This window comes from Geobacter sp., from assembly GCF_027327745.1.
Lineage (GTDB): Bacteria > Desulfobacterota > Desulfuromonadia > Geobacterales > Geobacteraceae > Geobacter.
Window position 1 is genome coordinate 1 of sequence record NZ_DAHVYG010000085.1, and the last position, 102,503, is coordinate 102,503.

The window sequence follows — 102,503 nt, forward strand, 5'->3', positions numbered from 1 at the left end:
TGCTCGATGTAACGGTCGGGGATGCCGAGCCGTTTCACCCGCATCTCCGTCATCCCCTCGTCGGCCAGAAGCTCCAGCACGGCGCTCCCGAACCCTCCCTGGAGGGCGTTCTCCTCCACGGTGACGACGCAGCCGGTCTGCCGCGCCGCGCCGAGGATGAGCTCCCGGTCCAGGGGCTTCACGAAGCGGGCGTTGACGACGGCGGCCCGGATCCCTTTCGCCTCCAGCATCCTGGCCGCCTCCAGGGCCGGGTAGACGGTGGAGCCGATGGCGACGAGGGCCAGGTCGTCCCCCGTGGCGAGGAGCTCCCCCCGACCGATTTCGATCTCCCGGAGCTCCCGGTCGAGGTCGACCCCCCAGCCGGCGCCGCGCGGATAACGGAGCGCCATGGGGCGGCCGGCATAGATGGCGGTCTTCAGCATGTGCCGCAGTTCGTTCTCGTCCTTCGGCGCCATGAGGGTCATCTCCGGCAGGTGCCGCAGATAGGAGAGGTCGAAGACCCCGTGGTGGGTGGGCCCGTCGTCCCCCACGAGCCCCGCCCGGTCCAGCGCCATGGTGACCGGCAGCTTCTGGAGGCAGACGTCGTGGAAGACCTGGTCGAAGGCCCGCTGGAGAAAGGAGGAGTAGATGGCCGCCACCGGCCGGAACCCGTCGGCCGCAAGCCCCGCGGCGAAGGTGAGGGCATGCTGCTCGGCGATGCCGACGTCGAAGAAACGCTCCGGGAAGCGCCGGGCGAAGGGGGAGAGGCCGGTGCCGTCGGGCATGGCGGCGGTGATGGCAACGATCTTCTCATCCTCTTCCGCCAGCTTCACGAGGGCCTCACCGAAGACGGCGGTGTAGCTGGCGGCCCCAGGTTTTCCCCCGGAGGTCTTGCCGGTGGCCACGTCGAAGGGGCCGACCCCGTGGAAGACGTCCGGGTTCTCCTCGGCGGGGGGGTACCCCTTTCCCTTGGTGGTCATTACGTGGAGGAGGACCGGCCCTTCGACTCCCTTCAGGTTCTCCATCACCTCGATGAGTTGGGGAAGGTCGTGCCCCGGGATCGGGCCGATGTAGTCGAAGCCCAGGGCCTCGAAGAGCATGCCGGGGGTGAGGAACCCCTTCAGCGAGTTCTCGGCGCGGCGGGCGAAATGGAGGATGTCCTTGCCGATGGCGGGGATGTTCGCCAGCAGCCCCTGCATCTCCTTCTTCAGCTTGCGGAAGTCGCTCCCGGTCATCTTGCGGGAGACGAAGGAGGAAAAGGCGCCGACGTTCTTCGAGATCGACATCTCGTTGTCATTCAGGACCACGATCAGGTTCTTCTTCAGGTGCCCCGCCTGGTTTAGCGCCTCGAAGGCGATGCCACCGGTCAGCGACCCGTCGCCGATGACGGCGATCACCTTGTTGGTTCCTCCCTTCAGCTCCCGGGCCACCGCCATGCCGAGCCCCGCCGAGATGGAGGTGGAGGAGTGACCGGTGTCGAAGGCGTCGTGGGGGGATTCGCTTCGCTTCGGGAAACCGCTGATGCCGCCGTACTGGCGCTGGGTGTGGAAGCGGTCGCGCCGGCCGGTGAGGATCTTGTGGGTGTAGGCTTGGTGCCCCACGTCCCAGACGATCCGGTCGGCCGGGGAGTCGAAGCAGTAGTGGAGGGCGATGGAGAGCTCCACGGCCCCCAGGTTCGAGGCAAGGTGCCCGCCGGTCTTCGATACCGTGTCGAGGAGGAACCGGCGGACCTCGGCGGCCAGCGCCGGGAGCTCCTCCCTGGGGAGGTTCTTCAGATCAGTCGGATTGTTGATGGTTTCCAGCAGTCGGGACATGGCCAACTCCTTTCGGCAACCGCAGGGTAGGGGGCAGTGGGCCCCTACCTCGCATATCCATGGGCGCGGAACCACTCCACCGCGCGCCGCAGGGCGTCGGCGGCCGGACGCCGGGAGAGCCCCAGTTCATTCACCGCCTTGGACGAGTCGAAATACATGAATTTCTTCGCCATCTGGACCCCCGCCAGGGGGATGAGGGGCTCCCGGCCGGTGACCCGCGCCAGCGCCTCGTTCACGTAGGCGGCCATCAGGATCGGTGTGTAGGGGAGCCGGACCTTCGGCGCCGGGAGCCCGGTGATCTTGCCGAGCATGGCGAAGATCTGCCGCAGGGTCAGGTTCTCGTGGCCGAGGATGTACTTCTCGCCGACCCTCCCGTGCCGCGCCGCCAGGATGTGTCCCCTGGCGCAGTCTTCCACGTCGATGATGTTGAGGCCGGTGTCGAGGTAGGCGGGCATCTTCCGGTTCAGGAAATCGACGATGATCTTCCCCGTGGGGGTCGGCTTCACGTCGAGGGGACCCACCGGTGTCGACGGGTTGACGATGACCAGCGGAAGCCCCCGGGCGAGGAACTTCTCAGCCTCCCGCTCGGCCAGGAACTTGCTCTTCTTGTAGTGGCCCACCATGTCGTTGAAGGAGACGGGGGTCGTCTCGGTGCCGGGGGTGCCGTCGCCGGGGTTGCCGAGGGTGCCGACGCTGCTCGTGTAGACCACCCGGGAGACCCCGTGGCGCAGCGCCGTCTCCAGGATGGCGTGGGTCCCCCCGACGTTGGCGGCGTACATCGCCGCCGGCGTGCGGGTCCAGAGCCGGTAGTCGGCGGCGGCATGGTAGAGCGTCTCGCACCCCTTCAACCCCTTCTCCAGGGTTTCCGGGCGGCAGAGGTCCCCTTCGCACAGTTCCACGTCGAGGCCGTGGAGGTTGCGCCGGTCGGAGCCTGGGCGGGCGAGGACCCGCACGTGGCACCCTTCCTTCAGGAGCTCTCTCACGATGCTTGCGCCTATGAAACCGGTCGCGCCGGTGACGAAAACTTTCATGTTTCCTTCATATAAAAACTGATGTAGGGGCGGCCATGAACCGTCCCTACGCGGGTACCTGTTTCAGCGACTGACCTGTTATCCCTTCAGTCTCCTCTGTGCCCGGTAGCGCCCCAGTGCCATGAGGGGGAAGCAGTTCCGGTAGATATGATACTTGATCATGAAGTATTTTGGGAAGCCCGTTCCGGTGAACTGCTGCTCGTCCCAGGTGCCGTCGGCCTTCTGGGTGTCGATCAGGTACTGGACCCCCCGGGCCACGGCGGGGGAGTCGACCTCGCCGGCCGCCTGCAGCGCCAGGAGCGCCCACCCGGTCTGGGACGCCGTACTCTCCCCGATGCCGGCCAATGCCGGGTCGTCGTAAGAGGCGCAGGTCTCGCCCCACCCTCCGTCCATGTTCTGGCGGGATTTGAGCCAGTTCACCGCCCGGCGAATATAGGGCTGGTTCAGGTCCTCGCCGAAGGCCGCGAGGCCGCAGAGCACCGACCAGGTGCCGTAGATGTAGTTCACCCCCCAGCGTCCCCACCACGGCCCTTCCGGTTCCTGGGTATCCTTGATGAACTGGAGCGCCCTGACCGCCACCGGGTCGTCCTTGGGGTAGCCGAAGGTTCCCATCACCTCCAGCATCCGGCCGGTGAGGTCCGCCGTCGGCGGGTCGATGAGGGCTTCGAGGTCGGCGAAGGGGATCTTGTTGAGGATATGCTTGGTGTTGTCCTTGTCGAAGGCGCCCCAGCCGCCGTTCTTGCTCTGCATCCCGAAGCACCAGTTCATCCCCCGCCTGATGGCGGCGTCCCGGGCCTTCTGGTCCTTCACCTGCACATCCTTGAGCGCCATCATGACGATCCCCGAATCGTCCACATCGGGATACCAGTCGTTGAGGAACTCGAACGCCCATCCCCCCGGCTCCAGACTGGGGGCCTTGATCTTCCAGTCACCGGGCTTGCGCACCTCCCGGTCCAGGAGCCACTGGGCCGCCTTGACCAGTGCCGGGTGGTCGGTCGGTATCCCGGCGTCGACCATCGCCATGAGGGCCAACGCCGTGTCCCAGACGGGCGAGATGCACGACTGCAGGACGAGCTCGTCCTCCCCCTCGATGCAGAAGTTCGCCAGAGCCTGGAGCCCCCGGGCCACGGCGGGGTGATCGTTGGCGTAGCCGAGGCAGTGGAGGGCGAGGACCGCATTCAGCATGGCTGGCTGGATGCCGCCCCAGTCGCCGGTCGGCTCCTGGTGGTCCAGCACCCACTTTTCCGCCTTGGCCAGGGCCCGCTTCATGCCGGGACGGATCGGGCTCGCCTCGTAGACCTTCAGAACGTGGTCGATCCCGATGAAGATGTTCTTCCAGGTGAGGATCCCGTCTTCCTTGGTGAAGGTGTAATCGGTGGGGCGGGGTGGGCGGACGTAGAGCTCCTGGACCCGCGCCCAGGGGGGGAGCTTGCGGACCGGTCGCTCGGCCATGACGATGGAAAGGGGGATGATGGTGGCCCGGGACCAGCTCGAAAACTCGTACATGTTGAAGGTGAAGCCGGTGGGGAGCAACATCATCTCGATCGGCATCGAGGGGACGCCGAGCCAGGAGAACTCGCCGAAGAGGGCGAGGAATATTTTCGTGAAGACCCGCGCCTTGAGGATCCCCCCCCGCTCCAGGATGAAGGTCCGGGCCTTCTTCATGGCGGGGTGGTCGGCCGGATATCCGGCGAGCTTCAGGGCGAAGTACGCCTCGATGGTGGTGGAGAGGTCCCCGGGGCCGCCGAAGTAGATGCACCAGCACCCCTCCTCGGTCTGCTGGCGGAGGAGGTAGTTGGCCATCTTCCGCTCTTTTTCCTTGTCCACCAGCCCCATGAAGTGGAAGAGCATGATGTACTCGGCGGTGATGGTGACGTTGGACTCCAACTCGGCCCACCAGTACCCCTCCGGCAGCTGCTCGCGGAAGAAGAAGTCGCGGCTCCGCTCGATGGCGAGGTCGAGGGGGCTCGTGACCTCGCTCTCTTTCTTTTTCCAGATGGAGGCCGGCAGGTGGTGGACCTTGGCGCCCGGTTTGTTCTGCGTCTCCTCCCGGCTCTCCCGCGCGGCATCGTTGAATGAGGTGAGTGCGTGCGAAATGGGATGCTTGGAGATCTTCATCTGTGTCCAACTCCTTTGTTGCATTGCACCGAAATCGTGTCGTTTCGCGGCCCAGCCGACAATACGGCCACAATAACCTGACTCTTCTATCACAAACTTTTTAAAAAATACACCCTTATTCCCTGGAAAATAAGGGTTGCTTTAATGAATACGCCATCTTGCGGGAGCGGGAAGGCCGGTGCCGGCGGGCGAAACAATTGCCTTTCGGGGGTGGGGTATGGTAGGTTGCGGACCATGAAACCCGTCCACGACCCAACCCGTTTTTCGATGCTCTTTCGCCTCGTTTCCCGTCACCCCCGGCTCGTTCTCGCGGTGTCGCTCCTGCTGGCGGCGCTCTCGGTGTTCTACACGAAAGAGGAGATGCGGTTCCTGACCGGCCGGGATGACCTGATGCCGCGAAACGCGCCGTTTCAGCGGGACTATCGGGCCACCCGGGCCGAGTTCGGCGACCGGGAGGAGATCGTCATCGTCATCGAGAGCGACGACACCGCCCGGGCCTCGGCCTTCGCCGAGCGGCTCTCTGCGGACCTCGCGGCTGACACGGGGCGCTTTCGCGAAGTCTTCTACCCCAACGGCCTTCCCTTTTTCCGCCGGCACGGGCTGTTGCTCCTCCCCCTCGACGACATCCGGATGCTCCGGAAAAACCTCACCCTGGCAAAGCCGGTCCTGAAGGAGCTGGCGGTGGCGCCGTCGGTGCAGACTCTCTTCACGCACCTCACCGGCCGGATGGATGCCTATGTCGCCGGCGGCGGCAGGAACCCCGGCAGCGAGACGGAGCTTGAGGGACTGGTCTTCATGCTCGACAAGCTCGGCGCCGGCATCGGCTCCTTCGGTGCCGGCAAGGGCTCCTTCTCCCTGGAGGAGGTCTTCCTCGGCGGCGACTCGGCCCTGGCCCGGGCGCAGCGGATGCAGATCGTGACGGTCCTGCCGGTGCGGGACGCGAAGAGCTTCGTCCCGGCCGAGGAGGCGATCCGGGTGGTGCGCGCCGCGGTGGCGAAGCTCAAGGCGCGTCCCGAGTTCAGGGGGGTGACGGCGGGGCTCACCGGGACGCCGGTCCTGGAGCATGAGGAGATGGCCACCAGCGAGCGGGACATCGCCCGCGCCACGATCCTTTCTCTGGCGCTCACGGTGGTGGTGCTGCTGGTCGCCTTCCGGGGGGTCCTGAACGTCGGCGCCGCCATGGTGTCGCTGGTGGTCGCCATCTGCACCTCCTTCGGTCTGGCGACCCTCGCGGTGGGACACCTGAACATCCTCTCCATGGTCTTTGCGGTGATGCTGATCGGGATCGGGATCGAGTACGGGATCCAGGTGGTGCTCCGGTACCAGGAAGAGCTCGGGCTCGGCGCCGGGGAACTCGTCGCCATCGGGACGGGGCTCGACCGCAACATCTGGGCCATCGTCATGGCCGCCGCCACCACCGCCGCCGCCTTCTTCACCTTCGTCTTCACAGACTTCCGGGGGATCGCCGAACTGGGGATCATCGCCGCCATCGGGATCGCGGTCTGCGTCCTCGTCACCTTCACGACCCTGCCGGCGGCGCTCGTGCTGCTGGTTCCGCTGCGGAAGAAGAAGGAGGAGGAGCGGGAGGCCCGGGCGGCGACCGTGCTCCGCCGCTCCCGCCGGGCCGGAAGGTTCGAGGCGTTTCTCTTCGGCAATCCGCGGATCGTGATCGGGGCCACCGTCATCCTCTGCGCCGCCTCGGTCTATCCCCTGGTCCAGACCCGCTTCGACTACAATCTCATGAACCTCCAGGCCAAGGGGCTGGAGCCGGTGGAGTACGCCTACAAGCTGATGCGGAGCAAGGAGAACTCCGGCTACTTCGCCGAGGTGACCGCCGCCACCCCCGCCGAGGTGAAGGCGCTGACGGCGCGGCTCGAAAAGCTCCCGGCGGTGGACCACGTGGTGAGTCTCTTCACCTTCGTCCCCGACGACCAGGAGGCGAAGCTGAAGGAACTGGCGGCCCTGCGGGCCGAGCTCTCCGACGTGAAGCCGGCCCCCTACGAGGAGGACCTGCGGGTGATGGAGCTCCCGACGGTCTTCGAGAACTTCCGTGCCTCCGTTGAGCGGCTCAAAGGGTTCCTGGAGAAGGAGAAAAAGCCCGAGGTGAAGCCGGTGGGGGCCTTTCTCGCCACTCTCGACCGCTTCTTCGCCACCCTCGAAAAGGAGAAGGACAGGAACGCCCTCGGGATGCTGCGCGACTTCCAGGGGGGGATGCTCGCCTCGTTCCCCGAGAAGATCGGCGAGCTGCGGGAGAGCCTCGCCGCCGCGCCGGTGACCGGGGCCGACATCCCCCCGCAGCTTCGGGAGCGCTTCGTCGGCAAGAGCGGGAAGTACCTCCTCCAGGTGGCGCCCAAGGAGGAGATCTTCGAGCGGGACCCCCTCAAGCGCTTCCTCGACCAGGTGCGGAGCGTCGCCCCACGGGCCAACGGCGAGCCGGTCATGGTCTACGAGTCCATGACCATCATGCGGGACGCCTACCTGCGGGCCTTCATCTACGCCTTCGCCGCCATCGTGGCGATCCTCTTCATCACCTTCCGCAGCGTCGTCTACACCCTGGTGGGCCTCGTGCCCCTGGTGGTCGGGCTCCTCCTCATGGTGGGGGGGATGTGGCTCTGCGGCATCAGCTTCAACTCGGCCAACATCATCGTTATGCCGCTCATCCTCGGGATTGCGGTCGATTCGGGGATCTACATCATCAACCGCTTCCGGCGGGAGGACGGCGACGCCGCGGCGGTGATCATGAGCAGCACCGGCCTCGGGGTGATCTACAACACCCTCACTATCATGGCGAGCTTCGGCGCCCTCATGGTGGCCCACCACCAAGGGGTCTTCTCCATCGGCGCGGTCATGAGCCTCGGGATGGTGGCCTGCCAGGCGGCCTTCGTGCTGGTGCTGCCGGCGGTGCTGTCGCTGGTGGGGAAGAAGTGAGGTCCCGCAGTTTATCCGGTGCGGTGCCGCTGGCGCATTACTTCCTGCGGGAGCGGGTGCGGCCGGGGGACCGGGTGGTGGATGCCACCTGCGGCAACGGCCACGACACGGCGTTTCTGGCGGAGCTCGTGGGTGCCGCCGGGACGATCTGGGCGTTCGACATCCAGGAAAGCGCCCTGGCCGCCACCAGGGCGCGCCTTGAAGCCTTCGGATACCCGGGGCGGACGGAACTCGTCCTCGCCGGCCACGAGCGGCTGGCGGAGATAGTCACGGAGCCGGTCAGGGGGGTGGTCTTCAACCTCGGCTTTCTCCCCGGCGCCGGGAGGGAGACCGTCACCTCCTCCGCAACGACCAGCGCCGCCCTGGAGCAGGCGGCGGGCCTCCTTCTCCCCGGCGGGGTCGTCACCGTGGCGGTCTACACCGGCCATGCGGGTGGGGCGGAGGAGGGAAGGGGGGTGGAGGAGTGGGCGGCGGCGCTCTCCCCCCGCACCTTCAACGTCTGGCGCTGCCGGCAGATGAACCGCTCGGACACGGCCCCCTACCTCGTCGTCGTGGAGCGGATTCCCGCCTGACCGCAGTTGAACCCGCCCGCCGCCGTTGTACAATTGGGAATATAGAATGCCGCGCCGACCGTCAGCCGGCGCCGGGGATTGTTATGGGAATTGCGCTGCGTGTGCTGATCATCGAAGACTCGGAGGACGACGCGTTCCTGCTTTTGCGGGAGCTCCGCAAGGGGGGATACGACCCGCTCCACCTGCGGGTCGAGACCCCCGATGAGATGCGCGAGGCCCTTGCCACCCGCCAGTGGGACCTGGCCATCTCCGACTACGTCCTTCCCCGCTTCAGCGGCCTCGACGCCCTCAAGATCTGGCGCGACGGCCGGTTCGACCTGCCGTTTGTCGTTATTTCGGGAAACATCGGCGAGGAGACCGCCGTCGAGGCGATGAAGGCGGGGGCCGACGACTACTTCGTCAAGGGGAACATCTCACGGCTCGTCCCCGCCATCCGGCGCGAACTGAAGGAGGCGGAAACCCGGCGGCAGAAGCGGGAGGCGGAGGAGGCGCTCCTGCGGAGCGAGCTTCGCTACCGCCGGCTCCTGGAGGCGGTCACCGACTATCTCTACACGGTGGAGGTCCGCGACGGGAGCGTGGCCGGCACCTACCACGGCCCCGGCTGCACCGTGGTCACCGGCTTTACCCCCGAGGAGTACGAGGCCGACCCGTTTCTCTGGTACCGGATGATCTACGGGGAGGACCGGGGGAAGGTCGTCGACCAGGCCCGCCGGCTTGAGGCGGGGGAGGCCATCCCGTCGCTGGAGCACCGGATCGTCCACAAGGACGGGACGCTCCGCTGGGTCCGCAACACCATCGTTCCCCGGCACGACGGGGAGGGGAGGCTCATCGCCTACGACGGGCTCATCTCCGATATCACCGGCCGCAAGGTGGCCGAGGAGGAGATGCGCCTGCGGGGGGCGGCCCTTGCCGCCGCGGCCAACGCCATCGTCATCAGCGACCGGGAGGGGAAGGTGATCTGGGCGAATCCCGCCTTCACCACCCTCACCGGCTACACCCTCGACGAGGCACGGGGAAGGAGCCTGAACATCCTCAACTCGGGGATGCACGACAACGGCTTCTACCGGGAGCTCTGGGAGACCATCGCGGGGGGGCGGGTCTGGCGGGGGGAGATGATCAACCGCCGCAAGGACGGCACCCTCTATACCGAAGAGCAGACCATCACCCCCGTCTCGAACGGTGACGGGGTGATCCGCCGGTACATTGCCATCAAGGAGGACGTGACCGGGCGCAAGCGGGCCCAGGAGGCGCTCCTGGAGAACGCCCGGATCAGCGGCGACATGGACGTCGCCTGCCAGATCCAGCGGGCGCTCCTGCCGGCGGCGCCGCCCCATGTGACCGGGGTCCGCTGTGCCGGGAAATGGGTGCCGGCGGCCCACGTGGGGGGGGACTACTACGACTTCTTCCCCCGGGAGGACGGCTCCCTCGACGTGGTCATAGCCGATGTCTCCGGCCACAGCGTCGGCGCCGCCCTCATCATGACCGAGGCCCGCAGCGTCATCCGCGCCCAGGCCCGTTGCGGCGGCTCACCCGCCGCCATCGTCGCCTCCCTCAACGATCTTCTCTACGACGACCTGACCCGGGCCGAACTCTTCATCACCATGTTCTACGCCACCTACGCCCCAGCCACCCGAACCCTCACCTACGCCAGCGCCGGCCACAACCCGCCGCTCCTCTACCAGCGTGCCGACGGGGCGTGCGGGGAGCTGGACGCCGATGGGCTGATCCTCGGGGTCCGCCAGGGGGTCGTCTTCGAGGAGCGCCAGGTGCCGCTGGCGCCGGGGGACGTGGTGTTCCTCTACACCGACGGGATCCCCGAGGCCCAGGACGATACGGGGGAATTCTTCGGCGTCTCCCGGCTCGTCCGCGCCCTCCACGAACACCGGGACGACGACCTGGAGGGGCTCATGGGGGCGGTGCTCGCCCGGCTCGCCGGCTTCACCCGCCTGAGCTCCCCCGGGGACGACGTCTGCATGGTGCTCCTCAAGCCGGTTTAACCCACTTCCCCAAGGTATCCCGACCCATGCTCCACACGCTCCTGCCGTTTCTCATAGTCGCACCCCCCCTTGCCTACGGGCTCATCTCCCTTGCCTGCGCCCGCTCCTGGTTCGGGCGCCGGCGCCCGGCGCCGGGGCACGTCCCCCCCATCACCATCCTCAAGCCGGTGAAGGGGATGGACGCCGGGAGCTTCGACAACTTCGCCTCCTTCTGCCGCCAGGAGTACCCCGCCGCCGTACAGATCGTCTTCGCCTGCGCCGCGGCCGACGATCCGGTGATCCCGGTGATCCGCCGCCTCATGGCCGCCTTTCCCGCCGCCGACATCGACCTGGTGGTGGACGGCGTCATCCACGGCCCCAACTACAAGGTCTCCAACCTGATCAACGCCTTCCCGCGGGCGAAGCACGACCTGATCATCGTCTGCGACAGCGACATCCGGGTCTCCCCCGATTTCCTGCGGGAGGTGGCCGCCCCCTTCGCCGACCCGCAGGTGGGACTCGTCACCTCCCTCTACCGGAGCCCCGGCGTGCGGGGCGCGGCCACGGCGGTGGAGGCGATGGGGTTCACGGCGGAGATGGTCCCCAACGTCATGGTGGCGCTGAAGCTCGAAGGGCTCTCCTTCGCCCTGGGGGCCGCCATGACCGTGCGGCGGGAGGCCCTGGCGGCCATCGGCGGCTTCCCGGCCCTGGCCGACTACCTGGCCGACGACTACCAGCTCGGAAACAAGATCCACCGGGCCGGGTGGCGGCTGGAGCTCTCCGACTGCTTCGTGGAGAGCGTCATGCACCGGGAGGATCTCGCCACCGTCCTCTCCCGCCAGCTCCGCTGGTGCCGCACCATGCGGGTCTCGCGCCCCGGCGGCTACCTCGGCTCCGGCATCACCCAGCCCTTTCCGATGGCATGTCTCGCCCTCCTCGCCGCCGGCTTCTCCGCCGCCGGGTGGGGGGCGGTGCTCCTCCTCTACGGCGTCCGCTTCCTCGCGGCGCTTGTCTTCAGCCGCCGCTACGTCAGGGACGGCATCTTCCCCCGCTGGCTCTGGCTCCTCCCCATCCGCGACGCCTTCGCCTTCGCCACCTGGGCCCTCTCCTTCGCCGGCAACCGCGTCCGGTGGCGGGGGCATCTCTTCCGGCTCCTCCCCGGCGGGAAGATCGTGGAGACGGGGTAACCGTGCCGAGCCGTCCCAGCTCGGCCGTCGTCTCTTCTGTACCCTGTTTTTCGTCTTCTGTTTTTCCCTGTCTCTCTGCTACGATGGATATCACGCCGGTCCCCCGGCGGCAAGGGGAGGGGAGATGGAAGAGGTTGCGGTTGCACAGATTCTCGGCCGGGAGTACTGGGTGTTCGACCTGGACGGGACCCTGACGGTGCCGGTGCACGATTTCGCCGCCATCAGGGCCGAGCTCGGGATCCCCGCCGGCGCGGACATCCTTGGCCATATCGACGCCCAGCCGCCGGAAGCTGCGCTGCGGCTCCACCGGCAGCTCGACGCCATCGAGGAGGAACTGGCCGGGCGCGCCGAGGCCGCGGCCGGGGCCGTGCGGCTCGTGGAGGCGCTTCGGGGGCGTGGCTGCCGCCTCGGGATCGTCACCCGCAACACGAAACGGATCGCCCTTCGGGTGCTGGAGACCCTCGGGGTCGGGGGACATTTCGCGCCGGAGCACGTGCTCGGCCGCCACGACGTCCTTCCCAAGCCTGATCCGGCGGGGCTTGCACGGCTCGGCGCCGCGTGGGGGATCCCCGGCCGGGCGATGGTGATGGTGGGGGACTACCTCTTCGATCTCCAGTGCGGCCGCGCCGCCGGCACCGCCACCGTCCACGTCGACCGGACGGGGAGCTTCCGCTGGCCTGATCTGGCCGATATCGCCGTCGCCAGCCTGGACGAACTGGCGGATCTGCTCCGGAGCGCGGGATGAAACAGCTCAGTCTCAAAACACGCATGGCGCTTGGGGTGACCCTCTTTTTCTTCTGTTTCACGGCCGTGGCGGGGGCCTTTGCCCTTGCCTACTTCGAGCGGAAATTCAAGGAGAGCATCTTCACCCAGCAGGGGTCCCTGGTCTCCTCCTTCGCCGGCGATCTGGACAAGAAACTCCTCTTCGCCCAGAAGTCCCTCGCCGCCTTCGCCCCGCATCTGACGCCGGCGCTGCTCCGTGAGCCGGACGCCGCCCAGCGGCTTCTGGACGACAAGACTACCCTGCTCTTGATTTTCGACAATCTCGCCCTCTTTTCCCCCCGGGGGAGGCTCATCGCCGGAAGCCCTTTCCTCCCCGGCATGCGGGGGCTCGATTATTCCTACCGGGAGTACTTCAAAAAGACCGTTGCCACCGGCAAACCGCAGATCAGCGCCCCCTACCGCTCCTCCTTCAGGCCGGGGCGGCCGACGGTTATGGTGACCCACCCCCTCTTCGACGCTCACGGGAAGCTGACGGCAATCCTTGCCGGAAACATCGATCTGCTGGGGGATAACTTCCTGACGGACGTCGGGCGCCTGCGCATCGGCAAGAGCGGGTATGCGTTCCTCTGCGCCAAGAACCGGACGGTGATCCTCTATCCGGACAAGTCCCTCATCCTGACCTCAGTCCCCGTGGGCCAGAACCGGCTCCTGGACAAGGCGTTCGCCGGCTTCGAGGGGAGCGGCGAAACGGTGACCACCAGGGGGGTGCCGGTCCTCTCCTCTTTCAAACACCTGAGCGCCGTCAACTGGATCATGGCGACCAGCTACCCCCTCCGGGAGGCCTACGCCCCCCTCTCCAGGGCCCGGACCTATTTCGTCAGCGCCCTGGCGCTGGGGCTCTGCCTGATGATGATCCTGAGCTGGCGGACCATGCAGCGGCTGATGTCTCCCCTGACCCGCCTTACCCGGCACATCGAGGCCCTTACCCCCGACGGCGGGGGCCGGGAGCCGCTGCCGGTGTATGGGAGCGATGAGATCGGCACCCTCGCCGCCGCCTTCAACGCCATGATGGCCACCATTCACGAGAAACGGGAGTCGCTGCAGGATGCCCTGCGGCAGGCGGAGGAGGAGCGGGCCAAGACCGATGCCATCATCGCCGCCCTGGGGGACGGCCTCAGCATCCAGGACCGCAACTTCCGGATCCTCTACCAGAACCGGGAGCACCGGCGGCTGATGGGGGGAGACTACGTGGGAAGCTTCTGTTACGACGTCTACCGGCAGTTCGACCACGTCTGCGAAGAATGTCCCGTGGCCCGCTGTTTCGTCGACGGCGAGGTCCACCGGATGGAGTTCAGGAACCCGCCGGGGCGCGCGGTGGAGTACCTGGAGGTGGCCGCCTCGCCGCTGCGGGATGCCGACGGCGAGATCTTCGCCGTCATCGAGCTGGTGCGCGACATCACCGGGCGGAAGCGGGCGGAAGAGCAGGTGCAGCGGCTCAACGCCGAGCTGGAGCAGCGGGTCAGGGAAAGGACCGAAGAGCTGCAGCAGGCGGTCCGGGAGATGGAGACCTTCTGCTATACGGTCTCCCACGATCTGCGCACCCCCCTCCGGGGGATCCACGGCTTCAGCTCCCTCCTGCAGCAGGAGTACGGCTACTGTCTCGACGAGGGGGGAAGGGAGTACCTCCGGCGGATCGCCGGTGCCGCGGGACGGATGGGGGAGCTGATCGACGACCTGCTGGAGCTCTCCCGCGTCACCCGGGACGAGCTCCGCCGGCGGCCGGTGGATCTGGCGGCCATCGCCGGGGAGATTGCCGGCGAGCTCCGGTTGAGCCAGCCGGAGCGCCCGGTGGAGTTCGTGATCGGGGCGGAGCTCGCGGCGACCGGCGACCCGTCCCTGCTGCGGGCGGCGATGGCAAACCTGCTCTACAACGCGTGGAAGTTCAGCGCCCGCAACCCTGCCCCCCGGATCGAGGTCGGCTCCCGCACCGACGGGGACGAGCGGGTCTTCTTCGTGCGCGACAACGGCATCGGCTTCGACATGCGGTACGCGGACAAGCTCTTCCTCCCGTTCCACCGCCTGCATGCCGCCGAAGGGTTCGAGGGGACCAGCATCGGCCTCGCCGCGGTCCAGCGAATTGTCGAGCGCCACGGCGGAAGGGTCTGGGCCGAGGGGAGGCCGGGAGAGGGGGCGACCTTCTTCTTCACCCTCGGTGGCCCGACCGCTCCTCCGTCGACGAAGTCGTAACCGGGAACCGGCCAAAAACGCACGGTTCAGTCGAAGTCGATCTTGTAGTAGAGGTCCGCCCCGCTCTCGGTGCCGGCCTGGGTCTCGATCTCCCAGTGCTTCGAGAAGCTGTAGCGGAGCCGGAAGAGGTTGCTGTTGGTGAAGAGCGACCGGCCGTAGCTCAGGTAGAGTTCCGGAGTCAGGTACTTCCCCACCGTCACCATCGACTGGGAGACGGCGCTCGGCGCCGCCTGGGCCGGAGTGCCGGGGGGAGCCACCGTGACCGGCCTGTAGCCGGCGGTCCCGCTCTCCGGGGTGGTGATGGCCAGGACGTCGATCCCGAGCCGCTGCCTGATCTGGTCCTGGAGGACCACCGACTGGCTCGCCGAGAGGAGGAAGCCGGCGGCCTGCATGACGAGGCTTGCGTCCTGGCTGCTTCCGCCGAGGGGGTGCCCCAGCACGATGTAGGCGAGGATGTCGGTGTCGGCCATGGCGGGGTCGGAGTAGAGCTTGATCACCGGCGTCTGCGGCGTCCCGCCGACGGTCACCCCCGCCCTGACCTCCCCCACCTTCCGGAGCGCCAGAAAATCGAGCGTCGGCCGGCCGATGGGGCCGCCGGCGTAGAAGACCCTCCCCCGCACGATCTCCAGATCCACCCCGTAGGTCTTGTAGTACCCCTTCACCACCCGGATCTCCCCCGTGCTCCTCACCTCGTCGGGGCGAAGGATCGTCAGGTCGAGGGCGCCGCCCAGCCGGGCGTCGATCCCCTGCGCCTTCACCAGGACCCGGTCGCCGAGGGCGACGCGGACCCGGATGTCGAGCGCCACCGGCCATTGCTTCCCGGCCGGCGGCTTTTCTCCCTCGATGACGACGTCCGGGCTCGGCCGGACCGGCGCCTCGCTCTTCGCCTCCCGCACGAGGAGCACCGGCACGGCGATCTCGCCGCGGACCGCGACCTTCTCCGGTGTCCCCTCGAAGGTGAGCTTCGGGCTCGCCTCCATCTGCAGCTCGGGGAGATGGACCGCCCGGAACCGGTCGCCGGTGACGCTCCCCCGGTACTCCGCCGGCCGCCACCCCTGGAGGCGGAGGGAGGCGGTGCCGCTCAGGGTGCCGGGGCCCGACCTGACCGAGAAGGAGTCGACCCGAAGCCGGTCGCCCTCCAGGCGGGCGGTCGCCTGCAGATCCTCCAGGCGGATCCCCGCCGCGGGGAGGTAGGCCCCCGCCCCGACCAGCTTCAGGCTTCCGCCGAGCTTCGGGTCGCGCCAGGTCCCGGCCACGGCCAGGTCGACGCCGAGGGTGCCGTGGCTCTCCTGGACGAGGCCGGGGAAGAGGGAGGTGACGAGCCCCTTCTCCCGCACCTCGCCGGCGAGGGTGACCCGGAGCACCCCGTCGGGCCTGGCGGCGACGGGGATGCTGGCGGCAAGCGGGAGCCGGAAACTCCCCCGGGCCTCGCCCCGCTCGGCAAGGGCCAGGGAAAAGGCGCCGTCCAGCGTTTCGCCGCGCCACTCCCAGGAGACCTCCGCCGTCCGGAGCGTGGCGCTGAACCGCCGCTTCTCCCGGCGCCACTGCACCGCTCCACCGACGATCCCGCCCTTTCCCCGGGCCTCGAAGCGGCTCCCGGGGAGGAGCCTCCCCGAGACCTCGCCCGAGAGGCGCCCCTTCAGGTCGAGCTCCGGCGGAAGCCAGGGAGAGGCGAGGGCGAGGTCAACCCCCCGCCAGGAGCCGGAAAAGCTCCCTTCGTCGGGAATTGCCATGGCCAGGGGAGTGGTGGAGGAGAAGCGGGCCTCCATCCCCCCGCCGCCGGCAAGGCGCAGCCCGAGCCGGGCGAGGCTTCCCCGCTCGTTTCCCTCCACCTGCAGCGCCAGCTCCGTGAACGCTATCCGCTCTCCCTCCACTGTCACCGTCCCGGCGGCGCCGAGGACCCCCTTGAGGGTGAGGCGCCCTCCCTCCGGCGCGCCGCGGGCCACGCTCCCCTCCCAGTGCCCTGAAAGCTCCGCCGTATTGATGGCGGCATCCGCCTCCCGGCCGTCGGCGTGCCACCGGACTTTCCCTCCCGAGAGCGATGCGTTTCCCGCGAGGTCGAGGCGTTCCCCTCCCGGCAGCTCCCCCCGGAGGGTGCCGGAGCTTGTGCCGGTGAGGCGCACATCCTTCAGCCACCGCTTGGCGCGAGCGAGCTCCAGATGCCGCCAGGAGAGCCGGACGGAGCCGCGAAGCGGTTTCCAGGCGAGTTCCGCGGCGGCTTCGAGGCGCTCGGCGCCGATCCCGGTGATGACCAGGGGGGCGAGGGAGAGGGTGCCGGCGGAGATGGCGAGGGGGGCGGGGGAGGCGAGGCGCCACGGCCCGACCCCGTCCCGTCCCGAAAGGCGGGTGATCTCCCCCTCCCAGCGGCCGGCGCGGTACCCCCCCGAGAGGGTCGTCGCCAGCTCGACACCGCTCCCCCGGAGCGTCGCGGCAACTGTGTGCCGTCCGCGGGTGCCGGCCGCCTCCAGGGTCGCCGCGTCGAGCCGCACCCCGTCGTACGAAACCGTGCGGAGGGAGGCCCGGAGGTCGAGGGGCGCGTTTTCCGCCTCGCCGAGGGAAGCGGAGAGCTTTGCCCCGGCAGCCGCGACACCGTAGCCGGCGAGGTCGCGGCCGCGCCCCTCCAGGAAACCGCTCAGGCGATGGTCCCGGTAGCGGACCCACCCCCGGGCGCTGAGCGCTCCCCGTGTGTCGGGCACGAGGCCGGAGAGGTCGGTTACTTCCGCCGCCACGGCAAGCCGCTGGCGCAGCTCGCCGGAGGCGCGCAGATCGAAGCCGTTGCCCCGGAGAAGGAGCTGGTCGATCAGCAGGTTTTCCCCGGAAAGCCGCGCCTTTGCCTCGCCGGTCAGGGTCTGCCCCCGCAGGCGGCTCTCCTGCAGTCGCAGGGCGAGCTCTCCCTCCGGCGGGGCGGTCCCCCCCCAGCGGGCGGTTCCCCGGAGATCGAGGTTCACCACCCCGTTCCAGTCGGGGGTGATCCGGGCCGGGTCGAGGCGTTCGCCCCGGAGGGTGCCGGCGAGGGAGAACCCGCCGCGCCAGCCGAGCCGAAGCTCCCCCCCCACCCTCCCGCCGAGGAGCGTCCCGGCGAGGGGCGCGAGGGTCAGCCGCGCCCCGTCCCCCCGGAAGGAGCCGGAGAGGCTCCCCTGGCGCCACTCCGCCCCGCGGTTTGCGAGGGAGAACGTTCCCCGGTAGTCCGCCGTGGTTCCTGCCGCCGTGAGGCTTCCGGAGAGATCGGTCGCCCGGCCGAGCTCCCGGGCGAGGTCGACCCCGGCAAGCCGCACCGTCGCCGTTATTAGCGGTTTTCCGGCGGTGAGGGTCACGGTGGCGCCCCCGGTCACCGTCCCCCGGCGCCCCCGCTCCGAAAGCCGCACGTTGCGGAGGTTTAAGGAGGTGCGGGTCACGCCGGCCTCCCCGGTCAGGTCGATGCGCCGTTCCTTTCCCGCCGCGGCGGTGAGCGCCACCTTCCCCGCCGCCTGCTCGGGGGAACGGCCGGGGAGGAGGCGCGCCCGCAGGGTGAAGCGGTCGAAGCCCGACACGGCCTGCGCCGGGACCGCGGTGAGGTCTGTGCGGAAGAGGGGACGGTCGAAGCCGGCGACGACGCTCCCCGCCGCGCTCCCTCCGGGGGTGTCGACGGCGGCCCGGGCCACGGTGAGGAAACGGTCGTGCCAGGCGAGGGAGGCGGTGAGCCGCGTCACCGTCACCGGCGGCTCCGTGCGCCGGCGGTAGCTGAGCCGCTCGATCCGGAGCCGGTCGACCCACCCGTCGAGCCGCGCCGCAAGCCCCCCCGCCCGCGGCCACCCCAGGTCGGGGGGACGTCCCGTGGGAGGGGTGTTGTCCTGCACCCGGACCCCCTCCAGCGCCAGCTCCTTCACCGCCACCTCCCCCGAGAGGAGGAGAAGCCACTGCCAGCGTAGCCGAAGCGTCTCGGCCTCCAGGCTCCCATCCTTCCAGGCGATCCGCATCCCCGCCAGGCGAAGGTCGCTTCCCGCCTGCCCCTCCACCTCCCGGGCGGTGATCGTGAGGGGGGTGAGGCGGGAAACCGTCGCCAGGAGCCACCTGGCCCCCTGCGGCGTCCCCGTGACCCAACGAAGACCCCATCCCCCCGCGACCAGAAGCGCAAGGAGGGCGGCTGTCAGCCCGTATGCGACGATCCGTTTCACAGCTCGAACCCTATGGTGAGATGGACGTGGAAGGCGGGGTTGTCGACCCCGATCTGCCGGGCGAGATAGAGGTTGATCCCCCCCACCACGGTGTAGTAGTGGAGGCCGACCCCGGCCCCCTGGTAGAGGCGGATGGAGGTGAGGGAGTTGAAGGCGTTCCCCGCGTCGTAGAAGAGGGAGACCCCCCACTTGCTGAAGAGGGCCCGTTCGAGCTCAACGCTCCCCACCAAGAGGTGCCGCCCCCCCACCACCTGTCCCGAGGCGTCGCGGGGGCCCAGCGACTGGTAGGAATAGCCGCGCACGCTCCGGTCGCCGCCGGCGAAGAAGCGGAGTGACGCGGGGAGCTCCGTCAGGGGATCATTCAGGAAGCTGAGCGCCCCGTTGACCCGGGTGAGGAGCGACAGGCGCCACGGCAGCGGCACGATGGCGCCGGCGTCGGCCAGGATCTGGATCAGCCCCACCTCCGACCCGAGCACCTGGTGGGTCCCCCGCACCTCCACGCCATAGCGGTGCCCGCGGGTGGGCCTCACCAGGTCGTCGTAGCGGCGCTCGGAAAAGCGGAGACCGGGGAGGATGAGGCGCGAGCTGGAATCCTGGGTGCCGACGGTGAAGCTCTCCTGGAGAAACTTCACGTAGGCGGTCCCGAGGCGGTCCGGCCCGAAGCTCCGGTTGCGGCTCAGCTCCAGGGAGACGAGGCGGCTGGTGTAGGTGGTGACGTCCTGACGCTGGAGGGTGAGCAGCAGGCCGGTGGAGCTCCTGATGTCCCGGTAGCTCGGGATGACGTAGCCCGCCGCCACCCCCTGGAGGCGCTGGGCCAGGTAGAGCTCGGCGTGGAACTCGTGGCCCAGGTGGAAGAGGTTCAGGTCGCGGTAGCTGAGGGTCCCCCGCGCCCCCGTGTCGGTGCCGTAGCCGAACCCCGGCCGCAGGCGCCGGCGTGGCGAGGGGGTGAGATGCGCCGTCACCGGCACCCGGTTCTCCCGGGCCCCCTCCTTCTCCGGGGTGAGAAGGACCCGGGAGAAGCGGTCGGAGTTCATGAGGTTGAGCTGGCTCTCGCCGAGCCTGGCGTAGGAGAACGGTTCGCCGGGGCGGTAGGCGAGGTAGCGGCGCAGGAACCGGTCGGGGTACTGGGACGCCCCCTCCAGCGTCGTCTCGCCGAAGAGGTAGCGGGGCCCCGTCTCCAAAACCAGCCCGATGCGGGCGGCGGTCCGGTCGGCCGAGATCCGGATCTCGTGCACCGGGAAATCGGCATCCAGATACCCCAGGGCCAGGGCCTTCGCCTTGAGGGCACCCTTGGCCTCCTCGTACGCTTTCTGGAGGAGCACGTCCCCCCGGTGGAGCGGAAACCGCGCCACCAGCTCCTTCAGGGCCTCTTCCCCCGCCCCGGGACCGCGAACGGAGACCTCCGCCTCCGTGACCCGCACCGGCTCCCCCGGCTCCACCGTGACGACGAGGCGGTACTCTCCCTCGGCGGGCTGCTCCAGCCCCGTGCGGACCCGGGCGTTGTAGTAGCCGAACGGCTCCAGCGCGCCGCGCACCTTTCCCTCCGCCTGGCCGGCGAAGCGCTCCAGCCAGTCCCGGTCCACCTTCCCCTCCCGCACCAGGCCGTAGGGTAGGGCGAGGACCGCCTCCACGTTGGCCAGCGCCTCCTCCTCCACCCCCTCTACGACCACCTCCACCGGCCCGGCGGCGTGGAGCGGAGCCCGCCACCCGAGCAGCATCAGGGCGAGGAGGAGTATGGCCCTTCCGATCATCGCCACGCAGACCCTTTCCCGGCGCCCACCCCAATCTTTGATTTCGCCTTGCGGCGCTCGTCTGTTACAATGAACGCCGTTTCCCCCTCACCTGGCGCCGCATCCCGGGGAAAAGAGCTGCCGCGGCGGCATTAAAAAAGTCTACCCCATGATCCCGGTGCCGCAATGTCTAACACCCAGGAGCCCGAAACCATCCAGCGGAAAGGAGAACCGATGCTTCGCCTGCTCATGGATTACCGTCTGCTCGTCCCCCTTGCCCTCGTTCTCGGCCTCGCGCCGTACCCCTTCGCCCCCGAGCCGCACCTCGTGGAGAAGTCGCGGATGCTCGCGAACGGCACCCTCGCCCGTCCCGTAGACATCTTCGACCTCGTCTGGCACGTCTGGCCCCTGGCGCTCCTCGGCTTCCAGGCGGGGCGCGACGTCGGGCGTCTCCTTTCGGGGGGGAGGACGCGGCGATGAAACGGGGAGGTCCGTCCTTCCGGATCGGCATCGACCTCGGCGGGACCAAGATCGAATCGCTCCTCCTCGCCCCCGATGGCGCCGAGCTCTCCCGCCGGCGGATCCCGTCGGCGGCGGGGGAGGGGTACGGGGCGGTCCTCGCGTCCCTGCACGCCCTGGTCGCCGCGGCGGCTGCGGAGCTTCCGGCCGGGGCGCCCTACACCGTCGGCGTCGGCATCCCGGGCTCCGTCGACGCCGCCACCGGCCTCGTGCGCAACGCCAACTCCACCTGCCTCATCGGCAACCCCCTCCAGCGCGACCTGGAACGGCTCCTCGGCCGTCCAGTCGGGGTGCGAAACGACGCCGACTGCTTCACCATGGCCGAGTGCCGCCTCGGGGCAGGGCGGGGGTACGGCCTCGTCTTCGGGGTCATCATGGGGACCGGCTGCGGCGGCGGGATCGCCATCGACGGGACGGTGCGCGAGGGACCCCACCGGATCGCCGGGGAGTGGGGGCACCTCTCCGTCGACCCGACCGGCGCCCCCTGCTACTGCGGCAACCGCGGCTGCGTCGAGACGAAGATCAGCGGCTCCGGCGTGGAGCGGGCCTTCCGCGAGGCATACGGCGAGCCGCTCCCCATGGCGGAGATCGTCGCCGGCGCCCGCGCCGGCGAGCCCCGCTGCGCGGCAGCCTTCGAGCGCTTTCTCGACGACTTCGGCCGCGCCCTCGGCGGGCTCATCTCCATCCTCGACCCCGACGCCGTGGTCCTGGGGGGCGGTCTCTCCAACATCGACGAGCTCTACACCCGGGGAGTGGAGCGGGTGCGGCACCACGCCTTCCACGACGACCTGCGGACCCCGATCCTGCGGAACCTCCTCGGCGACTCCGCCGGAGTCCTCGGCGCGGCGTGGATCGGGCGGTAGGCTCGCATCCCGTCTTCATGCCATCTTTGACCTGCCCTCAATCGCAAAATCCTCGACGTAGCCCTGCTACGCCTGCGGTTTTGCTCAATCGGCCCGGCCAAATCTGCCACAAATCCGGGCGCGATCTTCCGGAACGTGATTTACGGACAAGCATTAAATGGGAGGAATATCGATGAAACGTCTCTGTGTCTTCTGCGGATCGAGCCCCGGGGCCAACGGCGCCTACCGGGAGGCGGCGGAGGGGCTCGGCCGGCTCCTGGCCCGGGAGGGGATCGGCCTCGTCTACGGCGGGGCGAGCGTCGGGCTCATGGGTGCCGTGGCCGACGCGGCCCTGGCGGCCGGCGGCGAGGTGACCGGCATCATCCCCCGGGCTCTGGAAGAGAAGGAGATCGCCCACCCGGGGCTCACGGCGCTCCACGTGGTCGACTCCATGCACGAGCGCAAGGCCCTCATGGTCGAGCTCGCCGACGGCTTCATCGCCCTCCCCGGCGGCATGGGGACCTTCGACGAATTCTTCGAGGTGGTCACCTGGGCCCAGCTCGGGATGCACCACAAGCCGTGCGGCCTCCTCAACGCCGCCGGTTACTACGACCGGCTGGCCGCCTTCCTCGACCATACCGTGGCCGAGCGGTTCGTGAAACGGGAGCACCGGGAGATGATCATCATCGAAACGGACCCGGCGCGGCTCCTGGAGCGGTTCCGCACCTACCGGTCGCCCGCGGCGAAGAAGTGGCTCGACCGGGAGAGCGTTTGAGGGGAGAAGTGGAGAAATTGAGCGCCGCCCTGCCGTTTGTTGAGAAAATTATAATTTACAGTCTCTTTCGTCCAAACGATTTGACAGGATAATCGGGGAGTTGGTCGATTTACTAACAAGGCATTAGATCACGCCGGCTCTTCCGTTCAAGCCGACCAACGGAAGCAGTGCTCTTCACCGCAATCCCATAGCAGACCAAAAACACAAGAATCCATCAGGAGTGCCTATGTCGAAGAGAATGAAGATCTGCATCAACACCGGCGGCGGCGATGCGCCGGGCCTGAACGCGGTTATCGAGGCGGTCACCATGGCGGCCCACAACCGGCAATGGGAGGTGTACGGCATCAAGTGCGGCTATGCCGGCCTCCTGAACACCGACGAGATCATCCCCCTGACCCCGGAGAAGGTTGACGGCATCGCCAGCCTGGGGGGAACCATCCTGGGGACCACCAACAAGGGGAACCCCTTCATGATGCCGGTTGCTAACGCTGCCGGCGAAACTGAACCGCGCGATCTGTCGGACCGGGTCATGGAAAACTTCCGCCGCCTCCGCTTTGATGCCCTTGTTGCCGTGGGGGGTGACGGAAGCCTCGAGATTGCCCACCGTTTCGCCGAAAAGGGGATGCCGGTGGTCGGCGTTCCCAAGACCATCGACAACGACATGGGGGGGACGGTCATTACCTTCGGTTTCGATACGGCGGTCAGCGTCGCCACCGAGGCCATCGACCGCCTCCACTCGACGGCCAAGTCTCACGACCGGGTCATGGTGGTTGAGGTCATGGGGCGCAATGCCGGCTTCATCGCCCTGAACAGCGGCATCTCCGGCAACGCGGACGTGATCCTGATTCCGGAGATACCGTTCGACATCGACAAGGTCTGCGACAAGCTGATGGAGAACGAGCTCCACGGCCACCGGTATGCCATCGTGGTCGTGGCCGAAGGTGCGCTTCCCAAGGGGGGTGACGTGATCGCCAAGGGCTCCGGCGAGGCCGGCCGCCAGCACGTGGTCCTGGGGGGGATCGCCGAGTACGTGGCCAGGGAGATCACCCAGCGCACCGGCAAGGATTCCCGCTCCATGGTCCTGGGCCATCTCCAGCGGGGGGGATCCCCTTCCACCTTCGACCGCCTCCTATCCCTGCGGTTCGGCGCGGCCGCGGTGCGGGCCATCGAGAATGGGCAATTCAACCACATGGTGGCGCTCCGGTCGCCGGACATCGTCATGGTCCCCCTCGGAGAGGCCCTGGGGATGCAGAAGCGTGTTCTCATCGACGGCGATACGGTGCTGACGGCCCGTGATCTCGGGATCTGCTTCGGGGACTGAAAGTGCGGCGGGCATGCTGAGCATGTTCATGCTGATTGTTATCAGGATAGATGGAATGGCACAGTATACCGTGCCATAGTGCACCAAATGGAACAGTATAGTTGTCGTGCATTGCGGGGAACCGACCGAATCCATTACAGAGAACCGGAGGGGAAAGACCATGGCGGATAAGAAAACGGGGGCACGGAAGATTTCCACAACCAGCACCAAGCAGGAGATGCTGGACGCGACATCCAGAACAAGCGGGAACAGACCGAGAAGGAGTTCGCCGAGCGGGAGCAGGCCATCGCCAGGAGCGAAGCCGAGCTGAACGACCTCCGCCAGCGGGCCGCCTCATTCCCGCAGGAACTGGAGGCCACGGTTACCCGCGAGGTTACGGCTGCTGTGGAGAAGGTCCGCCTTGAGTCCGACACCCGCCTGGAACTCCTCAAGAAGGAGTACGAAGGGGAGAGGAACGTCTTCCTCGCCCGGATCGCCGCCCTGGAGGGGAAGGTCAAGGAGCAGGCCGAGCAGGTGACGAAGATGAACGCCCAGTTGGAAAAGGCCTACGGCCAGGTCCAGCAGATCGCGGTGAAGGCGGTGGAGGGATCCTCGGCCGTGAAGTCCCTCGGCGGGGGGCAGCAGTTCGGCGGCGATGCCGGGCGGGGACAGGGGTAGGATCGAGGGACATGACATGAAGAGGCGGAGGAGGAAAACGTGGGACGAGGAGCTCCTTTGCCTCCCCGACAGTGACGAACAGTTCGCGTACATCGCGGGATATACCGAGGGCGGTTTCCCCTACGGGATTACCTGGGAGGAGCACTGGGCCTCCCAGGTGAGGCACGATGATGAACCTGACGATCTGGGAAATATCTTTTCTGACAACTTGATGGAATAAGGGGGCTGTTCCGCAGAGCCGGCACTCTGTTCAATCTGGCCTTAGTGAATGATCCCTCTTGGGTCATCCTGGTTAAGGTTGGCAGTTGGAAGGATAAATGTTTCAGGCGAAGCACGCCCCCTGTGCCTATTACATCCGCCGCTTTGCCAGCACGGTCAAAGCACGCCCCGATGACGAGCGGGAGCTGATGGAGCTGGCGGCGAACGTTCCCTTTGACGACCGGATCAATCACCGGGCCGAGCTGAACGATCTGAATCTCGGCCTTATCCGTTCGTTTCTTCAGGAGATCGGCAGCGACCTGTTCGAACAATCCACGCAACTCCCCTTCGAGCAGTTGTGCGAACAGATGAAGATTGTCGACGGGCCGCCGGAGTACCTGAAGCCGCGCAATGCGGGGCTTCTCTTCTTTAACGACAGGCCGGACCAGTTCTTCCCCTATGCCCGGATCGAGCTCGTGCATTTCAGGACCTCGCCCGCCGACGACATTCTGACGGAAAAATACTTCGAGGGGCCGCTCCATCAGCAACTCCGCAATGCCCTGAGCTTCATCAAGAACACTTTCATTGTCGAGCGGGTCCGCAAGGTGCCGGGGCAGGCCGAGGCACAGCGGTTTTTCAATTATCCCTACGAAGCGCTCGAAGAGGTCCTGGTGAATGCCGTTTACCACCGTAGTTACGAGCTGCGGGAACCGGTGGAGGTGCGGATTCATCCGGAGCGGATCGAAATCCTCAGCTTTCCGGGGCCGGACCGGTCGGTGCGCAAAGAGGATATCGAGAAGGGGAACATCGTATCCCGGCGCTACCGTAATCGGCGAATCGGTGAGTTTCTCAAGGAGCTGGACCTGACGGAGGGGAAAGCAACCGGTATTCCGAAGATCAAGAAGGTGATGCAGATGAATGGTTCTCCCGAGCCGATCTTTGAGACGGATGACGACCGGACGTTTTTCCTGGCCATTCTGCCGGTACATCGAGAGTTTCACGGAGTGGGAATTGAAGAGTCACGAGATGTCCCTGTAAATGTCCCTGTAAATGTCCCTGTAAATGAAAGGCAGCAGTGGTTCCTTGACGAGCTCGCCGCCGGCAGGCATGTCAAGGCCGTTGATTTGTGCGAACACTGGAAGGTAGTGGAAAAAACCGCCAAGCGCGACATCAGCGAACTCAAGAAGCAAGGCATGATCGAATTCGTCGGGGCACCGAAAAAAGGGTTTTATCGGCTCGTGTGATGCCTACCAACTACCCGAGCAGAAAAAAGTGCAGCCTATAAATGAAAACGATAGATGAGGAGTTTCAATGAAACCATCCCCAAAACGAAAGCCGGAAACACGGAAAATGACCGCCAAGGTTGTCAAACCCGCTTCGGAGCAACCGGCCGCGGCTAAGGTTTCCCGCCTCCACAAACCCGATGACATGCCCCTTGAGGAGTGGCAGCTGCTGCTGCGCAGGCAGTTCGGGGAGAAGCAGGATTTCCGCCTGGAGAACGTGGGGGACGATCCGCTCTTTTCCGATTACCAACTCACCAATCCCGCCTCCGGCAGGACTTACCGGCTGGTTGTCCGGGGAGCGGGGCCGGGGGATAAGCCACGACGATTTTCTCAAGCTGCACCAAAGCAACGTCGGCACCCTTCCGGCATCAGATGTTAGTCGGCTTTATTACGCCATCAGGGAAGGATACAACAGGTCAGAGTCATATGCGCTATGCTCGGCCATTGTGGAGCAAAGTTTCCGCCAGAAAATGACAGCCTTAACGGTATAAACACGGAGAGAACATGGAAGAAGAACTGGATCAAGAAATCTGTAAGAGCTGCGGGACCAGGCTTGAATTCGATCCGAACTATGACGCACTTTTCTGCCCGATGTGTAACGAGTGGCGCGACGAACTATGTGGCAAGAAAAGCTGTGAGTTCTGCGGCAAGCGTCCAGAAAAACCGGTCTCTGAGTAAATCTTATATTGCTATCGCATGGAGGTGTTAAGTGGTACCTGAAACTGCAGAAGGGTTCAATCTCGATGCATGGGCGCAAAGGTGGGACAAAGAGATTGAACAGTGGTTCAAAGATCCCAACGCGTTCTGGAAGGATCACCCATTGTTCTCCTGTTATAACGGCAGTGGCAAGTGCGAGATCAAAGCTGATTATCTGCCGGAACCTTATTTGGGAGATCCCTGCCCGTCCAAAGGACGACACAGCGCAGTCTTTCTGAATCTGAATCCTGGCCCGCCTGACGATTTATTTCAGGCTTATCCTTGCGGGAAGTACACGGCCAGGGTGGGAAAAGTTGGATACAGGAAGTGGGCAAAAAACAACCCTTACAATCCGCTTACCAACAAAGACGAAATAGAGACTATTTATGAGCAAGTCCACGTAGGCGGAGAAAATTTCTGGGGAAACCGTAACCGCTGGCTAAGCGATGTAACTGGGGAAAATCAGCCTCAGCCGCCGTTTTGCCTGGAGATATTTCCGTTTCATTCAGATCGATGGGGATACTACAACGAAGAGAAGGCGAGGGAGTGGATTACGGAGTGGGTACTCAATAGGGGAGCTTTTCGGGATAAGTGACGCGGCGGTGTCCCAGGCAAGCCGGAGGTTAGTGTTAAAAGCCGAGAAAGATCAGCGGCTAAAGAAAATATTGGGAAGAGCAGAGACACACTTTGGTTGTGTCAGAAGTTGAGACCTGACCCCTTAGAGCGGAGCGTTTGACCCCTTAGAGCGAAATGTAACGGATAAACCACTCCTTCGCCAGGGTCGCCGCCTGTTCCAGGGTGCCGGGTTCCTCGAAGAGGTGCGTGGCACCGGGGACCACGGCCAATTCCTTCTCTCCGGCAAGATGGGCGAACGCCTGCCGGTTCAGTTGCAGAACCTGCGTGTCGAGCTCCCCGACAATGAGCAGGGTCGGCGCGAGCACCTTCTCCAGGTACGGCATCGCCAGGTCGGGCCGCCCCCCGCGGGAGACTACCGCCCTGATGGCCGTTCCCGTCAGAGCAGCTCCCTGGAGGGCTGCCGCCGCCCCGGTGCTGGCGCCGAAATAACAAATCGCCATTCCCTTCATTTCCGGCCTTGCCGCAAGCCAGCGCGTGGCCCCCACCAGCCGCCGGGCCAGCAGGTCGATGTCGAAGCGCTGCTCGTAGATGCGGTCCTCTTCGCTGGTGAGAAGGTCGAAGAGGAGGGTGCCGATCCCCGCCTGCTGCAGGACCCCGGCAACGCGGGTGTTTCTGGGGCTGAAGCGGCTTGAGCCGCTCCCGTGGGCAAAGATGACAACCCCCTTTGCCTGCTCCGGCAAACCCAGGGTCCCTTCAAGGGCAACCTTGTCGATCTCTATCCTAACCTGTTGTTCCATGACGCCACCTTCCCCTCCCGGCAGGAGTCAGGCAGACCCTGCCGGCCCCCGTCTGCCGTTCACCCCAGCATTGCCACCACGTCGTCGTCCTCCACCTGGGTAAAGTCGTAGTAATAGTTGCCGACCGCCATGAAACCGGCCGGGGTCTGGAGACAGACCCACTCATCCACCATTGCCGATATTTCCCGTTCCGCCTCCCTGGAGGCGACGGGAAGCGCAAGCACGAGCCTCGCGATTTCCTCCCGGTTCAAGGTTGTGACGGCTGCCTTGGCGGTGGCGCCGGTGGCTACCCCGTCGTCCACCAGGATAACGGTCTTTCCGGCCAGGGGAGGGATGCCCTTCCCCTTCCGGTACAGGTCGATCCGCCGGGCAATCTCCTCCTTCTGCCTGGCGGTTTCCTGCTGTAGATAGGTCTTGCTCACGCCGCAGGCGGAGACGACGTCCTCGTTGAGCACCACGGTGCCGGTCTCGGAAACCGCGCCGGCAGCCAGCTCCGGATTGCCGGGAACGCCGATTTTCCTCACGATGAGGATGTCGAGGGGGCAATGGAGCGCCCGGGCAATTTCCCAGGCGACCGTCACCCCGCCCCGCGGCAACCCGAGCACGATCACGTCCTTTTTGTCGCGGTAGTGCGTCAGCCTCTCTGCCAGGCGCTTCCCGGCGTCCTTTCTGTCCTTGTAGACCATGAGCCTTTCCTCCCACCAATCCCTTGAAACGACATCAGGTCCCGAAAAATCAGAAACCGACTTTCCAGGACCTGACCCGCATGACTTCATTACTTCCCATCTCATGTTGTTTGCCAGTCTTCTCCTTCGTCACCGGCCATTTCGTCTACGTGGGTACGGGTCATATGTTCAACGCCATGTGACCGGAACCAGGTGTAGGCGAACAGGATGATCGAAACCGTTGTGACGAGAAGCAGGCTGACGGCGGTACCGAACATTTGCCAGCCGATCCCTGTCATGGTAACAACCTCCTTTCTTTCCGACTCCGCTCGCGCCGCTTCAGCGTCGGAGCATTTTGCCTGATTCAATTATAGCGCATTTGGGGAGATGAGCGACCTCGGAATTCATCTCCCGGGAGCGAGCCGGAAAGGCGGGGGCAGCCGTGGAGATGCGAAAAATCTTTGGAATCTGCCGGGGGTGTGGTACACGGGGACGTGAAGGGAGTCCCGGAATGGGAGATACGCGTCAGATGGAACCGATCTACGAAAAGAGCTTTCAGATCCGCTCGTACGAAGTGGACATGGCGGGGCGGGTGCGACCGACGGCACTCCTCAACTACCTCCAGGAGGCTGCTGGAGACCACGCCCGGCTCCTCGGGGTGGCGGTGCGGGACCTGATCCCCCGGGGGTTCACCTGGGTCCTCTCCCGGATGCACCTGAGGCTCCTCGGCACCGCTTCCTCCCGCGAGGAGCTGCGGGTGCGGACCTGGCCATCGAGCCGCGAGGGGCGCTTCTCGTGCCGGGAGTTCGAGGTGACGGCCGCGGACGGCCGCCCCATGGCATTGGCCAGCGCCTCGTTCGCGGTGCTCGACCTCGCCACCCGCCGGCCGGTGGTGATCGGCGAGCGCCTCCCCTCCTATCCGCTCCTGCCGCGCCGGGCGGTGGAGGACGATTTCGCCACGCTGCCGCGCCTGGCCGAGGCGGAGACGGAGCTCTCCTTCCGGGTGGGGTGGGGGGAGCTGGACATCAACCGCCACGTGAACAACGTGGTCTACGCCGCCTGGGCGCTGGAGACGGTTCCGGCCGCCGTGGCGCAGAAGTGCCTCCTGGCCGACCTGGAGATCGGCTACCGGGCCGAGGCGCTCTATGGCGAGACGGTGGTTGCCCGCTGCCGGCAGGAGAGCGGCGGGGAAAGCCCGGTGTTCATCCACCAGATCGTGCGGGCCGGCGACGGGGTCGAGCTCACCCGGCTGGTGAGCCGCTGGAGGCGTGCCGGGTAGGAGTCCGGTGTCCGGGGTGTCTGGAGGAGTGGGGAAGGGGAGAGCTGGTGACGGCTTTCCCCTTTTCGTTTGCGGGAGGTTGTAAACCGATGGCTTGGTGACGCGTTAGAAGGTGAGGCGCGGCCGGCCGGGTTTTCTTGACCGCAATCTGGGGTACACTGTAACTGTCAGGCAAGAAGCCGCGTCCATTCATTCAAGGAGGATGACCATGAAAAAGATCACCATCACCATTGCAGCCATCGCCCTCTGCGCCATTCCCGCCGTCTCCGGGGCGACCCCTCCCCATCCCGGGGCCTACGTCTCCGGCTTCCTCGGGGTCAGTGCCCCCCTGGACACCGACGTGACGGGTTTTGCCGGGGGGCCGATCAACGACCGGGTGGAGTTCGACCCGAGCATCAACGTGGGGGGGACCGGGGGGTACGACTTCGGCCTCATCCGTCTGGAGGGGGAGATCTCCTACAAGCACGGGGAGATCAAGTCGGTGACCGACGACACCGGCTTTCGCTTCGGGGGGGTGGACGGCAACATCGGGGCGCTGGCGGTGATGGCCAACGCCTTCTTCGATCTCCACAACGCCACCCCGATCACCCCGTACTGGGGAGGGGGGATAGGGTTTGCCGTGCTGAAGATAAGCGATACCTTCGGCAACGATGCGACGGGCCGGCTCCTCCTTTACCCCGAGGATGACGACACGGTCTTCGCCTACCAGGCGGGCGGAGGGGTGGAGATCGCCATCAACCGGCAGTTTTCGCTGGATCTCGGGTATCGCTACTTCGGGACGAGCAAGGCGACCTTCGACTCCAACTGGCCGACGACGACCAGTCTGAAGTATGAGAGCCACAACGGGATGGTGGGGTTCCGGGTGAAGTTCTAACAGTTACCGCTTCCCAGGCAGATGGAGAGCCCCGCTGTCGGATTCCGGCAACGGGGTTTTTTGACGGTGCAAAGTCGTTACCCTTGCCGCGACGGGGGGAAGAGGAGCTTTGCCGCGTCGATGGTGTAGAGGACGAGGCCGGCCCAGATGCAGGCGAAGCTCATCAGGTGGGCACGGGTGAACGGCTCGCCGTAGGCGAAGACCGCCAGCAGGAAGTGGAGCGTCGGCACGATGTACTGCATCAGCCCCACGGTGGCGAGGCGCAGGCGCTTGGTGGCCGCGGCGAACCAAATGAGGGGGGTGGAGGTGAGGACCCCGGCGCAGGCGAGAAGCAGCGTGAGGTGCGGCGGGCCGGCGACGAAGGCGCTCCTGCCGCCGGCGGCAAGCCACCCCAGGTAGCCGAGGGCCGGGAGGAAGAGGAGGATGGTCTCCACCGTGAGGCCGGAGAGGGAGTCCACCGGGGCCTGCTTGCGCAGCAGGCCGTAGAGGCCGAAGGAGAAGGCGAGGACGAGGGAGATCCAGGGGAGCTCCCCGTGGTGGATGGTGAGGAAGAGAACGCCGGTGGCGGCGAGGAGAAAGCTCGCCTTCTGCTTCGCCCCGAGCCGCTCCCGCAGGAAGAGCACCCCGAGAAGCGCCGAAACGAGCGGGTTGATGAAGTAGCCGAGGCTCGACTGCAGGACCTTGCCGGCCCCGACGGCGTAGATGAAGACAAGCCAGTTGACGGCGATGAGGAGCGAGGTGGCGCAGAGGGTGAGCAGGGTCCGGGGCCGGGCGAAGACCGCCCGCACCCCTTCCCAGCGGCGGGCGACGGTCAGCATCAGGGCGAGGGTCACCACCGACCAGACGATCCGGTGGGAGAGCACCTCCAAAGGCGCCACCCCCGCCAGTGCCTTGAAGTAGATCGGGAAGAATCCCCACACCAGGTAGGCGGCAAGGGCGTAGGTTACCCCGAGGCGGGCCTCGCGATGGGCAGCGTCTGCGGTATGGGGCATGGTTTCCTCCTTTCTCTCTCTCCCTCGCCGGCCCGCTCCATGATACACGAGCCGCATGGCGGCTTCAATTATCCCTTGACTTTCTAGACGACCGGTCTAATAATTCCTTCCATGGACAGGAACGAAACACGCGCCACCATCATCCGCATCGGCACCGATCTCATCTCCCGCCAGGGGTTCAACGCCACCGGCATCGACGCGGTGCTGAAGGAGGCGGGGGTCCCGAAGGGCTCCTTCTACTACTACTTCCGGAGCAAGGAGGAGTTCGGCCTGGCGGTGATCGACCACTTCGCCGAGCGCTACGACCAGCGGCTCGACACCTTCCTGAACGACGAGGAGGTGACGCCGCTGAACCGCATCCGCAACTACCTGGAGAGCGGCCTGGCCCGGCTGGAGCAGAACCAGTGCAGCAAGGGGTGCCTCATCGGCAACCTGGGACAGGAGCTGGCAGACCAGAACGAACGCTTCCGCGTCCGGCTGGACGAGATCTTCCGCTCGTGGAAGGAGCGCTTCGCCGCCTGTCTGGGGGAGGCCCAGCGGGGAGGGGGGCTGGCGCCGGAACTCGATTCCAATGTGGTAGCCGGTTTCATCCTCTCGGGGCTGGAGGGGGCGATCCTGCGGGCCAAGGTGATGAAGTCGCCCCAGCCGCTGCGGGATTTCATTGAAACGCTTTTTGCGACGGTGCTCCGGAGACGGTAAAAAATTTTGACCGGCAACTAGACGACCGGTCTAATTCTAGTGCAAGGAGGGGAGTATGGCAACGACGTCGACATTCAAGGCGCTGGTGGTGGAGAAGACCCCTGAAAAGCAGTTCGTGCGGGAGATTCGGGAGCGGAGCAGCGACGACCTTCCCGCCGGCGATCTGGTGGTGCGGGTCCACTATTCTTCCCTCAACTACAAGGACGCCCTTTCCGCCACGGGGCACCCCGGGGTGACCCGGCAGTTCCCCCACACCCCGGGCATCGACGCGGCGGGGGAGGTGGTGTCGTGCGAGGGGGGCGCCTTCGCCCCCGGCGACAGGGTCATTGTCACCGGCTACGACCTGGGGATGGAGACCGACGGCGGCTGGGGGCAGTACATCCGCATCCCGTCGGAGTGGGCGGTGCGACTCCCGGAGGGGCTCTCCCTACGGGAGGCGATGGCGCTGGGCACCGCCGGCTTCACGGCCGCCCTGTCGGTGCTGAAGCTGGAGCGGGCGGGGGTGAAGCCCGATGCCGGCGAGATCCTCGTTACCGGCGCCACCGGTGGGGTGGGGAGCATTGCCGTCGCCATTCTCGCCGTCGCGGGCTACCGGGTGGTGGCCTCCACCGGCAAGGAGGCCGACGAGGAGTACCTCCGGGACCTCGGCGCCTCCAAGGTCGTCAGCCGCGACGAGGTGACTGCCGGGGCGGAGAAGGCGCTCCTCGCCGAACGGTGGGCCGGCGCGGTGGATGTGGTCGGCGGCCAGACCCTGGCGGCGGTCCTGAAAAGCACGAAGTACGGCGGCACGGTCACCTGCTGCGGACTGGTGGGCTCGCCGGAGCTGCCGGTGAACGTCTACCCGTTCATCCTGCGGGGGGTGAGCCTGCTGGGGATCGACTCGGTCCAGTGCCCCCGTCATACCCGCGAAGAGGTCTGGCAGCGGCTGGCAGCGGCCTGGAAGCCGGCCCGCCTCGATGAGATGGTGACCGAGTGTACCCTGCCGGGGCTCGAAGTCATGATCCAGACCATCCTCCACGGGGGGATCACGGGACGGGTCGTGGTCAACATGCGCGAGAGCTGATGCCTGTACTACCAAGATACCGAAGGAGGAAAATGATGAAGATTGTCACCTTGCTGGGAAGTCCGCGCCTGAAGAAGAACAGCGCCACTATAGCGAACCGTTTCACCGAGACCGCCGCAGCGCTCGGCGCCGAAACCCGTACCTTCGAGCTGAACCGGCTCGTCTACCGCGGCTGCCAGGGGTGCTATGCCTGCAAGAAAGGGGACGAGCACTGTGTGCTGACGGACGATCTGACCGAGGTGCTGGCGGCGGTGCGGGAGGCGGACGTGGTGGTGCTTGCCTCGCCGGTCTACTACGGCGACGTCACCGCCCAGCTCAAGGGATTTATCGACCGCTGCTACTCGTACCTCACCCCCGATTACCTCACCAACCCGCTGCCGAGCCGGCTCGGCCCCAAGAAGCTCGTCATGGTCCTTGTCCAGGGGCATCCGGACGAGTCGCTCTTTGCCGACATCTTCCCCCGCTACGACGGCTTCCTGAAATGGATGGGATTCACCGAAACCCGCCTGATCCGCGCCTGCGGCATCGGACCGGCAAGCGTCGACGCGGTCCCCGATGCGCTCTTGCAACAGGCCGAGGAAGCGGCCCGGGCGCTTACGGCATAATCATGAAGACCGATAGCCTCGTTACCATCGATCGCGCCGCCTGCCGCCGCGATGGCGTCTGCAGCGCGGTCTGTCCCGTCGATCTGTTCGTGGCGGACCCTGACGGAATCCCCGCCTTCCGCGCGGCGGGGAACAAGCGCTGCATGGAGTGCGGACACTGCGTCGCCGCCTGCCCCCATGACGCCATCGATCATCTCGCCATCCCCCGGGCCGATTCGCCCGTGGTCGACGCCGCACTGGCGCTCCCCGCCGCCGCAGCCGTCCAGCTTCTCAAGAGCCGCCGCTCCGTCCGGCAGTTCCGGAGTGAGCCGGTTCCCCACGAGCTGATGGCGAAGTTCGTCGACACCGCCCGCTGGGCGCCGACGGCCCGCAACCGGCAGGAGGTCCACTGGCTGGTGCTCCGGGATCCGGCCGCGGTGCGGCAGTTGGCCGGCCTCACCGTGGAGTGGCTTCGGCAGGACACGGGACTAGGCAGCCAGTATGCCGGTTTCGTCACCGCCTGGGAGGATGGGGAAGATCGGGTGCTGCGCGGTGCCCCGCATCTGGTGGTGGCCCATGGGCCCGCCGACTGGCAGGGGAGCGCCGTTGACTGCACCATCGCCCTGAACTACTTCGAGCTGGCGGCGGTGGCCCACGGGGTCGGCACCTGCTGGGCGGGGTTCCTGACGCGGGCCGCGGCCGACTACGCCCCGCTCCAGGAGGCGCTGGCACTTCCCGGGGGGCACCGTGCCTTCGGCGCCCTCATGTTCGGCTATCCGAAGTACTGCTATCGTCGCATCCCGCAGCGCCGGGAGGCCCGGGTGGAGTGGCGCTGACCATGACCGATTCCCCCGGAGCCGGCAGACGGGATGCCGGCAAGCTCCTGCTGCTCGCCATGGGGTGTTACAATACCTGCGTCTATGCCGGGATGATGCTCTGCGCCGCCGGCATGGGGCCGGTCATTCGGGGAGAAGGGTTTCGGGTCGGTTTTTTCCTCAACGGTGCGGTGGGGGTGGCGGTCCTTCTCCTCTTCATGACCCTGTACCGGCGTCCGGCGCCGGAAGCGGGGTAAGGAGGTCGAAATGGTCGGGATGATTTCCACAGAGATCAGGCGTTTCGTGGGGGAGTCCCCCGAAAACCGCTTTTCCGGCGGCGGACCGTACTTCGATGACCCCCTGGTGGGGTTCGCGGCGGCGGGAGATCCGCTCTTCCGGGAGTACAAAGGGATCATCGGCGATTTCCATCGGACGCCCGAAGAGATCCTTGCCGGCGCGGCTTCGGTTGTCTGCTGGGTCCTCCCCGTCACCCGCGCCACCCGCGAGAGCAACCGCCGGGAAAACCGGTGGCCCTCCCGGGAGTGGGCCCTCACCCGCCACCACGGGGAGACCTTCAACAACACGCTGCGGCGACACCTGGTCGCCTGGCTCGAAGAGCGAGGCCACCGGGCCGTAGCGCCGCAGCTGGCCGAAGGGTGGCGGCAGTTGGAAGACCCGGCAGTCGGCATTGCCTCCACCTGGTCCGAGCGTCACGCCGCCTATGCCGCGGGTCTTGGCACCTTCAGCCTGAACGATGCCCTCATCACCGGCCGGGGAATCGCCCACCGCCTCGGAAGCGTCGTCACCGACCTCGTTCTGGCGCCGACGCCGCGCACCGCCCCCGATTACCGGCACAACTGCCTCTGGCACCGTGAGGGGAGCTGCGGGGCCTGCATCGGCCGCTGCCCCGCCGGCGCCCTCTCCCGGCAGGGGCACGATAAAAGGAAATGCCGCGACTATGTTTACGACGCGGTCCCCGGCACGGTGGGGGAGCGTTACGGCGTCGCCCAGACCGGCTGCGGCCTCTGCCAGACCCGGGTCCCGTGCGAGGGGGAGGTGCCGCGCGCAACGGGACGGACCGACTCCTGAGTGAAAATTAACTGGACGGCGGGCACGTAAATCGTTAAATATGGAGTGAACATTCATTCCGTTTTGCAGAAAAAAGGAGAACCATGGCGAAGTCTGACAAGCGTGACGAGATCGTCCGTGCCGCCCTCGAACTCATCGCCGAGCACGGCTTCCACGGCGCCCCCATGGCGATGATCGCCGACCGGGCCGGCGTGGGTGCCGGAACGATCTACCGCTATTTCGAGAACAAGGATGTCCTCATCAACGAGCTCTACCGGGAGATCGAAGAGCGGATTTACCCGGTGATCCTCGATGGATACGCGCCGGAGAAACCGATCCGGGAGCGGTTTCTCCACCTCGGCACGGCGCTGCTGCGCTACTTTATCGAAAATCCCCTCGAATTCAGGTATGTGGAGCAGTTCCACAACTCCCCCTACGGTGTGGTCTTCCGCCGGGACAAGCTTCTGGGGAAGAGGGAAGGGTGCGACGTCTACCGCGAGCTCTTCGAGGAGGGGGTCTCCCGGCAGGTGATGAAGGACCTCCCCCTCGTCGTCCTCTTTGCCCTTTCCTTCGGGCCGCTCCTGACGGTGGCGCGGGACCATATCCTCGGTTTCGTCGCACTGGATCCCCCCCTGATCGCCCGGACCATCGAGGCTTGCTGGGACGGCATCAGAAGATAGGGAAAGGGGAGTGACCGGTTCGGGACTTTTTAAGCGGAGCAATCAGAATGAATGTTCATTCTGATTTCGGGGGGCGACTGGTGAACCCCTCTGCAAAGGACGCGCGGATGACCTTTTTTATCGTTCTTACGATGGCGGTCTGGGCGCTGACGGCGATCATCGCCTTCGTGAAAAAAGACAAGTGACTGGCCGATTGGACGGCAATTTCTTCACATGACAGAGGTGCCTATGCAAGTGACGTACAGAACTCGACTGATTACCGTGGCGGGTCTCCTGGCTGCCGGACTGCTGGTAGCCGGCTGTGGCGGGAAAACCACCGCCGCTCCGCCCCCCAGCGGCCCCCCCGAAGTGGGGGTGATCGCGGTCAAGCCGGAACGGGTGGCGCTGACCACGGAACTTCCCGGCCGCACCTCCCCCCACCTGATTGCCGAGGTGCGACCCCAGGTGAGCGGCATCATCCAGAAGCGCCTCTTCACCGAGGGGGCCGACGTGAAGGCGGGACAGGTCCTGTACCAGATCAATCCTTCGACCTACCAGGCGGCCTTTGCCAGCGCCAGGGCAACCCTGGCCCGGGCCGAGGCCAACCTGATCCCGGCCCGGCTCAAGGAGGAGCGGTTCCGGGACCTGGTGAAGATCAAGGCGGTGAGCCAGCAGGACTATGATGACGCCAGCGCCGCCCTCAAGCAGGCCGAGGCCGACGTAGCGGCCGCCAAGGCGGCGGTGGAGACGGCCCGCATCAACCTCGCCTACACCAAGGTGACCGCCCCCATTTCAGGGCGGATCGGCCGTTCCACCGTGACCGACGGGGCGCTCGTCACCGCCAATCAACCCACGGCGCTTGCCACCATCCAGCAACTCAGCTCCATGTACGTGGATGTCACCCAGTCCAGCGCCGAGCTGCTGAAGCTGAAGCAGAGCCTCGCCACGGGGCTTCTGAAACACGACGGGGCCGCCCAGGCGCGGGTGAAGCTTCTGCTGGAGGACGGCACTCCCTATCCGCTGACGGGGACCCTGAAGTTCTCGGAGGTGACCGTGGACCAGGGGACCGGCTCCATCACCCTGCGGGCGGTCTTCCCGAACCCGAAGCAGACCCTCCTCCCCGGCATGTTCGTGCGCGCCATCGTGGAGGATGGGGTAAGCCCGCAGGCGATCCTGGTGCCCCAGCGGGGGGTCAGCCGGAACCCGAAGGGTGAGGCGATGGTCATGGTGGTGGGGGCCGAAAACAAGGTGGAGCCCCGGACCATCACGGTCGCCCGGACCGTCGGCGACAGCTGGCTGGTGAGCGACGGGCTCAAGGCGGGGGACCAGGTGATTCTCGAAGGGCTCCAGAGGGCAAAGCCGGGGACGCCGGTGAAGGTCGTACCGTTCGGCGCCAAGCCGGAGGCGGCTCCCGCCATCGCAGGAAAGAAGTAACCTCTCCCCCCTTTGAAAAAGGGGGGAGGGGGGGATTTGCTCTTGACTCCAAAGCGAAATCCCCCTAAATCCCCCTTTTTCAAAGGGGGACTTTCGAACACATAAAGGAGCCCCTCCATGTCCCGCTTTTTCATAAACAGACCGATCTTCGCCTGGGTGATCGCCATCATGGTCATGCTGGCGGGCCTGCTGGCGATCAAGACCCTGCCGGTCTCCCAGTACCCCCCCATCGCACCGCCGCAGATCGCCATCAACGCCGTCTATCCGGGGGCCTCCGCCCAGACCGTGCAGGACACGGTCACCCAGGTCATCGAACAGAAGCTGAACGGGATCGACAACCTGATCTACATGTCCTCCACGAGCGACTCGGCCGGGGCGGTTTCCATCACTCTGACCTTCAAGGCGGGGACCGACCCGAATATCGCCCAGGTGCAGGTGCAGAACAAACTGCAGCTGGCCGTGCCGCTCCTGCCGCAGATCGTGCAGCGCCAGGGGATACAGGTGGTCAAGTCCACCCGCAACTTCCTGATGATCGTCGGCCTCGTGTCGGAAGACGGCTCCATGGATCGCAATGCCCTGACCGACTACATGGTCTCCAACCTCCAGGACATCGTCAGCCGCCTGGACGGGGTGGGTGAACTCATGCTGTTCGGCACCCAGAACGCCATGCGGATCTGGCTGAACCCGACCAGGCTCAACAACTACCACCTGACTACCAACGACGTGATCGCCGCGTTGCAGGCCCAGAACGCCCAGGTATCCGCCGGCCAGTTCGGCGGTACTCCCGCCGTCCAGGGGCAGCAACTGAACGCCACCATCACAGCGCGCACTCTCCTGCAGACGCCGGACCAGTTCGACAATGTCGTGCTCCGGACCAACAGCGACGGCTCCACCGTTCGGCTGAAGGACGTGGCGGTGAGCAAGATCGGTACCGAGAACTACGATATCCAGTCGTTCTACAACGGCAAACCGGTGGGGGGGATGGCAATCCGTCTGGCGGCCGGGGCCAACGCCCTGGAGACGGGAAACCGGGTCAAGGCCAAGATGGCCGAACTCTCCAAGTACTTCCCTCCCGGCGTCAAGGTAGTCTACCCCTACGACTCCACCCCCTTCGTCAAGATCTCCATCGAAGAGGTGGTGCGGACCCTGGTGGAGGCGGTCTGCCTGGTCTTTATCATCATGTTCCTCTTCCTGCAGAACATCCGGGCCACCCTGATCCCGACCATCGCCGTGCCGGTGGTGCTCCTCGGGACCATGGGGGTGCTGGCGGCCAGCGGCTTCTCCATCAACACCCTGACCATGTTCGCTCTGGTCATCGTCATCGGCCTCCTGGTGGACGACGCCATCGTGGTCGTCGAGAACGTGGAGCGGATCATGACCGAGGAGGGGCTCTCCCCCCATGACGCCACCGTCAAGTCCATGGGGCAGATCACCGGGGCGCTCTGGGGGATCGCCACCGTCCTCTCGGCGGTCTTCCTCCCGATGGCCTTTTTCGGCGGCTCCACCGGGGTCATCTACCGCCAGTTCTCCATCACCATCATCTCCGCCATGATCCTGTCGGTCTTCGTGGCCCAGATCCTGACGCCGGCCCTCTGCGCCACCATCCTCAAGCCGATGACCAAGGGGCACGAGGCGTGCGAGAGCGGCTGGTTCTGCCCGTTCTTCCGCAGGTTCAACCGGGCATTCGACTTCTGTCGGAGAAAGTACGAGGGGATCGTCGGCCGCTCTTTCGGCAAGCCGGTGCGCTACCTGGTGGTGTACGGCGGCATCGTTTCCGCCATGGCGTTCTTTTTCCTCCATCTCCCCACGGCGTTCCTCCCCGATGAGGATCAGGGATTCCTCATTTGCCAGGTGCAGCTTCCCGCCGGCGCTACCCAGGAACGGACCATGCAAGTCCTGGGGCAGATGGAGCAGCATTTCCTGCAGAAGGAGTCCAAAACGGTGGAAGGGATCATCACTGTGGCCGGGTTCAGCTTTGCCGGCCGGGGCCAGAACATGGGGCTCGCCTGGGTGAAGCTCAAGGACTGGAAACTGCGCAATTCCCCGGAACTGAAGGCGAAGGCCATTGCCGGCCGGGCCATGCAGGCCTTCTCCCGCATCCGGGACGGTCTCGCCTTTGCCTTTTCCCCGCCGGCGGTGCTGGAACTGGGGGTCGCCAACGGTTTCGACCTGCAGCTTCAGGACCGCGGCGGGCTCGGTCATGAAAAGCTGATGGAGGCGCGCAACCAGCTCCTCGGCATGGCCATGAAAAACCCCAAGCTGGTGGCGGTGCGCCCCAACGGCCAGGACGATTCGCCCCAGTTCAAGCTCGACATCGACGACGTGCGCGCCGGTGCCCTGGGGGTCTCCCTGGCCGACGTCAACAGCGTCCTCTCCACCGCTTGGGGGAGTTCCTATGTGAACGACTTCATCCAGAACGGCCGGGTCAAGAAGGTCTACCTCCAGTCGGAGCCCCGGGCGCGGATGCTGCCGGAAGATATCAATAGCTGGTATGTGCGCAACAACAACGGGGAAATGGTTCCGTTCTCGGCCTTTGCCACCGCCCGCTGGCAGTACGGTTCGCCGCGCCTTGAGCGCTACAACAGCATCCCCTCCGTGGAGGTCCTGGGACAGGCGGCGCCGGGGGTGAGTACCGGCGAGGCGATGGCTGAGATGGAGCGGATGGCGGCCCAGCTCCCCCCCGGCATCGGGTACGAGTGGACCGGCCTCTCCTACGAGGAGAAGCATGCCGGCGCCCAGGCCCCGGCCCTCTACGCCATCTCGCTCCTGGTGGTGTTCCTTGCCGTGGCCGCCCTGTATGAAAGCTGGACCATCCCCTTCGTCAACCTCCTGATGCTCCCCCTGGGACTGGTGGGGGCGGTGGCGGCGGTGAAGCTGCGGATGTTCCCCAACGACATCTATCTCCAGATCGGGCTTCTCACCACCGTGGGGCTTTCGACCAAGAACGCGATCCTGATCATCCAGTTCATCAAGGAGCAGCTCCGCCAGGGGCACGAGCTGGTGGAGGCGACCCTGGCGGCGGTGAAGATCCGGCTGCGGCCGGTCGTCATGACCTCGCTGGCATTCTTCTTCGGTACCCTGCCGCTGGCCCTCACCAAGGGGGCCGGGGCCGCGGCCCAGAACGCCATCGGCACCGCCGTCACCGGCGGGCTTCTCTCGGCCACCTTCATCGACCTGATCTTTATCCCGTTCTTCTTCGTCCTGGTTTCCCGCATCTTTGCGAGGAAGCCGGCTCCCGTTCCGGTTGCCGCGACAGCCGACCCCCAGGAGGTGAACTGATGAATCTGACAAGCGCTGCAGAGAGAGGAGATGTTTCGGTAGGGGCGATCCTCGTGAGCGCCCGTATTCTCGCGCATGCCGAAAAGGGCAAACACAAGGTTTGCCCCTACTCTGATATTCGGAGATAACGCAATGATCCGTAGAGGCATTTCAATTATCGCCGTTGCAGTCGGCCTGACCGGCTGCGCAACCATGGCGCCGGAGTATGAACAGCCGCCCGCCCCCGTCCCGGCCGCCTGGCCGAGCGGCCCGGCCTACAAGGAAGGTGCGGCGAAAGCCGAAAAACCGGTGGCCGACATCCCGTGGCAGGAGTTCTTCGTCGACGAAAAGCTCCGCAAGCTGATCGCCCTGGCCCTGGAGAACAACCGCGACCTGCGGGTGGCGGTCCTCAACATCGGGCGCGCCCGGGCCCAGTACCAGATCCGGCGCTCCGATCTCTTCCCGAAGGTGGACGCCACCGCCGCCGGCAATATACAGCGTCTGTCGTCGGGCTCCTTTGGCTCCAATCCCGCAGTGACCGTTGAGCAGTACAACGTCAGTCTCGGCGCCAGCTCCTACGAGCTCGACCTCTTCGGCCGGGTGCGCAGTCTGAAAGATCAGGCCCTGGAGCAATTTCTTGCCACCGGGCAGGCCCGCCGCAGCGTCCAGATCAGCCTCGTTTCGGAGGTCGCGGTCGGCTACCTGACCCTGGCCGCCGACCGGGAGCGGCTGCAGCTGGCCCGGGAGACCCTGGCGAACCAGCAGGAATCCTACAAGCTCACCAAGAGCCGCTTCGAGGCCGGCGTCTCCTCCGCCCTCGACCTCCACCAGGCCCAGACCAGCGTTGACGCGGCCCGGGTCGACATCGCCCGCTACACGACCCTCGTGGCCCAGGACGAGAATGCCCTGAGCCTCGTGGTCGGCTCCCCCGTGCCGGCGGAGCTCCTTCCGGCGGCCCTCTCCGAGGCCCTCACCGCCCTGAAGGATGTGGCGCCGGGGCTCCCGTCCGACGTGCTGCTCCGCCGTCCCGACATCCTCCAGGCCGAGAACCTCCTGAAGGGGGCCAACGCCAACATCGGCGCGGCCCGGGCGGCGTTTTTCCCGCGGATCACCTTGACCGGCTCAATCGGCACGGGCAGTGGCGAACTGTCCGGCCTCTTCAAGCCCGGCTCCTTCATCTGGAGCTTCGCGCCGCGGATAACGCTGCCGATCTTCACCGCCGGCGCCAACCAGGCCAACCTGAAGGTGGCGGAGGTGGACCGGGACATCGCCGTGGCCCAGTACGAGAAGGCGATCCAGACCGCCTTCCGCGAGGTGGCCGATGCCCTCGCCCAGCGGGGGACCATCGACGAGCAGGTGGCGGCCCAGCAGTCCCTCACCGACGCCACCGCCGAAAGCCACAAGCTCTCCCAGGCCCGCTACGAAAAGGGGGTCGACAGCTACCTGCAGGTCCTTGACTCCCAGCGCTCCCTCTACGGCGCCCAGCAGAACCTGATCACCGCAAGGCTCTCCCGGCTGGCCAACCTGGTGACCCTCTACCGGGTGCTCGGGGGCGGGGGAGGGTAAGGCCCCGTCAGGTGAAAAGCACAAAAGCCCGTCAGTGCATGCTGACGGGCTTTTGTTGTGTGTGTGGGAAAGGTCGGATCACTCCGCTTCCCGCAGCCGGGCCGTCTCCCAGGCGAGGATCGCCCGCTTGCGCGCCGTCCCCCAGCGGTAGCCGCCGATGGCTCCCGACTCCCGGAGCACCCGGTGGCAGGGGATCAGGAAGGCGACGGGGTTGGCGCCGATGGCGCTTCCCACGGCCCGCGATGCGCGGGGGGCGCCTGCCAGCCGCGCGATCTCGCCATAGCTTGCCGCCACCCCCGCGGGAATGCGCAGAAGCGCCTCCCAGACCTTGATCTGGAAGTTGGTTCCCTTCACCAGGACGGCGAGGGGGAGATCCCGCAGTGGCGGTTCGGCGCCGAAGAGCCGGCGGACGATTTCCCCCGTTTCCCGGCGATCCTCCCTGAACTCCGACCGGGGCCATTCCCGTTGCAGTTCGGCCAGAGCCGCCTTGCGGCCGTCGTCGGAAACGAAGCGCAGTGCGCAGATCCCGCGGTCAGTCACCGCCACGAGGCAGATGCCGAAGGGGGTGGGGTGGAAGCCGCAGCGGATGGCGAGCCCCGCCCCCAGCGCCTTGTACTCGCCGGGAGTGAGGGCTTCGAGGGTGACGAAGAGGTCGTGGAGCCGGCCGGGTCCCGAGAGACCGCAGTCGAGGGAGGTGTCGAGGACGCTGTGCGACTGCCGCAGCAGCTCCTTGGCATAGCCGGCGGTGAGGTACTGGAGGAACTGCTTGGGGGTGACCCCCGCCCAGCGGCGGAAGCAGCGCTGGAAGTGGAACGGACTCAGGCCGACGTGGGCGGCGACCTCCTCCAGGGAAGGCTGACGCCGGAAATTCGCCTCAAGAAAGCGGATCGCTTCCTCGATGCGGGCGTAATCGCGGGCAAGTCGGTCGAGTCCTCTGCTCATCGCCATCTCCTTTCACCTGTAAAAAGCACCTGATAACACGGAGAAACGATAGCCGAACCGGCCGCGATTATCCACCCGGATCTTGCGGAGGTGGTGAAGAGCCCGGGCGCCGCGCCGCGATCCGGGCATGGACGAGCACCGCCACCACCGTGAGGTTTACGAGGAAGATGCCGATCTTGACCGGCGTGACGGAGAGGAAGAGCTCGTAGATCTCGACGGGGAGGTAGATGCCGCCGGAGACGATGCCGAGCCACTCGGCCCACGCCCGGCCGCGCCAGAGCCCCCACGCCTCGACGAAGCGAAGGGTGGCGTAGCCGAAGGCGCCGAGAGCCAGCAGCCGGAGCCGCCCACCCTCGGCCTCCCCGGCCGCTTCGAGAAAGATGCGGGGAACGCGGCTCGCCGGGTTCAGGTGGAGGTGCCGGACGATCTCCTCGGCGATGGCCTGGACGTTGCGATGGATGAGGGAGAGAAGCCCGAGCCCCGCCAGGATGACGAGGAGACCCTTGGTCGCCTCGAAGAAGGCGATGGTGCGCAGATCGGCAGTAACGCGGGGGATTTCGTGGTTCGGGGTGCCCATTGATTTGCGGTTGGCGGTCAGCGCCGGTAGATCAGCGCTGCCCCTGCCATGAGGATGATGGCCCCGGCGATCCGCCTGGCGTCCAGGGGAGCGCCCCGGAAACCGAAGAGGCCGAGCTGGTCCATCACGAGCCCCGTGGTGAGCTGGGCGGCGATGATGGCGGCCATGGTGGCGGCGGTGCCGAGCCGCGGCACGACCACGATGGTGAGGGTGACAAAGACCGCGCCGAGGAGCCCGCCGGTCAGCTCCCACCATGACGCGCCCGGGAGGGAGCGGAGGCTTCCGCGGCCGAACAGGGAGACCGCCGCGGCCAGGGCGATGGTCCCCACGGCGAAGGAGACGAAGGAACTCTCGATGACCCCTATCTTCTGGGCGAGCCGGGCGTTGATGGATGGCTGGAGCGCGAGGATGGCGCCGCCGCACATCATGAGGAGAAAGAGGGCGAGGTTCGACATGGGAACTCCTTGACGCGGGGAGTGATATGGGGCGATGGCGGTGATTGTACGTCTGCGTGGCGCAAGGCGCAATCCTTTCGACGCAAAAAAAGAGGGGAAGCTTTCCGCTTCCCCCGGGCGTTCTGCCCTTTGTCACCGCTCATTACTCCACGGTGATCTGCCGGACCGTGCTGGTCTCGGTTCTCGGGATCCGCACTTCGAGCACCCCGTCTTTGAAGCTCGCCTTGATGTGCTCCGTATCGAGCCCCTCGGGGAGGCCGAGGGTCCGGCTGAAGGAGCCGTGGGAGCGTTCGAGCCGCAGGAAGTTGCTCCGTTCGATCTTCTCTTCGGTGCTCTTTTCACCGGAGATGATAAGGTTGTTGTCGACGATCCGGAGATTGATGTCATTTTTCAACATACCGGGGAGCTCGGCCTTCACGACCAGGTTCCCGCCTTCCTCGAACATGTCGACCGCCGGCATCATCTCCATGCCGCCCCCCAGATCGTGGAGCATATGCCGCAGAGGCAACCAGCTCATCCCGACGAACGGCCGGTTGAACGACTCTTCAAACCACCGCTCCATCTCCCTCAGCGGCGAGAGGATGCTTACTTCGCCCTTTGTTCTTTCGCTTCTTCCCGTGGTCATCGCCTTAGCTTCAGACCCGGTTTGACGTTTCACGCTCACCGATTCCCCGGTACTTCTCGGGGTTTCTGTTCTGAGTTCCGTGTGCCGTCTCATGATTCAACACCCCTTTCCGTGAGATAGGTTTTCCTGCTTTCAGTATAATCAATTGAAAATGAATGTCAAGAGCGCTTGACTTGCCCTGTCAGCAAAGTATGGCATCCTCTTCTTAATGTATTTCCATTCCCGTGGATTGGTGGAAAGGAGGCTGCCATGCCGACGAAAGAGATCCGGGGACGGACATTCGACGCCCGTCCCGACCGCATCGACTACCGCGACCGCATCTACAATCCCCCCCTCGTCTCACTCCCCGAGCAGTATCCCGACCCGGAGTTCATCGGCACCTACCTTGCCGACTACACGAAGGTCCACGGCCTCGTCCTCGACCAGGGGCGGGAGGGGGCCTGCACCGGCTTCGGGCTGGCGGCGGTGATCAACTACCTCCAGTGGCGAAAGCACCTGGAGACGGTCCTCAAGAACGACAGGAAGGGGGGAAAGGTCCTCCGGGTGAGCCCGCGGATGCTCTACCACATGGCGCGGATCTACGACGAATGGCCCGGCGAGGATTACGAAGGGTCGAGCTGCCGCGGCGCCATGAAGGGGTGGCACCGCCACGGCGTCTGCGCCGAAAAGTTCTGGCCCTACAAGGCGAAGTTCGTGAAGCCGAAGGAGGGATGGCAGCAGGACGCGGCGCGGCGTCCCCTCGGGGCCTACTACCGGATCGACAAGGACTCGGTGGCCGACATGCAGGCGGCGATCCGCGAGGTGGGGGCGATCTACGTCTCCTCCTCCGTCCACGCCGGGTGGTTCCTCGACAGCTCGGCGACCATCCCGGAAATTCCCATGGTGGACGGGGAGACCGGCGGGCACGCCTACGCCATGATCGGCTACACCCCCCGGGGGTTCATCGTCCAGAACTCGTGGGGGGCGGTCTGGGGATACCACGGCTTCGCCATCCTCACCTACGAGGACTGGATCCAGCACGGCACCGACGCCTGGGTGTCGGTGCTCGGCGCGCCGATGGAGGTGGCGGCGCAGATCCGGACCCGCAGCAGCATGACCCTCCAGGAGGTGGCCAACGGCAAGGCCTCCTGGTCGTGGCGCCCCGACAGCGTGCGGGCCCCCTTCACCTATGCCCGGAGTGCCGCCGAGCCCCTGGACGAGAACGCCGCCTACGAGCGGACGGTGGTCCTCGGCAACGACGGCCGCCCCATCAACCGCTTCCTCGACGTGGCCGACGCCGCCGGCGCCGTCCGGGAGGCAGCCTTCACCCTTCCCCTCGACTGGCTCAGGAACCAGACGACGCCGAAGCTCGCCATCTACGCCCACGGCGGGCTCAACAACGAGGAGACCTCCCTCAAGCGGATCCGGGTCATGGCCCCTTACTTCAGCGCCAACGGCATCTATCCCCTCTTCGTCACCTGGCGGACCGGCTTCGGCGAGAGCATCTCCGGGATGCTGGAAGACGCGGTCGCGAAGTTCGCCGGCCCGGCCGAGCCCTCCCGGGGGCTCTGGTCCGACATCAGCAGCGCCCTCCAGGAGGCGAAGGACCGGACCGTGGAGGCGGCGTGCGAGCACCTCCTCGTCAAGCCGGTCTGGATGCAGATGAAGCAGAATGCCGCGGCGGCCGCCGAACGCGACGCCGGCCTCTTCCTCCTGGCGGGGTGCCTGGCCGACCTGAAGAAGGAGCTCCCGAACCTGGAGATCCACCTGGTGGGGCACTCGGCCGGCTCCATCCTCCACGGCCACCTCCTCGACCGGTTCGCCCCGAAGAAGCTCGCCGTGGAGACGGTGAGCCTCTTCGCCCCGGCCTGCACCGTCGGCTTCGCCCTCGACCACTACGTGCCGGCGGCGCAGCGGGGGATCATCGGGAAGGAACGGCTCTTCTTCGACATCCTGAGCGACGAGCGGGAGCAGGCCGACACGGTCGGCCCCTACGGCAAGTCGCTCCTCTACCTGGTGAGCCGCGCCCTGGAGGAGGTGCACAAGATGCCGATCCTCGGCATGGAGGGGGCGTGGGACCCGGCCGTGACGGCCCAGGACATCTGGATCGGATCGAAGCGGCGGGACGTGGAGCAGTGGCAGGCGTTCATGGGGGGAATGGGGACGGTGCGGATCCACACCAAAGAGCGGGCCAAGGTCTTCGACGGCCACGAGTACATCCCCCTGGCTCACGGCTCCTTCGACAACGACACCGACGTGGTGGCGAAGACCATCGAGCGGATCAGGGGGGCGAAGCTCGCCGTGCCGGTGGAGAACCTCCATGGGTTCTGAGGGGGGCACACTTCGCCCCCTCGATCATGTTGGGCTCCTGTCCCGGAGAAGCGTCTACATTGTTATAGACGCGTAGTGACCCCAGATTTTCCCACGACCCCAGATTTTCCCACAACACCACTAAGGAGGATCGCCATGACAAGACCGATTCCGGAAGGTTTTCACACTGTTACACCGATGTTCATGTTCAAGGATGCCCGTAAGGCCTTGGAATTCTACAAACGGGCATTTGGCGCGGAGGAGCTCTTCGCCATGCCGGGGCCCGACGGCAAGGGGGTGATGCACGCCGAGCTCCGGATCGGCAGCTCGATCCTCATGATGGGCGAAGAGCATCCGCAGGAGCCCTGCAAAAGCGCGGAAACCATTGGTGGCTCTCCCGTCAGCTTCTACATCTATCTGGAGAACGTCGACGAGGCTTTCAGGAGGGCCGTTGAAGCAGGCGCCGAGGCCCGGATGCCCGTCCAAGACATGTTCTGGGGGGACCGCGCCGGTGCCGTGCAGGACCCCTTCGGCTACAGCTGGACCCTTGCCACCCATATCAAGGATCTGACGCCGCAGGAAATCCAACAGGGCGCCCAGGCCTTCTTCGCCCAAATGGTCGGGGGCTAATCAGGTCGAGAATTGAATACACTACCGCGATGCGCGGCGAGATGGAGGAAGTGTCATGCTCAAAACACGGTCTTTTCTAAGAACAGTCATACTCGCGGGCATTTTGGCTGTACTACTTGCGGCAGGTGCCGTCCAAGCCGCTGAGGCGCAGCCGGCAAAATCCCTCTACGACAGGCTCGGAGGAGTCTACCCGATCTCCGTCGTGGTGGACACATTCATCGATCTATTGCTTGTGAACGATGTGCTCAACGCCAACCCGGCAATCAAGGCAGCCAGGGAGCGTGTGCCAGCGGCTGGCCTGAAGTATCACGTCACGGCTTTAGTCTGCCAGCAGACCGGCGGTCCGTGCAAATACACAGGCCGCGGGATGAAGGAGTCCCACGCACATCTCAATATCAGCGAGAAGGAGTGGCAGGCCATGCTTGCGGATTTCCGCCGAGTGATGAACAACTATGGGGTGCCCGCGAAGGAGCAGGAGGAGTTGGTGGCTATCGTCGAAAGCACGAAGAAAGACATCGTAGTCAGGAAGTAAAAACTGCTGCCTAACACCTGATTAGAACCAATCTTCCGCTTGATCAGAATCCTCCCTCCCCCTTGATGGGGGAGGGAGGGGGTGGGGGTGCAACTCACTGATTAATACGTATCATTTTTCACCCTCCCCCTAGTGCATTGTAACATTTAAGTTTTCGTATCTAACTCCTCCAAACCTCCCCTTGACAGGGGAGGCTTAAAGGCTTCCCCCCTGTTAAGGGGGGATCGAGGGGGGGGTAGATGTTTCAAAGTACTAGCCCCCTCCCATTGAAGGGAGGGGGAATGCTTTAGCGGAAGATCAGTGTTAATCAGCTTCCAGCATGAGACCCTTGCGGAACCGCGCCGGCGCTGTCTCCTTTCTCACAGCGTGACGAGACTTCCCGCCTGGCCGGCGATGTCGGCGAGGATCTTGATCGCCTTGGCCGCCTTGTCGACCACCTCGGCCACCTTCTCCAGCTTCTGCATCTCCTTCGTGATCTGCTGCGCCACCGCCTCCAGCCGGCTACCTGCCGCCCGCAGGGCGTCGATCCGCTCGTCGAGGGCCTGGGTGATGATGACATCTTCCTGGTTGTCCAGGTCGACGTAGAGGTTCTCGAAGAGCGCCCGCTGGTCGGCGGTGAGGCCGGGGGCGGTGCGGGCGTCGCCCGCAGCCTTCTTGGCCTCGCGCACTTTCTGCAGGACGATGAGGCGTTCGGTGTTTGCCATGATTTATCTCCCTGATGATCAGTTAGTTACTTTTCAGCTTCTTCCTGAGCCTGTTCGCCTCGTTCACCTCGTCCACGAGGGCCTTCACCTGCTCGATGGAGCCCTTGAGCCAGCGTCGCTCGGTTACGTTCTGCGCCAGAGCCCGGTGGGCGGCGCGGAACGTTTCTGCCGCCCGGAGCGCCTTCATCGCCAGCTGGACGGTGTCGTCGGCATCGCCGAGGCCGTCGACGACGAGCGCCACCGCTTCGATCTGCTGCTTTCCGCCGGCGGTGTCGGCGATCCTTTTGTAGCTCTCCCGGAGGTCCGCCGCCACGTTCCGGATCAGGTCGAGCTGCTCCGGCGGCGTTGCGGCGGCGGTGATGGTGAGCTTCATGTCCTTGAGGTCCGCCGGCGAGAGGTAGAGGGCGAGGAGCTTCTCGACCTCGGAAATCATCGCCTCCACCACCGGATCGGCGCTGGTGACCGCCCGTTTCAGCGCCCGGGCCTGTTTGTGGCGAATGTAGACGCCGCCGGCCTCCCGCACGCCGGCGGCGGCCAGGGCGCCGAAGCTTTCCAGGTTCGTCCCCCGCAGCTTGTTGTAGCTCGCGATCCCCTTGTCAACGGACCGTCCGAGGCTCTCGGCGCTTCCCTGGAGGTCGTTGGTGTAGGTGCCGGCGGTGAGCTTCACGAGGAGTCCGGCGTAATCGTTCAGGACGCCGAGGGCGTTGTCCGCCGCCGTGGCGCGCTGCTCCAGCTCGCGGCGGATGTCGACGGCCGCCTCCACCTGGCGCAGCGCCGCGTCACCGCTGGCGAAGGTGGTCGCTTCGAGGATCTTCTGCTCCGCCCGCAGATCGGCGTGAGCCTGGATCACGGCGCCGGGGAAGGTGCCGTAATCTTTGGCCGCCTTGGCGAAGGTGGCCACCTCCTTCACCTGCGACGAGGTGAGAACGGCGCCGCACCCCTGGAGCGCGACGGCTGCCACGAGGATGACGATGAGGATGAGCGTCTGCCGGATTACCGTGGGAAAGGTTGGTTTCATCGGGTCTCCTTTTGTGGATGACGTGCATTCATTTCCGGGGCAGACTACCCCGGTCTGTTCACCGGCGTGTTCCCGGGGTTGTCGTACCAGGCGAAGTAGTGCTCCGCGCCGGTGCGTCCCGAGGCGACCAGCTCGTTCTTCCTGTCGTCGGTGATATCGAAGTCGGTGGCCCCCACGTCGAGGGTGTCGATGTAGATGGTCCGCTGCCAGTCGTCGCTGTGGAGGTGCTGTCCCTCCTGGACGTTGAGGACGGTGGCGACGAGCGCCTTCACGTAGTCGAAGAAGTCGCCGATCGGCCGGTGGGGAGGTTCGGCCTGGTCGCGAAAGACGGCGATCTCCGAGGCGGAATCGAGGCGGAAGCCGAGGGTCTCCTCGTTGTAGATGTAAGGGCTCACCGTCTTCCCCGACTGGCTCAGGAGCTCGTTGCGCTCGGCGTAGTAGTCGGTGGGGTGGGCGTGGGCCTCCGCGTACTTCTGGCGGTCGAAGAGCTTCACCGGGTAGTTGTCGAGAACGCCGCCGTCCACGTAGACGTCCCCCCGGATCCCCCGCTTCGCCGCGAAGAAGAGGGGGATCGACATGGAGATCCGGACGGCATCGGCTACGCACATCCTCGGGGTGTGCTCGGCGGAGAAGACCTCGGCGAAGCCGGTGGAGAGGTTCGTTCCGATGAAGTATAGATCGCGGAACCCCTTCGCCTCCTTCATCCCCGCCACGTCGCCGAAGGTCGACTCGCTGTTGCCGGTCTTTTGGCCGATTATCCGTCCGGTCCACTCCCGGAAGGCATCCCCCTTGTACCAGCCGAAGTCATTCAGGAGGCGGTCGGTGTCGCGGACGATCCCGAAGGAGTCGTCGAGGAATTTCTTGAAGTCGAGAGAACGGACCTCCGCCTCGATCTGGTCCGGCCCGTAGCCGAGGCCGACCAGCAGTGCGGTGATGGCGCCGGCCGAGGTCCCCCCCACCCGGGTTATGCCGTCGAGGATCCCCTTCTCCCGGAGCACCGCCAGGGCCCCCAAGTAGGCGACCCCCTTGACCCCTCCTCCCTCGAAGACGAGATTTCTGAAGTGATAGCCCATGGTTCCCCTCCCTGATGACAGTGACGATGATTCACGAATCCTGAATTCGGCAGTTGGACGGGGTCTGCTCCGCTCAGAACGCCCTCTTTCTGCTGCGGCTAACTCACGCCGGCGCCAGGTTCAGCGCGGCCACGGCGGCGCGGACATCCTCGGGCCAGATGAAGAGCCGGTGCTGGGGCTTCACCCTGATGTACTCCTCGGGGCCGTGGAGGAGGCCGGTCATCATGTCGGCGCAGTAACGGGTGACCCAGCAGGTGCGTTCCTTACCGGTGAGCTTTGTTCCGCGCACGAGCTTCCCCGTCACCTCCCAGAGCCGGTAGGCCATGCGGAATTCGTAGCCGGCCAGCATCAGCGGATCGGCCCACGCCCCTTTCCCCTGGGTCACCGCCTCCTCGCCCGCCTGGTGGAAGATATCGAGGTCGGCCTGGCCGGGAAGGCTCGGGTAGATGAGAAACGGCGCCGCCCATCCGGACTCGACCATCAGGAGGTTGAAGGTGGCCCGCTCGTGCCGGGTCATGTTCGCCCGCTCGGCCGCCGTATACTCGGGGGCGATGTAGGCGAGGAGCCGGCCGTACTGGTCGAAGGGACGGTCCGCGGTCCGGACGAAGAGGGGGCGAAACGTCCCCGTGGGGCGGCGGAGCAGGTCGTCGATGAGGGCCTGGAACGCCTCGCTGGCCTGCTCCCCCTGGCGCTGGTGGCGGCTTCCGGCGTCGCCGGTGGCAAGGCGCGGCGCCAGGTAGGCGGCCATCTCCGGCGAGACCGGCGCCTTCCCGGCCGCGATCCAGTCGGCGAGTTCCGCGAGCCGCGCGTCGTGCTTCGAGGGGGCGGTGGTTCCGGGGTAGTGGACCTCGGGGGTGTCGATGCTGAGCATCCGGATGGAGACGGAGATGACCGGCGTATCGCCGTCGGAGTGGCGCAGGTAGCGCTGCGTGCCGATGCTGTCGAGGGTGAAGCCGTTCGGTTGCCAGAAGATCTTGAGCGCGGCCATGCTGGTATCCTCCTGATATGCCCCATGCTGACGGTTTTGCTGATTTGTCGCGCGCCTTCCGCGGTCCGGTCTCAGCGCACCCGGATCGGGGGGATGTCGTTGTACGGGCGGTTGAGGACACTGACCGGCCTGGTGACTGGCAGTTGCCCCACCCATACCTCCAGGACGTAGTTTCCCGGCGGGATGTTCTGGAGGTAGTAGAACCCCTGGTTGTCGGTGTACGCGGGGTAGGACCGCCCCCTGTCCCTGGAGAAGAGCGTCACGGCCATGGCGGTTGCCGGGTAGATGCCGTACGGGGTCCAGCGCTCGATCCTTCCGCGGACCGTCTGCGCCTCCGCCCACTGGGCACTTCCGAAAACGACGGAAAGCACCACTCCCCATGCTGCCAGTGTGGTTCTGACTCTCATTGTGCCGGTCTCCCCGTGTTTCTTCCCATGTACGGAACGCTGGAGCGCTGCAGCCTTATCTGCTCGGCAATCAGCTTGGTCTTGCCCCCCTTGTCCGTTTCCACCGTGAGTCCCGGGCCGCCGAACGCGTACCGCTTGTCCCCGAGCGGAACGTATACCGATTCGTAACCGTCGTGGTGCAGAACGAGGGTCGGAAAATCGAGTTTGCCCGCCTGGTTACGCCTCACCGGGACGTCTAGGACGAAGCTCCCGTCGCCGAAAAACGTCACGGCATTCGGCCGCACCGATATGTCGGATTCGACCAGCGTATCCCCGGGGTTCGCCATCACCGCCTTCCCCTTGATCGTCCATACCTCGTAGGTCTTGGGGCGGGTTGTAATGAAGCCCGTCATGACCAGCACGAGCAGGAAATAGCCGGCGAACGCCCCCGAGAGCTGGACGTTCAACCCCTTGAACGGCCCCCTGACGAACGTTCGGGAGGGGAGAAACCGGTAGATGATGACGGCGGGGACCAGGGGGAGGAGGATGGTCATCACCACCAGGGTCAGGTAGATGGCGTTGTCGCTCACAGTTTCTTAACCTCTGGCGTCTAGGGGTCTGTCGGACTTAGGGAATCGTAGAGAGATCGAATTGCATGGTAGGTCTCCTTGGATTATTGGACCCGGAAAGCCGGAAAACGCTCCCTGTCCCCTTACCGGTACGCCGGCAGCCGGACCACCTGGCGCGGCCCCTGGATCTGCTCTTTCTCCGTGCGGCGCGGGTCACGGAACTCCACCTCCACGTGGTACTCGGGGGCCAGGAGATCGGGGCCACCCCGGTATTCGTCGGCAAAGTAGACGAGCCTCACGTCGCGGATGTCGTAAGGCCTCTTTCCGCACTCGTCCCGCCGGGCAAGCCCCTCGCGCACCGCGCGCAACACGTCGTGCTCGCGCACCAGCTCCCGCTCCTCGAACACGTCCAACCCTTCCCAGAGCCCCACATGCATCATGACGGGACGCTCGGTTTCCTTGAAGATCATCCGGACCTTCCCCCGGGGCCCCACCACCGGCACCCCGTTGAGGGCGATCTTCGACATGACGTCGGTCTTGGCTTTCACCAGCCGGCGCTCCTTGCCGTTGAAGACCACCGCCTCGGTCTGGAACGCCTCCAGGTCGAAATCGAGCCGGATCCGCTCGTCGCCCCCCTTCGGAGCCAGATCGAACTTCTTCAGCAGTTCGCCGGCCCAGCTCCGGGCCCGCGTCTCGCTCACCGGCTTCTCGGCGCACTCCCCCCAGGATACCGACTGATCGGCGAAGAAGAGGAGACCGGCAAAGGTGGCGCAGGGGCGGGCGAAGGCCAGGGAGCGGGTGCCATCGCCGATGAAGAGGGCTTCGTCGGTCTCAGCCGCCTTCCCCTTGAGGTTCAGGGAGGCGGCCAGTTTCGTGAAGATGTCGGGGGTCAGTCTTTTCGTCGTCCGCTTGTATAGAAAGATAGAATCGGCCATGTCTGCTTCCTCCTCTCAGCAGGCGTGGGGGACCCACGTCCAACTGAACCAGTTGGCGGCTCCCCGGCGCGGGTCGGGGCTCACGTGTCCCCGGTCCCAGATGTAGTCGTTCTGGGTGTCGGTCCCCTGGGTGTTGGCGTAAAGGACCGCCGCCTCGTAGGGGGCCGGCTGGACCAGCGACGTCATGGCGAACCAGGCGTCGATCACCTTGAGGGGGATCCGGCCTATCATCCACTCGGGGATGCCGAAGATGACCGAGGGCCAGCGTCCGTCCAGGTATGCGGCGAAGTAGCGCCCGGGGGTCGCCAGATCGAGGCTCACGGTGGTGAAGGAGCAGATGGTGTGCATCCCCTGGAAAGCCTCGGCCCAGCGGTCGAAGACGTCGAGGTTGGTCCCCCCCAGGTTTGCGTCGAGCTGCAGGGTGTTGCAGACCTCCAGGGCGAGCCATTCGAGGTCGTCATAGCCGAGCCGCAAATCGCCGTTGGTGGGGCCGGAGTAGTGGTCGCACTCCACCAGGTTGTCGTCGGGGACATCGCAGCGGAAGTAGAATCCCCAGGGGCTGCCGTGCCCGGTGAAGTAGACGAAGTCCGCGGTGTCGACCCACTGGTCCGCGGTCCCCCCCTTGTCGGGGCGCTTGAAGTCCTGTTCCCAGGCGGCGCCGTTCCCCCAGTTGAAGGAACCGACCCAGCCATCGTGATTAACGAGTTCGTCGTAGAACCCCCCTGCATCCTCGTGCTCGTGGGTGAGCTGATTGAGGCAATCGTAGGTATTGACCCATTCGACGCCGACTTCCTTTGCCATGGTGCACCTCCGTGTGGTTGGCGGTTCGTTGTTACCCTTCCTCGCTCCTCAGGTCGTTGCAGATGCAGACCGCCCACGGCGACGACCAGGCGTGGTGGTAGCCGCCGTTCCAGCCGTCGCTCCAGGTCTTGTCCCGGGCGTAGAGCTGGAAGGTGTAGCCGCAGCATTCGCCCCGCTTGAGGGAGAAGCCGGCCGGGACCGTGTAATGCTCGGCCGCCGGGATCGACGGTGCGCAGACGGCGTCGAAGATCCGCAGGTCGAGGAGGGTGAGGAGCCCCGCCTGCCGTGCCGGGACGAGGGGAGGGGCCGGACAGCCGCCGACGGCCGGCAGCGGCTCGCACCTGACCCCCGGCTGGCCGACCCGCTGGGTCCCCCGCAAAGGGTCGGTGCCGTAGGCGATGAAGTCGGGGGTGATCGGCACTACCAGCGTCGGCCCCCCCTGGCGGGTGATGGAGAGGGTGTAGTAGTCGAAGTTGTCGCTCGGGTAGGCCATGTCGGTCTCGTCGATGTACTCGTCATAGGCGATGCCGAAGAGCCCCCGGGGCCACGGCGCGCCGCACGGCGCCCCCCCCGGCACGAACTGGGAGAGCTTCAGGTCGGAGCAGCCGGGAAGCCCCTCGATGCCGGTGAAGGCGACGTGGACGTCGTTCTGCATCGGCTTGTTGTCGAACCAGACCTGCTGGGTGTCGTAAAAGAGGTTGCCGAGGGTGTCCTCCACCTGGAGCAGCAGGGTGTACTTGCCGCTGCGGCAGCGGTGGTGCGGATCGGGGCAGCCGCTCCCGTCGTTCACCCCCACCGGCAGGAGGCCGGCGCTGTTGAAGCAGAAATCCTGGAGCTTCCAGACCTTGAACTTCGAGCCGAGGAATTCCACCTCGGTCTCCACGAAATGGGTCGTGAGCGCCCGCTCGATGACCTGGTTCCACTGGGCCCGTTTCCAGAGCTCCACCGTGGGGTTCGGGTCGGGGTAGCAGACCGGGCCGTAGGGGAAGAGGAGCGATCCGGTGTAGTCGGCCGGATTGAAGCCGAGCTCTCCCGGGCCGGGGAGCCAGCCGAGGCCGAAGCGGAGATCGAAGCACTTGATCTTGCGGTTGTTGCACTCGCCCACGAAGGCACTCCCCTTGACGGTTACGCAGCCACCGACCGGCACGACCACCCCGCCGGGATTGCCGCTGACGATGGGGGCGGTGGAGACGAAGGGTCCGGGCGGGGTCTGCACCGGGGCGTTGGCCAGCCGGTCGATCCAGACCAGGCGCTTGAAGAGGCTGAACTGGATGCAGGTGCAGCAGCGCGGGACCCCCGGGAGGGCGGAGTAGACGCAGAGCCGGATTTCGTAGGAGCCGGCCGGCAGCGCCGTGGTGTCGAGCCAGCCGAGGGTGCCGGCCACCACCGGCGCGGTGCCGGTGGCGCCACTGCCGGGATAGCTGATGCCGGTTGCCTGCCAGCCGGTGTCATCGGCGCAGGGTGCCCCCTCAACCTTGCGCCATTCCAGGGTGTAGTGGTCGAATCCGCCGCCGGTGGCGGTGCCGTCGATCTCTACCACGAGCCCGCCGCCGTTCGGGTTGGGGAACTCCTCGGTGCACCCGGTCGGCTTCGTGAGGAGGCAGGTGAGCGGCTGGAGGCAGCGGCGCAGGCAGCGGAAGTAGTCGATCAGGCAGCGGACCAGGTCGAAGAACGTGCGGGAGCGAGCGAGGCACCAGCCGAAGCGGAAGGCGCAGAGGCACCAGCAGCGGCAGAACCAGAAGGCGCGCTCCTGGCGGAGCTTCTCGAAGAGCTCGGCGCCGAGGAGGAACCGGGCGTTCTCGACGGTCATGAACCGCTCGAAGAGGGACTCGGCCTCGCCGGCTCCGGCGTGGCAGTCGATTTTTCCCGCCACCGCCTCGTCAGCCAGCTCGCCGGCCCGCTCGGCGGCCCGGGCCTCCCGTTCCAGGGAGGGCTTGAAGACGGCGGCGAAGGCGCCGACCAGGCTGCGGAAGTCGGCGCGCTCCGCGGCGGTGAGGGGGCGGCTCCCGATGGAGTCGTCGAACAGCCGGCGGATGCAGAGCCAGTAGCGGTAGAGGTAATAGACGGCGGCGGGGAAGGTGCGGGCGCGGGAGAGGAGCCAGCCGAAGCGGAGGCAGCAGAGGATTTTCCGCAGGCACCAGCGCCACTGGTCGATGGGGCCGAGGAGCTCCAGCGCCTTCGGGTCCAGGAGCCGCAGGGCCACCTTCTCGTCCCCCAAGGGGGCGAAGATTCGGTCGGCCATGAGCTGCTCGTCCTCGCAGGTGTGGGGGTGCTTTTCCGTCTCCTCCAGGAGCCGCTCCGCCGACCTGATCAGGGCGAGGTCTTCTTCGAGGATCGGGCGATAGGCGTTCAGGAGTTCCTGCAGGACGAAGAGGAAATCCTCCCGTTTCACATCCTCGGGAAGCTGGCTTGCAATGAGCTTTTCAACGGTTTCCTTGGGTGCTTTTGCCATCCGTGGCGTCTCCTTTCATTTCCGCGTCCGTGCGGAGTTCTTCGATGCTGTCGGGCGGTCCGTCTTACGCGAACCGCAGGTACCGCGTCGCTACCCACTGCTGCTCCGACGGATGGATGCGGCACCACCCGTCGGCCGTCTCGAAGACGTTCACCCTCACCCCCCGCGCCAGGCTCTTCACGATGGGGAACGACGCCCCTCGGCCGCTCCGCACGTTGAGCGTCGTGGCGATGACATCCGCCGCCCCGTTGGCCTGCGGCGGAGTGGGGGCAACCCCTCCCGTCAGGGTGGCAAGGGTCCGGGCGACGAGCGGGACGAAGTTGGCCGCCGCCGAGTCGACCGAGTTTCCGCCGAAGAACGCGCTCCCCGGGCACGATTTCGTCGTCCCGCTCCCGCCGGTCCGCTGGCCGGAGTTCAGGTCGTACCAGTGGTGGAAGACGATGGTGTCGGTGGAGGGGGTGAGGTGGAACTCGCGGCAGAGGAGGGCGTTGATCTTGACGATGGCGTCGCGGTGGGCGGGGGTCATGCTGTTCCCCCCGCCATCGAAGTTGCCGAGGTTCTCCAGGCAGATCCCCTCCTGGTTGGCCCCCTTGATCCCCGCCGGCACCTTGTCGATGGAGCGGCAGAGCGCCACCGTGCCGTCGGGGAAGGAGGTGAGGTTCTGGGCGATCTCCGCGAACCCCCGTTCGGCCATGTGGAAATGCTCCATCCCGTTGAGGAGCGCGAAGTGGTTGCCGCCGTCGAACTGGGCGTAAGAGGGCTGGAAGGTGTGGTGGTTCTGGACGAGTTTCACCGAGCGGCTGAAGCGGGTCTGCTGCAGCCACTGGTCGAACTCGTCGATGGTGAAGAGGACGAACTTCCCCTTTTTCTGCATGATTCCCTCCCGGAACGTCATTGCAAAAGGGCGCGCCCTGACCGGAGCGCGCCCCTTTCATCTCAGATGGTGAACGGCTTCTGCTTCAGGAACGCCGGATCGGGAGCCCCGACCATGAAGAGGTTCGGGGTCTGGTCGGGGGGCATCCGGCGGACGATGTTGCGGTGGAAGGTCCGGTAGTTCCCCCGGAAGAGGCTGTCCTTCCAGACCTGCAGGAGCTGGCTCGTGAAGAGGCCGTTGAAGGCGCCGTCCTGGGAGAGTTGGTTGTCCTGGCAGCCGGAGATGAGAAGCACCGATGCCTTCGGGTCGGGCTGGGAATCTTTGGGGGTTTTCCCCTGCTGGAGACCGTCGTAGAACGCCTTGTTGGCGCGGTAGGTGCGCAACGCCGCGTCGACGGGCATGGCCCGGTAGCGGACCTGCCCCCCTTCGTCGGCGGTGGCCCGGGCGGCGGTGGTGCCGGTGAAGTAGGCCATCTTGGTGACGGTGCCGCTGTGGCAGCTGTCGGAGAAGACCAGGATCCGCACGCCGGCGGCGAACTGGCCGAAGAGGGCGTAGAGTTCGTCGTCGATCAGCTGGCCGTCGTAGAGGCACCAGGTCTCGTCCTGGCCGTCCGGTTCGTCGCTGCTTCGGTCGGGAACCTGTCCCCCGTGCCCCGAGTAGCTCAGCATGAAGATATCGCCCGCCTTGAGGTCGTGGGCCGCCTTTTTGATTCCGTCGACCACATGGGCGCGGGTCGCCGCCTTGGTCAGGAGCGGCGAGCAGATGAACTCCCGCGACCTGGCGATGGCGGTCATGTCCTCGGCGTCCGCCTCGCAGGCGTTGAGCTTGCCCGACCACCCTCCGTAGTGGTTCGGGTCGACGGCGTTGAGTCCGATGGTGAGTGCGAGTCCTTTTGCCATGGGTGTGTCCTCCTTTAATTGGCTCTACCCTTTCAGGATTTCCGCCAGTTCCGCGATGAGCTTCGCGAAATCCTCCCGCTCCAGGAGCCTGCGGAAGTGGGCCGGTTCGCGGATTCCGGGGGAGAGCCGGGCGCCCCTGCCGGTGCGGAGATCTACGATCTCCTCGATGATCTCACGGAAGTGGGCCGGTTCGCGGACGCCGGGGACGAACCCGAGGCTCTCGCGCCGGGACACCGCCACCCGTTCCGCCAGCTTGAGGTCGGTGTAGACCTCGTCGATGGCGGCGATGAGGATCTCCTCTTCCTTGGCCAGGGCGATGCCGGCGTCGAACCAGTGGGCCGGCTCGCGGATGCCGGGATTAAGCTGGGCGAGCTCTTCGGCGACCGCCGGTTGGACCGTCACGGTCTGGAAGTTCCTGAAGTGGGCCGGCTCGATCCAGTCGGCCTTGAGCTTGAGCTTCAGGGCCTCGTGCCAGAGGAGGAAGAGGGAGTAACTGCCGGCAGCGACCTTCCCCGCGCTCTTGCCGGTGATCTCCTTCAGCACCGGGGCGAACTCCTTCTCGAAGAGGGTCCCCTGGAGGTTCTTCCCCCCCAGTTCGGCCCGGGCGATCTTGCCTCCCTCGGCGATGTCGAGGTTCAGCGGGAGGGTAGTGGTGACCACAAAGCCGATCTGCCGGGAGACCCGGTCGAAGACCGTGTCGGCCTTTTCCTGGATCGAATTCTTGAGGAAGCGGTAGATTTCGACGAGGTCGTCGAAGCGCTGCACGAGCACCGGGTGGGCCGGTTCGACCCAGTCACGAATCTTGGTTTTTGCCATTGCCCTGTTCCTCCCTGAACATGCGATGTGATTAAACGATTAATTCCGATGGTGTCGTCGGCTGGTTATCCCTTCACGGCGTCACCCCCTCCCGGTGGCAATCCACGCAGATCCATATCTCTCATGGCGCCGTGGCGTCCTTTCCCTCACCGAGCCGCTTCCTGAATTCGGCGTAGGGGATCGGCGTCCGGAGTGCGCCGAAGAATCCGAGCCCCACCGGGTCGGCGTCGCCTCGGGCAAGGCTCTCGATGCCGGCGTAGGGGACCGCTTCTCCCCTGAACAGTGAGATCCCGGGCTGATCCAGGTCGGGGTCCGTCCGGGGATGACCCGCGTCCCGCTCGGCCCATGCCCGCCGCAACCGCTCCAGGATCCGCTCGCCCCGGCCCCGCAGCTCGACACCGCCGTCGTCCACCCGCTGGCGCATGACCCGCATGGCGGCGCGGACCGCCTCCCCCTCCTCCGGGTCGATCGACTGGACGATGTCCCAGATCCGGGAGAGGCAGCGGTAGGTGTCGATGTTGGTCTCCTTGATGAACGAGCGGACCTCGCTCCTGATCTCCTGGGAGAGAAGCTCGGGGTGGAAGCGGCGCAGGAGCTGGAAGGAGAAGTCGACCTCCATGTTGAAGTAGTGGAGGCCGTAGTCGTTGAAGTTGCGATCGAAGAAGGCGTAGTTGGCGATCTTGTGGAACGCCTCCACCTGCGGCTCCTTGATCCGGTAGTCGAAGCCGAAGTAGTCGCCGCTGATGATCCCGTCGTTCCGGAGCTTCTTCTCCAGCCCCGTGGCGGCGTAGGCCTCGGCCCGGCAGAAGTTGAACGGGTTGTCGATGTGCCGCTCCATGAACCGGAGGTTGATCAGCAGATCGTCCATGGTGGCGTCGGGCTCGAACATGAGGAGGTTGTACGCCACGTGGACGTCGAAGTCGTTCAAGATCCGGAGGGCGTTTTCGATCGCTTCCCGGGTGCACTTGCGGTTGAGGTTCCTCAGCCCCCGCTCCGACGCGTTTTCCACCCCGAGGAAGACCCGGAAGACACCGAGGTCGTCCAGGACCCCCATCGCCTCCCGGTTGATGGAGTCGGGGCGGGCCTTGACCGCGATGGCGATCTCCTTCACCCCCTCCTTCCAGAGGGAGTCGCGCAGCTCGGTGAAGCGGGCCAGGGCCTGCGTCGGCTCCGGGAGGAAGAAGTTGTCGTCCTGGAAGTTGAAGATCCGCACGCCGTGGCCGTGGTAGAGCTCCTTCATCTCGGCCACGATGTTCGGGACGCTCCGGATCCGGAACTTGCGCCCGCCCCCCGAGCGGTACCAGGCGTCGATGCTGCAGAAGGCGCAACTGCGCCAGCACCCCCGCGAGGAGAGGATGCTTGCGATCGGTTTGCCGTAATACTCGTGGAAGGTGGTGCGACGGGGGAAGGGGAGAGCGTCGAGGTCCTCCGGGTTTCCGCGCGACGGGTTCACCGCGATGGAGCCGTCCCCCCGCCGGTAGGAGAAACCGGCAAGTTCCGGGAGATCGGCGGGGTTCGTTGCGAGGGCACAGATCAGCTCCTCCCCTTCGCCGAGGGCGATGGAGTCGAACTCCGGGAAGTCGGCCAGGAGCTGTCGGCAGTTCAGGGCCGCGAAGTGGCCGCCGGCGGTGAGGTGGCCGCAGAAGCCTCCTTCCCGCAGGGCCTTTGCCAGACGGCAGAACTCCCGGGCCCTGCCGGTGAAGACCATGGAGAGGCCGGCGATGTCGGGGGCGAAGGCGTTCACCTGCCGGACCACGGCCGGGATCTCCCCCTTCTCGTTGAAGGGGAAGATGACCGCCAGGTGTCCCTCCCGTTCCAGGGCCGATGCCATGTAGCGGAGTCCCAGGTTCTCTTCGAGCTCCGCGCCGATAAGAGCAATTTTCATCCACTTCCTCCCCGTGATCCGGCCGCCGGAAAAACGGGGCCGTCTGCGGTACCGTTGACCGCGTTCGCTTCTCTGCGTCACCTCGTGTAGGCGGCATTGCCAATGAGAAAACATCCGATGCCCAGGACGGCGGACGGGGGAAGGGGCTGACTGGTGTGGCGGCGTGCAGCGGGCCGCCGGATGCGGGAAGAGAGGTGCGCCTTCCCTGGCGCCTTCTGCCGCACGATGCGGCAGTGGGGCCCGTCCTGGGCCACAATTAGTTGTTGGGCGGCATTGTGCAGCGGTAGCCTGGGATGAGTATATCGTGCAAAGCGATTGCGACAAGTCGCGAATCGAATAATTTCTTCATGTTACAAAAAACGTCACGCGGAGCCGGCGTGCCGTTCTTGTGTTAGAATTGAAACAGCCGTCCAATTGCCAAAGAGGAGGGGAGCCGATGATGTACGGAGTCGTGAGGCCAGCCCATCTGCTGCTATTGTTCATTGTCGTCGTTCCCGGGATCATCGGGGGGATCCTCGCCGCGAACCGGGGAAGGAACTTCGTCGGGTGGAGTCTCGCCTGCGCCGTCTTCCCGATCTTTCTCCTGGTGATCTATTTCGAGAAGCCCCGCCGGGAGGTGGAGGGGAAGTTCCGCAGGTGCGGCTCCTGCGGCGAGTATTACCGGTGGCGTGATCCCTCCTGCAAGTACTGCGGCACCCCCCGGCCGTCGGTCTGACATCCTTCCCCGGCAGGCTCCCGCCGCTGGCGGCCGGGAGCCTCCCCTGCGTTTCCCCTTTCTTCTCAGGTCACCGCCACGTCGGCTTTTCCTTCCCAGTAGCCGTGAAGGTTGCAGCGCTGGCGGGCGATGAGGGTCACCTTCCCCGCCGGGGCGGCGTCTTTCGGGATCACGACGGTGAAGGTCACCTTAGGGTTCAGGAAGCCGCGGGGCTGGAAATCGGCTCTCCCCGCCGGCTCGTTGCCGACGTTGAGCTCCACGAACTCGATCCAGTGGGTGGGCCCCATGGGGTGGATCACCTCGCCGACCGACACCTCCACGGTGAACGGCTCCCCCGCCTTCACCTTTGCCGGGGTCCTGATCACCGGCACGTGCTTCTGCTCCAGCGGGTTCTTCTTCGCCGGGTCCTTCGCCCGGTTGATGGTGACAAAGAGCGACTGGTCGGCCTTGACCGGGAAGTACATCTCGGCCGCAGTGACGGTTCGGGCGACGCCGGCGGCCGCGGCGCCGAGGGCGGCGTGCTTGAGAAAGGCTCTTCTGTCCATTGCTCCTCCCGTGGTACCATGATGTGTTGCCGGAGGGGGGCCTCCGCGCACATTCTTCAAGTGTAGAATCCTCCGTTCCAAAGTCAATGAGCGAATCCTCATCCCCGAACGGCGGGGGGGAAAGATTTGCGTGCCGTGTCAACCGACGGCGGCGTGCGCGCGTTTCAGCTATCAAAAGCGTCTTGCGGCCCATGCCGGGGACGGGACACGAGGAGAGAATCCCTGGAGAATACCGAGGCACTGAACCGATTCCTGGCGGGAATCGAGCGGCGGGCGTTCCGGATGGCCCGGTTTGCCACCGCCGACGATGACGAAGCCCTCGACCTCGTGCAGGATGCGATGCTCGGCTTTGTCCGGCGCTATGCGTGCAAGTGCGAGGAGGAGTGGTCTCCCCTGTTCTACCGCACGCTCCAGAGCCGGATCATCGACTGGCACCGCCGCACGGTGGTCCGCAACCGGCTGCGCGGCTGGTTCGGCGGCGCCGGCGGCGACTCGGACGAGGGGGCCGATCCGCTGGAGAACGTGGCGGACGTCAACGCCCCCGATCCCGGACGGCATCTGACGAACCGGGAGCTCGGGGGGGCGATCGAAAGGGCCCTCCGGAAGCTTCCGCTGCGCCAGCGCCAGGCGTTTTTGCTTCGTTCGTGGGAAGGGCTCGACGTGGCCCAGACCGCTTTGGCCATGGGGTGCAGCGACGGCAGCGTCAAGACCCACTACTCGCGGGCGGTCCACACCCTGCGGCACCTTTTGAAGGAGTACCGATCATGAACCGTGACGAGCGGGACGACAGGCTGATCGAGACGATCCGGGGGCACCTGGAGGAACGGACGGCGGCGCTCGATGGGCGGACGGCGGCGCGGCTGCGGGAGATGCGGTTCGCGGCGGTGGAGGCGGCCGGCCGGCGGCGGTGGTTTGCGGCAATCCCCCGCTGGGCCACGGCCGGAGGGGTTGCCACCATTGCGGTTGCCGTCGTCGCCACCAGCCTCTGGTTCACCCGTGTCCAGCGGGAAAAGCCCGTCGCCGGCATCGACGACATGGAAATCATCACGACCCGGGAGCATATCCAGCTCTACGAAGATCTCGACTTCTACCGCTGGCTGGCGGAGCAGGACCGGAAGGGGTGAAGCCGCAATGAAATGGGAATGGGTGAAAGGGAAAACGCGATGACGAGACGACGACTGCTGGTGGCGATCCTCTTGCTGGCGGCGACCGCTCCGCCGGCGTGGGGCGAATCGGGCCCGACGCCGTGGAGCCGGCTCACTCCCGAGGAGCAGCAGGTCCTCCAGCCGATGCGCGAACGGTGGGATACGCTCCCCCCCGAGCGCCAGGAACGGCTCCGTCGCGGGGTGGAGCGGTGGCGGACCATGACCCCGGAGGAACAGAAAGAGGCCCGCGAACGGTTCCAGCGGTGGCGGGAACTCCCCCCCGAGCAACGGGAGCAGATCCGTCGCCGGTTCAGGGAGTTTCGCAACCTCCCTCCGGAGGAGCAGGAGCGGATCAGGCGCAAGTTTCAGTGGTTCCGGGAGCTTCCCCCCGCCGAGCGCCATGCCCTTCGGGAAAAATGGCGCGGCATGAGCCGGGAGGAGCGCCACGAACTGCGGGAACGATGGAAGACCATGACCCCCGAGGAGAAAAGGGATTTCCTCGAAAAAAAATAGTGGATGCGTGTCAACGGCGGCGTGAAGGTGGCCGTTTCTTGGGGCAAGAAGATTCACATGATCATCACGGAGGGAATATCATGAAAGCGAAACTGGTTGGATTGGCAGCGGCGGGGATCGTCGGCATCGTTACCGCGGGAGGGGTCTTCGCCGGGACCAACGATCCCGGCATCCAGCAGCGGGAGGTGAACCAACAGCGGCGCATCGACCAGGGAGTCGCCAGTGGCCAGCTTACCCCCAGGGAAGCGGGTCGGCTCGAGGCCCGACAGGCGAAGATCGCGCAGGACGAGGCGAGGATGAAGAGCGACGGCAACCTGACCGCCAGGGAGCGTCGCCAGCTCCAGCGGGAACAGAACCGGGCCAGCCGCGCCATCTACCGCAAGAAGCACAACGCACGGAAGGTGGCGGTGCAGTAGCTCTACTTCATGCTTTACCCTTTCCACCATCCTGGCTGAAGAGATTTCAAATAGAGGGCCGATCGCAAACTTGGACACATGCCGATCGGCCCTTTTTCTTTTTTGGAACATGGTAAGAAGTGCGTGGCGTCACTTTTTGACAGTCATTTTGTCCTGGAGGTGAGGTGGCGCTACTCATAGTCTGTAGACTTAAAGGTATCATTTTGCGAATATGCCCGCGAATTTTTATAGCTTTTTCGACACAAGTGGTACAAACCTCATGAGAAAAGCAGACCAGAGTATTAGAACCATCCTTGCGGAGAATATTCACAGATACCGTCGTAGCAATAACTTGTCTCAAGAGCAACTAGCCGACAAATGCGGCCTCCATCGTACCTATATCGGCTCTGTTGAACGCGGGGAAAGAAATGTTACGTTAAGTACGCTGGAGGTACTTGCAGAGGCTCTTGGTGTCTCAATACCCGAACTACTTACAAGGAAGGGGGAAGAAGTTGGCAAGTAAGCCAAAATCTTCTCAGCAATTTGTGAAGGCTATTTCTCAAAGCGGCCTTTCCATTTATGACGACATTGAAGTTGGTGATCCAAACCTCTGGATACCGGCCCCTGACTTGGAAACTCTGCTGGAGGAGGGGTTACATAGTTTTTCCACAGCCGGATTAGCCAACCGCACTCGGTCCAAGGTAGTTAAAGAGGAGGTTTGCCGTATCCTCGGTTACCCTGTGCCCCGATCGTTCAAAAAAACACGCCCCCGCTTTCCGGGACAAAAGTTTGATACCTATGTTCAGAAGTCCAATAACCTCCAGGTATGGAATGAAGAGCTGGAGCCAACACGTCGCTATGTGATTATTAAAGTGTCAGATAATGGTACGATAGAGCGGGTCAAGGTCGTAACTGGCGATAGACTGGCGTTGCTCGACACAACAGGAACATTGACTCAAAAATTTCAGGCACGGCTAATCCCAGGATTAGACCAAGCAGAACTTGTGGCTCCTGAAGATACGGATCGTCTTAGGCCTTTTGTCGGGAAAATCAGGAAGGGCAAGATAGCTGCCAGTCCTGTCGATAACCCTGCTGTCGGTGCACTTTTCCCGACTGCCGGATTATATGAGCGGTTGCGACAGTTGGTTGGAACCAGCTTCGTGGACAGTGGTCACGACCAAGAGCGAAATCGTGGAGCTGCATTACATCGGCTTGTTTGCAAACAACTGGGCTATGCTGATTACCAGGATGACGGCCGTTTTCCAGATGTGCGACACCAACTCCTGGAGGTAAAACTCCAAACCTCGCCGACCATTGATCTTGGTCTGGTTTGTCCCAACAGCATGGAAACCTTGGATATCCCCTTGCTTAAGGGACAGCAGATAAGGCATTGTGATGTCCGCTATGCACTATTTTATGCAAAGACTGACGGAAAACGCGTTACCCTGACCAACTTCTATCTGACCACCGGTGAAGCGTTCTTCAGCCGTTTTCCTCAGTTTCAGGGAAAGGTCCTCAATAAAAAGCTTCAGATTCCTTTACCGGCCGATTTTTTCAGTCGTTAGGCCAAACGCCTGCCAAACCAGTTGGTTCAATTCCTTTTCCAGATTGTCCGCTTCCGGCGAAGGGGTAAGGAGATAGACGCGTTTTGTCGCCTCGATGATGGACTTGCCTATACGGCTCTGCGGGTCCGGCAGCGGGAACTTTTCCACATATTGCGTCATGAAACGCCGTCGGCCGGCATAAAGCTTGTTCTTGAACTGATGATCGTAAAAATTTTCGATAAAGGTTGAGTTGCCCACCGCAAGCGCCAGCCAGAGTAGATCTGTCTGTGATACATTTCGGTACGTCAACCAGTAACAATCGCCATTTACCACACATCCGTCCAAATCTATCCAGAATGTTGGTTTTTCGGAAATGTCCCGGAAAACGATCTTCGGGGCTGCCCAGGCATCTGGGTCCTGCGGCACCCAGATCTCATACCAGTTGCGACCAGCCTCGATCACGTATTCACGACTTTCAAGCGCCGCTCGATGCCTGTTCAAATAGGCTGCCGTGCGTGGATACGCTGCCAGATCGACCACAGTCCGCTTCCCTTGCACCACATGATGGGGGTAGACGATTTGCCATAGTTTCTCCAGACGGAGACCTTTGTAGCGCCGCGCCGAGTGGTGCGTGATAAGTGGACGGAGAAGTTCTGGCCTTTCAGCTTTGGGAAGACTTTTCCAATCTGACCGAATGAATACCTTGTCGGCGGTTGTCTTTACCCCGACGCGAATTTTCCCTATATCGCCAAAAGTGCTCCATGTATGGGATGCAACGGTTGCCAGCCAACTATCCAGGATCTTAGTTGCGATACGCCAGACACCGTCCATTTGGCTACCGTTGTCTAGAATGCCGTGTTGAACGAGAAATCGCCTCCCATCTCTAACTTCCACAACTCCGGTGTTTTCCAGTGCTTTTATCGGGTCGGAGGAGCAGACCTCGGCTGGTTCACTGGTCGCATAAATAGAAGTAAACCTTGCCTTGTCCTTTATTCGTCTTTTGGTGGAATCTGCTCCTTCAAGCAGCAGAACTGCCGGCAACACAGCCGCCTCAAACAGCTTGGTGTCGCCCATGTCCCATACGTGACGCACATTGAATTGTTCCAGGATGGCGCGGCGCACCGCGCAGCCCGATTTTGTAGTCATAAAACGGTTCGATACTATGATTCCAGCTATGCCACTTGGTTTGAGTACGCGCCCCATGCCAAGGATAAAAGCATGATAAAGGTCTACGCGACCTGATAGCCCAAACTTGGATGCCAGCGTTTGTGCCTGTTTTGCGCCCATGATCTGAGTTCTGACATAAGGAGGATTAGCTATGATCATGTCAAAGCCTTCAGGGGGCGGACCTTGGAATAGATTTCCGCTGCCGCTTGCGTCCAAATAATTTCCTGCAAATTCAAGGAAATCACCAAGTTTAATATGAACGTTTACATTTTGAAACGATTGCCTTAATCGCGCTGAGGTCAGGTTGACAGCTTTCTCTTGTGTGTCAAAGCCGAAGACCTCAATCCTTGTGCAGCTTTTTACTGTCAGTTTTTCGAGTAGACTGACCAGAAGTTCACCATCACCCACAGCAGGATCAAGAATTCGCAAGGGGCCTTTTTGTTTAGCCTCATCATAACCTTCAATAATTTGCTCCGCCACGAAATCCGATAGATTCTTTGGCGTATAAGTTGCTCCACCAGCCTTTTCTTCGGTGACAAGTTTATATCTTTTTGTAAGTTGGGATTGAGCATGAGCTTTCATAATGGCCTCATGAATTCATAATCTTTTTTGCGCTACTTATAGTATTCTTATTTTAATTGCCGTCAAGGCTAATTTTGCCGGCTCTGTTATTCCGGCCTCCTCATGACGTTTTGCAAGAGCCTCAGATAGCCCCTTTTTTCTTAAGAATTTCTCTTGCTGGTCCCTGAGTCAGCCTCCCTTTCTTTCCGGTCATCCATTCCCAGCGTGAAATAAAAGGTGGCGCCCCGGTCCGGCTGCGCCTCGGCCCAGACCCGTCCCCCGTGGCGGAGGACGATCCGCTGGACTGTGGCGAGGCCGATTCCGGTCCCTTTGAACTCATCGGCCCGGTGCAGCCGCTGGAAGGGGACGAAGAGCCGGTCGGCATAGGTCATGTCGAAACCGACGCCGTTGTCGCGCACGAAATAGACCGTATTCCCCCCCTCTTCCATCGCACCGAACTCGATCTCGGCGCCTTCCCGCCTGGCGGTGTACTTCCAGGCGTTTCCCAGGAGGTTCTCCATGACCGAGCGGAGCAGTTGCTGGTCGCCCAAGGCGGTCACCCCCTCGGCGATCCGGACGGTCACCGCACGTTCGGGATCGAGGTGACTGAACTCCTGCATCACACTTCGGGCGATGCCGGAGAGGTCGACCTCCTTCAGGTTTAGAGACTCGCGGGTGAGACGCGACAGAGAGAGGAGCGCGTCGACGAGCTGCCCCATCCTCTGGCACGCGCTTCTCACGCGCCCGAGGTAGTCTACCCCCGTTTCGTTGAGCCGGTCGGCGTAATCTTCCAGGACCGCCTTGACAAATCCGTCGATGACGATGAGGGGGGCGCGCAGATCGTGGGAGATAGAAAAGTTGAATGCCTGGAGCTCCCGGTTGGCCCCCTCCAGCTCTCTGGTCCGCTCCGCCACCCGCGCTTCCAGTTCTTCGTTGAGCCGGCGCACCTCGTTCTCGGCCCGCTTTCGCTCGGTGATGTCCTGGTTGACGACGATGGCGCCGACGATCCTCCCCATCTGATCCCGGAGGGGGACCGCCGAGTGGAGGATCGTCTTGCGCCGGCCGTCGAAGGCCTCGATCTCGATCACCTCGTCGAGCGACGTCTCTCCCTTCGTGACGGCCCGGGCCGCTCCCCACTCGTGGGGTTCGATCCGCTTCCCGGTATCGGCCCACCATCCCCGGTACTCCCCGTAACGCTCCATGCCGACGTAGCGCGCCCCGCCCCAGATTTTCTCGCCGGCGGGGTTGGAGCGGAGAATGAGGCCATCGTGGTCGATGATCCAGACCCCGACCGGCAGGGTTTCCATGACCAGTCTCAGCATCGCCTCGTTCTCCAGGAGCTCGTGGTATTTCTCTTCGAGCTTGGTGGCGACCACTTCGCCGTAGCGCCGCAGGTACTCCTCTTCACTGATCATGGCAACGTCCCGCCGGAGTTTCTTCAGGCGGCACCCCTCCAGGATTGTCTGCAGTTCCTGCCAGAACTTTTCCGGTTCCACGGGCTTGGCGATGTAGGCGTCGGCCCCGAGGGAGTGGGCGAGCTCCTCGTCTTTCGGGGCCGTGTAGACCGCCGTGTAGAAGACGAAGGGGGTATCCCGCAGGGACGCGTCGCTCCTGATGGATCTCAGGAGCTGGAACCCGTCCATCCGGGGGAGGAGGGCGTCGGAGATGATCAGCCTCGGCCTATGCTCCTGCGCCAAGGCGAGGGCGCTCTCGCCGTCCGCCGCCTCGATCACCTCACAACCGCGCCGCTCCAGGTTCATCCGGAGCAGTTTCCGGTCGTCCGCCTTGTCGTCAACGATCAGTGTCTTCATGGTTCGCTCCAAGCGCGTCAAGGATCTTTTCTACGATGGTCAGGGGGTCGATCGGCTTTTCGAAGTAGCCGTTGCATCCCGCGGTGATGATCCGCTCCCGGTCGCCGACCATGGCGTGGGAGGTGATGGCGACGATCGGGATTCGGGCGGTGGCCTCCGTATCCCTGATCCGGCGCGTCACCTCGAATCCGTCGATGTCGGGAAGGTTGATGTCGACGATGATGAAGGAGGGAAGGCACTCGCGGGCCTTCCGTACCCCCTCCTCGCCGGTTTCGGCAGACTCCACGCCGTAGCCGCTCCTCCTGAGGGCATACCCGATGAGGCGGAGGTTGTCCCGGTTGTCTTCGATCACGAGAACCCGTTTCACGGCGTTCCTCCTGACGCTATCCCACCTTCCTCCGACCGGACGGGAATGGTGAGGAAAAAGCTGCTCCCTTCGCCCGGGCGGCTTGCGAGGGTGACCTCTCCTCCGAGGACCTCCCGCGCGAGCTTGCGCGTCAGGTAGAGGCCGAGGCCGGTCCCCGGCACCCGCGACTTCAGGGGGGAGTCGAGGCGGCTGAACGGCTCGAAGAGGCGCGGCCGGTCTTCTTCCCGGATCCCGATCCCGGTATCCGTCACGGCGATCGTCACCCGTCCGGCACCGGAGGGGAAGGGGAGGTGTTGCGCGGTCACCACGACGGAACCCCGCTCGGTGTATTTCACGCCGTTGCTCACGAGGTTCAGCACACACTGGTAGAGCCGGCGGCGTTCGGTGTGCATGGGGAGGCGGACCGGCTCGACGCGGAGCTCGATGCCGCGGGCCGCCGCCTCGTCCGCCAGCTCCCGCGTCGCCTCCTCCAGGAGGTCGCCCAGGTCGAACTCCGAGATCCGGCGGTCACTCTGGCCGGCCTCCACCTTCGAGATGTCGATGATGTCGTTGATGAGCGCTAGCAGGTGTTTTCCGGCCCGAAGGACCGTGGCGAGGTTCTCCTTCTGCTCGTCGGTGAGGGGGCCGATCCATTCATCCAGCAGGATGCTCGAGAAGCCGATGATGGAGTTAAGGGGGGTCCGCAGTTCGTGGCTCATGCTCGCGATGAACATCGACTTCAGCCGGTCGAGCTCGGTCAGCTTGCGGTTCGCTTCCTCCAGCTCGGCGCTGTGCTGCCGCAACTCCGCATTCAGCCTGACGATCTCCTCGTCGGCAAGTTTCTCGTCGGTGATGTCGAGACAGACAATCAGGACGACCTTGTTGCCGGCCGCATCCTCCGTGGCACGGGCGAACTCCCGGACCCACAGGATACTCCCGTCCTTTCGCCGCTTGCGGAACTCCCAGGAGACCGCCTCCCCGGTCGGAGCGTGCAGACAGGCGTCGAGCTGCCCTTGCACCACCTGTCGGTCCTCTTCGCAGAAGACGTTGAGGACCGGACGTCCCGTCAGCTCCTGCACGGAGTAGCCGAGTTGCTCGGCGCCGAACAGGTTTGCGGAGATGACCGTTCCGGAGCTGTCCACGGTGAAGTACATGGCCGGGATCTCCTCGTAGAGGGCGCGGAAGCGGTCCTCGCTGGCGCGCAGTGCCCGATTGAGCCCCTCCAGCTGGGCGGTCCGCTCCGCCACGTGACCCTCAAGCTCGGCCGCCGCGCTGGCCGCCGCCAAAAGGTTGCGGTTGATCAGCCAGGCGAGGAGGAGGGCGGTGACTCCCACATAGAGCCATCCCTTGGCGGTCTGGAGGCGGGTGAGGAGGAGCGGGTCGGCGACGAGGGAGGCGAGGACCCTGTCGGAGTAAACGATCCAGGCGCCCCCGAGCAGGGCGTAGAGGACGGCAATCCTGACCGCCTCCCGCCGCAGGCCGGCCGGCGTCACCGCCGTCCGGCTGTTTCGCTCGGACCGCTGCATCGGCACCTCCATTCGTACAAACAAGATGATAACAGGAGAACGCCGGATGAGAAGGGAGTGGTTGGCGGATTTTTATGGGTGGGGATATTACGGCCGGAGTTGCCTCAGCAGTTCCTCGGCCCGCTTCACGTCGGCAATCGCCCGGAACTCCCGGTAGCTGTCGACACCCTCGGGGTCGAGGGCGCGGTAGTACCGTGGCGGGGTCTCCTTCAGCCCCCGCAGTGCCCTGTCGGTGGCGTAGTCGTCGCTGGAGATCCGCTCGGCGCGGGAGCGTAGCGGCATGACGATGCTGAAGCCGAGCTGGAAGAGGCGCCGGAGGTATTCGGTGCGGATGATCTCCGCCCCCCGTTCCTCGTCGCCGTCGGCCAGGTACTCCAGGGCGATGTTCAGGTAGCCGTGGACCCGCTGGAAGATCTGCTCCATGACGTCCCGGTCGTGGAGGGCCTCGCCGTCGGCCACCAGGGCGCTGTTCACGAGGTAGGTGAGCTCCTGGTCGATCTCCTCCGAGCCGGCCCGCGCCAGGACCCGCTGGAGAAACGAGTCGCTTCCCCCCACCGCCGGCAGGTGCGAGGCCGTTCCCTCGCCCGCAAGCCGCTTATCCCCTTCCACAGCGAAGGATGCCGGGTCGAGGCGGGCGTAGAGGGCGAGGGCGTCGTCCAGTTCGGGGAACCCGAGGTCGGCGAGCCGCCCGGCGCGGAAGTGGTAGGCGAGCTCTTCCAGTTCCGACTCCAGCTCCCCCTTGATCCCCTCCATCAGCCCCAGGTAGAGCTCGCGGTCGTTGCGGAAGACGATGTCGAGGAAGGTGCCGACGGCGCGGGCGTGGTCGCTCTTTCTGAAGGTGATGAAGTAGACGTTGTCGAAGGTGTGGTCGTACTCCGCGGTCCGCTCGTCGTCGGAGACAAGCTCGCCGATGCCGCCGCCGACGGAAATCTCCCGTTCGAGCATCAGGAGGAGCAGTTCCAGGTCCAGGTGGGGAAGCTGCTCCACCACCACGCTCTCCCCTGCTTCCAGGAGATGGTTGAGCCACTCGTAGGCCTTGGCGGGGGAAAAGTTCCACTTTTCCCAGAGCTCCAGGTCGAGGATGAAGGTCCGCTGCTCGGGGGAGGCGAGCTCCCAGAGCCCCATGGCGTCGGTCTCGCCGATCTCCTTCACCAGGAGATAGAGCTCCTGCGGGGGGATTTCTTCCACGAGCCCGCGCCCCAGGGGGTCGGCGAGGAGCAGGTCCATCTGCCGCCAGGCCGGGAGGGTGCGCAGGGTCTCGATCTTCTCCGGGACGGTGAGGGAGATGAACCCCTTTTCGGTGAGGGGGCGCCTGGCTCGGGCGCGGTCGATGCTGATGACGTTGTCGTCGGATTTACTGGTCATTGTCGGGCGATTCCTCCGTTTTGTCCCGTTCTTCCCACCGCTCGGCCCGCACCCGCGAACGGCGGATTCCCAGGGCCTTTCGATAGCCGCAGTCGTCGTGGAGCCAGTGGAGCTTGCGCACGAGCTTCTCGGTCAGCTTGACGCACTCGGGGTTCAGCTCGAAGCGGCGCTCGTAGATCGAGCACCGGTTGGTCTCCAGGTCGAGGTACTGGCAGGGGGTGGCGGTGAAAAATACGGCGCCCGTTTCGTCCTCGATCTTCTCGAAGCAGCAGAGGCCGCATCGCTCGCAGAGTGACTCCCAGGCGCCGTCGGAAACATCTCGTTTTTTCATGGGGTGAGGATAGCCAATAGCGGCATCACCTGTCAACGGTGTAGACCCGGCATCCCGGAAGAGTCCGCCTCCACGGCGGCCCCGCCCCTCTCACTGTTTGCACCATTTTTACCTCGGTGTGACATCGATGTAAGATTCCTCCTCTACAGTCGGGGCGTTGCTATCGCGCGGTCCAGCGGCCGCGAAATCACCCCTGAGGAGGAAATTGTGAAATCGAAACTGATCGCGGTCGGCGCCCTTGCCGCCGTCCTGGCGGGGCAGAGCGCCTTTGCCAAGACCCTTGAAGACGTGCTTAAGGAGAAGGGGGTCATCACCGAGGAGGATTACAAGGAGGTCGCCAAGAGCGCGCCCGTCAAGTACAAGGTCGGTGGCGGCTTCACCTTCCAGACCCCCGACGACAAGTTCAAGCTTGCCATCGGCGGCCGTCTCCAGGCCCGCTATACCTTCACCGACAAGGACAACGCCAACGGGAGCGTTTCCGACACCAGCGAGTGGCGTGTCCGCAGGATGAAGATGTGGATGAAGGGGCATGCCTACACCAAGGATCTCACCTACAAGTTGCAGGCGAATTTTGTCGATGGCGGCTCGGAAAAACTCCTCGAAGACGCTTTCCTCAACTACCGGCTGATGGATGAAGTCCAGCTCCTTGCCGGTCAGGACAAGGTCCCCTTTGCCCGTCAGGAGCTTACCTCGTCCGGTGCCCAACAGTTCGTCGACCGGTCCAATACCACGGACACCTTCAAGCCGGGCCGCGACATCGGCGCGATGCTTCACGGCCAGATTGAAAAGGGTCTGGTGGAGTATGCCTTCGGCTGGTACGGTGGGGCAGGCCAGTCGAAGACCCGCAGCACCAACGACAATGCCATTGCTGCCCGCATCGAGTTCAACCCCTTCGGCTACCTGAAGAAGTCCGAAGCGGACCTGGAGATGACGAAAAAGCCGCTTCTCTCTTTCGGTGCCGACTATTACCGCAACAAGTTTGTCAAGGGTGAGAGCAACAATACCAGCTTTTACGGCAAGTGGCTGGAGAAGGGGGCGATATTCGCCGCCAATGAGAAGGTCGAGGTCAACACCGCCAGCGCCGACATCGCGTTCAAGTGGATGGGTGCCTCTGCCCAGGCCGAGTACTTCTGGGCCCAGGCCGACGGCGATGCCGCTGCCAAAACCACTCAGCGTGCCCATGGCTTCTACGCCCAGGCCGGTTATTTCATCATCCCGAAGCATCTGGAAGCCGCAGTCCGATACTCCTATGTGGACCCGAACCGGGACAAGACCCAGGACCTGCGCACGGAAACCCAGGGTGCCGTATCCTACTATTTCAACAAGCATAACCTGAAGCTGCAGGCCGACGTCACCAACATGCACCAGCAGAATGTGGCCAAGAGCAACACCGACGACATGCAATACCGCCTTCAGGCCCAGATCATCTTCTGATCCCTCTGTTCAAAGCTCCATTCTTCGCATGGGGGGCAGGGACGCCCCCGCTTTTTTTGAAACCCGCTCCGGCGGGTTTTCGCATTTTTTCGGGAATGTTCGAAGACTGTAACGGGAATGCAGCGTTAGGCCGCTACCATGGAGAAAAAACTTGGGAGGTCCGACGATGAACATCATGCCGATGGGAGATTACTACGCCTGGTACTGCGAGTGGTGCGACACCAGGAACCTGACGCTCCAGCAGCGCTTCGACACCGGTTCCGTGAACTGCGGCGCCTGTCACAGGCCGTTCGCCCCCCTCGACCTTACGGGACGGGAGCCCGGGTACGCCGTCTCGGTCGGTTATTAACCCCTGCGCAGGATCTCGAAGAGGTAAATGACGATCTCGATGAAGATCAGGACGATGATGATCCATTCGAGGCGGGTGGCGCGGCGGGCGTGGGAGAGGCTGGTGAAGACCTGGGTGATGTCGAGAAGCGTCTCTCCCTTGTGCCTGATCTCGTTGTAGCGCTGGTTCAGCTCGAAGAGGTTGGCCATGGTGAGGTAGAGCCGGTCGGCCTCGGGGTTCTCCCAGGTGATGTCCGGCTTGTCGAGCACCATGATATGGGCTATGGACTGGTACTTGTAGGTAAGGATGCTGGAGGCGAGGGTGGCGAGCCGCCGGTCGGAGAGCTCCAGTTTCCCCCGGTCCAGGAGCGCGATGAGTTCCTCCATCTCGTCGAGGACCAGGTCGACCCGTTCCTCGATCCGCTCCAGGGCCACCGACTTGGCGACGACGAAGCAGATGATGTCGACGTAGGCCGGGTCGTACCCCGGCATCACCGCCGAGTCGTTGGTGACGGCAATCCTGTCCCCCTCGCCGGTTCGCAGCGAGTAGTCGTCCCGGTACCTGATCGAGGGGTACTCCCTGAACTGATCGGCGTAACGCTCCATGCTCCGGGAGAAGGCGCCGATCTCCTCCTCCGAGCAATTGACGAAGACCACCCCGCCGAAGTAGTAGAGATAGACCCGTTTCCCTTCCCCCTGGTCGCCGGAAAGCGGCGTTAGCCCCGCAACGTCGAGCACCATCGGCTCTTCCCAGCGGTAGCGCCGGGGAAAGCCGAGGTCCGCCGCCAGGCGGTTCAGGTCCAGCTCCCCCGAGAGGGCGTAGGCGGTGAATCCGGTCATCGCCTCTCCCCCTGCAGAGCCACCAACCCGGCCCGGCCTTCAAGCTCTCCCATTGCCAGCTCGCAGCAGGGGATCTCTTCCCGCAGCGCCTCCTGCGCCGCCTCCGCCAGGGTGACGAAGCGCGCTCCCGTTGCCCGGAGCCGCTCGATGAGGTCGACGAAGACCGGGGCGAGGACTCCCCCCTCCAGCTCGGCGTGGATGGTATGGACGGTGAGCCCCTCCGGCTTCACGAGGGAGAGGTAGTGGTCGTTCACGGTGGCGGCTGTGATGCCGTTCTCCCCCAGCAGTTCGTCCATGGTCGGGAGGGTGGTCGGGATCTGGAGGGTGCTGAAGCGCCGCCCTCCCATCACCGGGTAGAAGGGGTAGCTCCCCCGGCTGTCGCTGCAGTAAGTGAGGAAGAGGGCGTCCTGGATCTCCAGGGAGTCGGGGGAGACGGTCCACCCCGGTGCCGCGGTGGTCCTGGCCCGCCGGCCGAGGATCTCCTCGTAGAGGGCGAAGGCCCGGCCCAGCTCCAGGGCGATCATGTTCCGGGGGATCCAGGGGAGGAGGTCGTGCCACTTGACGTGGTCCCAGCAGTGGATGCCGACCTCGTGTCCCCGGGCGACGGTATCGCGCAGGACCTGGGGGACCCTGGCCGCGATGATCGGCGGCGGGAGGAGCACGCCGTACATCAGCGTCCGCAGGCCATAGACCGACGGCGCCCTGGTCCGGAGCATCTTCCGCAGGAACCCCTTGCGGGTGAAGATGCGGCGGATCGCCTTGCCGCTGTTGTCGGGCCCCATGGAGAAGTAGAACGTCCCCTTGATCCCGAACCGCTCGAAGATCTCCAGGAGCCGCGGTACCCCGTCGCGGGTGCCGACGTAGGTGTCGACGTCGATTTTCAGGGCAATGGTGGGTGGCATCAAGTATCCATGGTAGGGGCGATCCTTGTGATCGCCCTTATGTTGGGCCGGGCGAATACAAGATTCGCCCCTACAGCAGGTGCTCGATCTTTTCCTTCTCTTCGATCAGGTAGAAATCGAGGGTCTTGCGCAGGGCTTCGTCGATGACGGTCTTCGGCTCCCAGCCGAGCCGCTCCCGGGCGTTCTTCACGGAGGGGACGCGGGTCAGCATGTCCTGGTACCCCTTGCCGTAGAACTGCCCCGAGGAGACCTCGACGATCCGGCACGCCTCGGCCTTGTCGCGGTAAGCGGGATACTCCTTCACCAGGGCGATCAGCTTCTCCGCCAGTTCCTTCACCGACAGGTCGTTCCCCGGGTTGCCGATGTTGAAGATCCCCCCTTCGGCTTTACCGTCCCTGTTCTCGATGATCCGCATGAGGCAGTCGATGCCGTCCTCCACGAAGGTGAAGGAGCGGCGCTGGTTGCCGCCGTCCACGAGCTGGATCGGCTCGCCGGCCAGGATGTTGTAGAGGAACTGGGTCAGGACCCGGGAGCTCCCTTCCTTGGCGGTGGAGATGGAGTCCAGCTTCGGACCGATCCAGTTGAAGGGGCGGAACAGGGTGTAGCGCAGCCCCTCCTGCTCGCCGTAGGCGTAGATCACCCGGTCGAGCATCTGCTTGGCGCAGGAGTAGATCCAGCGCTGTTTGTTGATGGGGCCGAGCATCAGCGGCGAATTCTCCTCGTCGAACTCCCGGTCGGGGCTCATGCCGTAGACCTCGGAGGTGGAGGGGAAGATGACCCGCTTCCTGTACTTCACGCACTGGCGGATGATCTTCAGGTTCTCCTCGAAGTCGAGCTCGAAGACCCGCAGCGGGTCCTTGACGTAGGTGACCGGCGTGGCGATGGCCACCAGCGGCAGGACCACGTCGCACTTCTTGATGTTGTACTCGATCCACTCCTTGTTGATGGTGATATCCCCTTCCAGGAAGTGGAAGCGGGGATCGCCCAGGGAGCGCTCCAGCTTGTCGCAGGCCATGTCCAGGCCGTAGACCTCCCAGTCGGTGGTGGTGAGGATGCGGTGGGTGAGGGCGTTACCGATGAAGCCGTTGACGCCGAGGATCAGTACTTTCATGGTTTCTCCTTTGATGGTGACAGCGCAGCCGAGGCTACTGCCGTTTGGCAGCCGCCAGCTTTGCCGCGATGATATCGTATCTGCCGAGCACGACCCGGCTGAGGGCCGAGAGCGGGGCGTGCAGCAGGGAGCGGGAAAGGCCCGTTGCCGCCATGGCCACGGTAAATGATCCCGCTATGTCGAACGGATAATGGACCCCGCAGAATACCCGGGCGAATCCTCCCGCCAGGGCGAGGAAGATGAACAGCATCCCGATGCCCCTGAACCGGCGGAAGCTGGCCAGCATGAATGAGAGGGCCAGCATGAAGGTCGCGTGGTCGGAGGGAAAGGATGTCTCCGGCGCATGCTGGATGAGGAGGTTCACCGCGTGTTCCATGAAGGGGCGGGGATGGTAATAGGACAGGGTGATCGCCAGGTTCGCCGTGAGGGCGAGGGAGACTCCGAACCCCGTCAGCAGCACCTCTTCCCGGGATTCCTCCCTGAAGAACCAGAGGTACCCGAGATAGGCGATGAAGAGGAGCGGGAGGTACTCGGCAACGGCCACCGCGATGCTGTCGATGGTCCCGTTCCTGCCGGCGTAGCCGTTTATGAGGGCGAACAAGGCATGGTTCATGGGTGGTCCTTTGGGCCGCAGTGTTTCATTCGCTGCGGAAACCGACGGTCCCGTCGGGGATCGTCTTTGCGAACCGGGTGGCGGGACTCTCAGTGTCCCCGTCCACCTGAACGGAGCGGATCTCCAGCAGCCCTTCGCCGGTGCCGACCAGAAGCGGTTCCGTTGAAGCGATCGTTCCCGGTGCGGCGCTTCCCGCAACCGGCCGGGCGCTCCAGATGATCACCTTCTTCCCGTCCAGATGGGTGAAGGCACCGGGGTAGGGGTGGGTGACGCCGCGGATCAGGTTGTAGATCTGCACGGCGCTTTTCGTCCAGTCGATGAGCCCGTCGGCCGGCCGACGACCGCCAAAGTAGTTCCCCTCCGCCAGGTTCATGGGGATGCGGGGGGCGGTCCCCGCGGCCAGCAGGGGGTACGAGCGGGCGATGACCGTCACCGCCGCCTCGGTCACCTTGGTGAAGACGTCGAAGGCGGTGTCGGTGAAGGCGATCTCCACCTTCTCCCGGTCCACGATGTCGCCGGCGTCGGGCTTTGCCACCATGTGGTGCAGGGTGGCACCGGTCTCGGTCTCGCCGTTGATCACCGCCCAGTTCACCGGCACCCGGCCGCGGTACCGGGGGAGGTAGGAGCCGTGGAGGTTCAGGGCTCCCCTGCGGGGGATCTCCAGCACCTCCGGCTTGATCATGTTCCGGTAGTAGAAGGAGAAGAGGAAGTCGGGGGCGATCTCCCGTACCTTCGCCACGTTGGCCGGCTCGTTGATGTCGCTGGTCAGGCAGGGGATGCCGTGGCGCTCCGCCAGCTCCCGCACCGAGGCGAACCAGATCTCCTCCGTGGGCGAATCCTCGTGGGTGAAGACGAGCGTTACCTCGGCCCCCTGCTTCAGCAGCTCCTCCAGGCAGCGGTAGCCGACGTTGTGGTAGGCGCAGACGACAAGCTTCATTGCCGGGTTACTCCTCAAAGCCGTAGGTTCTCCGCACCACATACCGTGGCCGGCGGCGCACCTCCTGGTAGATCCGCCCCACATACTCCCCTACGAGGCCGATGCCGAAGATGATGATGCCGACGAAGAAGAAGAGGATGGCGAAGAGGGTGAAGACCCCTTCCACCTCGGAGCCGATCAGGAAACGGCGCACGAGGAGGAAGAGGGCGAAGAGGACCGAGGCGACCGAGGTGAGGATGCCCAGGAGGGCGAAGAGCTGGAGCGGCACCACCGAGAAGCCGGTCATGAGGTCGAAGTTGAGCCGGATGAGGCGGTAGAGCGAATACTTGCTCTCCCCCTCGGCCCGCTCCGCGTGGGAGACCGGCACCTCCGACGGGTTCGAGGCGAAGGTCTGGGCCAGGGCCGGGATGAAGGTGGTCATCTCCTGGCAGCGGTTCAGGTTGTCGATAACGGTGCGGTTGTACGCCCGGAGCATGCAACCGTAGTCGCTCATCTGCATCCCGGTCATCTTGTTGGTGGTGATGTTGACGATTTTTGATGCCGCCCGGCGGAAGAAGGTGTCCTGCCGCTTCTGGCGGATGCTCCCCACCACGTCGTGCCCCTTCTCCATCTCCGCCACGAGCTTCGGGATCTCCTCCGGGGGGTTCTGGAGGTCGGCGTCGAGGGTGACGATGATCTCGCCGGAGCTCTTCTCGAAGGCGGCCATGATCGCCATGTGCTGGCCGAAGTTGCCGTTGAACTCGATCACCTTCACCTCCGGGTGGCTGCGGGCCATCTCCCGGAGGATCTCCAGGGAGCGGTCCCGGGAGCCGTCGTCGGTGAAGATGATCTCGAAGGGCCTTCCCAGGTAGGTCATGACCGGGTAGAGCCGGGCCATCAGCTTGCGGAGGTTCGGTTCCTCGTTGTAGACCGGGACGATGATGGAGACGTACGGTGCGGCCATGGGCTACTTTCTGCTCCTTGCGATAACGGTTTTTACCGCCTCCACCACGTCCCGCGCGTCGTCCATGGTCATGGTCGGGAAGAGGGGGAGGGAGAGGATGCGGTCCGAGGCGTAGTCGGCGTTGGGGAGCGACCCCGCGGGGACCGGCATGTTCTCCCGGTACCAGGCGTGGTGGTGGATCGCCTTGTAGTGGAGGCCGGTGCCGATGTTGAGATGCTTCAGCTCCGCCATGAAGGTGTCGCGGTCGATGGTGAGCTTTTCCACCCGCACCAGCGGCGTGTAGAGGTGCCAGGCGTGGCGCTGGGCGTAGGGGGCGGCGGCGGGGAGCGCCAGCTCCGCCACGTCGGCGAAGGCGCCGTTGTAGTACTCGGCGATGGCCCTGCGCTTCTCGATGAAGCCGTCCAGCTTCGGGAGCTGGTGGAGGCCGATGGCGGCCTGGATGTCCATCATGTTGTACTTGAAGCCGGGGAGGAGGATGTCGTAGTTGGGGGTGCCGCTGGCGGCGAAGCGCTTCCACGCCTCGCGGCTCATGCCGTGGAACTTCAGGAGCGAGATCTCCTCGGCCAGGGCCTCGTCGGGGGTGCAGACCATCCCCCCCTCGCCGGTGGTGATGTTCTTGTTGGGATGGAAGGAAAAGATGGAGACCGAGTCGAAGGTGCCGATCTTTCGCCCCTTGTACTCGGTGCCGGCGGCGTGGGCCGCGTCCTCGATGACGGTGAGGCCGAACTCCCGCGCCAGGGCGAAGATCGGGTCCATGTCGCACGCAAGGCCGGCGAAGTGGACCGGGATGATGGCCTTCGTGCGGGGGGTGATCTTCGCGCGGATCTTTGCCGCGTCGATGTTGAGGGTCCCGGGCTCGATGTCGACCAGCACCGGCTTCGCCCCGCAGAGGACGATCATGCTCACCGTGGAGGCGAAGGTCATGGGGGTGGTGATGATCTCGTCCCCCTCGGCGAGCTTCAGGGCCAGGAGCGTCAGGTGGAGCCCGGCGGTGGCCGAGCTCAGGGGGACGGCGTAGGAGGCGCCGACGTAGGCCCTGAACGCCTCCTCGAACCGCTTCACCTTGGGGCCGGTGGTGATCCACCCCGACTTCAGGGAATCGACGACCTCGTTGATCTCGTCGTCCTCGATGGTCGGGCGGGAAAAGGGGAGAAATTCGCTGCGCACGGGGTAACCTCCTTCACAAAACGCATTATGATTGCACAAAATCGGCGAGAGTTCCAGATGTTTACTCCGGATTTGCTTTGTCTGCCGTTAACGATTCGCTACGAGCAGAAATTTTTCCTTTTCCCCCAGCTCCCGGGGCGGGACGGCGGCCTTCCCGCAGAAGGCGGGAAAGATGTCCTTTTTCATGAGCACGATGACCCGGGTGGGGGAGTTCCAGAGCCGGAAGAACCGCTCGTCGTCCACAAACCAGCGGCTCTGGTCCCCCTGACGGCTCCCGAAGTCGAGCTCACCCCGTTCATTGGCGATGAGGATGCGGCGCCCCGCATAGAACGAGAACCCCTGCTGGTAGGTGTTGTAGCTGGCGATGACGGTGCTGCTGTCGGCGCTGGCCCGCGCCAGGAGCCCCAAGTCGCGGGAGGATTTGCGCTCCGTCGCCCGCTCCAGGACGAGGGCCGACCCGACGATCCCGACGACCAGCGAGGCGATTGTCAGGGTGCGGAAAAACGCCAGCCGGCTCTCCCGCCGCAGCGCCGCGAGACAGGCGCCCCCACCCGCCGCGAAGGCAAGGCCGAGGATGGCGCTTTCCGTCACCCCGAGCCGCGGTCTGGGGGCCAGGTGGGGGTAGAGAGCGACCCCGATGCCGGCAATGATGAAGAGGATGGCGGTGAACATGGGAACCTCCCGCGCCGGCGGCGTCTCTTCGTCGCAGAGGCTGCTGAACATCTCGCCGATCAGGATTGCCAGGGCGGGGAAGATCGGGAAGATGTACGGGATGAGCTTGGAGTCGGAGAGGGAGAAGAAGACGAAGATGACCGCCCCCCAGAGAAAGAGGTAGAGCCTTCCGTCGTCCCGGGCCTGTTCCCGCTCCCGCCAGAGCCTCTTTGCCGCGGTGGGAAGGAAGAACGACCAGGGGAACATCCCGCCGATGAGGACCGGGATGAAGAACCAGAACGGCTGGTAACGGTGGTGGACCTTGGTGAGGAACCGCTCGAAGTGCTCGTGGATGAAGAAGAAACGGGCGAATTCCGGGTTGCGGAGGGAGACGAGCACGAACCAGGGGGCCGCCACGAGGAGAAAGAGCGGGATGCCGGTGGCGAGCCGCATCTCCCTCAGCAGCCGCCAGCGCCGGGTGAGCAGCATGTAGAGAAAGATCACCCCGCCGGGGAGGACGATCCCGATGAGCCCCTTGGCCAGGACGGTGAGGGCGGCGCTGAGGTAGAAGAGGTAATAGTAGAGTGTGGCCCGTTTTTCGTCCGGTCGTGTCGCCAGGAGGAAAAACCCGAGGGTGGCGCTCATGCAGATGCTCAGGGTCATGTCGATGACGTTGAAGCGCCCGAGGACGAGGTAGCCGGTGGCGGTGCCGAGGACCAGGGCGGAAAAGAGCCCCGCCCGCCGGCCGTAGAGGGTCCGGCCGACGTGGTAGGTGAGGAGGATGCCAAGCAGGGCGAAGAGGGCGGTGGGAAGGCGGGCCGCGAACTCGTTGAGCCCGAAGATCTTGAACGAGAGGGCGTTCAGCCAGTAGAGGAGCGGCGGCTTCTCGAAGTACTTGACATAGTTGAGGTACGGGGTGACGAAGTCCCCCGATTCGAGCATCTCCCGCGGGATCTCCGCATAGCGCCCCTCGTCGGGCTCCAGGAGCGGAATCCGGTGGAGGATCTGCAGGAAGGCGAAGCCGAAAACGGCGCAGAGGATGGCGAGGTCGCGGGCCGGACGGCCTTCCCGCGCGGAGAAGAAACGGCTGAATGTGTTCATGTGAGTAGGTTCCTGGGGTGATGTTCGTTACGGTTTATGGTGTTCCCTGCGGATGAGGTCGTAGCGTTCCGCCGGGAAGGGGACGCGGAGAAGAATATTCTGGTTCGGGTGGGCCTCCGTGAGGGGGGTGCCGTCCCGGTCGGTGAAGGTGTCGAGCCGATGGCGTGCCGCCATCATCCGGCGGCCGACGAACTCCACCTCCGTTCCCGCCGTGATCCGGTTCCGGACCCCCACCACCACGGTCCCGTCGGCGAGGACCTCTTCCACCATCCCCACGAATTCGTGGCTGCGGCGGTAGCGGGAGTCGTACTCCTGGTCCACGTCCTGCGGCTTGCCGAGGAGAAAGCCGGTGGTGTACCCCCGGTGGCTGAGCTTCGCGAGCTCGTCGAGCCATTCGGGGCGGAAGCGGTAGGCGGCCGGATCGGCGGCGTAGCTGTCCAGGGCGTCGCGGTAGACCCGGACCACCGAGGCGACGTAGTTGATCCCCTTCATGCGGCCCTCGATCTTGAGGGAATCGACCCCGGCCCCCACGAGCTCGGGGATGAAGCGGATGAGGCAGAGATCCTTGGAGTTGAAGATGAAGGTTCCCGTTTCGTCTTCCACCACCGGGAAGTATTCGCCGGGGCGCGTCTCCTCCACCAGGGCGTAGCTCCACCGGCAGGGGTGGGAGCACTCCCCCTTGTTGGCGTTGCGGCCGCTCATGACGCTGGAGAGGAGGCAGCGCCCCGAGTAGGAGATGCAGAGGGCGCCGTGGGTGAAGACCTCCAGCTCGGCCGAGACCCGCTCCCGCGTCTCGCGGATCGCCTCCAGCGACATCTCCCGGGCGAGGTTGATCCGCCGGATCCCCTGCTCCTGCCAGAAAAGGGCGCTCCGCCAGGTGGTGGTGTTCGCCTGGGTGGAGAGGTGGATCGGCCGCTGCGGGGTGATGCGGCGGATGGTGGCGATGACGCCGGGGTCGGCGGCGATGACGGCGTCGAAGGGGATCGGCGCCGTCTCCTCCAGAAAGCGGTCGAGTCCCGGAAGATCGTCGTTGTCGGGAAACCAGTTGACGGTTAGGTAGGCCTTCACCCGCCGGTCATGGGCGTAGGCGACCGCCTCGGCCAGCTCTGCCAGGGTGAAGTTGTCGGCCAGATTGCGCAGGCCGAACTTCTGCCCCCCGAGATAGACGGCGTCGGCGCCGTAGTGGATCGCCACCTTCAGTTTTTCCATGTTCCCCGCGGGAGCGAGGAGCTCGGGTATTTTCATGGAGCCTCTTGGCACGATGCCTGCTTTCCGTTGGAGGAAAGCGGGCGCCCGGCTGATTCTGTCTGGTCGCCGCACTGGCGGGCAACCGGCGAAATCGTAGCATACTTGGAGAGTTAAGGGAACCCCCGGGGGAGCTTTCCCCTTGACAAAAATCGGCGCTCCCCTTTACTATCCAGACCGGTCACCCAGCATCGGCTCGGGAGGTTAAAAATGAAGCGAATTTCAACGGTTGTGTGTGGACTCCTCCTGCTGGTTACGGCTGCCGGCATGGCCCGGGCCGCGGCGGAAGAGCCGACGGTTTACGTCATCCAGAAGGGGGACACCCTCTGGGGGCTCTCGGAGCGGTTCCTGAAGGACCCGTACTACTGGCCCAACCTCTGGGCCCGAAACCCGACCATCGGCAACCCCCACGTGATCTATCCGGGGCAGCGGGTCAAGGTCTATCCCGACCGGATCGAGATCGAGCCCCGCGTTCCGCTCTTCCCGGCGGCCCCCGGCGCTCCGCGCCTCTCCGAGGAGCCGGCCGCCGAACGGAGCTTCCTCGTCAGCGGCAGCGAGGGGTTCCTGATGGAAAAGGGGATCAGCCCCGCCGGCATGATCATCACCACCAACCAGAACCGCCAGATCGTCGGCGAGGACGACATCGTCTACACCGATATCGGGAAGATCAACGGCGCCAGGGTGGGGGACCGGTTCTCCGTCTACAAGAAGCTCGACCCGGTGAGCCATCCGGTCACCAACGTCATCGTCGGCGAGAAGGTGGTCCCCCTCGGCACCCTGCAGCTCACCGAGGTGGAGGAGAAGGTCTCCAGGGCGATCATCACCAAGTCGTACCAGGAGATCGGTCCCGGCTCGTTCCTTCTCCCGTACCGCGAGAAGCGGCGTCAGGTCCCCCTCAGGGCTGCCGGGAAAGACCTCTCCGGCTGGATCGTCGACAGCCAGACCGGCAACCAGGCCATCGGCGAAGGGGATGTGGCCTTCATCGACCTTGGGAAGAGCCAGGGGGTGGAGCCGGGAAACCTCCTCTATGTCCTGCGTGAGGTGGTCCCCGACCAGCAGTACGCCGACATCTCCGTCGAAAAGCTCCCCCCCGAGGTGATCGGCGCCCTGGTCGTGGTGAGCGCCGGCGAAACCACGTCCACCGTGCTCGTCGTCAAGAGCATCGATACCATCTACCGGGGTGACCGGGTCGAGATGAAGAAGAGCAGGTAACCCCTTTCGCGACGGGGGCCGGCAGCAGCCGGTCCCCGTTTTCGTACCGGTTCCCATGGATTATTACCACTGGTTTGCCCTCAGATCGGTTCCCCTGGTGGGGAACGTCCTCTTCCGGCGTCTCCTGGAGCGGTTCGGCTCTCCGGAAGCGGTGTTCCGGGGTTCCGACGCCGAGCTCCGCGCCGTCTCCGGGGTGAGCGAGGCGGTGGTCGCCTCGCTGCGGGGGCACGATCCGCGCCCCTTTGCCGATACCGAGTCCCTGGCGCTTCGCCGCTGCGGCGGGGTGCGGGTCGTCACCCTCCTGGACGAGGAGTATCCCCCTCTGCTCCGGGAGATTGCCGATCCTCCCCCCTATCTCTATGTGAGAGGGTCCCTCGCCGGCATCGGGCGGGCCGAGGCGGTGGTCGGCTCCCGCCGGGCGTCGGCCTACGGGCGGGGGGTGACGGAGCGGCTCGCGGAGGACCTTGCCCGGCATGGAGTGACGGTTGTTTCGGGGATGGCCCGCGGCGTTGACACCGCCGCCCACGCAGGGGCCCTGAAGGGGGAGGGAAGGACCGTCGCCGTCCTCGGCTGTGGGGTCGACGTAGTCTATCCGCCGGAGAACCGCGCCCTCTTCCGCGACGTGGCGGAGCGGGGGGCGCTGGTCTCCGAGTTTCCCCTCGGAACGGAGCCCCTCTCCGGGAACTTTCCCCGCCGCAACCGGATCATCAGCGGCATCTCCCACGGCGTGCTGGTGGTGGAGGCGGCGGAGCGAAGCGGCTCCCTCATCACGGCCCGCATCGCCCTCGACCAGGGACGGGACGTCTACGCCGTCCCGGGCAACATCACGAGCGGCGGGAGCCGGGGGGCCAACCACCTCATCCGCCAGGGGGCGAAGCTGGTGGAGACGGTGGAGGATATCCTGGAGGAGCTCCCCGGTGCCTCCGCCCCCCGCCGGTGCCCCGCTCCCGCCGTGCCGCAGCTTCCCCCCGAAGAGGCGGCGGTCTTCTCGCTCCTGGGGGCGGAGCCGCTCCACATCGACCAGATCATCGCCAAAAGCGCGTTGACAGTGGGGGAGCTTTCCGCTATGTTGTTGCGCCTGGAGCTCAAGGGGGCCGTAACCCAGCTTCCCGGCAAGTATTTTTGCACAAATTGACCATTACCTGAACGCAACGGTTATAAGAATATGCCCCAACACCTCGTCATAGTCGAATCCCCCGCCAAGGCCAAGACCATCGAGAAATTCCTCGGTAAGGATTACCGGGTCATGGCCTCCTACGGCCACGTGCGGGCCCTCCCCAGCAAGCAGGGGTCGGTGGACGTGGAGCACGACTTCGAACCCAAGTACGCCATCCTCCCCGAGAGCAAGCGGCACATCGACGCCATCAGGAAGGAGCTGAAGGAGAGCGACATCCTGCTGCTGGCCACCGACCCCGACCGCGAAGGGGAGGCGATCTCCTGGCACCTCCTGGCCGCCCTCGGCATGGACGGCAAGAAGAAGCCGCTGCCGGTCAAGCGGGTCGTCTTCCACGAGATCACCAGGGACGCCATCGTCCACGCCGTGGAAAATCCCCGCGACATCTCCCTGGAACTGGTGGACGCCCAGCAGGCCCGCTCCATCCTCGACTACCTGGTCGGCTTCAACCTCTCCCCCTTCCTTTGGAAGAAGATCCGCTACGGCCTCTCCGCCGGCCGGGTCCAGTCGGTGGCCCTGCGGCTCATCTGCGAGCGGGAGAAGGAGATCAAGGCGTTCCAGTCCAGGGAGTACTGGACCATCGGCGCGGAGCTCGCCACCGGCAAGGGGCAGAAGTTCTCCGCCAGCCTGGTGGAGGCCGAAGGGAAGAAGCTCGACAAGTTCGACATCCCCGATTCCGGCGCCGCCGACCGCCTCGTGAAGGCCCTGGAGAACGGAAGCTACACCGTCGACAAGGTGACGAAGAGCGAGCGGAAGCGCACCCCCGCGCCGCCGTTCACCACCTCCACCCTCCAGCAGGAGGCGGCCCGCAAGCTCGGCTTCTCCGCCAAGAAGACCATGGCCACCGCCCAGAAGCTCTACGAGGGGGTCGCCGTCGGCGACGAGGGGCTCGTGGGCCTCATCACCTACATGCGTACCGACAGCGTGGTCCTCTCGAACCAGGCGCTCCAGGAGGCCCACGAGGTCATCACCTCCCTCTACGGGAAGGAGTACGCCCTCGCCAAGCCCCGCTTCTACAAGAACAAGGCGAAGAACGCCCAGGAGGCCCACGAGGCGGTCCGTCCCACCTCCATCGCCCGCACCCCGGCCGAGGTGAAGAAGTACCTCTCTTCCGACCAGTTCAAGCTCTACGATCTCATCTGGAAGCGGACCGTCGCCTGCCAGATGGCCGAGGCGCTCCTGGACCAGACCTCCGTCGACATCGGCGCGGGAAAGGGGTACCGCTTCCGGGCCGCCGGCACCGTGATCCGCTTCCCCGGCTTCATGAAGCTCTACATCGAGGGGGTCGACGACCAGGCCGAGGAGAAGGAGGGGACCCTCCCCCCGCTTTCCGAGGGGGAATCGCTCAAGCTCCGGAAGCTCCTCCCCGAGCAGCACTTCACCCAGCCGCCGCCGCGCTACACCGAGGCGAGCCTCGTGAAGACCCTGGAGGAGTACGGGATCGGCCGCCCCTCCACCTACGCCTCCATCATGAACACGCTGCTGGAGCGGAAATACGCCCGCCTCGACAGCAAGCGCTTCATCCCCGAGGACGTGGGGATGGTGGTGAACGACCTCCTGACCAACCACTTCACCCAGTACGTGGATTACAACTTCACCGCCAGCCTCGAAGAGGAGCTGGACCGGGTCTCCCGCGGCGAGAAGCGGTGGAAGCCGCTGCTGCACGAGTTCTGGGGGCCGTTCAGCTCGCTCCTCAAGCAGAAGGAAGGGGAGGTGAGCAAGGCGGACCTCACCACCGAGGCGACCGACGAGCTCTGCCCGGAGTGCGGCAAGCCCCTGGTGGTGAAGCTCGGCAAGCGGGGGAAGTTCATCGCCTGCTCCGGCTACAAGGAGGGGTGCACCTACACCCGCAACATCGCCCAGGGGGAGCAGCAGGAGGCGGCCGAGCCGGTCTTCTCGGAGGAGAAGTGCGACAAGTGCGGCAGCCCCATGCTGATCAAGGACGGCCGCTTCGGCAAGTACCTCGCCTGCTCCGCCTATCCCGCCTGCAAGAACATCCAGCCCCTGGTGAAACCGAAGGGGACCGGCCATACCTGCCCCGAGTGCAAGGAAGGGGAGCTGACCGAGAAGAAGTCCCGCTACGGCAAGATGTTCTACTCCTGCAACCGCTATCCCCAGTGCAAGTTCGCCCTCTGGGACTCTCCCCAGCCGGGGCCGTGCCCCAAGTGCGGCTTCCCGCTCCTGGTGAAGAAGGTCTACAAGCGGGAGGGGGAGTTCCTCAAGTGCCCGAAGGAAGGGTGCGACTACAAGCTCGGCGGCAAAGAAAAGTAGATACCGCGAGGCGGGGAGCGATCCCCGCCTTTCTTGCATAAGGAACCGATGATGATTAACGATTTGCATGAAGCCTGCGAACAGTGCCGCTTTGCCTATGCGCGGATCGATACCGAGTGCTGGGGCGACCGGGGAGCCCGGCGGGTCATGTGCCCCATCTGCGGCTGGACCAAGTACGAGGAACATTCGTGGAGCGATACTCCGCCCACCCTCACCAGGCGGAGCATCAAGCGGGGCCATGGCGCCTACCGCCTGATCCCGCCGGGCGGTTTCTCGGGCTACAACGCCTTCCACGAACCGCCGTCGGCCGATGTGGTGCGGCACATTCAGGCACTCCTGGCCCGGGGGTGGAAAGGGTACCTCACCATCTGGGACGAGGAGCGGGCCAGGGCGCGGCTGGTGGCGGGACACCCGCTGCAGCGCTACGAGATTCCGGACGACGGGAAGGGGGCGCTGTGACGACTGCCGTCACCATTATCGGCGGCGGCCTGGCCGGCTGCGAGGCGGCGTGGCAGGCGGCGCAGCGGGGGGTGCGGGTCACACTGCACGAGATGAAGCCGGCTGCCTACTCCCCGGCCCACAGCCTGCCGGGGCTCGCGGAGCTCGTCTGCTCCAATTCGCTGCGGGGGGAGTCCCTGGAGAACGCCGTGGGACTCCTCAAGGAGGAGTTGCGGCATGCCGGCTCCCTCTTCATGGCGGCGGCCGACGCCACCCGCGTCCCGGCCGGCGGAGCCCTGGCGGTGGACCGGGAGCTCTTCTCGGCCTTCGTCACCGGGCGGATCGAAGAGCACCCCCTCATCGACCTGGTGCGGGGCGAAGTGACGGAACTCCCCGCCGAAGGGATCGTCGTCGTCGCCTCGGGTCCCCTCACGAGCGACCGCCTGTCCCAGCGGCTGAAGGCGCTGACCGGGCCGAACCTCTATTTCTACGACGCCATCGCCCCCATCGTCACCGCCGAATCCCTGGACATGACCAGGGTCTTCCGGGCCTCCCGCTACGGCAAGGGTGAGGGGGACGACTACCTCAACTCTCCTCTCGACGAAGGGGAGTACGGGCGGTTCGTCGACGCGATCCTCGCCGCCGAGAAGGTGCCGGCCAGGGAGTTCGAAAAGGTGGTACACTTTGAGGGGTGCATGCCGGTGGAGGAGATGGCCGAGCGGGGAAGGGATACGCTGCGCTTCGGGCCGATGAAGCCGGTGGGGCTCGTCGATCCCCGCACCGGCCAGGAGCCGTACGCCGTGGTGCAGCTGCGGGCCGAGAACCGGGAGGGGACCATGTTCAACCTGGTCGGCTTCCAGACGAAGCTCACATACCCTGAGCAGCGGCGGATCTTCCGGATGATCCCGGGGCTGGAGAACGCCGAGTTCGTGCGGCTCGGCTCCATGCACCGCAATACGTTCATCAACGCGCCGGCACTCCTGGCGCCGACCTTCCAGTTCCGGGGCGAGCCGCGGCTCCTCTTCGCCGGCCAGATCACCGGGGTGGAGGGGTACGTGGAGTCGGCGGGAAGCGGCTTTCTCGCCGGGATCAACGCGGCGCGGCTCGCCCGGGGGGAGGAGCCGGTGGCGCCGCCGCCGGTCACCGCCCTGGGGGCGCTGGTGGCGCACATCACCACGGCCCCGGCGAAGCACTTCCAGCCGATGAATGTCAACTACGGCCTCTTTCCCCCCCTGGAAGGGAAGGTGAAGAAGAAGGAGCGGCGCCAGCGGCTGGCGGAACGGGCGCTGGCGGAGCTGGAACGCTGGATCGAAATCTTGTAGGGGCGAATCTTGTATTCGCCCTGATTTAAGGGGACAACGGCGGCGTGGGCGATCACAAGGATCGCCCCTACGGTCGATTCAACGTGCCTTGGGCGTGATGAATCACGCCCCTACGAGGAATCCAATGGACGAAAAGGAAAAACAGGAAATATCCATCATCGGCAGGCTCCTCTCCATGGAGGCGCTCCTCGTCCTCATGGGGATCGTTTCCCTGGTGTACGGGATCATGGGTTCCCAGATCATGAACGTTTTCTGGGGGGTGGTGATCCTCGTCGGGGCGGTGGTCCTCAGCTTCGTCCGGAAGAAGGACTGGAAGAAGCACTGGGAGGAGCAGGAGGAGATGCGCCGCCGCCACGAGGAGCAGATGAAGGCCCGCAAGGAGGGGGGAAATGGTGGAAAAGGGTAGGATCGTGCTGGCCTCGGCGTCGCCCCGGCGGCTGGAGCTCCTCGACTCGGCCGGCGTCGCGTTCGACGTCTTTGCGAGCGACATCCCCGAGGAGCCGATACCGGGGGAGCCCCCGGCCGACTTCGCCCAGCGCCTGGCGCGGGACAAGGCGGTGGCCACGGCGGCCCGGGTGGAGGGGCGCTTCTTCATCGGTGCCGACACCATCGTCGTCTGCGACGACGAGATCATGGGGAAGCCTGTGGACGAGGCCGATGCCGTGCGGATGCTGAAGAAGCTCTCCGGCGTCGCCCACTCCGTGATCACCGCCTATGCCATCTACGACAAGGCGCGCGACGGGTTCCTCTGCAAGGCGGTGGTGACGCGGGTCTTCTTCAAGCCGCTGCGCGACGAGGAGATCGACGCCTACGTCGCCACCGGCTGCCCCATGGACAAAGCGGGGGCCTACGCCATCCAGGGGGGGGCCGCTTACATGGTAGAGCGGATCGACGGCTCCTACACCAACGTGGTGGGGCTTCCCCTCTGCGAGGTGGTGGAGGATCTGCGGACCATGGGGGCCCTCTAGAGCCATGGCCATCGCCGGCAACCTTGCCATAATCCGCGGAAAGATCGCCGCGGCGGCCCGGCGTGCGGGGCGCGACCCGGCGGAGGTGCGCCTGGTGGCGGTCTCCAAGACCAAGCCGGCGGCGGCCGTGGAGGAGGCGGCCCGGGCGGGGCAGCGGCTCTTCGGCGAAAACTACGTGCAGGAGTTCACCGCCAAGGCGCGGGAGGTGCGGGAGGAGGTTGAGTGGCACTTCATCGGCCACCTCCAGTCCAACAAGGTCAAGTACCTGGCGGGGCTCGTCACCATGATCCACTCGGTGGACCGCCTCTCCCTGGCTGAGGAGATCGATCGCCAGTGGGGGAGGCTAGGCGCCGTCTGCGACGTCCTGGTCCAGGTCAACATCGCCGGCGAGGCGACCAAGTCGGGGACCTCGGCGGATGCGCTCGTCGAGTTCGTCCGGTCGGTAGCGGCGCGCCCCCACCTCCGCGTGCGGGGGCTCATGACCATGCCCCCCTTCTTCGACGACCCCGAGGCCGCCCGCCCCTATTTCCGCGAGCTGAAGCGCCTCGCCGGCATCGTTGCCGCCGGGAACATCCCCGGCGTCACCATGGCCGAACTCTCCATGGGGATGTCGGGGGACTTCGAGGCGGCCGTCGAGGAGGGGGCGACCCTGGTCCGGGTCGGCACCGCCCTGTTCGGGGAGCGGGAGTACCGGTAACCGGCGCGTCGTCATTTCCCCAGTTCCCCCAGCCTCGCCAGGGTCGCGCCGAGTACCTCCGCGGCGAACCGGGGGTTATGGGCCCCGTTACTCCCGTCATTCTTCAGCAGAAAGTAATTCCATGCCGCCTTGAGGATCACCTGGCCGGCGTCGGTCGAAGCGAGGGGGGCTCCCCCGGGGCTGACCCGGCCGAGCGGCACCTTGTGGCCGCCGTCCGCCGCGGCGAGCTCCACCGCCATGCTCCCCTCCAGCTCGATCAGGCGCAGTTTCCCGGATACTCCCCTCAGCAAGACGTCCTTCACACCGGCGCCGGCACCGGCCAGCCTCACTTCCCCCTTCCGTCTGATCTCTTCCGCCAGGGCGTCCTCGATCGCCCCTCTCAGGTTCTCCACGTCCCGCTCCGTGACGGTCATCAGCTCGTCGCCCGCGAACTCCTTGTGGCACCGGGCGCAGAGACCGGCTTCCGTCCTGAGGGTGTGGCTCACCCCTCCCCGCGGGTAGCCGCTCCCGGAAGGCTTCGGTACCGGCTTTGCGTGGCACCAGACGCAGGTGTCCTCGATCCGGGCGTGGCTGCGGTACGCGCCGACCTCGGTGAAAAACGCGTTCTGTCCGAACATCACATCGGACTGGGAGGCGTGGGGCGCGGCGTCGGCGGCGATCCGGGGGAGGTCGGCGTCGTTGTGCGGTCCGGGGGTGGTGCTGTGGCAGGTGATGCAGACCGCCCCCCGCCCGCCGGTGTCGTTGTGAAACTCCCGGGGGAGCATGCCGGCGTAGTCGGCGGCGCGGAGCGGCACTTTTTCCGTCGCCGAGCGGAACGAGCTCCCCGATGCGTGGGGGTCGTGACAGGCCGCGCAGGTCACGGGCTGGACCTTGTCAGCCGCAAGTCCCAGGGCCGCCAGCTCCCGGCGGGCGCTCCCCTTTCCCGGCTCCGCCAGCGGCGCGAAGCGGTTTCCCCGGGCGAGCCAGGCGAGGAACCCCTGTCCGGAGTGGCAGCGCCCGCAGTCGCCGGCCGCCTCCCCGCGCCGTTCGACGCTCGCCGTCTCGACGGCCAGGTGGTAGTTGGCGTGGTCGTTGTCGAGCCACTGCCGGAAGCTCGGTTCGATCGACCCGTCGTGGCAGATGGCGCATGCATCGGCGCCAAGCGAGATCCGTTCCGGTGCGCCGCTTTTCTTCCGGGTCGCGTGGGCGGGGGAGTTGTTGGGGCCGTGGCAGTTCTCGCACTGGACGTTGGTGAGCCGGGCCACGTCGGGGTAGGTGTCGATCATGGCGTCGAGGTTGCCGGGCCTCGGCCTGATGACGGGCGGGGTCTCGCCGTGATCCCAGAGGGTCTGGTCCTTCAGAAAGCCGGGATAGGAAGGGGCCGCCGACATGCCGCCGCCGGGCGACATCCCGCCGAATCCGACCGTGTGGCAGGTGAAGCAGCGCTCCTCGTAGCGGAAGATGGAATCGGCGCACCGGGTGAAGATCTCGGCATGGCCGGAGGTCCGCCAGGCGGCAAACCGCGAGGCGACCGGGTCGCTGTAATGGCAGAGGCACCCCTTTACCCCGATCCACCGGGGGCGGATCTCGGTTTCCCTGGCGGCGACCACGCCGTTCCACGTTCCGGCGTAGACCGTGAGCCGCTCCGTCCCCCCTTCGCGGACGAGGTAGGTGCCCGGGATGTCGGGGGTGAACGACGGGTTGCGGGTCGCGGCGTTCCCCATGGCCGCGGCAGAGCTGGGGGGGCGGACGAGGGTCCAGGCGTAGGAAGACTGTTCCTTCCCGTTGAGGAAGACCGGTTCCCCGACGGCGACGTTCCGCAGCCCCGGGTTCACGCCGGCGATGCCGCGCAGGTCGGCGATGATGTCGACGGTGTCGGAATAGGTTCCCGAAGTCGTCGCCGCCGCCACCGTCAGGGTGACCCTTCCGGCCCCCTTCAGGTCGGCGGGGGCGAGCCCCACCACCTCCCAGCGGTCGTGGAGCCTGCCGTCCCTGCGGAGGCGGTAGAGGAGGGCGCGTCTGTACTCCTCGATGCCGGGAAGCGTTACCTGTGCCGCGGCGGTGTCGCTCCCCTCCACCCGTGCCGGCACGCCTCCTTCCTCACTTTGGGCATCCCAGCGTATCCCCTTTGCCCGCGAGCCGTCCCTGACGGTTACCCTTGCCCGCACCGTTACGGTCGAGCCGGGGGAGGCGTTGGAGACCGTTTTCCCCGCGTCGACGACCACGGGAGCGGTCGGGTGGAGGGAAACGTCCCTCCCGGCGGTCTGGCCGGGCGCCAGCAGCACGGTCTCCTTCGCGCTCCGGTATCCCTCCCTCACGAACCGGAGGCGGTAGCTTCCGCCGGGGAACTCGGCGTAATAGAACCCGTCCCTGTTGCTGACGATCCGCGGCCCGGCGAGGGGGGGATCGACTTCGAGCACCGCTCCGTCCACCCCCCTCCCGGTGACGGCGTCGGTCACCTTGCCCGAGAGGCAGGCCCGCTGCAGCGCCACGGGACGGAAGAACCCCGTTGTCTCGTGCGGGTTCCGGGGGGCGCAGCCGGGAAGCGACAGCGCCGCGGCCGCCCAGGTGATGGCGAGAGCAAGGAGAAAGGGTCTCTGCATGGTGCGTTCTCCCGTCGTGAGAGGATTGGTCTTTTGCCGGTGCCGCCGGGCTTTCATCGTGATATCGGGCCGCCGTAACCCGGTTGGATTACAAGCTTAATGGAAAAGGGTGGGTTGGCAAGGAGGCGGCGTTGACGGAGCGAATTTCTATGCTAAGAATGAGAGTACTTTTGCTGGGGCCGCAACCGTCTGAGCACACCGCTGCGGCCTGAACCTCTGGAGGGGGGAAGAAAGGGACCCTGAAAGTGACCGGATCGAACGGACGCATCGGGATGTTGCTACGGATTGTGATCGTTTTCCTGCTCGCCCTGGCGCCGCTGGCGGCGGTCGCGGGTGAGGAGGGGCGCCCGGCCCCTGCGGCGCAGGAGCCGGAGGCGCTCGAGAAGGGAAAGCCGGTCGAGAAGGGGATCGGCGTAGGCGAGGTCCACGTCTACGCGCTGACGTCCGGCGCCGGCCAGTCGGTGACGCTGCAGCTCGAAAAGCGCGGCGTTGCCGCCGTGGCGACCGTTGTCGCTCCGGACGGCGAGAAGCTCGGAAGTTTCGGCAGTGCCGCCTCCCGGGAGGGGACGGAACGGATCGCGTTCGTGGCCGAGCGCGGCGGGATGTACCGGATCACGGTGCGCACCTTTTTCAAACCGTCGCCGCCGGCGCGCTACCGGCTTCTCCTCACCGATGTGCACACGGCCACGGAGCGGGAAAAGGGCGTCCTTGCCGTGCGGCAGTGCGAGGAGAAGAGCTGGTTCGACCGCGATAACAACTTTCTCGTCAACGAGGCGCTGTCATCGATCTCCCGGTGCATGACGGCCGTGGGGCAGAGGCTGGAAGGAAGCCACCCGAAGGCGAGCGAGCTTGCCGCCGAGGCGAACGCCGAGGTGGACTACCTGATCGGCCGCTGGCACTGGGGGGAGTTCGTCTCGCCCGCCTACCAGGATAACCTGGTTCAGGACTTCCGGGCGCTTGCCGCCGCGGCGGGAGAGGCCGATGCAAAGATGGCATTTTCGATGATGAAGGGGGTGGCCGAGGACCTGAAGATCAAGGCGGAGCACTGCCGGAAGAGCAACCGCGGCCTGGGGAAGGACGTCGACGTCTACGTGAAGACCTATATGGGAGACAGGGAGGCGTCGGGTCTGATCGTCTACTACAAGCTCGGCATTCACCAGTATTCGCGGAACAGGCTGCGATCGGTCGAGTTCGACGAGTTGAGCAGCCCGGCCCATACGCGTCTGCCGGCAAGCTACTACTTCATCTGGACGGGAAGGCCGGGAGACCCCGAACCGGCGCCTGACAGGCTCAAGAGGATCGACGTCGGCGCCGGCGAGGAGAGGAAGACGACCTTTATCCACTACGGGCGCTAAACCGGAGCAGAGTTATGACGGGTAAATCGGACCGCACGGCCGAAAGCCGGATCGAGGCGGTCGAAGGGATCTGGAAGAAGCTTTGGTCGGTCGCGGCATTCATCACGGGGATCATCGGGAGCTTCTGGGTGAGCCCGCCGTACATCGCGGGGAGCGATCAGGCTGCGACACTGACCCATTTCGCCAAGTTCGTCGTTGCCGCCATCGTTGCCCTGATGCTCCTGCCGATGGTGAAGAGGAGCGACCGGCAAGCCTATGCGATCCTCCGGAGAAAGATCGCGGCGGCGGCCCTCGTAGTATCGATAGTGGCGTTCTTCGGCTACCAGCGGCTCTACGAGGAGTGGGTGGTCACCCCCATGGTCAAGAACAAGAAGCTGGTGCTGGTTACCGGCTCCAGGGTGGTCGACAGGGATGTGAGGGAATTCATGGCGCAGTACTCGTCCCTGCACAAACAGCGCATCTCGAACTGGGAGCTTCTGCACTACGCCGCCTGGAGCCCCTGGAAGATCTGGACGAAGGAGTCGATCCTCAGGCGCCGCCGCATCCTTTCCGTGCTGTACGTCCTCATCACCCCCGTCTTTGCCGTCACCATGGTGGCCATTGCCCAGGCGATAAGCTGCACCGTGAGCCGGGAATGACGGTGGTGTGACCGCTTCGCTGCACCCAGCGCCTACCCTTTTAATATGACTTCCCTTTGGCCGCTTTCTTGCACTACAATGGCATCCATTCACATTCCCCCGGAGGATGCCCTTTTCCATGAAAATCCGTCTGCTTCCCGCCCTTGCCCTTGCCGCGCTCACCCTCGCCGTTCCCTCGTTCGCCGCCAAACCTGAGATACCGGTCCTCAAAAGAGATATCCCTTCCGTCACCCAGGGTCTGAACGTCCCGATCCTCCTCTATCACCGCCTCGGCCCCACGGTGGCCGACGGCATGACCATCAAGACGACGGTCTTCGAGGAGCACCTTAAGTATCTGAAAGAGAACGGCTACCGGGTAATCCCCCTGCGCCAGGTGGTCGACTTCTATCTGAAAAAGGGACCGGCGCCGGCGCCGAAGTCGGTGGTGATCGTGGAGGACGACGCCCACAAGTCGGTCTATTCCGACATGCTCCCCCTGGTCAAAAAATACAACGTCCCGGTGACGGTCTTCGTCTATCCCTCGGCCATCTCCAACGCCAAGTACGCCCTGACCTGGGACCAGATCCGGGCGCTGAAGAAGACCGGGCTCTTCGACTTCCAGTCCCACACCTACTGGCACCCCAACTTCAAGAAGGATCGGAAAAAGCTCAAACCGGCGGAATTCGAGAAATTCGTCGACATGCAGCTGAAGAAGTCGAAGGCGAAGATCGAGCGGGAGCTGGGGGGGAAGGTCGATCTCCTCGCCTGGCCCTTCGGCATCTACGACGACTACCTGCTGAAGAAGGCGGCGGAGGCCGGGTACGTGGCCACCTTCACCATCGAGCGCCGCCACGTGACCCCTTCCGAGAGCGTCACCAAACTCCCCCGGTATCTCCTCGTGAACGCGGACCAGGGGAAGGTCTTCGCCCAGATTCTGGCGGGGAGGGCGCCAAAGAGAAATGTCGTCTACTGACCCCCCGAAGAAGCACCCGTGCCCCGACTGCCGTTTCTGCCAGTGGTGCGGCGACGACCGCTGCTCCCTCTGTCTCGGGACGCGGTCGCGGGGACGAAAGATGTCGCTGGAAGAGCAGATCGCCTTCTACGAGGCGGTGAACGCCACTTCATGCCAACGGAGCGGATGCTGTCATGACAAAGAAGAAACTGATCGGTGAACTCTTTATCGAAAGCGGCCTCATCACCGAGCTGACCCTCCAGCGGGCCCTCTCCCGCTCGAAGCGGCTCAACAAAAGGCTCGGCAATACCCTGGAGGAGATCGAGCTGATCACCGCCGAGGAGCTTGCCTATGCCCTGGCGAACCAGTACGGGTGCAAGGTGATCAAGGATTTCGCCCGCTACACCTTTCCCCGGGACATTCTCGACATCGTCCCCGTGGAGGTGGCGATGCAGCATCTTCTCTTCCCCCTCAAGCGGGAGGGGACGAAGCTCGCCATCGCCGTGGCCGATCCGGCCGATACGAAGATCGTCGACAACCTGGCCGCGAACCACGGCCTGACGGTCTACCCCTTCGTGGCGACCCGGCGCGACATCATCGTCGCCATAGCCCGCCACTACCTCGGCAAGGAACCGGACGCCCCGCGGGAGAAGACGGTCCTCGTGGTGGAGGAGAGCAAGCCGGTCCGGACGATGCTGGCCGATGTGCTGGGGAAGGAGGGGTACCGGGTGCTGGTGGAGGTGGACGGGATGGAGGGGTACAAGACCGCCCTGGCGACCCCGCCCCACGTGATCGTTACCGGCAGGGAGGTGCCGAAGCTGAACGGCTACGCCCTCTTCGACGCCCTCCAGAACATCCCCGAGACCAGGAACATCCCGGTGATCCTCATGGCCGGCAGTCCCGATTCCGACGAGGAGGCCAAGGCCTTCGACCGCGGGTTCTTCGATTACCTCCCGAAGCCGATCCGGGAGGTGACCCTCGTTACGCGGGTGAAGCGGGCGTTTCAGACGATCGAAAAGGAGATGGCCATCCTCTGAGGGGGGAGGTCGGCCACCTCACTGCCGCCACCTGGTTATACGCTCACGTAAATTCCAGGCCATCGTTGAGTCTTTTTGGCCCTTCATTTCTTTCGTTTACCCGATTTGGCGTCAAGAACGAACATTGACAATCGTTGCCTGCATGATGGCAACCACTTTGTAGACGCTTCCCGAGAAGGCTCTGACTTCTCCTGTGCAGACAGTGAGAAGTTTGCCCGAACTTTGTACCCTTCCGATTGCTAAGAATCGTTCCCCAATTGCAGGTCGCATGAGGTTGATCTTGAACTCAGCTGTGACAACCTCGCACTCGGGTGGTGCCTTGGTCAAGGCTGCATATCCACATGCACTATCAACAACACTTGTTATTGCGCCGGCGTGAACATAGCCGTGCTGTTGGGAAAGCTTTTCGGAAAATGGCAATTCTATTTGCACCTCTCCGTCTGCAACCAAGACAAGCTGAGCGCCGAGGGTCGCCATCAGACCCTGCGAGTTAAAGCTGACTGCGATTCGTTCCCGGATGTCATTCATGGAAAACCGACCTCTTGATTGAATTGTGCATGACTCGTAAGAGTTAATTCAGAGCGTAATGGCATTAACGGGCGCAAACTATGGATTCTTTGAGTAAGTGCGCCGCCCCTTCGCGTCCCCTTGAATGTCAGGCTAAAGGCTACAGATAGTCCTGTCTCGGTGGACTAAAGACGTCTAAGACTTCCCCTGGCTCGATGATTTCAATTCGATGCTCAACATCGCGAGGAATAGAGTAAGAATCACCGGGTCCTATTACTTGATCATAGCTCCCAAATACAATTCTGTACTTACCGGAGATAACATAACCACTCTGTTCATTTGGATGCTTATGAAACGGAACGTTGTCTTCTTTCTTATAAAACATCTTAGCTACCATTGTTTCAGGGCCATGTGATAGCAAAACAAAATCAACCCCTAGAAAATTCCTTGTTTGTGCTTCTTTCGATGTAACGATCATATCGTTTCCTTTTTTGGAGTGTGTATAACGGGGGCTTTCCAGGGGGCTTTCCAGGGACGTTGTTTATTCGTCAATTAACGCCAGCAGTTTGGGATTACTCTGCACCATCTTCTCCCCTCTTTCTGCTGCTACGCTGACCCCGGCACGTTGCAGGTTCAGAAGTTTGCCGACCTCGACACCGCTATGTCCTGCACGACGTACCGCCAGATAGCAGATTACGCCCCGGGCCACGGCAATCGTTGCTGAACGGTTGTTACGCCGTAAGATCTCCGCATCAATACCGAAATGATGACAAACTCCGGTAACTATTTCCCCGATCTCTACGGTTCGCGGCAGGTCTGCAACCAGCTCCCGCCTCTGCTGCAGCTCCCGGATAAAATCGCCACTGCCGAGAACCCGTGCATCATAAGGCTCCTCTCCCAGCTCTTCCAGCGCGCTCTTCGTCATCTTCCGTCCGCCGCCCAACTCCGCTCGTTTTCCCATGGCAATGCCGTCGGCGATGAATTGCCGGTACTTTGCTCGCGCCTTGCGCTTACGCTTGCCGAAAAGGGCAAGTATTTCGTCCGTTATCTGCCCCTCCATTATGCCTTTACCCATGATAACCATATGGCCGGACCAGGGATAATTGTCGAGAGCGGCAAGGTCCTTTACAAGCCCGGCTCGCAAGGGATTCAGGTGGATGTAGCGGACCAGTTCGAGAAGATAGGCATCCTCTTGGCAGACAATGGATTTGTAACGATTCTGGAAGAGATGACCCGAGCGGTTGTGCCGCAGGTTAAAGTAGATGGCGTAGCCGGTGAGCAGCCGGCGCATGATGGTAGCAAGAGGTGTGCTGCGCGGTCTGAGAAGAAGGTGGAAGTGGTTGGACATAAGTGCCCAGGCAAGGCATTCGGTGCCAGTCTTGACAAGAAGGCCGGATAGATTTCCGACAAAGCGACTGCGGTCGTTATCGTCGCCGAATATGTCGCAACGCTCCACGCCACGTACGATAACGTGCTGCAGAAGGTCGGGAGCATCTAGGCGGGCTGTTCTGGGCATGCTGGGTAAATAGCAACATAAGCCACTTTAGTCAACAAATAAACAACGTCCCCGGAGCCCGCCTGGCTATGCGTTTGGCGATCTCCTCGGC

At 64.8% G+C, this 102,503-nt stretch carries 100 protein-coding genes; 54 read left to right on the top strand and 46 right to left on the bottom strand.

What is annotated here, in order from left to right; genetic code table 11:
- The 3 genes from dxs to shc form a co-directional block, all read right to left on the bottom strand.
- On the bottom strand, positions 1 to 1,793 hold a 1,793-nt coding region (gene dxs / locus M6689_RS15705; RefSeq protein WP_298273464.1), incomplete at its 3' end, for a 1-deoxy-D-xylulose-5-phosphate synthase.
- A gap of 44 nt (positions 1,794 to 1,837) precedes the next feature.
- Positions 1,838 to 2,824 carry a hopanoid-associated sugar epimerase gene (gene hpnA, locus M6689_RS15710; RefSeq protein WP_298273466.1) on the bottom strand — a complete coding sequence of 329 codons (987 nt, stop codon included), beginning with the start codon at positions 2,822 to 2,824 and terminating at the stop codon, positions 1,838 to 1,840.
- Between the two features lie 78 nt (positions 2,825 to 2,902).
- The gene (gene shc, locus M6689_RS15715; RefSeq protein WP_298273468.1) at positions 2,903 to 4,942 is read right to left on the bottom strand and encodes a squalene--hopene cyclase; all 2,040 of its coding nucleotides are present in this window, start codon (positions 4,940 to 4,942) and stop codon (positions 2,903 to 2,905) included.
- 234 nt (positions 4,943 to 5,176) lie between these two features.
- Between shc and M6689_RS15720 the strand changes: the two genes are divergently transcribed.
- The 6 genes from M6689_RS15720 to M6689_RS15745 all read left to right on the top strand — a co-directional run bounded on the left by M6689_RS15720 (position 5,177) and on the right by M6689_RS15745 (position 14,575).
- The gene (locus tag M6689_RS15720) at positions 5,177 to 7,870 is read left to right on the top strand and encodes an MMPL family transporter (RefSeq protein ID WP_298273469.1); all 2,694 of its coding nucleotides are present in this window, start codon (positions 5,177 to 5,179) and stop codon (positions 7,868 to 7,870) included.
- On the top strand, positions 7,867 to 8,442 hold the full coding sequence (locus tag M6689_RS15725; protein ID WP_298273470.1) for a class I SAM-dependent methyltransferase: 576 nt from the start codon (positions 7,867 to 7,869) through the stop codon (positions 8,440 to 8,442). The genes M6689_RS15720 and M6689_RS15725 overlap by 4 nt, the downstream gene beginning before the upstream one ends.
- An 83-nt stretch (positions 8,443 to 8,525) precedes the next feature.
- The gene (locus tag M6689_RS15730; RefSeq protein WP_298273471.1) at positions 8,526 to 10,439 is read left to right on the top strand and encodes a SpoIIE family protein phosphatase; all 1,914 of its coding nucleotides are present in this window, start codon (positions 8,526 to 8,528) and stop codon (positions 10,437 to 10,439) included.
- A gap of 26 nt (positions 10,440 to 10,465) precedes the next feature.
- Positions 10,466 to 11,605, top strand: a complete 1,140-nt coding sequence (hpnI, locus tag M6689_RS15735; RefSeq protein ID WP_298273472.1) for a bacteriohopanetetrol glucosamine biosynthesis glycosyltransferase HpnI — start codon at positions 10,466 to 10,468, stop codon at positions 11,603 to 11,605.
- 124 nt (positions 11,606 to 11,729) lie between these two features.
- Positions 11,730 to 12,350: an HAD family hydrolase gene (locus tag M6689_RS15740; protein ID WP_298273474.1), complete on the top strand. Its 621-nt coding sequence runs from the start codon at positions 11,730 to 11,732 to the stop codon at positions 12,348 to 12,350.
- Positions 12,347 to 14,575 (top strand): ATP-binding protein, encoded by a 2,229-nt coding sequence (locus M6689_RS15745; protein ID WP_298273476.1) that lies wholly within the window; start codon positions 12,347 to 12,349, stop codon positions 14,573 to 14,575. Before M6689_RS15740 ends, M6689_RS15745 begins: the two co-directional genes overlap by 4 nt.
- A gap of 26 nt (positions 14,576 to 14,601) precedes the next feature.
- On the opposite strand, the gene M6689_RS15750 is transcribed toward M6689_RS15745, so the two are convergent.
- Both M6689_RS15750 and M6689_RS15755 read right to left on the bottom strand, forming a co-directional pair.
- Complete coding sequence (locus tag M6689_RS15750) at positions 14,602 to 18,729, bottom strand: translocation/assembly module TamB domain-containing protein (protein ID WP_298273478.1); 4,128 nt, start codon at positions 18,727 to 18,729, stop codon at positions 14,602 to 14,604.
- On the bottom strand, positions 18,726 to 20,480 hold the full coding sequence (locus tag M6689_RS15755; RefSeq protein WP_298273590.1) for an autotransporter assembly complex family protein: 1,755 nt from the start codon (positions 20,478 to 20,480) through the stop codon (positions 18,726 to 18,728). The genes M6689_RS15750 and M6689_RS15755 overlap by 4 nt, the downstream gene beginning before the upstream one ends.
- Positions 20,481 to 20,693: 213 nt before the next feature.
- On the opposite strand from M6689_RS15755, the gene M6689_RS15760 reads away from it, so the two are divergent.
- From M6689_RS15760 to M6689_RS15805, 10 genes are all read left to right on the top strand, one after another.
- Positions 20,694 to 20,939, top strand: a complete 246-nt coding sequence (locus M6689_RS15760) for a hypothetical protein (protein ID WP_366949758.1) — start codon at positions 20,694 to 20,696, stop codon at positions 20,937 to 20,939.
- Entirely contained in the window at positions 20,936 to 21,841 is a 906-nt protein-coding gene (locus tag M6689_RS15765) for an ROK family protein (RefSeq protein ID WP_298273481.1), read from the top strand. Before M6689_RS15760 ends, M6689_RS15765 begins: the two co-directional genes overlap by 4 nt.
- Positions 21,842 to 22,013: 172 nt before the next feature.
- Positions 22,014 to 22,595, top strand: a complete 582-nt coding sequence (locus M6689_RS15770; RefSeq protein WP_298273482.1) for a TIGR00730 family Rossman fold protein — start codon at positions 22,014 to 22,016, stop codon at positions 22,593 to 22,595.
- A 226-nt stretch (positions 22,596 to 22,821) separates the two neighbouring features.
- Positions 22,822 to 23,916, top strand: coding sequence for a 6-phosphofructokinase (locus M6689_RS15775; RefSeq protein ID WP_298273483.1), 1,095 nt, complete (start codon positions 22,822 to 22,824; stop codon positions 23,914 to 23,916).
- Between the two features lie 384 nt (positions 23,917 to 24,300).
- On the top strand, positions 24,301 to 24,573 hold the full coding sequence (locus tag M6689_RS15780) for a hypothetical protein (protein ID WP_298273484.1): 273 nt from the start codon (positions 24,301 to 24,303) through the stop codon (positions 24,571 to 24,573).
- 16 nt (positions 24,574 to 24,589) lie between these two features.
- Positions 24,590 to 24,793 carry a hypothetical protein gene (locus M6689_RS15785; RefSeq protein ID WP_298273485.1) on the top strand — a complete coding sequence of 68 codons (204 nt, stop codon included), beginning with the start codon at positions 24,590 to 24,592 and terminating at the stop codon, positions 24,791 to 24,793.
- Between the two features lie 97 nt (positions 24,794 to 24,890).
- A complete protein-coding gene (locus tag M6689_RS15790; protein ID WP_298273486.1) occupies positions 24,891 to 26,015 on the top strand; it encodes an ATP-binding protein in 1,125 nt (374 codons plus the stop codon).
- Between the two features lie 106 nt (positions 26,016 to 26,121).
- The gene (locus M6689_RS15795; RefSeq protein WP_298273487.1) at positions 26,122 to 26,433 is read left to right on the top strand and encodes a hypothetical protein; all 312 of its coding nucleotides are present in this window, start codon (positions 26,122 to 26,124) and stop codon (positions 26,431 to 26,433) included.
- Positions 26,434 to 26,558: 125 nt separating this feature from the next.
- Positions 26,559 to 26,732 (top strand): hypothetical protein, encoded by a 174-nt coding sequence (locus M6689_RS15800; protein WP_298273489.1) that lies wholly within the window; start codon positions 26,559 to 26,561, stop codon positions 26,730 to 26,732.
- A gap of 31 nt (positions 26,733 to 26,763) precedes the next feature.
- Positions 26,764 to 27,345, top strand: a complete 582-nt coding sequence (locus M6689_RS15805) for a hypothetical protein (RefSeq protein WP_298273490.1) — start codon at positions 26,764 to 26,766, stop codon at positions 27,343 to 27,345.
- A 145-nt stretch (positions 27,346 to 27,490) separates the two neighbouring features.
- Here the strand turns inward: M6689_RS15805 and M6689_RS15810 are convergent, their stop codons facing one another.
- The 3 genes from M6689_RS15810 to M6689_RS15820 form a co-directional block, all read right to left on the bottom strand.
- Complete coding sequence (locus tag M6689_RS15810; RefSeq protein WP_298273491.1) at positions 27,491 to 28,123, bottom strand: alpha/beta hydrolase; 633 nt, start codon at positions 28,121 to 28,123, stop codon at positions 27,491 to 27,493.
- A 59-nt stretch (positions 28,124 to 28,182) separates the two neighbouring features.
- The gene (locus M6689_RS15815) at positions 28,183 to 28,809 is read right to left on the bottom strand and encodes a phosphoribosyltransferase (protein ID WP_298273492.1); all 627 of its coding nucleotides are present in this window, start codon (positions 28,807 to 28,809) and stop codon (positions 28,183 to 28,185) included.
- Positions 28,810 to 28,910: 101 nt separating this feature from the next.
- Complete coding sequence (locus M6689_RS15820; RefSeq protein WP_298273494.1) at positions 28,911 to 29,087, bottom strand: hypothetical protein; 177 nt, start codon at positions 29,085 to 29,087, stop codon at positions 28,911 to 28,913.
- A 212-nt stretch (positions 29,088 to 29,299) separates the two neighbouring features.
- Between M6689_RS15820 and M6689_RS15825 the strand changes: the two genes are divergently transcribed.
- Both M6689_RS15825 and M6689_RS15830 read left to right on the top strand, forming a co-directional pair.
- Positions 29,300 to 30,067, top strand: a complete 768-nt coding sequence (locus M6689_RS15825) for an acyl-ACP thioesterase domain-containing protein (protein ID WP_298273496.1) — start codon at positions 29,300 to 29,302, stop codon at positions 30,065 to 30,067.
- Between the two features lie 208 nt (positions 30,068 to 30,275).
- On the top strand, positions 30,276 to 30,941 hold the full coding sequence (locus tag M6689_RS15830; protein ID WP_298273497.1) for an outer membrane beta-barrel protein: 666 nt from the start codon (positions 30,276 to 30,278) through the stop codon (positions 30,939 to 30,941).
- Positions 30,942 to 31,018: 77 nt separating this feature from the next.
- Here M6689_RS15830 and rarD read toward each other — a convergent pair whose 3' ends face one another.
- The gene (rarD, locus tag M6689_RS15835) at positions 31,019 to 31,933 is read right to left on the bottom strand and encodes an EamA family transporter RarD (RefSeq protein ID WP_298273498.1); all 915 of its coding nucleotides are present in this window, start codon (positions 31,931 to 31,933) and stop codon (positions 31,019 to 31,021) included.
- A gap of 111 nt (positions 31,934 to 32,044) precedes the next feature.
- Here rarD and M6689_RS15840 point away from each other — a divergent pair, with 111 nt between their 5' ends.
- From M6689_RS15840 to adeC, 11 genes are all read left to right on the top strand, one after another.
- Positions 32,045 to 32,632 carry a TetR/AcrR family transcriptional regulator gene (locus tag M6689_RS15840; protein ID WP_298273499.1) on the top strand — a complete coding sequence of 196 codons (588 nt, stop codon included), beginning with the start codon at positions 32,045 to 32,047 and terminating at the stop codon, positions 32,630 to 32,632.
- 55 nt (positions 32,633 to 32,687) lie between these two features.
- Complete coding sequence (locus M6689_RS15845; RefSeq protein WP_298273500.1) at positions 32,688 to 33,695, top strand: YhdH/YhfP family quinone oxidoreductase; 1,008 nt, start codon at positions 32,688 to 32,690, stop codon at positions 33,693 to 33,695.
- Positions 33,696 to 33,730: 35 nt separating this feature from the next.
- Positions 33,731 to 34,300 (top strand): NAD(P)H-dependent oxidoreductase, encoded by a 570-nt coding sequence (locus tag M6689_RS15850; RefSeq protein ID WP_298273501.1) that lies wholly within the window; start codon positions 33,731 to 33,733, stop codon positions 34,298 to 34,300.
- A gap of 2 nt (positions 34,301 to 34,302) precedes the next feature.
- Complete coding sequence (locus M6689_RS15855; protein WP_298273502.1) at positions 34,303 to 35,115, top strand: nitroreductase family protein; 813 nt, start codon at positions 34,303 to 34,305, stop codon at positions 35,113 to 35,115.
- Positions 35,106 to 35,351: a hypothetical protein gene (locus tag M6689_RS15860; protein ID WP_298273504.1), complete on the top strand. Its 246-nt coding sequence runs from the start codon at positions 35,106 to 35,108 to the stop codon at positions 35,349 to 35,351. Before M6689_RS15855 ends, M6689_RS15860 begins: the two co-directional genes overlap by 10 nt.
- Before the next feature lie 10 nt (positions 35,352 to 35,361).
- The gene (locus M6689_RS15865) at positions 35,362 to 36,183 is read left to right on the top strand and encodes an epoxyqueuosine reductase (protein WP_298273505.1); all 822 of its coding nucleotides are present in this window, start codon (positions 35,362 to 35,364) and stop codon (positions 36,181 to 36,183) included.
- Positions 36,184 to 36,266: 83 nt separating this feature from the next.
- Positions 36,267 to 36,842 (top strand): TetR/AcrR family transcriptional regulator, encoded by a 576-nt coding sequence (locus M6689_RS15870; protein WP_298273506.1) that lies wholly within the window; start codon positions 36,267 to 36,269, stop codon positions 36,840 to 36,842.
- 47 nt (positions 36,843 to 36,889) lie between these two features.
- Positions 36,890 to 37,027 (top strand): hypothetical protein, encoded by a 138-nt coding sequence (locus M6689_RS15875; RefSeq protein WP_298273507.1) that lies wholly within the window; start codon positions 36,890 to 36,892, stop codon positions 37,025 to 37,027.
- 43 nt (positions 37,028 to 37,070) lie between these two features.
- Positions 37,071 to 38,255 (top strand): efflux RND transporter periplasmic adaptor subunit, encoded by a 1,185-nt coding sequence (locus M6689_RS15880; RefSeq protein WP_298273508.1) that lies wholly within the window; start codon positions 37,071 to 37,073, stop codon positions 38,253 to 38,255.
- Between the two features lie 117 nt (positions 38,256 to 38,372).
- Positions 38,373 to 41,534 carry an efflux RND transporter permease subunit gene (locus tag M6689_RS15885; protein ID WP_298273509.1) on the top strand — a complete coding sequence of 1,054 codons (3,162 nt, stop codon included), beginning with the start codon at positions 38,373 to 38,375 and terminating at the stop codon, positions 41,532 to 41,534.
- Positions 41,535 to 41,666: 132 nt separating this feature from the next.
- Complete coding sequence (gene adeC, locus M6689_RS15890) at positions 41,667 to 43,079, top strand: AdeC/AdeK/OprM family multidrug efflux complex outer membrane factor (protein WP_298273510.1); 1,413 nt, start codon at positions 41,667 to 41,669, stop codon at positions 43,077 to 43,079.
- A gap of 78 nt (positions 43,080 to 43,157) precedes the next feature.
- On the opposite strand, the gene M6689_RS15895 is transcribed toward adeC, so the two are convergent.
- The 4 genes from M6689_RS15895 to M6689_RS15910 form a co-directional block, all read right to left on the bottom strand.
- Positions 43,158 to 44,021 (bottom strand): methylated-DNA--[protein]-cysteine S-methyltransferase, encoded by an 864-nt coding sequence (locus M6689_RS15895; protein ID WP_298273511.1) that lies wholly within the window; start codon positions 44,019 to 44,021, stop codon positions 43,158 to 43,160.
- Between the two features lie 67 nt (positions 44,022 to 44,088).
- Positions 44,089 to 44,598, bottom strand: coding sequence for a DUF2127 domain-containing protein (locus M6689_RS15900; protein ID WP_298273512.1), 510 nt, complete (start codon positions 44,596 to 44,598; stop codon positions 44,089 to 44,091).
- A 17-nt stretch (positions 44,599 to 44,615) separates the two neighbouring features.
- Complete coding sequence (locus tag M6689_RS15905; protein ID WP_298273513.1) at positions 44,616 to 45,053, bottom strand: DMT family transporter; 438 nt, start codon at positions 45,051 to 45,053, stop codon at positions 44,616 to 44,618.
- A 142-nt stretch (positions 45,054 to 45,195) separates the two neighbouring features.
- Complete coding sequence (locus M6689_RS15910; RefSeq protein ID WP_298273515.1) at positions 45,196 to 45,711, bottom strand: Hsp20/alpha crystallin family protein; 516 nt, start codon at positions 45,709 to 45,711, stop codon at positions 45,196 to 45,198.
- Between the two features lie 216 nt (positions 45,712 to 45,927).
- Between M6689_RS15910 and M6689_RS15915 the strand changes: the two genes are divergently transcribed.
- The 3 genes from M6689_RS15915 (at position 45,928) to M6689_RS15925 (ending at position 49,129) form a co-directional block, all read left to right on the top strand.
- The gene (locus M6689_RS15915; RefSeq protein WP_298273517.1) at positions 45,928 to 47,988 is read left to right on the top strand and encodes a C1 family peptidase; all 2,061 of its coding nucleotides are present in this window, start codon (positions 45,928 to 45,930) and stop codon (positions 47,986 to 47,988) included.
- Positions 47,989 to 48,123: 135 nt separating this feature from the next.
- Positions 48,124 to 48,597 (top strand): VOC family protein, encoded by a 474-nt coding sequence (locus tag M6689_RS15920; protein WP_298273518.1) that lies wholly within the window; start codon positions 48,124 to 48,126, stop codon positions 48,595 to 48,597.
- A 55-nt stretch (positions 48,598 to 48,652) separates the two neighbouring features.
- Positions 48,653 to 49,129, top strand: coding sequence for a group 1 truncated hemoglobin (locus M6689_RS15925; RefSeq protein WP_298273519.1), 477 nt, complete (start codon positions 48,653 to 48,655; stop codon positions 49,127 to 49,129).
- Between the two features lie 359 nt (positions 49,130 to 49,488).
- Here the strand turns inward: M6689_RS15925 and M6689_RS15930 are convergent, their stop codons facing one another.
- The 13 genes from M6689_RS15930 to M6689_RS15990 form a co-directional block, all read right to left on the bottom strand.
- Positions 49,489 to 49,833 carry a hypothetical protein gene (locus M6689_RS15930; RefSeq protein ID WP_298273520.1) on the bottom strand — a complete coding sequence of 115 codons (345 nt, stop codon included), beginning with the start codon at positions 49,831 to 49,833 and terminating at the stop codon, positions 49,489 to 49,491.
- A gap of 22 nt (positions 49,834 to 49,855) precedes the next feature.
- Positions 49,856 to 50,851, bottom strand: a complete 996-nt coding sequence (locus M6689_RS15935; RefSeq protein ID WP_298273521.1) for a hypothetical protein — start codon at positions 50,849 to 50,851, stop codon at positions 49,856 to 49,858.
- A 44-nt stretch (positions 50,852 to 50,895) separates the two neighbouring features.
- Positions 50,896 to 51,924 (bottom strand): patatin-like phospholipase family protein, encoded by a 1,029-nt coding sequence (locus M6689_RS15940; protein ID WP_298273522.1) that lies wholly within the window; start codon positions 51,922 to 51,924, stop codon positions 50,896 to 50,898.
- Positions 51,925 to 52,027: 103 nt separating this feature from the next.
- Positions 52,028 to 52,912 (bottom strand): thermonuclease family protein, encoded by an 885-nt coding sequence (locus M6689_RS15945; protein WP_298273523.1) that lies wholly within the window; start codon positions 52,910 to 52,912, stop codon positions 52,028 to 52,030.
- Positions 52,913 to 52,983: 71 nt separating this feature from the next.
- On the bottom strand, positions 52,984 to 53,319 hold the full coding sequence (locus M6689_RS15950; RefSeq protein ID WP_298273524.1) for a carboxypeptidase-like regulatory domain-containing protein: 336 nt from the start codon (positions 53,317 to 53,319) through the stop codon (positions 52,984 to 52,986).
- A complete protein-coding gene (locus M6689_RS15955; protein ID WP_298273525.1) occupies positions 53,316 to 53,888 on the bottom strand; it encodes a hypothetical protein in 573 nt (190 codons plus the stop codon). Before M6689_RS15955 ends, M6689_RS15950 begins: the two co-directional genes overlap by 4 nt.
- Before the next feature lie 122 nt (positions 53,889 to 54,010).
- Positions 54,011 to 54,802 (bottom strand): hypothetical protein, encoded by a 792-nt coding sequence (locus M6689_RS15960; RefSeq protein WP_298273527.1) that lies wholly within the window; start codon positions 54,800 to 54,802, stop codon positions 54,011 to 54,013.
- A 15-nt stretch (positions 54,803 to 54,817) separates the two neighbouring features.
- On the bottom strand, positions 54,818 to 55,603 hold the full coding sequence (locus M6689_RS15965) for a DUF6345 domain-containing protein (protein ID WP_298273529.1): 786 nt from the start codon (positions 55,601 to 55,603) through the stop codon (positions 54,818 to 54,820).
- A gap of 31 nt (positions 55,604 to 55,634) precedes the next feature.
- A complete protein-coding gene (locus tag M6689_RS15970) occupies positions 55,635 to 58,055 on the bottom strand; it encodes a hypothetical protein (protein ID WP_298273531.1) in 2,421 nt (806 codons plus the stop codon).
- 64 nt (positions 58,056 to 58,119) lie between these two features.
- Entirely contained in the window at positions 58,120 to 58,929 is an 810-nt protein-coding gene (locus M6689_RS15975; protein ID WP_298273533.1) for an amidase, read from the bottom strand.
- A gap of 62 nt (positions 58,930 to 58,991) precedes the next feature.
- Positions 58,992 to 59,828, bottom strand: coding sequence for a caspase family protein (locus tag M6689_RS15980; RefSeq protein ID WP_298273534.1), 837 nt, complete (start codon positions 59,826 to 59,828; stop codon positions 58,992 to 58,994).
- Positions 59,829 to 59,852: 24 nt separating this feature from the next.
- Positions 59,853 to 60,644: a hypothetical protein gene (locus M6689_RS15985; RefSeq protein WP_298273535.1), complete on the bottom strand. Its 792-nt coding sequence runs from the start codon at positions 60,642 to 60,644 to the stop codon at positions 59,853 to 59,855.
- 121 nt (positions 60,645 to 60,765) lie between these two features.
- Positions 60,766 to 62,529 carry a radical SAM protein gene (locus M6689_RS15990; protein ID WP_298273536.1) on the bottom strand — a complete coding sequence of 588 codons (1,764 nt, stop codon included), beginning with the start codon at positions 62,527 to 62,529 and terminating at the stop codon, positions 60,766 to 60,768.
- A gap of 436 nt (positions 62,530 to 62,965) precedes the next feature.
- On the opposite strand from M6689_RS15990, the gene M6689_RS15995 reads away from it, so the two are divergent.
- Positions 62,966 to 63,244, top strand: coding sequence for a hypothetical protein (locus M6689_RS15995; protein WP_298273537.1), 279 nt, complete (start codon positions 62,966 to 62,968; stop codon positions 63,242 to 63,244).
- Positions 63,245 to 63,309: 65 nt separating this feature from the next.
- On the opposite strand, the gene M6689_RS16000 is transcribed toward M6689_RS15995, so the two are convergent.
- A complete protein-coding gene (locus M6689_RS16000; protein ID WP_298273539.1) occupies positions 63,310 to 63,789 on the bottom strand; it encodes a class II SORL domain-containing protein in 480 nt (159 codons plus the stop codon).
- 222 nt (positions 63,790 to 64,011) lie between these two features.
- Between M6689_RS16000 and M6689_RS16005 the strand changes: the two genes are divergently transcribed.
- The 6 genes from M6689_RS16005 (at position 64,012) to M6689_RS16030 (ending at position 67,407) form a co-directional block, all read left to right on the top strand.
- A complete protein-coding gene (locus tag M6689_RS16005; protein ID WP_366949759.1) occupies positions 64,012 to 64,557 on the top strand; it encodes an RNA polymerase sigma factor in 546 nt (181 codons plus the stop codon).
- Positions 64,554 to 64,913 (top strand): hypothetical protein, encoded by a 360-nt coding sequence (locus M6689_RS16010; RefSeq protein WP_298273540.1) that lies wholly within the window; start codon positions 64,554 to 64,556, stop codon positions 64,911 to 64,913. Before M6689_RS16005 ends, M6689_RS16010 begins: the two co-directional genes overlap by 4 nt.
- Positions 64,914 to 64,952: 39 nt before the next feature.
- Positions 64,953 to 65,447, top strand: coding sequence for a DUF3106 domain-containing protein (locus tag M6689_RS16015; RefSeq protein WP_298273541.1), 495 nt, complete (start codon positions 64,953 to 64,955; stop codon positions 65,445 to 65,447).
- A gap of 80 nt (positions 65,448 to 65,527) precedes the next feature.
- Positions 65,528 to 65,863 (top strand): hypothetical protein, encoded by a 336-nt coding sequence (locus M6689_RS16020; protein ID WP_298273543.1) that lies wholly within the window; start codon positions 65,528 to 65,530, stop codon positions 65,861 to 65,863.
- A gap of 259 nt (positions 65,864 to 66,122) precedes the next feature.
- Complete coding sequence (locus M6689_RS16025) at positions 66,123 to 66,365, top strand: helix-turn-helix transcriptional regulator (protein WP_298273545.1); 243 nt, start codon at positions 66,123 to 66,125, stop codon at positions 66,363 to 66,365.
- Positions 66,355 to 67,407 (top strand): hypothetical protein, encoded by a 1,053-nt coding sequence (locus M6689_RS16030; RefSeq protein WP_298273546.1) that lies wholly within the window; start codon positions 66,355 to 66,357, stop codon positions 67,405 to 67,407. The genes M6689_RS16025 and M6689_RS16030 overlap by 11 nt, the downstream gene beginning before the upstream one ends.
- Here M6689_RS16030 and M6689_RS16035 read toward each other — a convergent pair.
- The 6 genes from M6689_RS16035 to M6689_RS16060 form a co-directional block, all read right to left on the bottom strand.
- Entirely contained in the window at positions 67,381 to 69,135 is a 1,755-nt protein-coding gene (locus M6689_RS16035; RefSeq protein WP_298273547.1) for an N-6 DNA methylase, read from the bottom strand. The genes M6689_RS16030 and M6689_RS16035 overlap by 27 nt on opposite strands.
- Positions 69,136 to 69,275: 140 nt before the next feature.
- Complete coding sequence (locus M6689_RS16040; RefSeq protein ID WP_298273549.1) at positions 69,276 to 70,925, bottom strand: ATP-binding protein; 1,650 nt, start codon at positions 70,923 to 70,925, stop codon at positions 69,276 to 69,278.
- Entirely contained in the window at positions 70,906 to 71,292 is a 387-nt protein-coding gene (locus tag M6689_RS16045) for a response regulator (protein WP_298273550.1), read from the bottom strand. The genes M6689_RS16040 and M6689_RS16045 overlap by 20 nt, the downstream gene beginning before the upstream one ends.
- The gene (locus tag M6689_RS16050; protein ID WP_298273552.1) at positions 71,289 to 72,797 is read right to left on the bottom strand and encodes a PAS domain-containing hybrid sensor histidine kinase/response regulator; all 1,509 of its coding nucleotides are present in this window, start codon (positions 72,795 to 72,797) and stop codon (positions 71,289 to 71,291) included. The genes M6689_RS16045 and M6689_RS16050 overlap by 4 nt, the downstream gene beginning before the upstream one ends.
- An 87-nt stretch (positions 72,798 to 72,884) precedes the next feature.
- Complete coding sequence (locus M6689_RS16055; RefSeq protein WP_298273553.1) at positions 72,885 to 74,162, bottom strand: DUF6178 family protein; 1,278 nt, start codon at positions 74,160 to 74,162, stop codon at positions 72,885 to 72,887.
- Positions 74,152 to 74,493, bottom strand: a complete 342-nt coding sequence (locus tag M6689_RS16060) for a YcgN family cysteine cluster protein (protein ID WP_298273555.1) — start codon at positions 74,491 to 74,493, stop codon at positions 74,152 to 74,154. The genes M6689_RS16055 and M6689_RS16060 overlap by 11 nt, the downstream gene beginning before the upstream one ends.
- 207 nt (positions 74,494 to 74,700) lie before the next feature.
- Between M6689_RS16060 and M6689_RS16065 the strand changes: the two genes are divergently transcribed.
- A complete protein-coding gene (locus tag M6689_RS16065; RefSeq protein ID WP_298273557.1) occupies positions 74,701 to 75,927 on the top strand; it encodes a porin in 1,227 nt (408 codons plus the stop codon).
- A gap of 166 nt (positions 75,928 to 76,093) precedes the next feature.
- Positions 76,094 to 76,276, top strand: a complete 183-nt coding sequence (locus M6689_RS16070) for a hypothetical protein (protein WP_298273559.1) — start codon at positions 76,094 to 76,096, stop codon at positions 76,274 to 76,276.
- Here M6689_RS16070 and M6689_RS16075 read toward each other — a convergent pair.
- The 9 genes from M6689_RS16075 to M6689_RS16115 all read right to left on the bottom strand — a co-directional run bounded on the left by M6689_RS16075 (position 76,273) and on the right by M6689_RS16115 (position 85,764).
- Positions 76,273 to 77,094, bottom strand: a complete 822-nt coding sequence (locus M6689_RS16075) for an RMD1 family protein (protein ID WP_298273561.1) — start codon at positions 77,092 to 77,094, stop codon at positions 76,273 to 76,275. The genes M6689_RS16070 and M6689_RS16075 overlap by 4 nt on opposite strands.
- Positions 77,091 to 77,996 carry a 4-deoxy-4-formamido-L-arabinose-phosphoundecaprenol deformylase gene (locus tag M6689_RS16080; RefSeq protein ID WP_298273562.1) on the bottom strand — a complete coding sequence of 302 codons (906 nt, stop codon included), beginning with the start codon at positions 77,994 to 77,996 and terminating at the stop codon, positions 77,091 to 77,093. The genes M6689_RS16075 and M6689_RS16080 overlap by 4 nt, the downstream gene beginning before the upstream one ends.
- 70 nt (positions 77,997 to 78,066) lie before the next feature.
- A complete protein-coding gene (locus M6689_RS16085) occupies positions 78,067 to 79,107 on the bottom strand; it encodes a bifunctional UDP-4-keto-pentose/UDP-xylose synthase (protein WP_298273563.1) in 1,041 nt (346 codons plus the stop codon).
- 34 nt (positions 79,108 to 79,141) lie between these two features.
- Complete coding sequence (locus M6689_RS16090) at positions 79,142 to 79,720, bottom strand: undecaprenyl-diphosphatase (protein ID WP_298273564.1); 579 nt, start codon at positions 79,718 to 79,720, stop codon at positions 79,142 to 79,144.
- Positions 79,721 to 79,745: 25 nt separating this feature from the next.
- A complete protein-coding gene (locus M6689_RS16095) occupies positions 79,746 to 80,657 on the bottom strand; it encodes a formyltransferase (RefSeq protein WP_298273566.1) in 912 nt (303 codons plus the stop codon).
- Positions 80,658 to 80,664: 7 nt separating this feature from the next.
- A complete protein-coding gene (locus M6689_RS16100) occupies positions 80,665 to 81,600 on the bottom strand; it encodes a glycosyltransferase (protein WP_298273567.1) in 936 nt (311 codons plus the stop codon).
- A 3-nt stretch (positions 81,601 to 81,603) separates the two neighbouring features.
- Positions 81,604 to 82,767: a DegT/DnrJ/EryC1/StrS aminotransferase family protein gene (locus M6689_RS16105; protein ID WP_298273569.1), complete on the bottom strand. Its 1,164-nt coding sequence runs from the start codon at positions 82,765 to 82,767 to the stop codon at positions 81,604 to 81,606.
- An 87-nt stretch (positions 82,768 to 82,854) separates the two neighbouring features.
- Positions 82,855 to 84,519 carry a glycosyltransferase family 39 protein gene (locus tag M6689_RS16110; protein ID WP_298273571.1) on the bottom strand — a complete coding sequence of 555 codons (1,665 nt, stop codon included), beginning with the start codon at positions 84,517 to 84,519 and terminating at the stop codon, positions 82,855 to 82,857.
- Positions 84,520 to 84,546: 27 nt separating this feature from the next.
- On the bottom strand, positions 84,547 to 85,764 hold the full coding sequence (locus M6689_RS16115; RefSeq protein ID WP_298273572.1) for a U32 family peptidase: 1,218 nt from the start codon (positions 85,762 to 85,764) through the stop codon (positions 84,547 to 84,549).
- A 210-nt stretch (positions 85,765 to 85,974) separates the two neighbouring features.
- On the opposite strand from M6689_RS16115, the gene M6689_RS16120 reads away from it, so the two are divergent.
- The 8 genes from M6689_RS16120 to M6689_RS16155 all read left to right on the top strand — a co-directional run bounded on the left by M6689_RS16120 (position 85,975) and on the right by M6689_RS16155 (position 93,846).
- Positions 85,975 to 86,976 carry a LysM peptidoglycan-binding domain-containing protein gene (locus M6689_RS16120; RefSeq protein ID WP_298273573.1) on the top strand — a complete coding sequence of 334 codons (1,002 nt, stop codon included), beginning with the start codon at positions 85,975 to 85,977 and terminating at the stop codon, positions 86,974 to 86,976.
- A 55-nt stretch (positions 86,977 to 87,031) separates the two neighbouring features.
- Positions 87,032 to 88,111 carry a DNA-processing protein DprA gene (gene dprA, locus M6689_RS16125; RefSeq protein WP_298273574.1) on the top strand — a complete coding sequence of 360 codons (1,080 nt, stop codon included), beginning with the start codon at positions 87,032 to 87,034 and terminating at the stop codon, positions 88,109 to 88,111.
- A 30-nt stretch (positions 88,112 to 88,141) separates the two neighbouring features.
- Positions 88,142 to 90,421 (top strand): type I DNA topoisomerase, encoded by a 2,280-nt coding sequence (gene topA / locus M6689_RS16130; protein ID WP_298273575.1) that lies wholly within the window; start codon positions 88,142 to 88,144, stop codon positions 90,419 to 90,421.
- A 51-nt stretch (positions 90,422 to 90,472) separates the two neighbouring features.
- Positions 90,473 to 90,880 carry a hypothetical protein gene (locus tag M6689_RS16135; protein WP_298273576.1) on the top strand — a complete coding sequence of 136 codons (408 nt, stop codon included), beginning with the start codon at positions 90,473 to 90,475 and terminating at the stop codon, positions 90,878 to 90,880.
- Positions 90,877 to 92,181, top strand: coding sequence for a methylenetetrahydrofolate--tRNA-(uracil(54)-C(5))-methyltransferase (FADH(2)-oxidizing) TrmFO (gene trmFO / locus M6689_RS16140; protein WP_298273577.1), 1,305 nt, complete (start codon positions 90,877 to 90,879; stop codon positions 92,179 to 92,181). The genes M6689_RS16135 and trmFO overlap by 4 nt, the downstream gene beginning before the upstream one ends.
- 124 nt (positions 92,182 to 92,305) lie before the next feature.
- Positions 92,306 to 92,587: a hypothetical protein gene (locus M6689_RS16145; protein WP_298273578.1), complete on the top strand. Its 282-nt coding sequence runs from the start codon at positions 92,306 to 92,308 to the stop codon at positions 92,585 to 92,587.
- Positions 92,571 to 93,149, top strand: a complete 579-nt coding sequence (locus M6689_RS16150; RefSeq protein ID WP_298273579.1) for a Maf family nucleotide pyrophosphatase — start codon at positions 92,571 to 92,573, stop codon at positions 93,147 to 93,149. Before M6689_RS16145 ends, M6689_RS16150 begins: the two co-directional genes overlap by 17 nt.
- Positions 93,150 to 93,153: 4 nt before the next feature.
- Positions 93,154 to 93,846, top strand: a complete 693-nt coding sequence (locus tag M6689_RS16155) for a YggS family pyridoxal phosphate-dependent enzyme (RefSeq protein ID WP_298273580.1) — start codon at positions 93,154 to 93,156, stop codon at positions 93,844 to 93,846.
- An 11-nt stretch (positions 93,847 to 93,857) separates the two neighbouring features.
- On the opposite strand, the gene M6689_RS16160 is transcribed toward M6689_RS16155, so the two are convergent.
- The gene (locus M6689_RS16160) at positions 93,858 to 96,428 is read right to left on the bottom strand and encodes a carboxypeptidase regulatory-like domain-containing protein (protein ID WP_298273581.1); all 2,571 of its coding nucleotides are present in this window, start codon (positions 96,426 to 96,428) and stop codon (positions 93,858 to 93,860) included.
- A gap of 272 nt (positions 96,429 to 96,700) precedes the next feature.
- Between M6689_RS16160 and M6689_RS16165 the strand changes: the two genes are divergently transcribed.
- From M6689_RS16165 to M6689_RS16185, 5 genes are all read left to right on the top strand, one after another.
- Positions 96,701 to 97,783 carry a hypothetical protein gene (locus M6689_RS16165; protein WP_298273582.1) on the top strand — a complete coding sequence of 361 codons (1,083 nt, stop codon included), beginning with the start codon at positions 96,701 to 96,703 and terminating at the stop codon, positions 97,781 to 97,783.
- 14 nt (positions 97,784 to 97,797) lie between these two features.
- Positions 97,798 to 98,421 carry a hypothetical protein gene (locus tag M6689_RS16170; protein ID WP_298273583.1) on the top strand — a complete coding sequence of 208 codons (624 nt, stop codon included), beginning with the start codon at positions 97,798 to 97,800 and terminating at the stop codon, positions 98,419 to 98,421.
- 118 nt (positions 98,422 to 98,539) lie between these two features.
- A complete protein-coding gene (locus tag M6689_RS16175; protein ID WP_298273584.1) occupies positions 98,540 to 99,373 on the top strand; it encodes a polysaccharide deacetylase family protein in 834 nt (277 codons plus the stop codon).
- Positions 99,360 to 99,572, top strand: coding sequence for a hypothetical protein (locus M6689_RS16180; RefSeq protein WP_298273585.1), 213 nt, complete (start codon positions 99,360 to 99,362; stop codon positions 99,570 to 99,572). The genes M6689_RS16175 and M6689_RS16180 overlap by 14 nt, the downstream gene beginning before the upstream one ends.
- Positions 99,547 to 100,389, top strand: a complete 843-nt coding sequence (locus M6689_RS16185) for a response regulator (RefSeq protein WP_298273586.1) — start codon at positions 99,547 to 99,549, stop codon at positions 100,387 to 100,389. Before M6689_RS16180 ends, M6689_RS16185 begins: the two co-directional genes overlap by 26 nt.
- A 111-nt stretch (positions 100,390 to 100,500) precedes the next feature.
- On the opposite strand, the gene M6689_RS16190 is transcribed toward M6689_RS16185, so the two are convergent.
- The 3 genes from M6689_RS16190 to M6689_RS16200 all read right to left on the bottom strand — a co-directional run bounded on the left by M6689_RS16190 (position 100,501) and on the right by M6689_RS16200 (position 102,412).
- A complete protein-coding gene (locus M6689_RS16190; RefSeq protein ID WP_298273587.1) occupies positions 100,501 to 100,917 on the bottom strand; it encodes a PaaI family thioesterase in 417 nt (138 codons plus the stop codon).
- A gap of 139 nt (positions 100,918 to 101,056) precedes the next feature.
- The gene (locus tag M6689_RS16195; RefSeq protein ID WP_298273588.1) at positions 101,057 to 101,374 is read right to left on the bottom strand and encodes a cupin domain-containing protein; all 318 of its coding nucleotides are present in this window, start codon (positions 101,372 to 101,374) and stop codon (positions 101,057 to 101,059) included.
- A 63-nt stretch (positions 101,375 to 101,437) separates the two neighbouring features.
- Entirely contained in the window at positions 101,438 to 102,412 is a 975-nt protein-coding gene (locus M6689_RS16200) for a transposase (RefSeq protein WP_298273589.1), read from the bottom strand.
- Between the last annotated feature and the right edge of the window lie 91 nt (positions 102,413 to 102,503).

Excerpts from the sequence above, each read along its gene's own strand:
- hpnA (WP_298273466.1), bottom strand. The coding sequence starts at position 2,824 with ATGAAAGTTTTCGTCACCGGCGCGACCGGTTTCATAGGCGCAAGCATC.
- shc (WP_298273468.1), bottom strand. The coding sequence starts at position 4,942 with ATGAAGATCTCCAAGCATCCCATTTCGCACGCACTCACCTCATTCAAC.
- M6689_RS15720 (WP_298273469.1), top strand. The coding sequence starts at position 5,177 with ATGAAACCCGTCCACGACCCAACCCGTTTTTCGATGCTCTTTCGCCTC.
- M6689_RS15730 (WP_298273471.1), top strand. The coding sequence starts at position 8,526 with ATGGGAATTGCGCTGCGTGTGCTGATCATCGAAGACTCGGAGGACGAC.
- hpnI (WP_298273472.1), top strand. The coding sequence starts at position 10,466 with ATGCTCCACACGCTCCTGCCGTTTCTCATAGTCGCACCCCCCCTTGCC.
- M6689_RS15740 (WP_298273474.1), top strand. The coding sequence starts at position 11,730 with ATGGAAGAGGTTGCGGTTGCACAGATTCTCGGCCGGGAGTACTGGGTG.
- M6689_RS15745 (WP_298273476.1), top strand. The coding sequence starts at position 12,347 with ATGAAACAGCTCAGTCTCAAAACACGCATGGCGCTTGGGGTGACCCTC.
- M6689_RS15755 (WP_298273590.1), bottom strand. The coding sequence starts at position 20,480 with ATGATCGGAAGGGCCATACTCCTCCTCGCCCTGATGCTGCTCGGGTGG.
- M6689_RS15760 (WP_366949758.1), top strand. The coding sequence starts at position 20,694 with ATGCTTCGCCTGCTCATGGATTACCGTCTGCTCGTCCCCCTTGCCCTC.
- M6689_RS15765 (WP_298273481.1), top strand. The coding sequence starts at position 20,936 with ATGAAACGGGGAGGTCCGTCCTTCCGGATCGGCATCGACCTCGGCGGG.
- M6689_RS15770 (WP_298273482.1), top strand. The coding sequence starts at position 22,014 with ATGAAACGTCTCTGTGTCTTCTGCGGATCGAGCCCCGGGGCCAACGGC.
- M6689_RS15775 (WP_298273483.1), top strand. The coding sequence starts at position 22,822 with ATGTCGAAGAGAATGAAGATCTGCATCAACACCGGCGGCGGCGATGCG.
- M6689_RS15785 (WP_298273485.1), top strand. The coding sequence starts at position 24,590 with ATGAAGAGGCGGAGGAGGAAAACGTGGGACGAGGAGCTCCTTTGCCTC.
- M6689_RS15790 (WP_298273486.1), top strand. The coding sequence starts at position 24,891 with ATGTTTCAGGCGAAGCACGCCCCCTGTGCCTATTACATCCGCCGCTTT.
- M6689_RS15795 (WP_298273487.1), top strand. The coding sequence starts at position 26,122 with ATGACCGCCAAGGTTGTCAAACCCGCTTCGGAGCAACCGGCCGCGGCT.
- M6689_RS15800 (WP_298273489.1), top strand. The coding sequence starts at position 26,559 with ATGGAAGAAGAACTGGATCAAGAAATCTGTAAGAGCTGCGGGACCAGG.
- M6689_RS15810 (WP_298273491.1), bottom strand. The coding sequence starts at position 28,123 with ATGGAACAACAGGTTAGGATAGAGATCGACAAGGTTGCCCTTGAAGGG.
- M6689_RS15815 (WP_298273492.1), bottom strand. The coding sequence starts at position 28,809 with ATGGTCTACAAGGACAGAAAGGACGCCGGGAAGCGCCTGGCAGAGAGG.
- M6689_RS15820 (WP_298273494.1), bottom strand. The coding sequence starts at position 29,087 with ATGACAGGGATCGGCTGGCAAATGTTCGGTACCGCCGTCAGCCTGCTT.
- M6689_RS15825 (WP_298273496.1), top strand. The coding sequence starts at position 29,300 with ATGGGAGATACGCGTCAGATGGAACCGATCTACGAAAAGAGCTTTCAG.
- M6689_RS15830 (WP_298273497.1), top strand. The coding sequence starts at position 30,276 with ATGAAAAAGATCACCATCACCATTGCAGCCATCGCCCTCTGCGCCATT.
- rarD (WP_298273498.1), bottom strand. The coding sequence starts at position 31,933 with ATGCCCCATACCGCAGACGCTGCCCATCGCGAGGCCCGCCTCGGGGTA.
- M6689_RS15840 (WP_298273499.1), top strand. The coding sequence starts at position 32,045 with ATGGACAGGAACGAAACACGCGCCACCATCATCCGCATCGGCACCGAT.
- M6689_RS15845 (WP_298273500.1), top strand. The coding sequence starts at position 32,688 with ATGGCAACGACGTCGACATTCAAGGCGCTGGTGGTGGAGAAGACCCCT.
- M6689_RS15850 (WP_298273501.1), top strand. The coding sequence starts at position 33,731 with ATGAAGATTGTCACCTTGCTGGGAAGTCCGCGCCTGAAGAAGAACAGC.
- M6689_RS15855 (WP_298273502.1), top strand. The coding sequence starts at position 34,303 with ATGAAGACCGATAGCCTCGTTACCATCGATCGCGCCGCCTGCCGCCGC.
- M6689_RS15865 (WP_298273505.1), top strand. The coding sequence starts at position 35,362 with ATGGTCGGGATGATTTCCACAGAGATCAGGCGTTTCGTGGGGGAGTCC.
- M6689_RS15870 (WP_298273506.1), top strand. The coding sequence starts at position 36,267 with ATGGCGAAGTCTGACAAGCGTGACGAGATCGTCCGTGCCGCCCTCGAA.
- M6689_RS15875 (WP_298273507.1), top strand. The coding sequence starts at position 36,890 with ATGAATGTTCATTCTGATTTCGGGGGGCGACTGGTGAACCCCTCTGCA.
- M6689_RS15880 (WP_298273508.1), top strand. The coding sequence starts at position 37,071 with ATGCAAGTGACGTACAGAACTCGACTGATTACCGTGGCGGGTCTCCTG.
- M6689_RS15885 (WP_298273509.1), top strand. The coding sequence starts at position 38,373 with ATGTCCCGCTTTTTCATAAACAGACCGATCTTCGCCTGGGTGATCGCC.
- adeC (WP_298273510.1), top strand. The coding sequence starts at position 41,667 with ATGATCCGTAGAGGCATTTCAATTATCGCCGTTGCAGTCGGCCTGACC.
- M6689_RS15895 (WP_298273511.1), bottom strand. The coding sequence starts at position 44,021 with ATGAGCAGAGGACTCGACCGACTTGCCCGCGATTACGCCCGCATCGAG.
- M6689_RS15900 (WP_298273512.1), bottom strand. The coding sequence starts at position 44,598 with ATGGGCACCCCGAACCACGAAATCCCCCGCGTTACTGCCGATCTGCGC.
- M6689_RS15905 (WP_298273513.1), bottom strand. The coding sequence starts at position 45,053 with ATGTCGAACCTCGCCCTCTTTCTCCTCATGATGTGCGGCGGCGCCATC.
- M6689_RS15915 (WP_298273517.1), top strand. The coding sequence starts at position 45,928 with ATGCCGACGAAAGAGATCCGGGGACGGACATTCGACGCCCGTCCCGAC.
- M6689_RS15920 (WP_298273518.1), top strand. The coding sequence starts at position 48,124 with ATGACAAGACCGATTCCGGAAGGTTTTCACACTGTTACACCGATGTTC.
- M6689_RS15925 (WP_298273519.1), top strand. The coding sequence starts at position 48,653 with ATGCTCAAAACACGGTCTTTTCTAAGAACAGTCATACTCGCGGGCATT.
- M6689_RS15930 (WP_298273520.1), bottom strand. The coding sequence starts at position 49,833 with ATGGCAAACACCGAACGCCTCATCGTCCTGCAGAAAGTGCGCGAGGCC.
- M6689_RS15935 (WP_298273521.1), bottom strand. The coding sequence starts at position 50,851 with ATGAAACCAACCTTTCCCACGGTAATCCGGCAGACGCTCATCCTCATC.
- M6689_RS15940 (WP_298273522.1), bottom strand. The coding sequence starts at position 51,924 with ATGGGCTATCACTTCAGAAATCTCGTCTTCGAGGGAGGAGGGGTCAAG.
- M6689_RS15945 (WP_298273523.1), bottom strand. The coding sequence starts at position 52,912 with ATGGCCGCGCTCAAGATCTTCTGGCAACCGAACGGCTTCACCCTCGAC.
- M6689_RS15950 (WP_298273524.1), bottom strand. The coding sequence starts at position 53,319 with ATGAGAGTCAGAACCACACTGGCAGCATGGGGAGTGGTGCTTTCCGTC.
- M6689_RS15960 (WP_298273527.1), bottom strand. The coding sequence starts at position 54,802 with ATGGCCGATTCTATCTTTCTATACAAGCGGACGACGAAAAGACTGACC.
- M6689_RS15965 (WP_298273529.1), bottom strand. The coding sequence starts at position 55,603 with ATGGCAAAGGAAGTCGGCGTCGAATGGGTCAATACCTACGATTGCCTC.
- M6689_RS15970 (WP_298273531.1), bottom strand. The coding sequence starts at position 58,055 with ATGGCAAAAGCACCCAAGGAAACCGTTGAAAAGCTCATTGCAAGCCAG.
- M6689_RS15975 (WP_298273533.1), bottom strand. The coding sequence starts at position 58,929 with ATGCAGAAAAAGGGGAAGTTCGTCCTCTTCACCATCGACGAGTTCGAC.
- M6689_RS15980 (WP_298273534.1), bottom strand. The coding sequence starts at position 59,828 with ATGGCAAAAGGACTCGCACTCACCATCGGACTCAACGCCGTCGACCCG.
- M6689_RS15985 (WP_298273535.1), bottom strand. The coding sequence starts at position 60,644 with ATGGCAAAAACCAAGATTCGTGACTGGGTCGAACCGGCCCACCCGGTG.
- M6689_RS15990 (WP_298273536.1), bottom strand. The coding sequence starts at position 62,529 with ATGAAAATTGCTCTTATCGGCGCGGAGCTCGAAGAGAACCTGGGACTC.
- M6689_RS15995 (WP_298273537.1), top strand. The coding sequence starts at position 62,966 with ATGATGTACGGAGTCGTGAGGCCAGCCCATCTGCTGCTATTGTTCATT.
- M6689_RS16000 (WP_298273539.1), bottom strand. The coding sequence starts at position 63,789 with ATGGACAGAAGAGCCTTTCTCAAGCACGCCGCCCTCGGCGCCGCGGCC.
- M6689_RS16010 (WP_298273540.1), top strand. The coding sequence starts at position 64,554 with ATGAACCGTGACGAGCGGGACGACAGGCTGATCGAGACGATCCGGGGG.
- M6689_RS16015 (WP_298273541.1), top strand. The coding sequence starts at position 64,953 with ATGACGAGACGACGACTGCTGGTGGCGATCCTCTTGCTGGCGGCGACC.
- M6689_RS16020 (WP_298273543.1), top strand. The coding sequence starts at position 65,528 with ATGAAAGCGAAACTGGTTGGATTGGCAGCGGCGGGGATCGTCGGCATC.
- M6689_RS16025 (WP_298273545.1), top strand. The coding sequence starts at position 66,123 with ATGAGAAAAGCAGACCAGAGTATTAGAACCATCCTTGCGGAGAATATT.
- M6689_RS16035 (WP_298273547.1), bottom strand. The coding sequence starts at position 69,135 with ATGAAAGCTCATGCTCAATCCCAACTTACAAAAAGATATAAACTTGTC.
- M6689_RS16040 (WP_298273549.1), bottom strand. The coding sequence starts at position 70,925 with ATGAAGACACTGATCGTTGACGACAAGGCGGACGACCGGAAACTGCTC.
- M6689_RS16050 (WP_298273552.1), bottom strand. The coding sequence starts at position 72,797 with ATGCAGCGGTCCGAGCGAAACAGCCGGACGGCGGTGACGCCGGCCGGC.
- M6689_RS16055 (WP_298273553.1), bottom strand. The coding sequence starts at position 74,162 with ATGACCAGTAAATCCGACGACAACGTCATCAGCATCGACCGCGCCCGA.
- M6689_RS16060 (WP_298273555.1), bottom strand. The coding sequence starts at position 74,493 with ATGAAAAAACGAGATGTTTCCGACGGCGCCTGGGAGTCACTCTGCGAG.
- M6689_RS16070 (WP_298273559.1), top strand. The coding sequence starts at position 76,094 with ATGAACATCATGCCGATGGGAGATTACTACGCCTGGTACTGCGAGTGG.
- M6689_RS16075 (WP_298273561.1), bottom strand. The coding sequence starts at position 77,094 with ATGACCGGATTCACCGCCTACGCCCTCTCGGGGGAGCTGGACCTGAAC.
- M6689_RS16080 (WP_298273562.1), bottom strand. The coding sequence starts at position 77,996 with ATGCCACCCACCATTGCCCTGAAAATCGACGTCGACACCTACGTCGGC.
- M6689_RS16085 (WP_298273563.1), bottom strand. The coding sequence starts at position 79,107 with ATGAAAGTACTGATCCTCGGCGTCAACGGCTTCATCGGTAACGCCCTC.
- M6689_RS16090 (WP_298273564.1), bottom strand. The coding sequence starts at position 79,720 with ATGAACCATGCCTTGTTCGCCCTCATAAACGGCTACGCCGGCAGGAAC.
- M6689_RS16095 (WP_298273566.1), bottom strand. The coding sequence starts at position 80,657 with ATGAAGCTTGTCGTCTGCGCCTACCACAACGTCGGCTACCGCTGCCTG.
- M6689_RS16100 (WP_298273567.1), bottom strand. The coding sequence starts at position 81,600 with ATGGCCGCACCGTACGTCTCCATCATCGTCCCGGTCTACAACGAGGAA.
- M6689_RS16110 (WP_298273571.1), bottom strand. The coding sequence starts at position 84,519 with ATGAACACATTCAGCCGTTTCTTCTCCGCGCGGGAAGGCCGTCCGGCC.
- M6689_RS16115 (WP_298273572.1), bottom strand. The coding sequence starts at position 85,764 with ATGAAAATACCCGAGCTCCTCGCTCCCGCGGGGAACATGGAAAAACTG.
- M6689_RS16120 (WP_298273573.1), top strand. The coding sequence starts at position 85,975 with ATGAAGCGAATTTCAACGGTTGTGTGTGGACTCCTCCTGCTGGTTACG.
- dprA (WP_298273574.1), top strand. The coding sequence starts at position 87,032 with ATGGATTATTACCACTGGTTTGCCCTCAGATCGGTTCCCCTGGTGGGG.
- topA (WP_298273575.1), top strand. The coding sequence starts at position 88,142 with ATGCCCCAACACCTCGTCATAGTCGAATCCCCCGCCAAGGCCAAGACC.
- M6689_RS16135 (WP_298273576.1), top strand. The coding sequence starts at position 90,473 with ATGATTAACGATTTGCATGAAGCCTGCGAACAGTGCCGCTTTGCCTAT.
- M6689_RS16145 (WP_298273578.1), top strand. The coding sequence starts at position 92,306 with ATGGACGAAAAGGAAAAACAGGAAATATCCATCATCGGCAGGCTCCTC.
- M6689_RS16150 (WP_298273579.1), top strand. The coding sequence starts at position 92,571 with ATGGTGGAAAAGGGTAGGATCGTGCTGGCCTCGGCGTCGCCCCGGCGG.
- M6689_RS16155 (WP_298273580.1), top strand. The coding sequence starts at position 93,154 with ATGGCCATCGCCGGCAACCTTGCCATAATCCGCGGAAAGATCGCCGCG.
- M6689_RS16160 (WP_298273581.1), bottom strand. The coding sequence starts at position 96,428 with ATGCAGAGACCCTTTCTCCTTGCTCTCGCCATCACCTGGGCGGCCGCG.
- M6689_RS16165 (WP_298273582.1), top strand. The coding sequence starts at position 96,701 with ATGTTGCTACGGATTGTGATCGTTTTCCTGCTCGCCCTGGCGCCGCTG.
- M6689_RS16170 (WP_298273583.1), top strand. The coding sequence starts at position 97,798 with ATGACGGGTAAATCGGACCGCACGGCCGAAAGCCGGATCGAGGCGGTC.
- M6689_RS16175 (WP_298273584.1), top strand. The coding sequence starts at position 98,540 with ATGAAAATCCGTCTGCTTCCCGCCCTTGCCCTTGCCGCGCTCACCCTC.
- M6689_RS16180 (WP_298273585.1), top strand. The coding sequence starts at position 99,360 with ATGTCGTCTACTGACCCCCCGAAGAAGCACCCGTGCCCCGACTGCCGT.
- M6689_RS16185 (WP_298273586.1), top strand. The coding sequence starts at position 99,547 with ATGACAAAGAAGAAACTGATCGGTGAACTCTTTATCGAAAGCGGCCTC.
- M6689_RS16190 (WP_298273587.1), bottom strand. The coding sequence starts at position 100,917 with ATGAATGACATCCGGGAACGAATCGCAGTCAGCTTTAACTCGCAGGGT.
- M6689_RS16195 (WP_298273588.1), bottom strand. The coding sequence starts at position 101,374 with ATGATCGTTACATCGAAAGAAGCACAAACAAGGAATTTTCTAGGGGTT.
- M6689_RS16200 (WP_298273589.1), bottom strand. The coding sequence starts at position 102,412 with ATGCCCAGAACAGCCCGCCTAGATGCTCCCGACCTTCTGCAGCACGTT.